The organism is Proteus sp. G4380, assembly GCF_963885725.1.
Taxonomy (GTDB): Bacteria; Pseudomonadota; Gammaproteobacteria; order Enterobacterales; family Enterobacteriaceae; genus Proteus; species Proteus mirabilis.
On the sequence record NZ_CAWPAV010000180.1, the window covers coordinates 1 to 92,599 of the forward strand.

A 92,599-nucleotide genomic window follows, 5' to 3' on the forward strand; every position below is an offset into this window, starting at 1 on the left:
ATTATTAATTAATAAACATTGATGTTTTGTAGCAATATAACCTGTTATTGGCATTATTTTTAGGGTATTCATCTAAAATAAACCTAGCTATTCGTTGGTTTTAAATTTCTTAAAATTGAAAATTATTGATATTAAATGTCAATCAATATGGTTATTGTAAGCGTGGTTACGCATTTTTATTTAAAATATAGATTTTAAATAGTTAAATGATAAATAGGGAAAAACAGCAAAAATCATCTCAAAGCGTCATTATCTGGTTATAATTACATCAGATGTCGGTGGATATAGCAGGGGGGGAATGATGAATTCAATTTCGATAAGTGCGGTGTTGTTAGCCGCGATTGTGCTATTTGCATCTGTGTTTGTTGTCGCTTTAGCTAGTAGTCTGCTACTAAAAAAAACGCTGTATGGGAGTCTGCAACAAGATAATTTATCAGTCAGTGTTGCGGTAAGAAGAACGTTTATGGTATCGCTTGTTGTCGCATTACTACTGGTCTATTACTTTCTTTCAACAACAGCCTAAAAAAGTCTATAAAAACAAAAACGCCACTGTGATGTACTCTACAGTGGCGTTTTTATCTGTTTTGTTAAACTAAGAAAATAGTGGCTAGGCCTAAGAAAATAAAGAAGCCACCAGTATCGGTGATCGCGGTGATCATCACACTTGAGCCAATAGCCGGATCTTTACCCAGTTTTATCATGGTCATCGGTATTAATACTCCCATCAAGGCAGCCATTAATAGGTTGAGTACCATGGCCATTGTCATTACGGCGCCCATCGCAACATCACCATAAAGGAAGTAAGTTACAACTCCCATTATTCCCCCCCAAACAATACCGTTGATAAGGGCAACACCTAACTCTCTTAAAATTAAGAACGAGAAACTACCAGTCTGAATTTGATGTAGTGCTAATGCACGCACAATCATAGTAATGGTTTGGTTACCGGTATTTCCCCCAATACCTGCAACAATGGGCATTAAAGTTGCTAAGGCGACTAATTGGGAAATGGTATGCTCAAACACACCGATAACACGAGAAGCGACAAAAGCAGTACATAAGTTGATAGCAAGCCATGTCCAACGTGTTTTAACCGCTTGCCCGACAGGGGCGAATACATCCTCTTCTGGGCTTAACCCCCCCATACGACGAATGTTGGTATCGCTCTCTTCATGCATATTATCGACGATATCTTCAACGGTTAAACGTCCCATTAACAGGCCATTACTATCAACAACTGCAGCCGAAATTAAGTCATAACGTTCGAACGCACCCGCTGCATCTTCGCCTTTCTCTTCGGGCATAAAGCTGACAGTATCGGTTTTCATGACATCAGAGACCCGTTTATCCGGCGACTGGGTTAATACTGTGGTTAAGGGTAATTCACCTAACAGATGATTGGCATTATCAATAACGAAAATTTTATCCGTGGCTTCAGGAATAGAGCCACGTTGGCGTAAATAGCGTTGAACCGTTTTTAATGTTACGTTGCCACGCACGGTGACAAACTCAAAATCCATCATCTGTCCAACACTATCCTTCGGATATTGCAGGACTTCTCTGATCCTATTACGCAGACTTGGTTCTAAATAGGTCAAAAGACGACGCATGGTATCACGGGGTAAATGCTCCGCAATATAGGCCTGTTCATCCACATGCAAAGAAGCGACTGAGCGTAATAATTCACGATCCGTCATATCTTTAATTAGGCTGTCCCAAACGGCGACAGAGGCTTCGACTAAAACCGCACCACGCTCATTATTATCAACCAAATGCCATAGGGCTAAACGTTCATCATAGGGAAGGGCTTCAAGAATATCTGCAATATCTGCCGCGTGTAGATCTTGTAGTAATTCTCTAACAGTGGTGATTTTTTCATGAAGTTCATGGTGGCTCAGCCTATCACTTTCACTTGCTTCACCTAACACTGTTTCAACAAAACGGTCATCTTCAAGAAAGATGTTCAGAATTTGCTGACGCAGGTGTGCCACTTTTTGTGAATATGGATTGATGGCAGCCGCAGTATCATTATTGATAGCTGATTGAGACATGTTATTCCTTTTTAATTCTTACGAGGGAGATAACCATTAGTATTCATTATTCCATTTTAGGATGATTATCGGTCTTCTCCATATAAAAAAATAGCGATCTTGAAAATATTACATTGGGTATTTTCATATTATCGTCACAAATCAAACCTTACGTTGTTATGTGATAGTTGTTGTATGATAAATGCAACAAAAGACGCATTATACCGCGTCTTTTTCTGTATAATATCATATTGTTAAGCAGATTCCTCTTTTATATCCAGTTTCCAGCCCGGAACGGCCTGCCAATGCTCCTGTTCTTTTTCTAAATCCAATTCCATCAATGTGTTATCGGCAAGATAATTTTTAGGAAAATAGAGTGTCCAGTGATTATCATCGGTCACTAAACGTAAAGAAACCGGTTTAGTGGTTGATTGACGCTGATTATTAAGTAGTGTTGCTAACCTAAGTATTTGTACTAATGGATAATACTGTTTCTTTTTATATAGATTAAATTTAGGTAACTCATCAAACTTAATTGCTTTGCGATGATAACGAACTAATGTAGTTAATAATTGTTGTTGTTCTTGATTAAAACCGGGTAGATCTGTATTCGAAAGAATATAAGCAGAATGACGATGCAAACCACTTAAATTGATACTTAATCCCACTTCATGCAACATCACCGCCCATACTAAAATCGCTTCTAGATCAGGACGAACCAGTTTAGGATTTTGTTCCGCCCACTGAGCATACAGTGATTGCATTGTGGTGAGGACGCGCTTAGCTTGTTCACGATCGATATTATAGTGTTCAGCAAGACTTTTGGCGGTACGCTGGCGAATATCTTGATGACGAAAACGGCCTTCCATTTCATACAATACACCTTCACGTAATGCACCATCAGATAAATGGAGTGCCTTTAAGCCTAAAGTGTCGAAAATACCGCATAAAATGGCTAAACCAGGTACAAAACTGTGTTTACGCTCATCGGATAACCCCGGTAGGGTGATATCCTTAAATTTTTTAAACCGTAGTACCTGTTTGGTCAACATTAATAGGCGTTCAGGGGTGATCACACCATCTTTTTCACCAAATTCAACCAAAATTTCATGTGCAGCTTTGATAGTACCCGATGCGCCTAATGCGACATCCCAGCCGGTCATTTTATATTGCCAAGCAATTTTTTCCATTTTACGTGCTGCTTTTTCGCGTGCTTTACGAAAAGCGGATTCGCTAATTTTTTGGTTCGGGAAAAATTGACGGCTAAAGCTGACACACCCCATACGCTGGCTTTCGATCAAGATGGGTTCAAAATTTTCTCCGATCACTAATTCGGTAGAGCCTCCACCAATATCAATCACTAGCTTACGCCCTTTTTCAGATTGCGTATGCTCAACGCCCATAAAGATCAGGCGTGCTTCTTCGTGACCAGAAATAATTTCAATAGGATAGGGCATCACCTCTTTTGCGCGTTGCAAAAAGACTTTGGCATTGCTAGCAACCCGTAACGTATGTGTACCGACCACAGTGACATTTTCTGCTGGAAATCCCTGTAACCTTTCAGCAAAAAGGGAAAGTGCAGAAAGCCCCCGCAACATTGCTTCTTCACTGAGTTTATCATTATCATCAAGGCCATCGGCAAGATATACCCGTTGTTTTAAACGACTTAATACCTGTAAGGCACCATTGACAACACGGGCTATGATCATATGAAAACTATTAGAACCAAGGTCTATAGCCGCAATTTCTAAAGGACGTGGTGAAGAAGAGTCATCTTGTAATAAAGGCATTGATTACGCTCGTGATCCTGGTTGTTCTAATGATTTAAGGTATTCATATACAGCAAGTTGGGCGCGGATCTTACGTTTATTTCCTCGAGGAACATAGCTATTTGTTAGATCTTTATCTAAATATCGTGCTTTTACAGTATCATTAAACTGGATCTCAAGAATATCCAAAATACGCTGTTTTAGCTGAGGGTCGAGTAGTGGTACGGCAACTTCAATACGATAATCAAGGTTACGAGTCATCCAGTCTGCGGATGATAGGAAAATTTTCTCATCCCCTTTATTGGTAAAGACATAAACACGATCATGCTCTAAAAAGCGGTCAACAATACTGGTGACCTGAATATTTTCACTAAAATCGGGCTGATTAGGGACTAAAGAGCACATACCGCGTACTAATAGGCGGATTTTAACACCTGCTTGTGAGGCATCATAAAGACGATTAACTAACTCTTCATCGACTAAATTGTTAACTTTTAAGGTAATACCCGCAGGGTGCCCCGCTTGAGCATTGTGAATTTCATTTGTGATCAACTGGTTTAACAAAATACGTGAGTTTTGCGGTGATACCATTAAATGTTCAAAAGTCACCGGACGATAAGGGTTTTCAATAAAATTGAACACTCGACGTACTTCATTATTAATTTCTGTATTCGCGGTTAACAGAGAATAATCGGTATAAAGGCGTGCGGTTTTTTCATTAAAATTCCCAGTACCAATATGTGCATAACGAATGATTTCGCCTTCTTCCAAACGAGAAATAATAAATAATTTCGCATGAATTTTTAAGCCGGGCGCTGAAAAGATAACGTGGACGCCAGCTTCGGTTAAGCGTTTAGCCCAATGTATATTCGCGGCTTCATCAAAGCGAGCTTGTAATTCAACGACCACAGTGACACGCTTACCATTGTGGGCGGCGTGGATCATCGAATCGATAATCCGAGAGTCTTTTGCTACGCGATAGATATTGATTTTTATCGAAATAACACTGGGATCAAAAGACGCTTGGCGTAATAATTCCAATACATGCTCAAAGGTATGATAAGGATAATAAAGTAACACATCACGTTCACGGATCGCATCAAAGCCATTACGGAAATTATCAAACCAAACATGGCGTAAACGAGGAATAGGTTTGTTTAATAGAAACTTACTACCCTCATTAGGAAAATTAATAAAGTCTTTAAAGTTGTGATAACGCCCACCAGCAATGACCGAGTCATTATTAGATAAACCTAATTTGCTACGCAGTAAAGCAACCATTTCATCGGGCATATCACGTTGATAGACAAAACGAACAGGCTCAGCGGTAAGACGTTGTTTTAAGGTCGATGACATCATTTCTAATAAGCTGGATTCCATTTCAGTGGCTAAATCATATTCAGCATCACGTGTCATTTTCATGGAATAAGCATTTAAAGAATCATAGTCAAAAAAGCCTTTAAAAATTTCATCAAGACAATAGCGTAAGATATTATCCAGCAAGATCATTGACTTTTTCTTACCTCGGCCTTGTTCTGTGGGCAAAATAACAAAACGAGGGACTTTATCGGAGGGGATCTCTAACAAAGCGTAGTGAATAGTTTGCCCCTGAGCAATTTCAACGGCTAAATATGTGTAGTCATCTTTTAAAAACTCAACCAAATTAGTTTCAGGGTTGATAAGGATCGGCGTGATATGTTTTCTTAAGTTTTGGCGAAAATATTGGCGTAACCAAATTTGTTGATTAGGTGAGATTTGCCGTTCATTGATTAAAAAAATCTGATTACGCGCCATCTCTAAAAGCAAGTCGTTATACAGTGCGTCGAATTCTTGGTCGGCTTTGGCAACTTTAGATTGGATTTTTTTAATTAAATGACGAGCGTGACTGGAGCCAGAGCGTGAGCCGCGCTCCTCATTAATTAAAATACGCCGTTTTACATCCGCAAAGCGAACTTTATAAAACTCATCAAGATTATTTGAATAGATCCCCAAAAACCTGACCCTTTCGATTAGCGGGTTACGTTTATCTGCCGCCTCTTGCAATACTCGCTCGTTAAACGCAAGCCAGCTGATCTCTTTATCAATATAGAGTCGTTCTTGGGACATCTGAACTCCAACATGGGTTAAAGTTAAATCTTATTATCTGAATCAATCAGACATATTGTTTTATCGTTGCACCCGGTTTAACAAAATTTTCCGGTCTTGCTGCTTTGGCTTTTTGTTCAAAATAAGGGGCTTGGAATGTACACATTCTAATCGCAGAACGGTAAGAGCCATTAACAAAAAACTCATCTATTAAATCACCTTCTTTCTTAAAGCCAAGCTTTTCATAAATATGAATCGCTTTAGCATTCTCTTTATCGACGATTAAATAGAGTTTGTATAAATTAAGTACAGAAAAAGCGTAGTCCATCGCTAACTTTGCCGCGCGGGCTGCATAACCATGGCCTTGATGAGCAGGGGCGATAATGATTTGAAACTCAGCACGACGATGAACATAATCAATTTCAACCAGCTCAACTAAACCGACTTTTGTGCCTTCACTTTCAGCAATAAAACGTCGTTCGCTTTGGTCGTGAATATGTTTTTCATATAGGTCGCTTAACTCAATAAAAGCTTCATAAGGCTCTTCAAACCAGTAGCGCATAACGCTAGCATTATTATCAAGTTTATGGACAAAAGGAAGGTCTTCTCTTTCGAGAGGACGTAATTTTATAGGTGGAACTTTCTTACCACCGGACATAAGCACCTCGGTGAAAATGCATTGAATAAAAAGAGAAAAGGGTGACACAATAAAAGTCACCGCGGGCTACAGTGTAGCACAAAGTGACTTTTTATCTTAAGTGAAACCGTTAATCAAGATTGTCAAACAGAACATTACCATCAAGTAGCGCCCGATTATCTATCATTTTTAATCTCTCTTCTGCTAACCAACTAATTGCGAGAGGATAAATGCGATACTCTTGTGTTTGTATTTTTGCTTGCAAACTTTGTTCGGTATCATCAGGAGAGACGGGAATACGCGCTTGAATGATCATCGGGCCACCGTCTAATTCTTCCGTGACAAAGTGTACGGTAGTACCATGAAAAGTATCTTTATTCTCAATAACTTGTTTATGTGTATGCAGACCGGGATATTTGGGAAGTAAAGAGGGATGAATATTTAATAGCTTATGCTGATAATGGTTGACAAATAACGGCGATAAAATACGCATAAAGCCAGCAAGAACCACAATATCAGGCTGATAGCCATCAATTTGAGTGATTAACGCTTTATCATAAGCTTCTCTATCAGGATAATCAGCCGGATCGATAAAGTAAGCAGGGATATCCGCTTGTCTCGCTCGTTCAAGGCCATAAGCTTGTGCTTTATTGCTGAAAACAGCCACAACTTGGCCTGCGATTTTATGCGCCCTACAGGCGTCAATAATCGCCTGTAGGTTGCTACCATTTCCTGAGATCAGGACCACAATATTTTTCATGGGGGTACTTTTACTAATTGATAATCACTTGTGCATCACCCGCTGCTTGTGGGGCAATATCACCAATTAACCATGCCTTTTCACCACAGGCATTAAGATGTGATAGCGTTTTTTCAACATCAGCTTGGCTCACGGCGATTAATAAGCCGACACCACAGTTAAAGGTACGATACATTTCATGAGTGCTGACATTACCCGCCTGTTGTAGCCAGTTAAAGACCTCAGGCCACTGCCAACTTTGGCTATTAATACGAGCTTGCGTATTTTCAGGTAGCACGCGCGGAATATTTTCCCAAAATCCACCGCCAGTAATATGTGCCACTGCGTGAATATCAACGTTTTCAATTAATGACAGGAGTGATTTTACATAAATACGGGTTGGCGCTAAGAGTTTATCAGCCAGTGATGTATCACCTAATGGGGTAGTTTCAGCACAGGCACCACTGACTTCAAGAATTTTTCTGATCAGTGAATAGCCATTAGAATGAGGGCCACTTGAAGCGAGAGCAATTAATGCATCACCCGCTTTAACTTTGCTACCATCGATAATCTGTGATTTTTCAACGACACCAACACAAAAACCGGCGATATCATAATCGTTACCATGATACATGCCGGGCATTTCCGCTGTTTCGCCACCCACTAAGGCACAGCCGGATTGCTTACAACCTTCAGCGATACCCGTTACAACCCGTGCGGCAGTATCGACATCTAACTTGCCTGTGGCATAGTAGTCAAGAAAGAAGAGAGGCTCAGCACCTTGAACGATTAAATCGTTAACACACATTGCGACTAAATCGATACCAATATCATCGTGGCGATTTAAGTCCATCGCAAGGCGAAGTTTAGTACCGACACCGTCAGTGCCTGACACTAAAATAGGTTCGCGGTATTTAGTGGGAATAGCGCATAATGCACCAAAACCACCTAAACCCCCCATAACTTCAGGACGGCGAGTTTCTTTTACTACACTTTTAATACGATCGACTAAAGCATTACCTGCATCAATATCGACACCGGCATCTTTATAGCTGAGAGAGGATTTGTTAGTCACGTCTAGCCCTCACGGCAAGTTGCTGTTAAGAAAAAATGTGTGCGGTGGCTATTCTAACAGGCAAAGCAAACGTTTGCGAGGATCTTCTTTTTAGATCACAATTATTCATGTTAGTGTGGTTAAAAGCTGTGCGATTGATCAATATCAATAGAAAAACGATGGAAAGTCACTAAAAAAGCGGTATAATCTCGCGATTTTTTTGTCTGGCTGCGTCGTACATTAGGAGAAATTATGAAGATCGTTGAGGTAAAACACCCACTCATTCAACATAAATTGGGGCTGATGCGAGATCATGATATAAGCACTAAACGCTTTCGTGAATTAGCTTCAGAAGTTTCCAGTCTACTGACGTATGAAGCTACCGCCGATTTAGAAACAGAGACGGTAACAATTGAAGGTTGGTGTGGCCCGGTTGAGATAGAACAGATTAAAGGAAAAAAAATTACTGTTGTACCTATCCTCCGTGCCGGTCTTGGGATGATGGATGGAGTATTAGAAAATATTCCTAGCGCCCGGATCAGTGTAGTTGGTGTTTACCGCGATGAAGAAACCTTAAAGCCCGTCCCTTACTTCCAGAAACTAGCCTCTCATATTGAAGAACGTATGGCACTTGTTGTTGACCCAATGTTAGCAACTGGTGGCTCTATGATTGCCACAATTGATTTATTAAAAAATTCAGGCTGTACTTCAATTAAAGTTTTAGTGTTAGTGGCTGCGCCTGAGGGGATCAAAGCATTAGAAGAAGCTCATCCTGATGTTGAGTTATATACTGCATCGATTGATAAGCATCTTAATGAGCATGGGTACATTGTCCCAGGCCTTGGTGATGCGGGTGATAAGATATTTGGTACAAAATAATGATTAAGCCGACTTTGATAGTCGGCTTTTTTTTGGATCACTTATTGGTTTGTTTTATCGCTGAAATTTAAATTCCATTTATATCTATTTTAAAGAGAGGTCGTAAGCATGACTCGTCGTGCAATCGGGGTAGAAGAGCGCCCACCATTATTACAAACAATCCCATTGAGTTTTCAACATCTGTTTGCCATGTTTGGTGCTACTGTACTTGTGCCGATTTTGTTTAAGGTTAATCCGGCCACCATATTATTGTTTAACGGTATCGGTACTCTGCTTTATCTCTTTATCTGTAAAGGTCGTATTCCTGCTTATTTAGGTTCAAGTTTCGCCTTTATCTCTCCGGTGTTATTGCTACTTCCTTTAGGCTATGAATTAGCATTGGGCGGGTTTATTGTCTGTGGGGTGCTATTTTGCCTTGTTGCTGGCATTGTGAAAATCGCCGGACGAGGATGGATTAATGTGATGTTTCCTCCTGCGGCAATGGGCGCAATCGTTGCCGTAATAGGTCTTGAGTTGGCCGGAACCGCCGCTAATATGGCTGGATTATTACCTAGCGCAGATAATCCCGTTGATAGCCAAACATTGATAATCTCTATGGTGACACTGGGTGTGACTATTTTAGGCTCAGTGATGTTTAGGGGATTTTTGGCCATTATTCCTATTCTTATTGGCGTGTTAGCCGGTTACGCACTCTCTTTCTTTATGGGCGTGGTTGATGTGACACCGATTAAAGAAGCCAATTGGTTTGCTCTGCCTACCTTTTATTCGCCGCGTTTTGAGTGGAGTGCTATTTTTATTATCTTGCCGGCGGCATTAGTGGTTATTGCCGAACACGTAGGGCACCTTGTGGTAACCGCGAATATTGTTCAACGTGATCTCATGAAAAACCCAGGCTTACATCGCTCTATGTTTGCAAATGGTTTTTCAACCATTATCTCCGGATTTTTTGGCTCTACACCTAACACGACTTACGGTGAAAATATCGGTGTTATGGCTATTACTAAAGTGTATAGCACTTGGGTCATTGGTGGTGCAGCAATTATCGCCATCTTACTTTCTTGTGTTGGTAAATTGGCAGCCGCGATTGCAGCGGTTCCCGTACCGGTAATGGGCGGTGTCTCTTTATTACTGTATGGTGTAATAGGGGCGTCCGGTATTCGCGTATTATTAGATTCGAAAGTTGATTATAACAAACCACAAAACTTGATATTAACAGCGATCATTTTAATTGTCGGTGTAAGTGGTGCATCAATTCAAATTGGCGCAGCTGAACTAAAAGGCATGGCTTTAGCAACGATAGTCGGTATTGTTTTAAGTTTAGTATTTAAGTTGGTGAGTATTATTCGCCCAGAAACTGAGTTAGTGGATGATACTCTGGAGTCAATTAACGAACATACAAACACCAAGTAATCATTGATGAGCTTTTTTCGCTAATATTTCGTCATTGAACTAAAAAGCAGTCATAGACTGCTTTTTTTATTGGTTATTTTTTATTCTTATAAGATAAACAAGAACTCTTTTGTTATAAAAAGCGTTTAAAACTTAGAAAAAGAAAATAAACTTAATAATAATATTTATTTAACGCAAATAAATGAGACAATGAGATTGTTAGTGGTTTAGTGATAGCGATACTTTTTAGCTATTATTGAGCTAAAAGTTGTTTTAAGGTTGTAACAAAGCTTTTAAAAGGGTGACGACGCTAGTTATGGAAAAACTTGTTGATATATACGACTTTATCGTATCTAAGCAGATTTTCACCACGCTGTTTTTAGTGATCACGTTGCTGGTGGTGTGGTTTCTGGCAAAGATGATCTTTCGTCGTATAGCCAAGCGTCTATTGTTTTTATTCACCGAACTCTCAGATGAAGAGACGATAGAAGATATTGCGAAAAAAAGTGCCTCTATTGTTGCAGTCACTCTGGTTCTCTATATAAACCAGTTATTGCCTTCGTTTTCAGCACAGATGAATATTATCTTTGAAACGGTTTGTCGTGCTTTTATCGTCATCAATATTGCTTCTCTTCTTAATAACGCGTTAGATATTTTCAATATCAGGCATGCTAAAAAATCGTGGCACCGTAACAATTCGATTAAAGGTTATATTGAAATTGCTAAGATAGTGGTGTGGATCATCGCCTTTATTCTTATTATCGCGCTATTTACTGAACAATCCCCACTGATTATTATTTCCAGCTTTGGTGCGATCGCTGCGGTATTGATGTTTGTTTTCCAACATACCCTTATCTCATTCGTCGCTAATATTCTGATCTCAAATGGTAAAGTGTTAAAACTATATGATTGGATTGAATTACCCAGCAGTAATATTAGTGGTGAAGTGATTGATATCGCACTGCACACAATTACAGTACGTAATTGGGATAACACGATTTCTCGTATACCCACAAAGGACTTTTTAACCGAAAAATACACTAACTGGCAACCGATGTTCTCTTCAGGAGGCCGTCGTATCAAGCGTAGTTTCTATATTGATCAATCCTCTATTTCATTTGCTACAGAACAGTTAGTGCAGGAGCTAAAAAATACTGCGCCACTTAAAAAAAGCATTGAAGCGATGTTAGAAGGTAAAGAAGAAGAGATAGGCGATATTAATACTTGGTTAGAAACCAACGGGGTGACCAATCTACAACTTTTTAGAAAGTATATGTTAAATTGGATCAAAATGCGTGGTGATGTGAGGCCGGATATGTATTTGGTGATAAGAACAATGCCCCCCACACCAATGGGATTACCCGTTGAATTATATTGTTTCACTCGTGCTACCACATGGGTGGAATATGAAGAGACACAATCAGAAATTTTTGAGTATATAAATGCTTGTGCTAAGTATTTTAAATTAGATATTTACCAGCAACCCTCAGGTCACGATCTCTCTAAGATAACGTTTAAATAGTGAAATAGAATGGCTAAACTGATCTTATATTGATGTCAAAATAAACAGTTTCGCTATTTATTGCTGTCATCTTAAGCAGCTCGTCTTGCTTTTTTAATATTGATTCTGTCATTGATAGAATTTGTGTTAGAATCACGACGTTTATTAAACTATTCAGGTGAGGTGCTTCTGAATACGCCATCACAGCTATCATTACCACTATCTCTGCCCGATGATGAGACATTCGATAGCTTTTACGCAGGGGAAAATGCATCACTCGTTGCAGCGATCCAAACTGCTATTCACCAATCACATGGCAGTTATATCTATTTCTGGTCTCGTGATGGGGGCGGAAAAAGCCACTTGTTGCATGCAGCTTGTGCAGAGCTTTCTTTAGCCGGAGATGCAGTTGGTTATGTTCCTCTTGATAAACGGGCTTATTTCGTACCAGATGTGCTTGAAGGTATGGAGCATCTTTCATTAGTTTGTATCGATAACGTTCAATGTATTGCGGGTGATGAAGAGTGGGAACTTGCTCTGTTTAATCTGTATAATCGCGTATTAGAACTTGGTCGCACCTGTCTATTAATCACAGGGGATAGACCTCCCCGTCAAATTGATTTACAACTTCCTGATCTCGCTTCTCGCCTAGATTGGGGGCAAATTTATCGCTTACAACCGCTAAGCGATGAAGAAAAAATTCAAGCACTACAATTAAGAGCGAAACTACGTGGATTTGAATTACCCGAAGATGTGGGTCGTTTTGTATTAAAGCGCTTAGATAGAAAAATGCGCACATTATTTGAAATGCTAGATGAACTCGATCATGCCTCTATTGTGGCTCAACGTAAGCTGACCATTCCTTTCGTAAAAGATATTCTTAAGCTTTAATCGCAAGCTATTTAAAACAACGTATTATGCAATAGATAACCAGTAATAAAAAACCGCTTATCTCGAAAGATAAGCGGTGAGTGCAACAAATAAAGAATGGGGGAAATAATTAATGTGCTTCTACAACTTTTGTTTTCTTCTGCGGAACCACTAAGTAAATCAGATAAAGTGCGGTGATAGCCACAGTGTAACCCGTAAAGATCAACCAGAATGACTGCCAATCAATAACACCATCTGTGGTATACAAATCAATAACCCAGCCACTTAACATCGCACCTAAATAAGTACCAAAACCATTCACTAAGGTCATAAACATACCTTGTGCGGTAGAGCGATATTGTAATGGGATCTCTTTTTCTAGGAATAGTGAGCCGGAGATATTAAAGAAATCGAAAGCACAACCATAGACAATCATGGATAACAACAGAACGATTTGGCCTAATGATGAATAGTCACCGTAAGCGAAGAAACCAAAACGTAAGATCCATGCAATCATACTAAATAATACGATAGTTTCTATTCTCACTCGTTTTAATAACAGGGGTAAAAATAGAATAAAGACCACTTCAGAAATTTGAGAAATGGATAAGAAAACAGAAGGATAATGAGCCAAGAAAGAGTCATCAGCATTAGGTGCTTTGGCCATATCTTGTAAGAATGGAACCCCAAATGTATTGGTAATTTGCAATACTGAACCTAACAATGTGGCAAAGAAAAGGAAAATAACCACATTTTTCTTTTTAAACACTTGTAAGGTATTCGATAAGCTAAAAGCGGCCACTTCTTCTTTTGCTTCTGTTTTATCTGTCGCTTTTGTCGCCGGTAAAAACATCGCAAATACCGCTAAGATAATAGAGGCTATTGCAGCAACAAACAGTTGATCGTAGCTATTACCGAAACCTAAGAAGCTAATAACCCACATTGCAGCAATAAAACCCACGGTGCCATAAACACGGATTTTGGGGAAATAGTCATTTGGCTCTAGGTGTTTTTGCTCTAGTAACTCAAAAATAATACTGTTTGCCATAGAAATGCTTGGCATAAAGAACAATAAATGCAGAAGTGTCGCAAAGAAGAGGGTAGTCACTGTGGTCATTTGGGACATCAGCACTAAAGCAAACGCGGATAAAATATGCAGGGTAATAAAGACCAGCTTACGGTTATTTATCTTGTCCGCAATAAATCCCATGATCACCGGTGCGATCAGTGATGCTAATCCTAAAGCACTAAAAATTAGCCCAACGTCAGTACCTTTAAAATGTAATTTATCAAATAGATATGAAGCAAACGTAACAAGCCAAGAGCCCCAAATAAAAAATTGGAGGAATGAAACAAGTTTGAGTCTATGTACGATGTTCATTAAATTTCCTATTAGCCTGGCAATCATCTGGTATTTTGATGATTGATTAGTTTTAGTCGCCCATATGTTGGCTATATTTTCAGTTAGTTTGCCGATATCTATACACTTTTAAAAAAAACATAACGCACTATCTCTAGTGAGATAGCGAGTAGGCATGTGTAAAAGAAGTGGCGAATTAACGTATTTTGCTATGTTGCAGTATTGTTTAAATTGTATCTCTAATATTAATTTCTGAATTGGATGATAACGAAAATAAAAATGGTTCGAAGTGTATCGCAAATCAAATCTGCCATCATATTTTCTGAAGACCATAATAAGTAGGAATTCACTCGTGTAAAGAGACTTTTGTCACAATACAAATGAAACGTTTCATAAATTTTTTCTGTTGGCTGTTATTTGTAACAGGATAATGTGATCGTGATAGATATTTTTGATCTTGGTAAAATATTCACTATAAAAAAAATGAAATTAAGATGAAATATTTTGAAAGCAAGCAATAAACTACCTTATTCTACTAATGGAAATAACTATCGTGTTTCCTTAGTACTTGTAACATAAAATTAACATTAGTAACCTTTAGAATATACAGATGGCGGTAACACCGTTGTGATGTGGTAATAAAGCAGTAGAGAATTGTGTTATTGATATGAAGAGGAGTGAAGTAAGTTAATAGGTATAACGTGTTGGTTTTCTGTCATTTTGAGCGCACTGCAGATAATGAGTTATTAGGGCGCATCACCGATCTTTGAAAACAGCCGTAAGGTTTCTCGTCTCAATGCTCTGAAATCACTCAGATTACGTTTTAGTGATGCGCCATACCGTCAATGTCGGCAATTGCCAATTTAGCCTACTTAAAAAGGGCGGTAACTTGCTCAGGTGGACGACCTAAACGCGCTTTATTGCCAACGACCACAATAGGACGTTCAATTAATTTAGGGTGATTATGCATGGCCTGAATTAATGCTTCTTGTGAGCTCTCATCAGCAAGCTTTAGGGTTTTATAAATTTCTTCTTTGGTGCGCATTAATTTTCTTGCATCGTCAAAATCTAGCGCTTTGAGTAATGCTTTTAACTCATCAACAGAAGGCGGCGTATCTAAATAATGAATAACGTCAGGGGTGATATGCATCTCTTCTAATAAATGTAAGGTTTCACGGCTTTTAGAACAGCGCGGATTATGATAAATCGTTACTTTGTTGGTCATATTATCCCTTATTTAAATTGACTGTCTTTATGTTGAAGTTTACGCAATTGATCAATACGTGCATCAAAACGAGCTTGCTCATTACTGCCTAATTTTACTTGACGACTCGCATCACCAAGATAACGAATGGCAGTTTCAAAATCTCCTCGTAATGCCAAATCTTCAGCGTAAGCTGCAAGCTCTTGGGCTCGATTACCTTGTTTTGCCGCATTTTCCGCCACCAACTGCCAACCAATAGGATCGTCAGGGTTGTCAAAGGTATAGCGATATAATAATCGATTAGCTTCGTTATATTGCTTATTTTGCATATAAGCATTAGCTAAATTAACCGTCAGTACTTTGTTATTAGGTGATTGCTTAAGCGCTTGTTGTAAACGTGTTATCGCTTCTGCAGCACGGTTTTGCTCTACGTCAATATCGGTAATGGCATCAATAAGCCAGATATTATTTGGCTCTTTTGCCAGCATAGGGGCGAGTATTTTTCTCGCGTCATTAAATTTACGATCACGAGAATAGAGTAAGGCTTGTGCATAATTGGCGGCTGATTTTTCTAATTCCGTTCCTTGCCTAAACTGATCCAGCGTGGTTTGCAAGGCGTTACTTGATGCGGGGTTTTTCTCAAGCATAGTTAATACCCGCATTTTAGCATAGAGAAAATTAGCCGATTGTGGCACTTTGCGCGGAGCATATTGCGCTGCTCGGCTACGTGCATCAGATAAACGGCTGTCAGGTAAGGGGTGCGTTAATAGCATTTCAGGCGGCTTAGAACTATAGCGCACTTGGTCTGCTAAGATCTGCATAAAATTAGGCATACCTTGTGGATCAAACCCTGCACGATAAAGAGTTTGTATTCCTATCCGATCAGCTTCTTGTTCGTTCATTTGCGTGAAGGTGATCATGTTTTGTTGCATCCCAGCCATACTTCCCGTAAAGGTGGCTAAACCGGCATTGGGGTTAGCCATAAATATTAAAATAGAGCCTAATATTCCAGCCATAGCCAGTGGCGTGGTTTTAGACTGATCTTCTAACATTCTTGCAAGATGACGCTGGGTAACGTGAGAAATTTCGTGGGCGATAACAGAAGCTAATTCACTTTCATTACGGCTGTATCTAAATAGTGCTGAGTGCAATACGATATTGCCACCAAAATAAGCAAAGGCATTAATATTGGGGTTATTCACTAAATAGAAGTGAAAGGGGGTTTTTACCGAACTGGCATTAGAGACTAATCTTTGACCTAAATTATTGATGTAATTAGAAAGTAGAGGGTCAAAAACTAATGGTGCACTATTTCTTAATTGGCGAGTATAGTAATCACCCATAGCGATTTCTTGATTGATACTCAATGTTGAGCCTGCTGTCGTTCCCATATCGGGCAGGGTATCTTCAATATCAATCGCAGCGTGAGCAGGCAACACTGATGTTGATAGCAAAGTAGAAACAAGAAGCGCGACCAGTGGTTTTTTAAGTCTGAGTTTCATACAACAACATCCTGATAGCTATCTTAACGAAAAATTTATAATTAATGATGTATCATAGCAAAAGCTAACGTAAAATCCGTCAAAAGATTATTGATTATGTAAATCAATACATATAGATATATTTGACTTGTTATTATAAAGGACCTCTATTTTCATGCTGGACTTGCTTGTTCAATGGTATAAACGTCGATTTGCTGATCCCCAAGTTATCGCGCTGGTGGTGATCTTAATTGCCGGTTTTTCAATTATCTACTTTTTCAGTGGCATACTTGCACCATTATTAGTCGCCATTGTATTAGCTTATTTGCTGGAATGGCCAACACACTTACTTGAGAAGTTAGGATGTGCACGAATTTGGGCCGTATCAATCGTTCTGACACTATTTATAGGTATTAGTGCCATTGTTATTTTGATTTTAGCGCCAACGGTATGGCAACAAGCCATGACGCTAATTTCAGATATCCCTAATATGATCAATAAATTCAATGCATTTGCTCGAGAATTACCTGAGCGATTCCCCGCATTAATGGATGTTGGCATCGTGGATATGATGGCGGAAAACTTGCGCAGTAAATTTTCAACGGTGGCAGAGTCAGTGTTAAAAGTCTCTTTAGCCTCTTTAATCGGCGTTATCACGCTCTCTATTTATCTGATCCTTGTGCCATTAATGACGTTCTTTTTATTAAAAGATAAGCAACAAATGCTCAATGCTGTCCGTCGAGTATTACCCAAAAATAGAATTCTTGCAGCACAAGTGTGGATTGAGGTTAATCAGCAAATCACCAACTATATTCGTGGTAAGGTTACCGAAATGGTGATTGTTGGTGTATTTACCTATTTTGTCTTTGCTTTTTTTGATTTGCGTTATTCAGTCTTATTAGCGGTTTTAGTTGGCGTTTCGGTTTTAGTGCCTTATGTGGGGGCGGTACTCGCAACTATTCCAGTCATTGTAATTGCACTTTCTCAATGGGGATTAGGCTCTGATTTTTGGGCGCTATTTATCGCTTACTTAGTGGTTCAAGGTTTAGATAGCAACTTATTAGTACCGATATTATTCTCTGAAGCTGTCAATATGCACCCCTTAGTCATTATCTTATCCGTGATTATATTTGGTGGTATGTGGGGCTTTTGGGGGGTGTTTTTCGCCATTCCTTTAGCGACGTTAATCAAAGCAGTATTACATGCGCTGCCTGATGAAATTGCCAATGAGCCACCTTTAGAAACATTAGAAAAGAAAAAGTAATAAAGTAATCATAGACGCGATTTATCATCAACTTATTGATAATAAAAAAACAGACAGCGATAGTTAATGGCTGTCTGTTTTATTTATCAGCATTAAGCTGTGATCATAAACTATGGGTGTGCAGCTAAATAATCGATAACCACTTGGTGGTGATTGCTGGTTTTAAAATTATCAAACACATGTTCAATCACACCGTTTTTGTCAATTAGGAACGTCGTACGATGAATGCCATCGTAAGTTTTCCCCATAAATTGTTTTTCACCCCAAATGCCAAATTGCTCTGCAACTTTATGATCTTCATCAGAAAGTAAGGTGAAGTTTAACATCTCTTTTTCGGCAAAACGGGAAAGTTTTTCTGACTTATCAGTACTAATTCCCAATACCTCGACGTTGGCTTTTTTTAGTGTATCCATCTCATCACGTAAGCCACAAGCTTGCGTTGTACAGCCTGGTGTCATCGCTTTTGGATAAAAATAAACGAGCACACGTTGGCCAGCAAAATCAGACAGATTAATAATTTCTCCATCTTGATCAGGCAGACTGAATTGAGGTGCCTTATCACCGGCTTTTAATGGGTTCATTACCTAATTCTCCATTCTTTTATTGTTTCATCATCAGACTATTTACGATACTTATTGTGCCTTGAGCGTTTAACTCTGTACATAATTGATTGAATTTCTCATGAATAACGAGACCATGATCATCTAACGGATTATGGGCCGTGATCTGAATTTCTAAACGAGCAGGAGTACCATCCTCAGAAGGATGAGTTTTAGAAACTAATTCTGCAAGATTAAAGTGATGTTGACTAAATAAATTGGTAAAACGTTCAACAATGCCGGGGGCATCTTCTATATCTACTTTTGCAGTAATGGTTGATGGGTAAGAGACTGGCGCACCCATTTTAGTTCTTTTCATCACAGTCAATAAATCAAGTTCTGCACTTTTTATCGGCAGTAATGCTTCAAGTTGGGCAATCGCATTCCAACCACCAGAAAGTAGCATGATAAACGTAAATTCTTGACCGAACATCGCAAGCCGGCTGTCTTCGATATTACACCCGCATTGGCTAACTAATTGCGTAATGGTATCAACGATACCAGGACGGTCAGTCCCTAATGCAGTGAGTACGAGAAAATGTTTATCAGGTATAGGCAAAATAGGCTTCCTTTTGACTTTCAGTTTATTCCTAACAGGTAAACACAAAATTTGATTTCTGCCAAGATCAGAAGCGCACTATCTTTCATTATTATCTCTCTTTAATTCAAATCAAAGAATATTAGCAAATTTCATTAGAAACCTAGAGTTAAGTAGTTTTCAATAGAGCAATGAATGAGTACCATTGTGTATAAGTCTATCTCGGAGCAATGAATTATGGTAAGTAACAATTTTGATTTTACAGGCAGTATGGTGGCATTAGTCACCCCTATGGATGCGAAAGGCAATGTTGACCGAGTTAGTTTACGCAAGTTGGTCGATTATCATGTTAAAGCGGGTACAGATGCTATTGTCTCTGTGGGAACAACGGGAGAATCGGCAACATTAAGCCATGATGAGCATGTTGATGTCGTATTAATGACTCTGGATATGGCTGATGGTCGTATTCCTGTGATTGCAGGCACGGGGGCTAATGCAACTTCTGAAGCTATTTGGTTTACACAACAGTTTGAAAATAAAGGTATTGCAGGGTGCTTAACGGTTACTCCATACTATAATAAACCTTCCCAAGAAGGGCTTTATCAACATTTTAAAGCGATTTCTGAAAGCACGGCTTTACCCCAAATCTTGTATAATGTGCCCGGCCGTACAGGATGTGATTTATTGCCAGTAACAGTTGCACGTTTAGCTCAGTTGGATAATATTGTGGCAATTAAAGAGGCGACAGGGAACTTAAGTCGTGTTAGTCAAATCCAACAGTTAGTTAATGATGATAGTTTTATCTTATTAAGTGGAGATGACGCATCCTCATTAGACTTTATGCAACTTGGCGGTCATGGTGTTATTTCGGTTACTGCTAACGTTGCTGCGTTAGAAATGGTAGAATTATGTCGATTGGCAAAAGCGGGTGAGTTTGCAAAAGCACGTGAACTTAATCGACGCCTGATGGACTTACATCATCAGTTATTTGTTGAACCTAACCCAATCCCAGCTAAATGGGCGTGTCAACGTATTGGATTGATTGAAGACGCCACATTGCGCTTACCGATGACTCCATTAACATCAGCGGGTCAGGATATCGTAGAGAAAGCGCTGTTAACAGCGGGAATACTGTAAAACTTAGGGAATTTTAATGGCAACACTATTGCATAAATCAAAGATTATGAAAGTCGCGGGTCTGTCGCTGGTGGTTTTATTGGCAGCCTGTTCCAGTGATCAGCGCTATAAACGTCAAGTCAGTGGTGACGAGTCGTATTTAGAGTCAGCAGCGCTAAAAAATTTAGTTGTCCCAGCGGGTATGGTGTTGCCTTTGCAAAATGGGGAATATGATATTCCTACGCCTAAAAAGAGTGAGCCTGTGGGTTTAGCATTAGATATTCGCCCACCAACACAGGCTTTAAACTTATTAAGTGGCTCACGTAGTGAGAATAATGCGGATAATAGCCGACTGTTATTACCCAACACGCCCGAAAATACCACTTTATACGAGCAAGTTTCTGCTGTTTTAGCGGATAAAGGTGTGGCACTGGCTAAAAGTGATGCAGGACAAAAACAGATTGTTACCGATTGGATCACTTGGACTCGTGCTGATGAAAATGTTCCTTTCCAAAGTCGCCATAATTTAGCGATAAGCCAGTCAGGTAATGTTGTGATATTAACGATTACGAATACTGGGTTACGCCAAGGTGAAAACGAGATTTCCGATCCAATGGAAGTGAAGCGTTATAACACCTTACTATTAAATGAAGTGGTTGACGGTTTAAACCGCATGCGTAACTTAAGTGAAAATAGCGCAACGAGTAATTTGCAAGGTATTATCGACGTACAAACGGGAAGTGATAATGCTGGGCTGCCTGTCATTATTGTTCGAGCACCATTTGATGTTGTGTGGGATAGATTACCTATCGCGCTAGAAAGCGTGGGTATGAAAATGGGCGATCGTACTCGTTCGAAAGGTTCAATTGAAGTGACTTATAAAGGCTTAAGTAGTGCAAGTTGGAGCACGTTAGGGGTTGATAAACCAACAATTAATGAAGGGGATTACAAACTACAAGTTGGTGACTTAAATAACCGCAGTAGTTTGCAATTTATCAGTGATAAAGGTAAACCTCTTACACAGTCTGAAAATGATCAGATGGTTGCTGCAATGAAAGCGGCCTTTAGTAAGCCAATAAAATAAAAGCTCTTTTTATCTATTAAATATCAGGCCGTACAGGAAATGTGCGGCCTTTTTATCACTCAATTCACTTATTTCTCTTATTGATTAGAGCCGCTAAAAAATAGTCGACAGTGATATTTTTTAGTGATCCCCACCACGTTTTAAAAGCTTTTTTATCCAATCTAGAGTAGAGTATGGAAAGCAAGTTTCTTGTTAAACCTATCACATCTTTGGAGTGTGTCAGATGCAAAAAAAAGCTGAGTTGTATCGTGGTAAAGCGAAAACAGTTTATACCACTGAGTCTTCTGATTATCTTATTCTTGAATTCAGAAACGATACATCAGCGTTAGATGGCCAACGTATTGAACAGTTTGATCGTAAAGGAATGGTGAACAATAAGTTCAATTATTTCATTATGAACAAATTGGAAGAAGCGGGTATCCCAACGCAGATGGAACGTTTGCTCTCTGATAATGAAGTGCTAGTAAAAAAACTCGATATGGTGCCTGTTGAATGTGTTATTCGTAACCGAGCGGCTGGATCACTGGTTAAACGTTTAGGTATTGAAGAAGGTACTGTCTTAAACCCACCTATTTTTGATCTTTTCTTAAAAGACGATGCCCGTCATGATCCGATGGTTAATGAATCTTACTGTGAAACTTTTGGTTGGGTATCAAAAGAAAACCTCGCAGAAATGAAACGTCTTAGTTATAAAGCAAACGATGTTCTCAGTGAACTGTTTGATAAAGCCGGTCTGATCCTCGTTGACTTTAAATTAGAGTTTGGCCTCTTTAACGGTAAAGTTGTGCTGGGGGATGAATTCTCACCAGATGGTAGCCGTTTATGGGATAAAAACACCTTAGATAAAATGGATAAAGATCGCTTCCGTCAAAGTTTAGGTGGATTAATTGAAGCCTATGAAGAAGTTGCACGTCGAATTGGTGTTTCTTTAGACTAACTGCGCAATCGATTACGTCAGCAATATTATCCATAAAAGAAAAAGGTCAGCTTAAAAACTGACCTTTTTAATATGCTATAAAGAAAAATTAACTAAGATGAATTGAAAGTGACTAATGGGTGCTATTATTTTGCTCTTAAAAAATAGGCAATAGCGATGAGATAATTTTTGTTATTATCTAAGATAAGTTGTCATTAAAATGACCTAGCAATTAAAATTAAGTAAATTACATAATGGGGAAGGGTTATGCGTTGGAATGATCGCCGAAGAAGCAATAATGTTGAAGATAGAAGAGGGCAGCCTTCTTCTGCATCCGGTGGTGGTAATCTCCCATTAGGATTAATTGCACTATTATTGCGTACAAAATATGGCTTTGTGATCATTATTATTTTGGTGATCGCAAGCTTTATGGGGTTTGATTTTAATTCGCTTACAGGGCAAACATCACAACCAACACAAAATAGCCAACAACAATCCGCCCTTTATAATGAAGCGGCAGATTTTAGCAGTGTTGTATTAGCCAGTACGGAAGATTTTTGGCAAGGGATGTTTGCCAAAGCCGGCGAACAATATCGTGATCCTAAATTAGTGCTATATACCAACAGTACCACAACGCAATGCGGTACCGGCACTAAAATGATGGGGCCTTTTTATTGTCCTGCAGACCAAAAAATTTATCTCGATCTCTCTTTTTATAATGAAATGAAAAACAGCCTTGGTGGGGGTGGAGAGTTTGCTCAAGGTTATGTGATTTCTCATGAAGTGGGACATCATGTTCAGCATCTACTTGGTATCACCACACAAATGCGTGAAAAACAGCAAATGGCACGTTCAAAAGTGGAAGCAAATCGCTTATCAGTAAGACTAGAACTGCAAGCTGATTGTTTTGCGGGTATGTGGGGACGCTTTATTGCCGGTGAAGGCCGTGTTGATGAAGCGGACTTACTGACGGCCATTAAAACCGCACAAGCTATCGGTGATGATAGGCTGCAACGCCAACAACAGGGTTACGCTGTACCGGATAGCTTTACTCACGGCACTGCAGAACAACGTAAGACATGGTTTATGCGCGGCTACAATAGTGGCGATATTAAATCTTGTGATACATTTGCTTCTTCGTCATTGAACTAATAACATCTCACGCTTAAATGATATTAGAATGATTCAGAGAAAGAGAAGGATTATAAAAATAGATGAGTAATGTTGATCCCTCATTGCTAATTTTGCTGGTACTCGCAGGCCTGGGCATTATTAGTCATAATATGACTGTCACTTTAGCAATGATCTTTTTATTGGTTATTAAAATCACACCGTTAAACCAATATTTTCCATTAGTCGAAAAATACGGTATGACCATTGGGATCTTGATCCTCACCGTAGGTGTTATGACACCGATTGCCACAGGCCGCATTTCCGCACAAGAAGTTTTCAATTCTTTTTTAAATTGGAAATCATTACTAGCGATTGCAATTGGTATCATCGTCTCTTGGTTAGGGGCACGAGGGGTGTCACTTATGAATAACCAACCGTCAACGGTAGCGGGTTTACTCGTAGGAACCGTTATTGGTGTCGCCCTATTTAGGGGGGTTCCAGTAGGTCCACTGATTGCTGCGGGGATCCTTTCGTTATTGATAGGTAAGTCATAGTAGTGCCATCTTTAGATTTATTGCGCTATCAACAAGCCTTCGCTCGACTAGGCCAGCGGCGATTACTCCTTTTAGCGGGGAGCTATACATGGCAAAGGGAACAACTTCGAGCTATCCAACAGCAGTGTAAAGGCGATTGGCTAATACTCTCTTCAGAGATGTCTGAGGCGATAAAACCAGAACATGCTCATCAACTATTAGGCCGTGAATATCTTCACGCTGTATTTGACGCTAACCATGCTTTTAATGCTGATGCACTAGCGATGCTAACGGGAACGTTGAAAGCAGGAAGTTGGCTTATCTTATGTTTACCCGATATTGTTCAGTGGCAACATTATATTGATAACGATAGTCAGCGCTGGAATGATGCGCAAGGGGTTATATCTACTCCCCATTTTATGGCTTGGTTAGCAAAAATTACACTAGCAGATAAACAGGCCATTATTTGGCAAGCATCGCAGCCCCTTGTTCTACCTGAAATAAAAAATACAGGCCAACAGTGGGCGTTGCCTCAAGGGATGCCAACCATACAACAGCGACAGTTATTAGCGCATCTTTTACAGGCAAAATCCGGCGTATGGAGTATCACGGCACCACGAGGCAGAGGAAAATCAGCGTTAGCAGGAATGTTGATAGAGCAATGGCCTGGCTCAGTGACGGTTTGTGCCCCTGCGAGAAACAGTATTGAAGTGCTATTATCTCATACACATAAAACCATCGAGTTCTACTCACCGGATAATTTGTTAGCCCTTTGTGATACAGAGCATTTGTGTCGAGATTGGTTAATTATTGATGAAGCGGCGACTATACCCATTGCTCAACTGATAACACTTTGTCAGCACTTTCCTCGAGTGTTAATGACCACCACGGTACAAGGCTATGAAGGAACAGGGCGCGGTTTTATTTTAAAACTGGGTGATAGCATTCCAACGTTACAAAATTATCAACTTACCGTACCTATTCGCTGGGCGCAGGACGATCCACTCGAAAATTGGCTTAATCAACTGTTGTTACTTGATGAGCCTTCTTTTCATCATGCTAACCAATCTGGCGAGGTGGTGATCACCTCATGCCAGCATTTCGATAGTGAACAACGAGCCAATTTTTATCAACTTTTAACCAGTGCTCATTATCGAACCACGCCTTTAGATCTTCGACGTTTATTCGATGGACAAAAGCAGCACTATTGGTCTGCATTTATTCATCGGCATCTTGTTGGGGCGGTGTGGTGTATTGAAGAAGGGGGACTAGCGAAAGCCTTAGCACAAGATGTTTGGCGAGGTATACGTCGACCAAGAGGTAATCTTGTTGCCCAATCGTTAGTCACTTACGGCTTATCCATTGAGGCAATGTGTTTAACTTCATTACGCATCAGCCGAATTGCGGTATTGCCAGCATATCGACGTCAAAAAGTCGCTGCAAAATTAGTTGCGGATATTGCTAAGCAGTGCCAGAAACAGAATATTGATTACCTTTCTGTCAGTTTTGGCTATACCGACGCATTAGCCAATTTTTGGCAACAATGTGGTTTTTATCTGGTGAGATTAGGCGTTCATAAAGAAGCCAGTAGTGGCTGTTATACTACTATGGCTATTTACCCAATCAGTGCTCAGGGGCAGCAATTATTACAAGTTGCACAACAAGCACTCGCATTACAAAGTGATTATATCACTCAGCAAACAGGTATCTCTCTTGCTACTGCATTGCCTAGCGCCAGTGAAGCAGATCACTGGCTGATGATGGCAGGTTTTGCTTTCGCCCATCGCTCTATATTAACGGTATATCAAAGTGTTGGTTATTTTCTGCAAGGTGATAGATCACGCTACCCGTTATTAGTGGCATTTTTTATTGATAAGCAATCTGTAGAGGCCTGTGTAAAACAATTTTCGTTATCGGGTAAGAAAGCCCTTGTCACGACACTACGTCGGCAATGCCAACAACTGATGGCAGAAAAAGATGAGCAATTAGCACAGGCTTACCAACATTGGTTAACGACTACTTCTTCTGGTCATTTTTGTTGGGCCAATCGTCCTCATCATCCCATTTATCATTAAAATCGCGATGGGGAGGCAGTTTCCGTTTATTTTTTAGAAACTGTTTTGGATCTATTTTATTCATATCTTTTATGGCATTAATAATTATTCCAACTAAAAGAATTAAAATAACCCACCAATAGTCAGTGATCCAGTGCATAAACCCGCCTTATGTTTTAAAATTGTTATTGAGAATGAGGAGCTTTTTTATTTACTCTTTACCTTAGAGCGACCAAGCATAATTTGGAAAGCATAACATGAAACGGATATTATTGATTATAGCAGGGTGGTTATCTGTTGGATTAGCCACATTAGGTGTTGTTTTACCCGTGTTACCCACTACACCATTTTTGTTATTAGCGGCATGGTGTTTTTCTCGCTCATCAACACGCTTTCATCACTGGTTGCTATATCGCTCTTGGTTTGGTGGATATTTGCGATATTGGCAAACTTATCGCGCCATGCCTAAGGGGGCTAAGCCGAAAGCTATTTTAGTCATTTTAGTGACTTTTGCTATCTCGCTATGGTTGGTCTCAATGTGGTGGGTGAGAATTTTATTGCTGATAATTTTAGCCTGTCTGTTGATATTTATGTGGAGACTTCCTGTAATAGATAAACAAGATGTCTCCTAAGATAAATAAAATCTAATTATTCTGGTAGCACAATATAGCGTTGATAAACCGTTTCTAAGTTATCTAATAGCCATTGTTTACCTAAAATCGGCTCTTCTTCTAAAACAGCGCGAAGGATATCGATAGTATAAGCCTGTGAAGCTTCATAAGAGAGAGGCAAATAACTGATATGCCAAGGCTCATAGGCAATATAACTCTCTTTATCGGTAAAAGGGCGATAAAAATCGTAAGCTGACATATTTTCAGTCAGCCAGTCATTAAGTTGTGCAAAATAGCCCCCTTGTTCATACTCCCAAGGTTCTAATTGCAATGATTGCCCATTAGGTAAACGGAAAGGATCGTAAAAATCAATTTCGGTTCCCCAATGATGGCGACTTGCTCCGGGTAATGCAGACCATTTTAAAATCGCCTCACAGCGTTGGCCTTCTGATAATGTCTGAATATCAATAGGTTGACTTTCAGCATCTAATACAGGGCGAGTGCCTTCAAATTTGCCATTCCATATCGCTAACTGACGTTCAAAACTTCTAAATGAACTGGCAGGCATTAATTTAAATCCCGCTTTGGCCGCTTGTTGTTGTAACGCTAAAAAGGCTTTTGTCGCATTAAACTGTAAATGATGTCGCTCTGATAAAGTCACTAAATGATCTGTAGAACGACCCGTTAACATTAAAGGGGTTATCATAAAATAATCTGCTCCATGATCCGCTGATAGATGCGACTAAGTTGTTGTAAATCAGCAGCACTGACACACTCATTTACTTTATGAATGGTGGCATTAATAGGCCCTAATTCAACAACTTGTGCACCCATTTGGGCGATAAATCGTCCATCGGAGGTGCCTCCGCTAGTTGAAAGCGTTGGCTCTATATTGGTGTAGTGTTTTACTGAATAACGTACCGCATCCAGTAATTTTCCTTCACCAGTGATAAAAGGTTGCCCAGATAAAGACCAAGAAATGTGATAACGCAACTGATATTTTTGTAGTAATGCTTCAGTACGTTGACGAATTTCTTCATCTGTAATAGCGGTGCTAAAACGAAAGTTAAACTGTATAAATAACTCACCTGGGATCACATTATTACTGCCAGTTCCACTATTAATATTGGCAATTTGCATGGTAGTGGCGGGAAAATACTCATTGCCATTATCCCATACTGTATTCACTAACTCGTGAATAAAAGGTGAAGCCATATGAATAGGGTTTTGTGCAAGGTGAGGGTAAGCAACGTGGCCCTGCGTACCATAAATAGTGACATTTGCTGTTATTGAACCCCGTCGGCCATTTTTTATCATATCGCCGAGTTGATGCTGACTTGATGGTTCACCCACTAAGCAATAATCAAGTCGCTCTCCTCGAGATATTAATGACTCGACCACTTTAACGGTACCATCATGAGCATCGGCTTCTTCATCGGAGGTAATTAAAAAAGCAAGACGTCCACGATGTTGCGGATAAGCATGCACAAATCGTTCAGCCGCGACAACCATGGCTGCAAGAGAGCCTTTCATATCGGCGGCACCTCGGCCATATAACATTCCATCACGAATAGACGGCTCAAAAGGTGGATTATCCCATAATGCATTAGCGCCAGGAGGCACAACATCGGTATGTCCTGCAAATGCGAGGGTTTCTCCCTCACCACCACGACATGCCCAAAGATTTTCGGTCTGACCAAAAGGCATTTTTTCAATGGTAAAGCCCAAAGGTGCTAATCTTTCGATAATCAGTTGCTGACAACCTTGGTCATCTGGGCTTACGGAAGGTCGAGAAATAAGTTGTTGTGCGAGTTCAATAACAGGGCAGGACATAAAAATTAGGCTCCTGTAAAAGTCAGGTAATCATTAGCATTAAAACCTACCATAAAACGATTATCAGAAGAGACTAAAATTGGACGTTTAATAATGGCAGGTTTATCAAGCATAAGTGCAATGGCTGCATTCACATCAGTGATAGCATTTTTTTCTTCATCAGATAATTGACGCCAAGTTGTTCCTCTTTTGTTCACCAATGTCTGCCAATCTAAATTTTCTGTAAAGGTGAGTAATAATGCTTCCTTCAAACCGTCTTTACGGTAATCATGAAAAACATAAGGAATATGATTATCATCTAGCCATTTACGTGCTTTTTTGATTGTATCGCAATTTTTTATGCCGTACATCGTGTATGTCAGGTTAGTAGTAGACATGATATTTTCCTTATATGACAATACGTAATATTGGTATCAATACGTATAAGTGTTATACAGATCCAAAGTAGCAGGTTTTGTTGTAGTGAAAAATCCTATTTACATTATAAAATATATTGGATATTAACCTGTCACCTAAGTGTAACGAATTGTGTAACGTAGAGTAATAGAAATAAAGATTTCCGTTGGTAAAAGAAAATATGAAAAGTATTTCACTGAGTCTTATATTGCTTTTACTCTCTACTTTTAGCTGGGCTAATGAAGATGAAGACAGCAAAAAGGTTGATGAGTATAAAACAGCCCTACAGGCATTTTTTAACAGTGATTATTTATTGTGTTTAGGCGAAGGGAAATGGCCCGTTTACAGTAATGAAAATGATGCTCCATGGGTTTTAGAGCGAATGAATGCATTAATGGATGCTGGTTTAATTGAACAAACTGTCGATGGTGACGAGTGGGTGTTCTCTCTAAGCGAGAAAGGACGAAAAGCTTGGCAACCATATCAAGATTTTTGTTATGGACACCTTTTTATTAGCCAAATAAAAGAGATACAACCTATCGATTCAGATAAAAGTACTATCTATTTTTATTATGGAGTCAAAGATATTCCTGCTTGGGCTAGAAATAGTGATGTACAGTCAGCATTTAGTGAACTGGATATAGTGATTAACGGTATCAATCGAGAGCTTTATCAGTTAAAAATTGAAAAGTTACCCGATAATCACTTCAAAGTATTAAGTTATCCTGTCCCTATTGAGTGATTTTCTAAAGTGAGAAAATGGCTTCCTTAAGAACTTAATTACCCCGACTTAATGTCGGGGTAAATTCGTTTAGTGCTGATGCTTAATTAAGATAAGGCTCGCCGCTAAACGTGATGTCACTTGTAGTTTCTTTAAGATATTACGAATATGTACTTTGACGGTTTCTTCTGAGATAAACAGATTTTCGGCAATCTGTTTATTTTTCATTCCCACCGCCACTTCTTGAAGGACATCAAGTTCTCTTTTTGTTAACGCAGATAGCGGATCAGAATAGTTTTGTCTTAATTGGATATATTGCCAAACTTTTTCACTGTAAACGGGGCGCCCAACCACCGCTTTACGTAAACTGAGTAGCAACATATCAAGTTCACACTCTTTCAATAAATAACCGTTAGCACCAGCATCTAATGCAGCATACACATCATTGCGAGAATCTGAAATTGATAAAACCAATACATAAGATGTTAAACCACAGCGACGCAGAGAACGAATAATATCAATACCAGAGCGTCCTTGAAGGTGTAAATCCATCATAATAAGATCAGGATTTAACTGTTTTGCTGTGGTGATTGCTTCTTGAGCATTGCCACTTTCGCTTACTACAATAAATTCCTTGTCTTGCTCTAACAATAGCCGTAATCCATATCTCATGATAGGGTGATCATCCACTATCATAATTGAGTAGCTAGGCATAACCCCTCTCCCTAAAAAATAATATGCGTAATCTTTTCAACAGCAGAAAATAAAAAATAAATTCCAAATAAGGAATAAAAATTAGAATCAGATATCTTATTAAAACAATAAGAAAATAAAATTGACGGTTGGCAATATTACACCAATTATTGTTACGGGTAAAAAAGAAAATAACCAAAACGACTAATAAAAGTTCTAACGATAGATAAATCCTTTTATTACAATGTATTAAGTTGATTTTTAACTATATTAAAATGCAACTACAAGTAAAAATAGTTATTGATTTATAAAACAATATAAAAAGTTTAATTATTTTAAGAGTTAATTTAGTTATAGATAAATAATAAACAAAGATTGTATTTTTTCTGTTCGTGTTTATTTCCATAATGAAATTAAACTGGGTTAATAATATACCCAGAAATAGGTATGAGCAGTTTATAATAAATGAGATGAACTAATTTGAAAAAAGTGTCGATACCATCATGATTTAACGAGCTATTACCATTATACTAACCAAGCCCTTACCCTATTGATACAAAGGATATGAAGATGGAAGACAAACTACAACAAAGTGCATTGGATTTTCATGAATTCCCTAATCCTGGCAAAATCACAGTGACACCAACTAAACCACTAATAACACAACGTGACTTAGCATTAGCTTATTCACCGGGTGTTGCGGCTCCTTGCCTTGAAATTGCGGCTAATCCTTTAGCTGCGTATCGCTTTACAGCGAAAGGTAACTTGGTTGCCGTTATCTCTAATGGTACGGCTGTTTTAGGACTCGGTAATATTGGCGCCTTGGCAGGTAAACCTGTGATGGAAGGTAAAGGCGTATTATTTAAAAAATTCTCCGGCATTGATGTATTTGATATTGAAGTGAATGAAACCGATCCTGATAAATTGGTGGATATTATCGCTTCATTGGAACCGACTTTTGGTGGGATCAATTTAGAAGATATTAAAGCACCGGAATGCTTCTATATTGAACAAAAACTGCGTGAGAGAATGAATATCCCTGTCTTTCATGATGATCAGCATGGTACGGCAATTATTTCTACGGCCGCTATTATCAACGGGTTACGTATTGTTCGTAAAAATATTGATAAAGTTCGCTTAGTGGTTTCAGGTGCCGGTGCGGCTTCTATCGCGTGTATGAACCTTCTTGTCGCTTTAGGGTTAAAGCGTGAAAATATTATTGTTTGTGACTCAAAAGGGGTTATTTATCAAGGCCGTGAAGCCAATATGGCAGAAACTAAAGCGGCTTATGCGATTAAAGATAACGGCAGTCGCACACTTGATGATGTGATCAACGATGCCGATATTTTCTTAGGGTGCTCAGGGCCAGGCGTACTGACCCAAGAGATGGTGAAAAAAATGGCACGCGACCCGCTGATCCTTGCGCTAGCAAATCCGGAGCCAGAAATTTTACCACCGTTAGTCAAAGCGGTACGATCAGATGCGATTATTTGTACCGGACGCTCTGATTTTCCTAATCAGGTTAATAATGTTCTCTGTTTCCCGTTCATTTTCCGTGGTGCGCTGGATGTGGGGGCAACCGCTATCAATGAAGAGATGAAACTTGCCTGTGTACATGCAATTGCTGAATTGGCACTGGCAGAACAAAATGAAGAGGTTGCTAGCGCATATGGCGATCAAGAACTGTCATTTGGCCCAGAATACATTATTCCAAAACCTTTTGATCCACGTTTAATTGTTAAAATTGCGCCTGCCGTTGCAAAAGCTGCAATGGATTCAGGTGTGGCAACCCGTCCAATTGAAGATTTCGCCGCTTATATCGAACACCTCAATGAATTCGTTTATAAAACGAATTTATTTATGAAACCTATCTTTGCTCAAGCGAAAAAAGAGAAAAAACGCATTGTATTGGCGGAAGGGGAAGATAACCGCGTTCTGCATGCGACTCAAGAATTAGTCACTTTAGGACTTGCTGAGCCGATCCTAATTGGTCGTCCTAGTGTGATTGAAATGCGTATTCAGAAATTAGGCTTACATATTCAAGCGGGTAGAGATTTTGAAGTTGTAAACAATGAAAACGATCCGCGTTTTAAAGAATATTGGCAAGAATATTATCAAATAATGAAACGTCGTGGTGTTTCGCAAGAACAAGCTCGTCGAGCCGTTATTGGTAATCCAACACTGATTGGCGCAATTATGGTACGTAGAGGGGAAGCAGACGGCTTGATCTGTGGAACCGTGGGAAGTTATTCGGAACATTTTGAAATATATAAAAATGTTTTTGGTTTACGTGAAGGATCTAATACTGCAGGGGCGATGAATGCATTATTACTGCCGAGTGGTAACACCTTTATTACTGATACCTATGTAAATGAAGATCCTACCGCTGAGCAACTTGCTGATATCACTATAATGGCGGCAGATACTATTCGTCGCTTTGGTATTGAGCCAAAAGCAGCATTAGTATCCCGCTCAAGTTTTGGCTCTTTTGACAGCCCATCATCCATAAAATTAAGAAAAGCGTTAGAGCTTATTAAACAACGCGCCCCAGAATTAGAAATTGATGGTGAAATGCATGCTGATGCTGCTTTAGTTGAGTCAATTCGTCGCGATATTATGCCAGACAGCCCACTAAAAGGTTCAGCTAATCTGTTAGTGATGCCAACAATGGAAGCGGCGCGCATTAGCTATAACTTATTACGTGTCACTAGCTCCGATGGGGTAACGGTAGGTCCAGTGTTAATGGGAGTTGCTAAGCCTGCCCATATTTTAACGCCAATTGCATCTGTTCGTCGCATTGTTAATATGGTGGCATTAGCTGTGGTTGAAGCACAAACACAATCTCAACGCTAATCGCTAAACTGATTAAAATAACCACTTTAAGCAAAGCGCCTTTTTTAATAAAAGGCGTTTTTATTTTACGGTATCAATCCGTCAACATTAAATACAAATAATTATAACAATGATATTGATAATTATTCTTATTAATATTAATCTAAGCCTATATTAAAAATAAGTAAATATAACTATAAGGTTAATATGTTTTTTTCAATATCTAAATGGTTCTTGTTATTAGTTTCACTTATTACTGTCTGCGCATGTAGTACAGTAGAAAAAAACACCGTACCTAGTACAACTCCCGCTATTATTACATCAGCCAATATTATTGATACGCGTACAGGAAAGACAATCACAGCTAATGCGCTATTAACTCAATTAGCCAGCCAATCGCGGGTGATTGTTGGCGAAAAACATGACAATCAATATCACCATGAGATTGAGTATTGGTTAATGACACAACTTCCCAATAAACGTCCTCAAGGTGCGGTTTTATTAGAGATGTTGACGCCAGATCAGCAAAACTTAGTTGATAATACGAAAAAACGTTACTCTAGCTCACAATATTTACGTGATGAACGTTTAATGTCTGTACTTAATTGGAATAAAGGCTGGTCTTGGAAAGGGTATGGCAATCTGATTAAAGAAGGGCTACAAGCAGATTATCCATTGTTAGCTGCTAATATCGATCGCAGTGATATTACAAATGCATATAAAAATCCACCTAATATTGAAGGTGAATATTCAACGCAACCTGCTGTTCGTCAGCTTATTAGTAAAACTATTGAGCTTTCTCATGGTGGTGCACTTGATAAAACACAAATTGAAAAAATGACCGTGATCCAACAACTGCGTGATCGTGCAATGGCAAAAAGTTTATTAAATGCCCCGATACCCGCACTGTTGATTGCCGGCTCATTTCATGCCACTAAATTAATGGGTGTACCTTTACATATTAAAGATTTAGCCCCTAATGAAACAGTCACGGTACTTATCATGGCAGAAGAAGATAGCGATATTACCTCTGAACATGCCGATTATTTGTGGATAACCCCTGCAGCCCATCCTTGATTATTGATGATACGCATATGTTGATCTCTTCTTCCGTTAACCAAATGGCGCAATTACAGCCTTGTCGATATTCAGGCTTTATTTTATCAATAGTATTTCATTTTACTTTAGTTATTAGTTATTTCTATATCACGCAACAACGCCCGGTGATAATCCATCAACCTGCACCGGCTGTTATGCTTAGCTTAAGTGAAAACGTCCAAGCGGTGAATAAAGAAAAACAGATTGTCGGTGTTGATCAGCAAATGGCTGTCGCCAGCCAAAAAAAACAGCAGCAAGAGATTGCGGAGAAACAACCCAATCTTATTATTAATGAAAATGCAGATATTTTGCTTGAAAAGCCGAAAAAAGTGCTACAAAACCAGACTTCAGTTAAGGTTGCCCCTTCAATTGCACCAACCAAACCTTCACCTATTGTCAGTGAAAATGTATCTAGCCTATCCGCGTCCTCAACAAGCCATTCTGTTGCGAAACAACAGGCTAACGATGTTTCTGCAAATTATGATAGTGATGCAAATAAAGAAGCAGATGCCTTGGCATTATGGCAAGCTAAGGCCAAAGGTCATTTAAATCGTTATAAAGCTTATCCTGAAGAAGCGAAAAGAAAAGGGCGTACGGGAGCACCTAAAGTGCGTTTTATTGTTGATGGACAAGGTTATGTCATAGCTTGCGAATTGATTAATAGCAGTGGTGTCCGCTCACTAGATAAAGAGGCACAAAGTGTTATTAAGCGTGCTCAGCCATTACCAAAGCCCCCAGAAGAACTGCTTTTTAATGGTCAAATAACAATTGAAATGGCAATTGAATTTTCCACATTGACTTTATAATCCTAACATAACAAGGAATTAAACATGTTATCCGCGACAAGAAAAACGGTGACGCAGGGATTAACAGGTGCCATGATGGCAATCTTAATCACTGCAACACCGACAATGGCTCAAACAGAGAAGGACGTTATTATGATGCCACCGAAAGCGAATAAAATCCCCCATGTGATGACAGATCATGGTGACTCTCGTACTGATAATTATTATTGGCTTAGGGATGATGCACGCAAAGATAAACAAGTTATTGACTATCTTAAGGCTGAAAATGCTTATACTGAGTCAGTAATGGCAGCGGGCAAAACACTAGAAAATACGCTCTATAATGAGATGGTTGAGCGTATGGCACAAAATGATGCCTCAGTGCCTTATGACTATAATGGCTATACTTACCAAACCATTTACCAAGAAGGTAAAGACTTTCCTATTTATCAACGTAAACCAATAGGAAGTGATGGAGAATGGGAAATTCTTGTTGATGGTAATGAACGAGCTAAAGGACATGAGTTTTATCAATTAGGTGATTTAGCCATTAGTCCAGATAACAAACGTATTGCTATTGCTGAAGATAAAGAAGGACGTCGCAACTATACAGTTGCTTATAAAGATCTGACAGATAAAACATGGCAAGAGAATGTTTTAACCAATATTTCAGCGAATTTAGTATGGGCAAATGATAGCCAAACACTGTTCTATGTAGATAAAGATCCGCAAACTTTATTGCCATACCAAATTTATCGCCATCAATACGGTAGTGATAGAAAACAAGACGTGAAAATCTTTGAAGAGAATGATGATCGTTTTTATACCTGGATGGAAAAAAGCAAATCAGAAGATTATATTCTAGTCACTATTGCAAGCTCTACAACTTCTGAATATCGTTTAATTGATGCCAATGCACCAGAAAAACCCATGGTGGTTTTTTCTCCTCGCCAAGAAGGGCGAGAATATTATATCGATCATTTTAAAGGTGAATTTTATATTCGCTCTAATCATGAAAGTGAGCTATATGGTCTTTATAAAACGGCCTCTATCGATGCACCTTGGCAAACCGTAATTGCTCCTCAGCCAGAAGTAGACTTGGAAAGCTTCGAACTGTTTAATCGTTGGTTAGTGCTTGAAGAGCGCAAACAAGGTTTAGTGTCATTACGCCAAATTGATTGGAAAACAGGACAATCAACAAATATTATTTTTGATGATCCTGTCTATATGGCATGGCTAAGTGTCAATCCACAAGCTGATAGCGAAGAGTTACGTTTTGGTTATACCTCAATGACCACGCCTTCTTCTACCTATCAATGGAATATGCAAACCAAAGAAAAACAATTGCTTAAACAGCAGGAAGTGAAAGGCTTTAAGCATGATTTGTATGAAAGTGAACGTATTTGGGTAAAAGCACAAGATGGTGTCGAGGTGCCTGTATCGCTGGTTTATCGTAAAGACTTATTTAAGAAAGGCGAAAATCCAATCTTAATTTACGGTTATGGCTCTTACGGCAGCAGTATCGACCCCTCGTTTAGCTCTGCCCGTTTAAGTTTATTAGATAGAGGTTTTGTATATGCCATTGTCCATGTTAGAGGTGGTGGTGAATTAGGCAAACGTTGGTATAACCAAGGGAAAATGGAGCATAAAGTCAACTCCTTTACTGACTTTATCGACGCCACAAAATACCTTATTAACCAAGGTTATGGTGCACCCAAACATGTCTACGCGATGGGCGGTAGTGCTGGTGGATTACTTATGGGAGCCGTTATCAATATGGCACCTGAACTCTACCGTGGTGTTGTGGCTCAGGTACCATTTGTCGATGTTTTGACAACCATGCTGGATGCTTCTATTCCGCTCACAACAGGTGAATATGAAGAGTGGGGTGATCCTGCGGATAAAGACGTTTATTTCCGCTTAAAATCTTATAGCCCTTACGATAATGTTGAGGCTAAAGCCTATCCTCATTTATTGGTCACTACAGGTTTACATGATTCTCAAGTTCAATATTGGGAGCCGGCAAAATGGGTGGCTAAATTACGTGAATTAAAAACAGATAATAATTTACTTCTGCTTGAAACAGATATGAGTGCAGGACATGGAGGTAAATCCGGTCGTTTTAATCGTCTACGTGATACTGCGAGAGAATATGCCTTTATTTTAATGTTAGAGCAGCCTGATATTTATTTTAAGACACAAAATATCAAGTAATTAAACCAAGCCTTTTAAATTTTTAATGATTAGCCTGTCTCTCTTTAATGAGAGACAGGGTTAATGCTATTGATTCTTATCTTATAAAACAATAATAACAATATCGTTATTTATTAAATTAAATAACTTTTAGCTTATAGAAAGCAAAGTGAGCCTATTTAAATAAAACAAAGAATAGGTTTATTATGAAAACTCAATTAACAAGGAAAATACTTGGCTCTTGTATTCTATTTTCTGGTATTCATTCTCTGGTGTTTGCGGCTGAAACGGAAAAAACAGTTCAATTTAGTAGTTTAAAAGTCTCATCGGCACAAAAACAAACACCAGAGCAAAAAGCGTTAGCTAAGCCGGGGGCTTATAGCGCTATTGGTGAAATCAATAATCTTAGCTCGGTAGAACAAGCATTACGATCTACACCGGGAACTTACACCCAAATGGATGCCAGTCAGCCGGGTGTTGGGGTTAATATCCGGGGATTAAGTGGTTTTGGTCGAGTCAATATGATGATTGATGGGGTGACACAAACGATGTATAGCACGTCACCTAGCCAATATGCGCATGGTGGACAACCATACAACCAGTTTAATAGCATGATCGATCCTAACTTTATTGTGCAAATTGATATTTCTCGTGGTCAACAAGATGGTGAAAATAGTATTAATGCATTAGCGGGGAGTGCTAATTTTAAAACAATAGGTATTGATGATGTTTTATTTTCTAATCATCGTTGGGGAATAAGAAGTAAAGCGGCTCGAGGGACTAATGGATTAGGTTATAACGGTATGGTTGCGATTGCAGGAAAACAGTCGATATTTAATCATGATGGTTATATTGGCGCTATGTTTGCCATAAGTGGACATAATATTGAATCTTCTTATAAAAATGGGGCAGGTTTTAATAGTCATGAGTTTGCAACCACTAAAGACTTTAACCAAAAGCCACATTCTGAATTAGCAAAAATATCGTTTAAACCCAATGATTCTCATGAAATAGAATTAAGCGGTCGGTTTTATAATAATAAATTTAATCGAAGAACCATAGAGAGCCAAGATTATTATGCTAAATATCGTTATACCCCGCTAAACGATCTTTTTGATAGTGAAATATTATTGAGTAGAAGCCAAGCTTCGCAAAAATTTGCCGGTGACTCTTTAATGTCATTACGCAATGGGCATGCGAAAAATATTTCCAATGCACTTGTCGCTAAAAATACCAGTCGATTTAATTATCATGAGCTGGATATGGCACTAACATTAGGTACTAAACTGATGTCGATTGATTATAATCGAGAAGTGACAGCTCCTTCGAGCGATCCATGGCAATCACAAAATATGATTGAATACAATGTATTTGCTCCGCAAGGAAAAAACGACATCAGCAGTCTTTTTTCACAAATAAAATTTGAATACGATATTTATACCCTCGCATTAAATTTAAACTATACGGATTATCATATTAAAGGATATAAACCCGCTTGTGATCCCAAAGCAGCGTGTTTCCCTGAAGGTGCGATGAATGTTAATCGCCACGAAAAAGCGTGGGAGCCGGGAGCACTCTTTTCTGCACAAATTATCCCTGAATTTGAACCATTTATCAGTTATGCCCATACGACAAGGGCACCAAACCCACAGGAAATTTTCTTTGCTAATGAAGGTGGGGCATCGATGAACCCCTTTTTAAGAAGTGAGAAAGCGGATACTTTCCAAATAGGTTTTAATAGCTATCGCCCTGATTTAATTGTTGCCGGAGACAGCTTTCGCTTAAAAGCACTTTGGTATCATACTAAAGTTAAAAACTATATTTCCAGTGATTCTTATAATGTTTGTAAAGGGGGTAAACGTTGTAAAATCGATGGCACTTTTACTGACGATGACTACAGTGGCATGGAATACGATGGAAATATCTATTTATACACAAATAGCCTTGATCCTGTCACGATGAGAGGCTATGAACTACAAGTAAACTATGATGCTGATGTATTTTATACCACACTTTCTTATAGCAATGAGCGCACCTCACAACCCACTTCTCTTGCGATGGGGGATTTTGGGCAAAGTCCTGCATCAGAACTTCCCAAATACTACGCAACGATTGATGCTGGTGTGAGGTTATTCGATGACCGATCTCTCGAATTAGGCACCATCATTCAAATTACCGGTAAAAGTCGTAAAGCTTCAGCTGAAGGGTTTGATTTTGATACAGGCACTATTCCCATGGTCGAACAAGAAAAAATCCCTACCGTGATCAACGCGTACGCTAACTATCAAATGAATAAAAATGTGTCATTAAAATTTGCGGTACATAATCTCATGAATAAAAATTATTCAAATGCACTTGATAGAAGTAATTCAGCGCCAATTATGGATGAACAGGGACAAAATAAACAAACGGCTAGAGGCAGAAGTTTCCTGTTTGGTGGAGAAATTCGTTTTTAATATAAACGATAATATACCCTGAAAGCAGGGCGAAAGCGTTTTCTGCTATCCATCGTTACCAAGTAACACAAACGGCATCATTAAGATGCCGTTGTTATGGTTGCCATGTATGGTTTAAATGGATGACTTACTCTTGGGGGATGGTTTACGTTTAACAGATATTTTTTGTGTATTTATCACTTCACTGGTGATCCAGCCATCTTCAACACGCGTTTTTAGCGTATCACCTTTTTTAACTTGTTTCGTATTTTTCAGTACGTCACCTGAAGCAACTTCACTAATACTGTAACCACGAGAAAGGGTTGCGAGAGGACTCACACTTTCTAAACGTGAACAGCTAATTGCAAATTGTTCACGTTGACGAGCAAGCTGTTGTGAAATACTTTCTCTCATACGATAAATTAGCTGTTGTTGTTGGCGCAGTAGTGCTTGTATTTGAGGGCTTGGCTCTTGGTAATTAAGGCGTTTTTGTAGCTGAGTATGTTGATTCTGTTTTGTTTGTAGGAGGCGCTGAAAACTGGTCACTAAACGCTGTTTAGTTGCAGCCAATACATTTTGTTGGCGAGCAAGCCGTAAGTGCGGATGCTGTTGTTGTAAGCGATGATGAAGTTGTGTTAGTGCGCGTAATTTTTTTGCTAGATAATAATCCATTGCCATTTCAAGACGTTGTTGCTGTGACTGCAATTGGCGTAATAGCTCGAGTTTGTTGCGACTAATTAACTCAGCAGCGGCAGAAGGGGTTGGTGCTCTAAGATCGGCAATAAAATCAGCAATAGTCACATCGGTTTCATGACCCACGGCACTGACAATAGGAATATCACTAGCAAAAATAGCACGGGCTACGCGTTCATCGTTAAATGCCCAGAGATCTTCCAATGAGCCGCCACCTCGGCCGACAATTAGCACATCACATTCTTTACGACGGTTAGCCAATTCAATGGCATGGACTATCTGCATTGGTGCTTCCGCACCTTGAACGGCTGTGGGATAAATAATAATAGGTAATGAGGGATCACGACGACGTAGAATATTTAAAATATCGTGTAAGGCTGCGCCAGTTGAAGAGGTGATCACCCCAATTTGTTTAGCAGGTGTTGGTAGTGGTTTTTTATGAAGAGCATCAAATAAACCTTCAGCACTTAGTTTTTGTTTTAAAAGCTCAAATTGTTGCTGTAATAATCCATCACCCGCTGGTTGCATGCTTTCGACAATCAGTTGGTAATCACCACGGGGTTCGTACAGTGTGATAGTCGCACTTACTAATACTTGCTGACCATGTTGAGGGCGAAAAGTGACTTTTGTGTTTTGACCGCGAAACATCGCCGCTCTAATTTGAGCATGGGTATCTTTTAACGTGAAATACCAATGACCAGAAGCAGGTTGAGTAAAATTGGAAATTTCAGCACTGATCCAAATGCGACCCATTTCCATTTCTAATAACTGGCGAACGGTCTTATTTAGACGGCTAACAGTAAAAATATTATTGTTTATCGGTAGAGTCATGTGAGCCAGATCAAATTTTAAAACAAAGACTTAATTGACTGATACTACCTAAGTTAGCCAGAGGATCAATAAAAATTTTCAAAAAAAGCTAGAAGCAACCGATTACGGTGTGTATAATGCCGCGGCAATATTTTCCATTTCTTAAAAGCCGCCTTGGTGAGATATTGCTATGTTACGAATTAAAAAAGAAGCACTTACATTTGATGATGTTTTGTTAGTTCCTGCACACTCGACTGTCCTTCCTAATACTGCTGATTTATCTACTCAACTGACTGAAACAATTCGCTTAAATGTGCCTATGCTTTCTGCTGCAATGGATACTGTGACTGAAGCATCTTTAGCTATTGCATTAGCTCAAGAAGGTGGAATTGGTTTTATCCACAAAAACATGCCTATCGAACGCCAAGCTGAAGAAGTTCGTCGTGTTAAAAAACATGAAAGCGGTGTTGTGACGGATCCTATCACGGTAACACCAGAAACTTCTTTACGCGAAGTCCAAGCAATGACAGAACGTAATGGTTTTGCTGGCTATCCGGTAGTGACTAAAGACAATGAATTAGTGGGTATTATTACTGGTCGCGATGTTCGCTTTGTCACTGATTTAGATCAACCTGTCACTGCGGTAATGACGCCAAAAGAGCGTTTAGTTACCGTTAAAGAAGGTGAAGCGCGTGATGTTGTTATGCAAAAAATGCATGAGAAGCGCGTAGAAAAAGCCTTAGTAGTCGATGATCATTTCCACTTAAAAGGCATGATCACCGTTAAAGATTTCAAAAAAGCAGAACGCAAGCCTAATGCATGTAAAGATGAGCATGGTCGTTTACGTGTAGGTGCTGCGGTTGGCGCTGGTGCAGGTAACGAAGAGCGTATCGCCGCATTAGTGGCAGCTGGTGTTGATGTTCTTCTTATCGACTCCTCACATGGTCATTCCGAAGGGGTATTACAGCGTATTCGTGAAACTCGCGCTTTATATCCAAACTTACCTATTATTGGGGGGAATGTGGCAACCGCAGAAGGGGCTTTAGCGCTGGCGGATGCAGGTGTGAGTGCTGTTAAAGTGGGTATTGGCCCTGGCTCTATTTGTACCACTCGTATCGTAACAGGTGTTGGGGTTCCACAAATCACTGCGATTGCTGATGCTGTTGAAGCACTGAAAGATCGCAATATTCCGGTGATTGCTGATGGTGGTATTCGTTTCTCTGGTGATATTGCTAAAGCATTAGCCGCTGGAGCAGCATGTGTAATGGTTGGCTCTATGTTTGCAGGCACAGAAGAATCTCCGGGTGAAATCGAGCTATTCCAAGGTCGCTCTTATAAATCTTACCGTGGTATGGGCTCTTTAGGCGCAATGTCTAAAGGTTCATCAGATCGTTATTTCCAAACTGATAATGCAGCAGACAAATTAGTACCAGAAGGTATTGAAGGTCGTGTGGCATATAAAGGCTTACTGAAAAATATCGTTCACCAACAAATGGGTGGCTTACGTTCATGTATGGGCTTAACAGGCTGTGCAACCATCAAAGAATTAAATACCAAAGCTGAATTTGTTCGCATCAGTGGTGCGGGTATTCAGGAAAGCCATGTTCATGATGTGACTATCACGAAAGAATCGCCTAACTATCGTTTAGGTATGTAATTATTCGAGAAAGGCTTGAAAACAGAAAATGTTAACAAGCCTTTCAATTTAATGACTTTTTATTTGTTTTGGAATTCACCACAAATGACAGCAAATATCCATAATCATCGCATTCTTATCCTTGATTTCGGTTCGCAATATACACAGCTTATTGCTCGCCGTATTCGCGAAATCGGCGTTTATTGTGAACTCTGGGCATGGGATGTTACCGAAGAACAAATTCGTCAATTTAACCCCAATGGTATTATTCTGTCTGGTGGCCCTGAAAGTACTACAGAAGACAATAGCCCACGCGCTCCGGAATACGTCTTTAATGCGGGTGTGCCGGTATTAGGCATCTGCTATGGCATGCAAACTATGTCTATGCAATTAGGCGGTGATGTTGAAGTCTCAGGTGAGCGTGAATTTGGTTATTCACAAGTTGAGATCCGCGAAACCTGCGAACTGTTCCGTGATATTCAAGACTCCGTAAGTGAAGATGGCAAACCTTTATTAGATGTATGGATGAGCCACGGTGATAAAGTTACGGCTATTCCTGCTGATTTTGTCACTATTGCTAGCACTGAAACTTGCCCATTTGCGATTATGGCAAATGAAGAGAAACGTTTCTATGGTGTACAGTTCCACCCAGAAGTTACTCATACCCATCAAGGTTTAGCCATTTTAAAACGCTTTGTGTTAGATATCTGTGGTTGTGACGCATTATGGACATCCGCGGCGATTATTGAAGATACTGTTGCTCGTTTAAAACAACAAATTGGCGACGATCACGTTATTCTCGCGCTATCGGGTGGTGTAGACTCTTCTGTTACCGCATTATTATTAAATCGTGCCATTGGTAAACGCTTAACCTGTGTATTTGTTGATAATGGCTTATTACGCCTTAACGAAGCCGAACAAGTTATGGCGATGTTTAAAGGCAAATTTGACCTCAATATTATCCATGTTGAAGCTGAAGATCGTTTCTTAACTGCGCTAAAAGGTGAAAACGATCCGGAGAAAAAACGCAAAATTATCGGTCATACCTTCATTGAAATCTTTGATGAAGAAGCGGTTAAATTACCGCAAGTCAAATGGCTAGCACAAGGCACAATCTATCCTGATGTGATTGAATCAGCCGCATCTGCAACAGGTAAAGCGCATGTGATCAAATCACACCATAACGTAGGTGGCTTACCTGAAGATATGAAGTTAGGTTTAGTGGAGCCATTAAAAGAACTATTTAAAGATGAAGTGCGTAAAATCGGACTTGAGTTAGGTTTACCTTACGACATGCTATACCGTCATCCATTCCCAGGACCAGGTTTAGGGGTGCGCGTATTGGGTGAAATCAAGAAAGAGTATTGTGATTTACTACGTCGTGCTGATGCTATCTTTATTGAAGAGCTACATAAAGCCGATTTATACAATAAAGTCAGCCAAGCATTTACAGTATTCCTACCTGTCCGTTCAGTGGGTGTTATGGGTGATGGCCGTAAATACGATTGGGTAGTTTCATTACGTGCTGTAGAAACCGTAGACTTTATGACTGCACATTGGGCACACCTACCTTACGATTTCTTAGGCCGTGTTTCTAACCGCATTATCAATGAAGTAAATGGTATTTCTCGCGTGGTTTATGATATCAGCGGAAAACCACCAGCAACGATTGAGTGGGAATAAAATAACGTTTATCAGCAATAGTTGATAAAGGTTAAAAAAACAAGAGCCATCAGTAAGTTACTGGTGGCTTTTTTGTTTTCTATGGTTAGTAATGGTTGACAAGAACCGAAAAAAATGACGGTATATGTGACGGTGTCATTTATAAATAAAAATAATTTCAGCCAAACACCGTCGCAATAAAATCTATTTTTTGACGGTGTTTTGCCGAAAGGTGAAAGCATGCTAACCGATACAAAATTAAAAAGCTTAAAGCCAAAAGAGAAGCTTTATAAAGTCGCAGATCGAGATGGTTTATACGTGGCAGTCAATACTGGCGGGACTTTATCGTTTCGATATGACTATCGATTTAATGGGAGAAGAGAGACGATATACTTTGGTAGTTATGGTCCTGACGGTGTTTCGTTAGCTAAAGCGAGAGAAATGCTAATTGAAGCCAAAAAACTCTTAAATGCAGGTATATCACCGGCTTCGAGAAAACGTGACGGTGTGGAGTCGAAAAAGAATAAGACGGTGTTTCGTGAGTATACCGTCAGATATCTTAATGATGCTCAATATGCTGACTCTACAAGGGCCATGAAAGAAGCAATTATTGAAAAAGAAATCTATCCCGTATTCGGCAAGCTTCAGCTAGAAGAGATCACCACACCAAGGCTTAGGGCATTGTGTGAAAAGATAAAAGATAGGGGAGCAAAAGCGACCGCATTACAAGTGCGTGAGATTGTTGGCTCTGTTTTTACTTACGCCATAGATAGAGGTTATGAAGTTAGTAACCCAGCAGATGCAATAAAAGCCTCTTCCATAGGGACTTTTCAAGCGCGCGAAAGGGCAATGTCGCCGAAAGAAATCGGTATCTTATTTCGTGAACTAGAAAACTATAGTTGTTATCCAACCTTAAAATTGGCCGTTAAATTTGTCTTGTTAACATTAGTTAGAAAGTCTGAGTTTATTCATGCTACATGGGATGAAATAGACTTTAAAAATAGACAATGGGTGATCCCTAAAGGGCGAATGAAGGGGAGAAAAGAGCATGTTATTTATCTCTCTGATCAAGCAATGGATATCCTAACTGGTATGAAAGTTTGTGCGATGGGAAGTGATTACTTAATGCCTGGTCGATATGATATTAAAAAGCCACTTTCTAATGCTGCATTGAATAACGTGATTGATGGCACCGTAAAACGTATCAATGAAAAAGGTATTGAGTTCGAACCAGTTACTGTTCACGATTTACGACGCACAGCAAGCACGCTATTGCACGAAGCAGGTTATAACTCAGATTGGATAGAGAAGTGTTTAGCACACGTTCAAAATGGCGTTAGAGCCGTTTACAACAAGGCTGAATATGCTGAACAGCGCAGGAAGATGTTACAAGAGTGGGCTGATATGGTGGATGAATGGATAAAAGAGAAAGATTAACGCTTTGTCATTCTTCGCCAAGTGTTTTATAAGCAAGTAGTGACGATAGGTAAAGCACACCAACAACAGGCCAGATTGTTGAGTAAAACAGTCTGGCCACAATATCTTTTATATTGTCGCTTTCGTGCTTAGATTCTGAAAACAGATACCCAGCAAGCCATAAGTACACGGCTAATAACGTGAGTACAATAATCATTATCCGTTTTTCCTTTTGTACTGAGCGTGATCATCACCACACTCTTTAGAACAGTAAGCGCTGTTCTCTGTTACTGGCTCTTCACGACACCAGATACAAAACCCAGTTAAGCTTTTTGCTGGTGGCTCTCTGTTTGCTAATGCGGTATTGATTTGTAGAGCCGTTAAGTCATTAGCATCATCTGCGATATCAGGCATATTTATTCCTTACAAATAAAATGAGAATTGATAAGTTCGATACTGTTGTTAGGACATTGATCGCCCCATGTATCCCAACCTTGTGACATGTCACGAGCGAATAGCTCAATGCGACTTACATCACCGTACAATTGTTCAAGACGGTTTTTTACTTCCCACGGCTTTTCGCTATGCTCACCTAAACAACTAAATACGATTTGCTTAACGCTAGCACTAATGCGCTGTAACCCATTGCCTCGAGTAGCGATTAAAACATCTTCACTATTGGCTCTGGTGTAGTTCCCCCCATTCATTTTTGTTTCAGCATCTAATAGTTCAAACAGGTCGTGATAATCAAATAACTCACTGTTTTGAATAGCCTTATCAATTCGTTGCCATGCTAAAGGGTTAAACTTAACCCATGTAAAAGCTTTCATTGTGCGCACTTTAAAGCCCCAAGCTTCTGCTAATTTAATAGCCTCGAGTACAAAATTACCTGTATACCACATGGCAAGAACTGCGTTATCAGATGCGATAGAATGAATAGGGATATGAGTTAAATTGAAGAGGGAGGTTGTTGGATAATGATTTTTAGCAGCACCGTTTGAAACTTTATTTTTGTAATCCCACGGAGGATCACAATAGATAAGGTCGTATTTTTTCATTTAACCTCCTTAAGAAAAGAGATCCAGTGCGTCTTATCATTTTTACCTACACGCTGTACTGCTGTTGGTTTTTGGTCTGTTAGTGCTAAAATTTGTTTAACAGGTATTTGGGTTTCATTCCATTTGAACAGCAATGTTCCTCCAGGCCTAAGCACTCTAAATGCTTCACTAAATCCTTTTGATAAATCTTCTCTCCATGAGTCTTTATTTAATGCGCCGTATTTTTTAAACATCCAACTATTTTTGCCAACTCTAATTAAATGAGGAGGGTCAAATAGCACCTGATAAAAAGTATTATCTGGTAAGGGAAGGTTTTTAAAATCAGAAATAACATCAGGTGTTATATTTAAAATTCTTCCATCACATAAAATATGTTCTTCTGCTCTAATATCATTAAATAAAACTCGGTCGTCTTGTTTATCAAAATAAAACATACGAGAGCCACAACACATATCAAGTATTGGCTTCATTGTATCCTCTGAATTTTAGGTATAAAAAACCCTGCAATGCAGGGTGGTTAGTCGCTCAATCTATTTAAATTTTCTTTTATTTTATCTTTGGTGTTATGTAAGAAGTTAATTAATTCATTTTTATCTATGCAGTGATAAAACTCATTAGGAACATCTGGGAGATACATATGTGCATATATAATATATTGTGAAGTTTTATTAAAAAATTCTTCATTTAACGAATCAATATCTAGGATGAAATTAAATAAACCCAAACTCGCATGTATATTATTCCTATCTAAAAATTCATTGCTATTTAATCTAAGGTTTATTTTATAAAACAAAGGGTTATCGTGCTGTAAGACCTTAACATAGCGCAAGTCGTTTTTCTGCATTTCTATTTGCTGAAATTCCCCTTCATTATTAATGAGATGTAAAACATTATTAATTTTTTTTAGGAATTCTTTAGCCTTTATATTAACAAAATAAAGTAACTTTCTATCTATCTCTCTTTGTTTACTTTTATTATCTTTTTTTTGCCAAAAATAAACACCGATAGTTGCCAAAATCCCCAATGATGATAAAACACTTGATCCAGCAACAACCAAATCAACCCAATCTCTTTCGTTCATAAGCCCTCCTTATTTAAAGCGGGGATCATACTCACATCCATGTGACTAATCCACTGTCAAAACGCCTCCTTAACTCACCTTTATTTGTTTTAATGCCTCACGAACAGCGTTTAATCGTGATTCCATTCTTAGATATTGAGGGTTAGGAATAGTGGGCCAGTTTTCATCCCATGGGTCATCACCAAATAATCCAAGCAACTTGCCACCTATAAAACTATTACAGCAATCATCTTTAACATTATCTGATGCTTCGATTAAATCCCAATACTCCCTTGCTTCGTGTTTATCTATTTCATCATCTTTGCGCAGTTCGATAACTTGCTTTTTAGCGTATTCAGCATTTGCATCGTTATCAGCGTCTATCTCAGAGATTAAATTAGAATCTAACTTGCCTATCCAGTAGTGATTGTTAATCCTATGAATAAACTCAATTAGTGAGCTACCCATCGAGCCCCAAAAGCAAGACCATGAATTGCCCCATTCGCTAATTGTGACACGACCGTTTTGATTATCTCCATAATCCTCAAGGTAAACATGGATAGGGTCGTGTCGCTCAACATCTGTTATTACTAACTTAGTAACTTGAGATTGTTCAATTTTCATCACTCCACCTTTTTAAACTCAATAACCCATACCCATTCGTTGCTTACCCAGCTGTCTTTTCCGTATATATCTATCCATATTTGATCGAACCATGAACGCGAAAAATCAGGGAAACCATACTCACGCGATACAGCGTCAATGGAGGCGTGATTTGGTGGCGCACCTTCTTTCATTGCGTCTTGCTGTGATATTTCCTGAACCTGTTGCAACCAAATATCAGTAATTTCAATTTTTCCTTTGATATTACCGTCCTTGTTTGCAATGTTGATAATGTCGCCAATCTCACCATACGGGCAATCAACATCAACAAATCCATGCCGCCATGCTGCGCATACTTGCTCTGATAGTGTGTAACCATCTTGCCATGCACTAAGATAGCGTAACCCATCTTCGGTTACTTTTGGTTGTGGTTTAATCGGCCTGCGTGTCTGCGTTTTTCTGCCATCTATGACCGCCTTTAGCATTACATCGTTAAACTTGATTCTGTCTTTCATATTCATTCTTCCGCATTGCATCCTTATACTGAGTTCTTTGGTTAACGGGTAGGGGTTAGACGTTACTCACAAACTGCCCAGCTTCATTACGCTTACGTTCGGTGTAACACTTGGGTGTCTCTCTTGATTTAGCTTTCTTATCTATCCATTCATATACTTCATGAGCCTCCCATGCCACGCAACGCACCGACAAATACATACGCTTTGGAAAATCACCTTTTTTCTCTAAAGTGCGAATAGTTGATCGAGAAAGTCCTGTTAGCTTTAAAACTGCAGGCATACGAATAGGGTTGGTAGGTAATTTAATATTCATATTTAAACTCCTTGCGGAGCTGTATCGCTCCGCTTTAAATAGGATCACTGGTATTCAGGGCGAATATCATCAAGCGTGATAGAGAAAGATTCGTATAACTCATCACCGAGTTTTCTTTTGCTTGATCTAAGTAGTTTGTCTACTTTTTCAAATGCTTCTGTGGCTTCTGGTGAGCCAGATTCAGGAAGTGAGTTGATAGAAGCTTCTAGGGCATTACGTGCATCAATGCGGTGGTATGCCTGTACTGCTTTATTTTTTAATTCAGTAAATAGGTTGATCCCCATTTCATTTTTTAAGTTCTCAATTTCTGCACGAATATTTTTAGCTTCTTCGACAGTTTGAACATCATCAATAGCTAATCTAAAGGCTTGTGCATCGAACTTAGGTATAAACTCGCCTTGAGTCTCTTTTATCGGTTCTTCATTGGTTGTCTGTTGTTGAGTGGTGATTTCATCAATGCTTACACGTTCTTTCAGTGGGGTGATGTCTTTAATCGGTCGATCTTCAAGTTCTTCTGGCGTATACACACCAAGAATAACTTCAGGGCAATAAAGACGGGCCCAATATTTTACAGCGAGATACGCGATTTGTTGCTTAGGCATTGTTTTCCAAAGAGGTGAGTTTCTAGTCTGTACATCAGCAAGGTAAACAGGCTCACCCCATGTAACTTCTTCTTCACCTCTTAAAATTGCACCGACTTCAATAAATAAACCCGATTCATCACGTTTATCTTTCATGCCTACAATCTTTTCCCAGTCGCCACCGTATTTGTAATGAAATCGACCTACAACAGCATTTGAACTGGTAATAACTGCATTTACTAATTGGGCTTCATAACCAAGCACACCATTGATGACATGTGTTTTTTGACCGACAACGAAAGGATCCATTCCCCAGCGTGCAGACTGCATTGTGATAGCAAGACAATCAGATGGTTTACCTTGCAGATGTCTTGGCACCGTTGCTGTACCTGATGCCATTAGCTCAGCAAATTTGACAATACGGTCTAATGATTCAGGATTAAAAAGTAATGATGTGTTATTCATTACTGATTGGTTTCTTTCGAGAGTTGCTACTTCTGACATAATATTTACTCCAAGCGTGCGCCTGATTGTTCAAGCGCAGTTTTATTAAGCGACTTCGTTTTGCAGTTCTTCTAACTTTCTCTGCTCAAAGTCAGTGATACCGATAGTGAGAGTTGTGGTGATAGGCGCTGGCCAATATCCTGTATCCATAGCTTCACGGATATCACGCAGTGTCTTTTTGTACTCAGCGCGACCCAGTTCAAGTAATTCAGGAGAGGCTTCAACGATAGCGACCCAGTGGTAATGCTCGTCTTTGTTAACGAATATCCAGAAGAACTGATCCAGCATTGCCACATCACAATACATAGCTGCACTGATGTGATAATCGCGATTAATGATTTCTCTGCGGATCATGGTTTCAATAGCATCTTGTTTAAATCGACCAAGTGCTACTGATTTGAGGTCAAAACCTAATCTGTTATTTTCTGTTTGAATTTCGATATCAGGACGAACTCGAATTTCAAGGCCGGTATCTTCATCAATGCCGTAGTAACTCACTTCTGATACACGGTTAGGGTGATTTAATAAACTGGATGCTTCTTTGTGGTTCATAACAGCGTTACGCATGTTATTTGCCATTTCATAGTCAACGGTTTGAACGTGAATTTTTGAATCGTCACTAAGCCACTGGCTAATGATTTCATCTTCAAATACAGCATCAGGGTTCACTTCTTTAATAACCTGCATGAGGTCATCTTTTTTGACGGGTTTTCTAAGTGGCTCAGGCTTATGTGTTTCTGCCAAATATAATTCAGGGTTGATGTGGAAGTATATCTGATCAAGTAATGCGTCTGTATTACCTGAGGTTTTCAATGGTGTTGGCAAAGTATCGTTATAGGCTTTGATACAGGCTTTCATTGCGGCACCTGTGAATTTTCCATCCTCTGGAATGGCTTTAAATTCATCAGGCAACTGCATGTATATCTGACCTAGCTCTTCGGCTTTTCCGCTGGTGGAAAGTTGCGGTGTCAGAGTGGCGTTATGTTCTTCAATAATTGCTTTTAACTCATCTTGTGAGAGCTTCTTAGGCAACTTATTGTTGTATTCGTCAATCCATGACTTCATTGTTTCCGTTGTTGTAAAGGCACCTTCTGGAATAATTGGCTTAACACTGAATTCAGCATCAAACTTTTCAGGTTCCATTGTTAACGTGTGAAACGCACTACCTAAATCGAAACAACGCTTATTTTCACGCTCAATGACTTTTGTTATATGGCGTAACTCGTAATACATCAAACTAATACGAGCATCTTTTAGCATCGAACTACTGATGCCGTTTGAACTGTGATACACCTCGTTAGGAATATCGGGATACCGACCAGGTTCAAAATAAGCAGGTTGGTCATTTTCTTCCTTTGGAATATCTTCCGCCTCCTTATGTTGACCGTTTTGGTTATCTTTACTGGCGTTAAAAATCACCTCTTCCTGAGGTACTTCCTTTTTTTCTACCTCATTTGAGGTGGTTTTTGGATTTATTAATGAGTTAAAGTGATTAACTCTATGACGAACGCTACGCATATCAGGATTATCAATAAATGACATAATAGCGTTAACGATTTGCTCTTCACTGAGTTCACTGCTGATATTAGGAACCAATGAAAGTGCAAGTAGCGTGATATTAATAAAGTGGTCATATTGCTTAAACTCTTCTTTTTCAATATCACCATTGATATGAGCTGTTAGCGCATCTACTTGTTCGCTATCAGTAATATCTTGGTTAAGTAAAAGAGCTTTTGCAATCAACACATTTAAGCGCTTAGTGTCTGACATTTTGTTTACCTACTAATTGTTCTGTTTGTAATGCGAGCTTTCTTACATAAGCCCACTCAATACCGGCTTTAAAATTGTCAAATGACTGTGACTCATTTAAGCCAGATAAGGTAAATACATGCTTACCGTCTTTGATATAAAAGATCATGACTAATCACCAAATTGGTTATGTCTGAGCGCATTAAAAAATCAGTCTCTTTTATCCATATTGTTAAAGAGCAAATTAACCGTATTGGTTAATTTATACTTTTAATCATAACCATAAATTAACCATTGTCAACCGTAAAAAACAAATAAATCACCAATATGGTTATGTTTATTTTTATCACTATGAAATTTAATGATTTATTAAGAGTAAAAAGAAGCCAGTATATGACTTCTTTTTAATGGAAAGGGTTAGTCGTGGGAGATAGGCTGGTTTTTATTAATGATAAATTCAATGAAGTTTTCAATAGCAGCTTGTTCGCTGGCGGGAAGTTTTGAATAGGCTCTTCTATCATAGTTAATAGTGCCTTTATCATTTTTAGGGATCAGTAGTTCATAGGCTTGGCGACCCATTGCTTTTGCAATAGCATCAATGCTTTCAGCGGTGGCGCTGGCTTCACAATTGATAATGCGGTTAACTGTTGATTGTGCAAGCCCTGAATCGACAGAAAGCTTAACTCTTGATTTTATTCCATCGTTTAACATAAATGTTGTGATGTTATCTGAGAGTATTTTTCCGATCTCGGTCGGAATATATTCTTCTTTTTCTGACTCTGCATGACCTTCTTTTAAATGGTCTACATCCATCCAATATTTACTAATTCTAGTCACATATTCAATTTTACGTGACATTGGATCGGTGAGTTCACGATGACTTTTTAAATCTTTTGGTGATAGGTAACGAGAGATCATACTTGGTGCTACGCCTAACGCATCAGCCAGTAATTTTTGTTTGCCGTTATAGTAGCGTTCAATAATATAAATCAGGTTATCTTTTCTAATTTCAGCAATGCTTTTCATTTCTCCAAGTCCTTTGGTGTCTATTCTTTATACAAATTTGATTAAGTTATGGTGTATTAAACAAACAAATAACCCTTTTGGTAAAGTACCTAAACGGTTACTATTATTTATTGGTTAATCAAATTGGTGAAATTATGGAAGTTTTCGACTTTAAAAAATTTTGGAATAGCTTAACGATTAAGCAAAGAGAAGCATTTTCTCAAAGAACTGGGTATAGCCAACTGTATCTATCACATCAGCTACGCTATGCAAAACGTAAGCCTTCCCTAAGTAAACTCAATAAGTTATATGATATTTGTGTTGAGTTCGGTGCAGATGCAACCAGAGAGCAATTAATCAATTTCTTTATTCGATAATAATTCAAAGGCTATTTATTGATAAGGATCACTTCGGTGGTCCTTAATTTTTTATTGATAACCAATAAATCTTTTTAGGTTGATCTATTTTAAAATAATGGATAATCTTATTGCTAACTAATCATAGAAAAAGAGGTGATGATGAAAATTGTGACTAGAAAGCAAGCCATTGAAAATGGTCTAAGTCGTTTCTATACGGGAAAATTATGTAGACATGGTCATGATTCTGAGCGTTTTACCAGTAATGGTGTTTGTGTTGAATGTTCCGCAATTAATTCATCCAACTACAGAAAAGAAGTCAGCCGATTATTAAAGATGGCTCGTAATAGAAATATTGCTTATGAAGACAATATCAGGGGGTGATATGGCCCGTATCAGGACTATTAAGCCAACATTTTGGACTGATGAGGATATGGCTGAAATATCTGAGTCAGCGTGTTTATTGGCGATAGGGCTATTAAATTACGCTGACGATGAAGGCTATTTCAATGCTAATCCGAAGCTAATAAAAGCGGCTGTTTTTCCAATACGTGAAACCTCCCGTAGTATTCCGGTACTACTACAGGAGCTTTCCAACTGTGGCTATATCAGCTTATTTTCTGCCCAAAATGGGAAGCACTTTGGATTAATAAATAATTTCACAAAACATCAAGTCGTAAACAAGAAAACACCAAGTAAAATCAAAGAGATGAACCTACTACCGTATGACTACGGTAGTGATACGGTAGGACTACCTTTAGGAAAGGAAGGGAAAGGAAGTATTAAAACAACTCTCTGTAACGCGCGCGAAGGAAATTTGCCTGATGTGGATAATGCCATTTTAAATGACAGAGTTCCTGCTGGTGGTTTTAGCGTTGACGGTAAATTCGTGATGTTTGATGAATGGGAACCTGATAGCGATTTTTTACGTAAATCTGCTTTTTGGGGACATGCACTAACAGAGCCAGTTAAACCAACTGAACTTGCCGAATTTATTACGTACTGGAAAGCCGAGGGGAAAGCTAAACATCACGAACAATGGGAAATGGCATTGGCAAAAAGTATTAAATTCCAACGTGCTAAAGCGAATAATAGCAATACTGGAGTAAATAATAATGGCAAATCAGAATTTAAATTCGATCCAAACAGTGGCAAATCAAGAGCCGTACAACTCGTGGAACATAAGATCAGAGAAAAACATGGGCAAGAGTATCTCGACTCTTTGGCTACAAATGACGGAGTTCTATGGGGAGAAATGGACAAACAAGAACGGGACGGAACCCTCATTGATGTGGAAACGAGCACTCTGCGGATTGAATAGCGATCAATTCGATTTGATATTTAAATTCTGTATTGAGCGTTGTAGCAATGGTAATCCGTGGCCACCAGAGTTATCTGATGTTATTTCAATGCTTTCTGACAAGTTGGTAGATGCGAATGCTTTTGGAATTCCATTTGATGAAATGCTGAGAGATTTCAATAAATACCTAGCCAGACGATGCAATTATCATAGTGCTGAGATGTACCCATTTAGGCATCCGGTGCAGTATTGGATCTTCACTGACCTTAGGCAAAAGGTATATGACCTTAGGCTGACAGAAGCGGAGGTTGAGAAGCGATTAAATAAAATGATCCGTATGTGGTCTGAGCGAGTGCAACGAGGAGAGGTAATACCTAAACCCACGTTAAGACTTGAAGATAAAACCAGACCGAGACCTGCATGGATGGATTTATTAGAAAATGCTGATAAACGTAAACATAAATCGGCATAAGGTTTATTGGATATCTAAATCCTTAGCGTAATAAACACTGGTGAGTTTTATTTGTTGTAGGTATGGATTGTATCTGAGTAGTGAAAACAGCGTATAGACGATTTGAGAGCGTTTTAAGTAGGTATGAGTTTAATTAAAAACTCTGTTTTTTTATACTTGAAAATATAACCAAATTGGATATATTAACCATAATGATTAATCTATTAAGGGTTATCGTATATGAAATTTATGCAGGATTTAGTTGTTGATATTTTACGTGACAATAAAAAATCATTGTCAGTTAACGAGATAACGGCAATTGCTTCTGATCTCAAGGGAAAGAAGAACCGCTCAACAACCAATTATGCACTGATTAAATTGATTGAAAGCTCCGTTGTAGAACGCAAAGCGGTAGTTGGCATTGGGTATGTCTACAAACTAACGCCTGATTACATGGAGCGCCTACGTGAATTAGATATCAAAAAAGAAGCCTCTCTAATGACCAAGAAGCCAGCAAAACCTACGGATAAGCATGTTATCTGTCAGAAAGGCTCACTAACCTACGTGAGAAAGAGCTTACCACCGTTACAGCATGGAAAGATTGCTGATATTCATAACCGTATGAACGCAATGCTGGTGGCGGTACGTGCATGAAACAGCAAATTTATTATATCAATCCTGTACCAAAGCCACGTATGACACAGCGTGACGCATGGAAGAAAAGACCCGTTGTCGTTAAGTACCACGCTTTTTGTGACGAGATGAGAGCTAACCGTTTTATGTTACCTGAAAGCGGTGCTCACCTAACGTTTGTTATCCCTATGCCTAAATCATGGAGCAAGAAAAAACGCATTGAGATGAATGGTAAACCCCACCAGCAACGTCCTGATGTCGATAATCTGATTAAAGCCGTTATGGACGCCATCTTTGATGAAGATTGCAGAGTGTGGAATATCAGTGCGTCAAAGCTTTGGGGTGAACAAGGGAAGATAGGGGTAACGTTACCTGAAAATACAGAAAATCATGAACTTATTACCATTCGTTAAGTTCGTGACTGAGTTAATTAATCGTTGAATGAGTTTGGGAAGAAATTATGAGCCAAGAAATTGATGCTATTAGGCTTATTCAATAACTCAAATAACTGTGACATGTCACGCAAGAGGATTTTTAGATGAACAAGCAAAAGGAAATCCCATTTGGAACTATTGTTGTAATTCATCACGCTGTTGATGACGAAAACGAGGTCTATTTAAAGGGTTGTCATGGTGATTTTGACGCAACTGACATTCGAGATTTTCAAGATGAAATATCAACCGTTTTAACGGGCGAAGATTACTTTCAAGGTGAGGGCGTTTATACACTAAAACCAACTACTGATTATTACGATTACCATCGTGAAATTACATTTGAGTTGGTTTCATTTGAGCCACTGAAGGGCGAGGAGACATCTAATGCAGGGAACTAATTGGGTTAAGTGCTCAGATAAATTACCGGAAGTAGGGAAGAGGGTTCTTATTGCTACTGATTACCCATCTGTTTATGAGGCGGTTAGATATTTCGGCAATAAGTTTAATAGATTTGGTCAAGAAGTCACAGCAACCCACTGGCAACCTTTGCCACTCCCACCAATGCCAGAGGGGGAATGATGAAAATTAAAACCTCAAAACTAAAAGGATTAGCACTTGATTGGGCGGTAGGTAAAGCCGTTGGTGTTGATGTTCGTATTGGCAAAGAGTTTATTGTTGATGCTAATAACTGTGTATATAGCCCATCTAGTGACTGGTTAAAGTGTGGTGAGTTTATTGATACGTACGCTATCGAACTAATTAACGAGATGGTTAGTGATGACTATGATCATTATCAAATTGCATGGTCTGCTATCTGTAATTACTTACAAGATGATTATTACGATGGTGATACACCTCAAGAGGCAATTTGTCGAGCTACTGTAGCTGTGGTATTAGGCGGTGAAGTCGATGTGCCTGAGGAGCTATTAAAATGACACATAGTGATCTGTGTGAAATGGCGGTGCGATTCCTGCAAAATAACGGATTTAATGTAGCCTTTGGTGACAGATTCCAGTCAAGAAACGGAACAGGGGAGCAACCTGACGCGATAGGGTTCAGAAGTGGTATAAGTTGTCTGATTGAAGCGAAAGTCAGTCGGTCTGATTTTCTTGCGGACAAAAAGAAGTGGTTCAGACAGCAACCGGAAAAAGGAATGGGCGACTGGCGTTTCTTCTTATCGCCACCGGATATTATTTCATCGGAAGATTTACCTGCTGGCTGGGGGTTGCTCCACGTCAAAGGAAAGAGAGTCTTCAAGGTTCACGGATGGCCTCCCAATACATATTGGTATGACAAAAAACCATTTAAAGCCAATAAGCAGGCAGAATGTGACCATATGTATAGCGCGTTGCGCCGATTGCAAATACGTGGACATCTTCATGAAATCTACGAAGACATTCCGAAAGGAGTTATTTCATGACAGCAAAATCACCTGCTGAACGTAAGGCACTACAACGTAAGCGCCAAAAGGAACTTGGTGTAACAAAGATTGAATTGCTGGTGGATAATCAAGAGCTGGAGATGTTACAGCGTAATTGTGTTCTACGTATGCCTGGTCGTGAACCGTATGATAATGTTGAATACTTGCAGATGCTTATTCGTAAAGATGATGCGGAGTATAAGCGACAAGCTGAGGAACTATCTAAGCGTAAGTGTGAGCGTTGTGGCGAGCAATTACCCGTCCAGCAATGTTGTTTATCTGGTGATGCTAAGTGTTGGGTAACAAAAGGCTGGCGTGAAATGATGTTGAAGGTAGAATGATTAAAAAAGGAGATATATATGGATAAATTTATACCTATCACAACAGCTGTAGCTATATGGTTATTTTTAGTTAAAGAATGCTTTGAATGGGGAAGGAGAAGAAAAAATAAAAGTAATGAACTTAGAGCTTTGAAAACGCTAATTTATGAAGAGGTTAAAGCAAATAGTAGACCTTTTAGGGATTTTATATTGTTTTATGAAAAACTAATAAATAACGAAATTATTAGACTAAATATTCAAACATCGTTAAAGGGTATTTTTATTGACTATGAGGATAGTGATAATATCGATAAGAAATATTTTTTCATATCAAAACACTCATCAAAAATAATTGAAAAATATTTACTTGATGTATCAAGAGTAGACCAAGAACTTACAAGTAAAATAATTGATTTAAGAATATGCATTGATCATTTTAATGAATTTATCTTAGGAGGTGTTGAGGATTGCTTAGGTCGTAATTTTAAAAATAATCTTACAAATGAGCTCGTAAAAGATCTTCTTGTGAAGAATAAACTAGTAATTGAAGAATATAGAAAATTATGTAATTCAGTAATGAGCTATTGTAATATCAAACAATCAAATCCGTATATGATTTGAAGTTTAACTTTCTGATGGTCATAATAACCAAAGAGGTGATGATTATGACTATCAAAAGACCAAGAAAGAAACCTGCACGACAGCCAACGCCTATCAACGACAAGATGGAACGTTTCTGTCAGGAATATATCAAATCCCCCGATAATCAAACTGATGCTGCAATCTCTGCTGGATATGCTTCTGGCAGTGCTTGCAAGCGCGCATCACAGCTAATGGCTGATCCCCGTATTCAAGAGCGTATCGCACAACTTATGCAACAGCGCAATAAGCGCACCAAGATGAGTGCTGACAATGTACTCAGGCGTTTGGTCGATATGCTGGATGCGGATATTGCCGATATTCTTAATGAGAAAGGCGATATTAAACCAATATCTGAATGGTCACCTATCTGGCGTAAAAGTGTTGCTGCTTTCGATATCATCGATATTGACGGTAATACACGTATTAAAAAAGTAAAGTTACTGGATAAAATCAAGGTGCTTGAACTGATTGGTAAGCACGTTGATATCAATGCCTTTAGAGACAGGGTACAGGTTGATGTAAATGTATCATTGGCTGATAAGTTGGCATCTGCTCGTAAACGTGCTCAGCAAGGGAGCGTTGAGTAATGTCAGAAGCTTTGCAGAAGTCACCAGAAGAACAACTCATTGAAGATATCGCATCATTTACGCATGATCCATTAGGTTATGCGTATTACGCATTTCCGTGGGGGGAAGCTGGTGGAGAGCTTGAAGAATACAATGGCCCTCGTCAGTGGCAAGCCGAAGCATTAAATGAAATCGGTGAACATCTACGCAATCCAAAGACACGCCACCAGCCATTATTACTTGCTCGTGCTTCTGGTCACGGCATCGGTAAATCTGCATTTATTTCAATGATCATCAAGTGGGGTATGGATACCTGCGAAGATTGTAAGGTAGTTGTCACTGCCAACACTGAAAATCAGTTACGGACTAAAACGTGGCCAGAAATAGCGAAGTGGCAACGGCTATCACTGACTAATAATTGGTTTACTTGCACTAAGACAGCTATCTACTCAAACGATCCTAATCATGCTAATGCTTGGCGTGCTGATGCGGTACCTTGGTCAGAGAACAATACAGAGGCATTCGCAGGGCTTCACAACAAAGGCAAGCGTATTATCTTGGTGTTTGATGAGGCGTCTAACATTGCCGATCTGGTATGGGAAGTTGCAGAAGGGGCGTTAACGGATGAAGGCACCGAAATCATTTGGATAGCATTTGGTAACCCAACCCGTAACACAGGGCGCTTTCGTGAGTGCTTTCGTAAGTTTAAACATCGTTGGAATACTAAGCAGATTGATAGCCGTACCGTTGAAGGTAGCAACAAAGAGCAGATTAAAAACTGGGAAGAGGACTACGGCGAAGATAGTGACTTCTTTAAAGTCCGTGTTCGTGGTGTGTTCCCGTCAGCATCAGAGTTGCAGTTTATTCCAACAGGCTTAACGGATGAAGCCATGAAACGCATTGTCACACAAGCTGAAGTTGCTCATGCTCCTGTAATCATTGGTGTTGACCCTGCCTATTCTGGTGTTGATGATGCGGTGATTTATCTACGCCAAGGTTTATTTAGTAAGTGCTTGTGGACGGGCTTTAAAACAACTGACGATGTTGTTATGGCAAAGCGTATTGCTGACTTTGAAGATCAATACAAGGCTGATGCTGTTCATATCGACTTTGGATATGGTACCGGCATTCACTCTATTGGAACAAGTTGGGGGCGCGTGTGGCGTTTAGTTAAGTTTGGTGGTGCATCAACAGATCCACAAATGCTGAACAAACGCGGTGAAATGTATAACAGCGTTAAGACATGGCTAAAAATTGGTGGGGCTATTGATGATCAGGAAACCGCAGATGATTTGTCATGTGGTGAATACAAAGTTCGTGTTATCGATAGCAAGATTGTACTAGAAGATAAAACAGAAATTAAAAAGCGTCTTGGTCGTTCACCGGGTAAAGGTGATGCACTAGCACTGACGTTCGCGTATCCAGTCACCAAAATAGATAGAAATTACTCCTCACCTCATTCTGGCGTTAATGTCAGCAATTCAGATTACGATCCATTCGCATAAAAAAAGCCCTCTGGAGTAGAGGGCAAACAGTCCTAAGGTAAAGCACGCTGTCGTGTAACAATACCGAGAAAAAATGCAGTGGCATTGCATAACCAAAATGGTAGTTATAATTTTCAATATTGTCAAATAACATGTATTATTAATTTAATATGCAATATTGGTTAATTATAAAGGTGTGTCGATATGTGTAATCCATTTGGCAATACTCCAAAAATTACAACTCCTCCTGCTGTTCAGGCAGCACCTCAAGAACAAGATGCGGCAGTAACGGGTAGTCGTGATGATGAAATGCGTCGTCGCCGTGCAGCCGCAGGTCGTAAGTCTACGTTACTAACAGGTGCGCAGGGTGCGACAAGTTCAGCATCCACCAGCGGTAAAACCTTACTTGGTCAATAAGGGGTGACTATGTCAACGCCATTGAAACAACAGCTACTGCAACAACTTAATCAGTTGGATACAGAGCGTAGCTCATTTGAACCGCATTGGCGTGAATTGTCAGATTTCACTCGTCCTCGTAGTACGCGCTTTACTGCATCTGAGGTTAATCGAGGTGATCGCCGTAATAGTAAGATTATTGACCCTACGGCATCTTTAGCTTCATCGGTGCTTTCCAGTGGCATGATGTCAGGCATTACAAGTCCTGCTCGTCCTTGGTTTCGTTTAGCAACACCTGATCCTGATTTAATGGATTATGGTCCTGTAAAACTTTGGCTAGAAACCACCGAACAACGCATGAACGAAGTGTTCAATCGTTCTAACCTCTATCAGTCATTACCGTTGATGTATGGCGATTTAGGTACCTTTGGCACTGCTGCAATGGCCGTTGTTGAAGATAGCCAGCGTATTATCCGTACCGTTCATTTCCCCCTTGGTAGTTATTACATTGCGAATAGCCCAAGCCTGAGTGTTGATGTTTGCTATCGCAAGTTTACGATGACCGTTCGCCAGTTGGTGATGGAGTTCGGGCTTGATAGCGTCAGCGATACTGTTAAATCAATGTGGAATTCAAGCCAGTACAGCCAATGGGTTGAAGTGGTTCATGCCGTATATCCAAACCTTGAACGACAAACAGGAAAGTTAGAGGCGAAGCACAAGCCTTTTAAATCCGTTTATTTTGAAGTGGCGGGTGATAACGAGAAAGTGTTACGTGAATCTGGTTATGATGAATTTCCTATTATGGCGCCACGCTGGGAAGTGAATGGTGAAGATGTTTATGGTTCATCTTGCCCGGGTATGTTGGCGTTAGGTGGCACTAAAGCGCTTCAATTAATGCAAAAACGTAAAGCGCAAATGATTGATAAGCTGACCAATCCGCCTTTACAAGTGCCAGCCTCATTAAAAAACCAACGGGTAAATACCATACCCGGTGGCATTAACTATCTTGATGAGGCAAATCCTACTAATAAAATTCAAACGATTTTTGATGTTCAACCCGTAGCATTGAAAGCACTACTTGAAGATGTTCAAGATACCCGTCAACTGATTGATACCGCTTACTTTGTCGATTTATTCCGCATGATGCAAATGGTGAATACGCGCTCTATGCCGATTGAAGCCGTTGTTGAAATGCGTGAAGAGAAGCTATTGCAATTAGGGCCTGTTCTGCAACGTCTTGATTCTGAGTTACTCGACAAGCTGATTAATCGCACTTTCTCAATCTTGGTAAACAAAAACTTACTTCCCGTTGCACCTGATGAAATGCAGGGAATGGATCTAAAGGTTGAGTACATTTCTGTAATGGCTCAGGCACAGAAAGCGATTGGCGTTGGTAGTATCGAACGCTTTGCTGGCTTTGTTGGCAATCTGGCAAAAGTTAAGCCTGAAGCCCTTGATAAGCTTAATGCTGATGATGCCATTGATAATTATGCGTCTGCTATTGGTGTCTCTCCAACTATCGTTGCAACCAATGAGCAAGTACAAGCCATACGTCAACAACGACAAGCACAGCAACAACAAATGGCTCAGATGCAAATGGCGCAGTCCGCTATTGATGGTGCTAAAACCCTCAGTGATACCAATCTTGATAATGATAGTGCCTTGTCCGCTATGGCTGGTGGAGGTGCTCAATGACACATCCATTCGATGCGTATGAAGACGAGAGAATTGCTCGCACTGAATACGATATTCAACAAAAAAATAGGCAAGAGAAAGAAGAACAACAGCTAAAAGAGGTTATGTCCACAGAAGCTGGGCGTGCTGTTATTTGGCGTTTGATTTCTGACTCTGGCGTATTTCGTAACTCTTTTTCTAACGATCCCTATGCAACAGCCTTTAGAGAGGGCGAACGTAACTATGGGTTAAAAGTTTTCAATCAATTACACCAAGTTTGCCCTGAGCTTTATGTGCAAATGGCAAATGAAGCAACTACACCAAGCGTTTAACAACGGGAGAAACAGTTATGAACTTATGGCGGAAATTAATTATGCGTCGTTTGTATAACGAGCAACACAGCGAGGGAGGTGAAGGCGGTGGCGGTACAGCAACGGAACCTACTCAAGAAACATCAGCAACAGATAAAAATGAGCCACCAGCAAATAGTGATGATCCTACTAAAAGCACTGAAAAAGAGAATGGTGGAGAGCAGGGCAAGCCGGCTGATAAGAAAAATGATGCCAATAAATCAGATGTAGGTGCGCCTGAAAAGTATGAATTTAAAGCACCAGAAGAAGGGCAAGAGCTTGATAAAGGTGCATTAGAAGTCTTTGAGCCGATTGCTCGTGAGCTGAATTTAAACAACGAACAAGCGCAAAAATTGGTTGATGTTTATGGCTCTAAAATCATGCCAGCGATTAATAAGCAACTTGCTGAAGGTTGGCAAAAACAGACAGAGCAATGGGCTGAAACTGTTAAAGCAGATAAAGAGCTTGGTTCCGCTGAATCTATCGGTGCGGCACAAAAAGCAATGGATAAGTTCGGTTCACCTGAACTGAAACAGTATTTAGAAGAATCAGGACTAGGTAACCATCCTGAGCTTATTCGTATCTTTGCTGGTGTTGGCAAAGCAATGTCAGAGGACGGTCTTGTCACTGGCAACAGTAACGGCAGTAAAAGTGCTGCTGATGTTTTATTTGGATAACAAAGAGGAAATAACATGCCTGCTTTAACTCTCGTTGATTGGGCTAAACGACAAGGCCCTGACAGCAAGCAAGCGAAGATCGTCGAATTGCTGAATCAGTCTAATGAAATTCTTGATGATATGGTTTTCGTTGAAGGTAACTTACCAACGGGTCACCGTACAACCGTTCGTACTGGTTTACCATCTGCAACATGGCGCTTGCTTAACTATGGTGTACCACCAAGCAAATCAACCACAGCACAGGTTACTGATGCGATTGGTATGCTGGAAACCTATTCTGAGGTTGATAAAGATCTTGCTAACTTAAACGGGCAAAAGAATGAATTTCTATTGTCTGAATCAATTGCATTCTTAGAGTCAATGAACCAGCAAATGGCTGAAACTGTTATTTATGGTGATGCGACGGTTCATCCTCAGCGCTTTACGGGTTTAGCTGCACGCTTTAACGATATGAAAGCAAAGAATGCAGTCAATATCATTGATGCTGGTGGTACTGGCAGTAACTTAACTTCTGTGTGGTTAGTCGTATGGGGGGAAAACACGGTTCACGGTATTTTCCCTAAAGGTTCTAAAGCAGGTTTAGAGCAAAACCATTTAGGCGAAGTTACTTTAGAAGATGAGAACAAAGGTAAATACCAAGGCTTTCGTACTCACTTTCAATGGAAAAATGGTATCTCAGTTCGTGACTGGCGTTATGTTGTCCGTATCGCCAATATTGATTTATCCAAAATTGGTAAAGATCCAGAAAAAGCGGACACACTCGATTTACCAGACTTGTTTATTCAAGCGATTGAGAAGATCCCTAACCTCTCTATGGGGCGTCCTGTTTTTTATTGTAACCAGCAAATTCGTAGCTGGATGCGTCGTCAAATTAAAAACAGCAAAAACGTCAATATTTCTATGGCAGAAGTTGCCGGTAAGAAAGTTGTTTCATTCGATGAAATTCCTGTTCGCCGTGTTGATGCCATTCTAACGACTGAAGATCAGGTGAAATAAGTTATTGCGGTGTCGTTTAACGGCTCCGCTAACTTTCATTTATTTGGAGATAGTCAAAATGATTTTAGATAAAGAAACGCTTTTTTCACTGGATCAGGCGGTTACTGCATCTGCTGTAAGTAAGCAAGCTATCGACTTAACGCCAGTGCATGGCGCATTTCGTGATATCGGTATTGGTGAGCCATTAGAGCTGTTTGCACAAGTGACTGAACAGGCTAAAGCAGCAGGTGAAGCGACTGTTCAAATTAAGTTAGAAACCGCGACAGACGATAAATTCTCTGATGCTAAATCTATCTTTGAATCTGTGGCAATACCAATTGCTGATTTAAATGCAGGTAAACGTATTGTGGCGAAAGTACCTCAAGGCGTTCTGAAGTACCTGCGCCTGCAATATGTTGTTGCAGAAGGTCCATTAACGGCGGGTAAGTTCACTGCGGGCATTAACCTAACTGTTGATGCTCATCCTATTTACGATGCTGTAACTCAATAAGGTGTGACATGTCACGATATAAGGTTTTAAAAAAATCATTTATCGCTGGGCGTCTACTTGAAATCGGTGAAGAGGTTGAGTACGACGGTATAGCTGGCGATAACTTAGCGTTAATTGGTGGCGCTGATGCTCGACTTAATACTCATAGTGTGGCTGATGGAGCTGGTGATAATACTGGTGAAGGTATAAGTAATATTGCTGTTAGCGGTTCAGGTGTGGCGATTGATTCAAGCCTTGATGCGCTTCGTGAGCAATATACCCAGCTATTTGGTAAAGCACCTCATCACAATATGGGCGCAGATAAAATGCGCACCGCAATAGATGAAAAGCGGAAAGAAATTGGGGTTTAACCCCCGATGATAAAGGGGGCGAAAGCCCCTTTTTTATTTTCTACTTGAGCCGAGAGATATCCAATGAAACTAATCAATCTAAAAACCAGCACAGAAACTTATGAAAATGCCAAAGGTGAAAAAGAAACTCGTGAAGAATATCCATACGGGCTACGTATTTCACTTGAAAACGACACGATAGAAAAACTAGGCGTTTCTATTCCTGATGTTGGTGAAAGTATTGAGCTGTCTGCTGTTGCCAAAATACTGTCTAAATCCATTAATGAACGTGAAGGTAAGAAGTCAGTATATGTAGAGTTACAAATAACCGATCTGGCTCTAGGTGCAGGAGACACAAAATCAACGGCAGATGTTCTTTTTGATGGGGGTGAGTAATGGCCTCAGAAATTGAAATTTGCAATATTGCATTAAGTCGCATTGGTAATAGTCGTTCAATTAATAGCATGACTGAAGCCAGCAAAGAAGCCGTTCAATGTAACCTTCATTATGCGCAATGCCGTGATAGTGTGCTGGCCGATTTCCCTTGGAACTTTGCAACTAAAAAGGTGGCATTAGCCAATACAAATAATCCCCCGCCTAATTGGACGTATGCCTATCGCTATCCTAATGATTGCCTAAAAGCCATTGGCATTGTCGAACCTCATCAAAAGTACCGTAGACCAGATACAGCAATCCATTTTCATGTTGGTTCAGATGAAAATGGTACTGGTCGATTAATTTTTACTGATCATCCAAGTGCATGGCTTGAGTATGTTGCACGTATTACTGACGTCAATATGTTTGATGCGTTATTTAAAGATGCGCTTGCGTGGCGTTTAGCGGCTGAATTGGCTCGTCCATTGGCATCAAATGCGGGTATTGGTGGTGAGGCATTACAAATTTATCAAGGTGTTATTAAAAGCGCGGCCGCACATTCATTAAGTGAGTCAGCAGAGCCAACTGATTATATGGATGAATTCACACAAGCGAGGTTGTCATAATGCCATTTAGTCTTATTCAACCTAGTTTTTCAGGCGGTGAAATTGCACCAAGCCTATATGGGCGTGTTGATCTTGCGAAGTATTCAACTGCACTGCGCAAGTGCCATAACTTTATTGTTCGTCAATATGGTGGCGTTGAGAATAGACCAGGCACACGATTTATTGCTGAAACAAAGTATCAAAATAAGAAGTCTCGCCTTATTCCTTTCCAATTCAGCACCGTACAAACCTATGCGTTAGAGTTTGGTGATCGTTATATTCGCGTATTTAAAGATGGTGGGCAGGTTCTCTATGCTGATGGTGAACATAAAGGCGAAGTGTTTGAATTAGCGACACCTTATAAAGAAGCTGATTTGTTTGATTTGAAGTATACGCAATCAGCCGATGTTATGACGATTGTTCATACTGATTATCCACCAATGGAGTTACAGCGTTACGATCATGATGATTGGAAGTTAGTGTCCGTTGAAACCAAGAACGGCCCCTTTGAAGATATCAATACCGATAAGGCAATGAAAGTTTATGCCAGTGCAAGCACGGGGCAAATTACGTTAACGTCTACGCATGATATTTTTGGTGCCGAGCAAATAGGTAAGCAGTTCTATTTAGAGCAACGTGATATTGATGCGGTTCCTGTATGGGAAACAGATAAAACAACCAACCTTAATGATCAACGCCGAGCTGATAGTAACTACTATCGTGCCAATAGTGGCGGTAAAACTGGTACGCTGCGCCCATCTCACACTGAAGGAATGAGCTGGGATGGTTGGGGTGGTGATACAGGTATTCAATGGGAATATCTTCATAGTGGTTTTGGTATCGTAAAAATTGAAACCGTAAGTGAAGATGGTAAAACAGCCACAGGAAAGGTGATCTCTTATATTCCATCCAATGCCGTTGGTGAAGATAACGCAAGCCATAAATGGGCGCGTGCAGTGTGGAATGATGTCGATGGTTATCCAAGCACCGTTGTTTATTATCAACAACGTTTATTCTTTGCTAGCTCTCGTGCCTACCCGCAAACGATATGGGCCAGTCGTAGCGGTGACTATAAAGACTTTGGACGCAACAACCCTATCCAAGATGATGATCGCATTATCTACACGTATGCAGGTCGTCAAGTTAATGAAATTCGCCATTTGATTGATGTCGGTTCGCTGGTGGCATTGACCTCTGGCGGTGAATATCAAATCACAGGCGATCAGAACAAAGTACTTACACCTTCCAGTTTTTCAATGTCATCACAAGGGGCTAACGGTTCAAGTGATTTACCTCCAATCTCTGTTGCGAACATTGCGCTTTATATACAAGAGAAAGGCAGTGCTGTGCGTGATTTATCGTATTCCTTTGATGTCGATGGGTATCAAGGCACTGACTTAACTATGTTGGCAAATCACCTATTTCAACGTCATCGTATTGTTGATTGGTCATTTACTACGGTTCCATATTCTATTGCATGGTGCATACGTGACGATGGGTTAATGCTGGCTTTAACCTATTTAAGAGAACAACAAGTTTTTGCATGGGCGCCACAATCGACAGAAGGGAAATTTGAGTCAACGTGTTCGATCAGTGAAGGCAATGAAGATTCAGCTTATTTTATTGTTCAGCGCACAGTAAACGGTAAACAGGTTCGGTATGTAGAACGGTTAGCCAGCCGTTTATTTACTCGTACAGAAGATGCTTTCTTTGTGGATTCTGGCTTAAGTTATGACGGTAGAAATACTGATATATCAAAAACAGCAACCATCACTGGTGGAGCGGGTGAGTGGAACTATCAAGAAAACTATCAATTAGTGGTTTCAGGCGATCCAGTCTTTAGCGCTTCTGATATCGGTAGTGCCGTCAATATTCCTTATTTTGCAGATAATGAACATAAAGAGCTTCGCTGTAAGATTGTTCAATATATATCTGCAAATCAAGTGGTTATTTCTGCTAATCGCAATATCCCACCAGCATTACAAAATACACCCACTACTGAATGGAGCATTGCCCGCTATCGCTTTGCTGGCTTAAATCATCTTGAAGGTAAGACAGTTAATATTCTCTCTGATGCTAATGTTTCACCGCAGGCCATTGTCATCAATGGCGCAGTGGAAATTGATACACCTTCAGCCGTTGTACATATTGGATTACCTATTATCAGCGAATTAGAAACGCTCGATATCCATATTAATGGGCAAGAAACATTACTTGATAAGAAGAAGCTTATTAAGGTTGCCAGCTTAATTGTAAATAGTAGTCGGGGTATTTGGGCTGGTACTGAAAAAGAACGGCTATATGAGTATCCTCAACGTCAATTCGAGTTTTACGACAATCCTGTTGATGATGCCACAGGCATTGTTGAAATTAATTTAGATGCAGATTGGAGCAAAAACGGACGTGTCTTTATTAGACAGGTTGATCCGTTACCGTTAGCGGTGCTCTCTGTTATTCCGCGTATTGATGCTGGTGGTTTCTGATATGAAAAAACATCATGTACAAATTATTCGTGCTACTCATGAACATATTGTTCGTTTATTACCACATGTAAGACAAGCTGATGTTGATGAGTTCTACGCTATGTCAATGCAAACACCTGAGCAGGTATTACGACATGGCTTATCTGTTTCTACTAAAGCCTATGCCGGCATTATTAATGATGAGGTGGTGACTATTTTTGGTGTTGCTTCTGGCTCATTACTGACTGGTTTAGGTGTTCCTTGGTTGGTGGGAACTGACTTATTAGAGCAACACCAGAAAACCTTTCTACGGCGCTGTAAACCCATCTTAAAACAGATGTTAGGGCAATACCCAACACTGATGAATTATGTCGATGAACGTAATCATATTGCTAAGGCATGGCTCCATTGGTTGGGGTTTCAGATTGAAGAAGCAAAGCCAGCAGGTTTACTTCAGTTACCTTTCCATCGTTTTACATTGAGGGCTAAATAATGTGTGAACCAACAACATTAGCGGCAGCAGTAATTGGTACTTCTGCATTGCAAGCATACGGACAATATACCGATGGTAAATTTCAAGCATCAGTGGCCAACCAAAACGCCAAAATTAATGAAGATGCTGCACTTGATGCAATTAATAAAGGAAACGCTCAGGCACAAGAACAGCGTAGACGCACTCGCCAATTAGCGGGTACACAGGCGGCAACAATGTCAGCCAGTGGCATTGATTTAAGCACTGCTGGGGCTTTAGATATTTTAGGTGATACTGCTGCAATGGGTGAGCTTGATGCGTTAACTATGGTTAATAACGCTTCTCGTGAAGCGTATGGCTATCGTATGCAAGCTGAGAATGATCGCCTTAATGCAAAAATGGCAAGACGCTCAGGCAATATGGGTGCAATGACAACGTTATTAACAGCCCCTATTCAAGCTTATGGCGCGTATCAGTTGGCTGGTGGTACATGGAGCCCGTTCGGTGGTGGTGGCTCAGGTGCTGCGAAAGCCGGCAAAACATTCGCTAAAGCACCAAAAGGATTTTAATTATGCCAAAGGTTCCTACATACGATAATAGAACGGTTATGCCTGAGCAGTTACCGAATAATGGGTTTTCTGTTCAATCATCACCTGATGCTTTTGGCGCTGGCATTGGTCGTGTTGGTGAGCAATATGTTGGTTTGTTTGCAGAAGCAAAACAAAGGGCCAATGTTGCACTGGCGCAAGATGCCGCATTACAGCTACGACAAAAAGCCAATGAACTGATGACCGATCCGAAAAATGGATTACTTTCACAGCAAGGTAAGAATGCGATTGGTAAAGCGTCTGAGTATGAGCAGTCATTTCGTGATTATGCTGGTGAAATATCATCAACATTACCTGACGATATTGTTCGACAAAGCTTTATGCAACAAGCGCAAGAAATGGGTGTTCAGTTTGCATCACAAGCGAATCGTCATGAGATGGGGCAAATCAAAGCTTATGAACAAGACCAGTTTCAATCAACGTTAACATTAAATGCAGAGTCTGCCGCATCAATGTACGGCGATAATCAGGCTTATATTTCTGCACATAAACAAGTGTTTCAGCAAATAGAAGAGTTTGGATTATCGCATGGTTGGGGGGAAGAGCAGATCCTTGCCAAGAAACAAGAATTCAAAGTAGCGACTGCACGTAAAGCGATTGAAAACCAACTCGGTGCTGATTATATGGGGTTCTTAGAACGAAATGGAGAACCTTCAAGCCTTGGTGGTGCTACCAGAAATAATGCGTTCTATGGTGGTACTGTTGGTAAAGTTAAAGGAATGACCCAACAGGGTAATATTAATTTACTCAATAGGCCAACAGTTAAAAACGAAGACGGCTCAATTAGTACAGTAAGAACGATTTCTATTGGTACCGATGATGGTGAAGTGCTGATACCTACCGTAAGTGACGATGGCAAGCTGTTATCTGATGATGAAGCTATTGCGTTATACGAGCAAACAGGTAAGCACTTAGGGATTTTTGATAACCCTGAAGATGCTACTGCTTACGCTGATAATCTGCATAAACAGCAAGAGAATATGTATACACCTAGTAACGGTGATACAAGAGGTGTTAGAAACAACAACCCTGGTAATATTCGACTATCTAGCAATAAATGGGTAGGGCAAACCGGTGATGATGGTGCATTTGCTAAGTTTGCCACACCTGAGCACGGCATTAGAGCATTAGGTAAAAATCTACTTTCTTATGCTCGACAAGGTTTTGTTACACCAGAGCAGATCATTAATCGCTGGGCACCACCAGAAGATAATAATGATACTCAGGCATACATTGAGTATGTATCTGATTACCTTGGTGTTGCACCTAATCAACCATTAGATTTAACGAATTTAGATACCTTAACGCATTTATCGACAGCGATAATGTATAAAGAGAATGGGCGTAACCGTGTTAATTACACTGATGAGCAGATAGCAACAGGCATACAGTCAGCACTTGGTTTTGTTGAGTTACAAGCGACATCAGAAGCACCAAAACTATTAACCGGATCTGCCGCTTTCGATGCCTTAGATGAAGCTGACCAAGCAAAATATTTACGACAAGCAGAACAGCTACGTAAGCAAAAACAAGGTGAGTTACAGCAACAACTCGGTACTCGTGTAGCGGACTCTTACGCAGCATGGGAAAGAGGGCTTGAAGCACCTAATGCGCCTACTCATGATGAATTAATCTCTGCGTTTGGCTATGACAAAGGTTCAGCTATGTCTGCTGATATGCAAGAAGCTAAACGTTATGCTGGTTTTATGTCAGCAGCTAAAGAGATGTCGCCACAAGCACAGCAAGTTTTGTTAGCTAAAAATAAACCTCAACCCGGTGAAGCAAACTACGAAAGCAAAATTCAACGTTGGGAGAAATTTGGTAAGTTCGTTGAAGGTAATATCAAGGAACAAGATAAGCAGTTTGCTGCCAACCGATTACAGCTTTCCATTCAAAATAACTTTCCGCTTGATCCCAATGATAGGAATAATCAGCAGGCAGCAGATGATTACTTTGAACAACATATTCAGCAGAGCTTTAATTTACGTGATGATAATAGCTTAAATGCCGTTGCTGAACTTACAGCAAGGACGGGAATTATCCCATCACAAATAAAATCAATATTAGACATGGGGGCTACATCTAAAGATCCTGAGGTTGTTCTTCCTATCGCGAAAATGTACGGGCAGATATTTGATAATAACTCAGCATCTGTTAGCAATATTCCATCAAGCACAATGGCGTATTACTCAAAAGTATATAGTTTAAGTCGTGCGGGTATGCCTGATGAAAAAGCGGTAGAAACTGCATTTAAGACGACATTTGAACAAGATGAACGCACTAAACAAATGATCGCTTCTCAAATCAGGGATAAAGGATATATCAAGGATAGAGATAAAGCAGCGCAATCTAATATCAATGATTTTTACCCTTGGTATAAACCATTTTCTTCACCAAGCGTTAGTAAGCCTGGTACTCAAAATGGCGCTTACTTACGTGACTATCAAACACTGTATGACGCTAACTTTGCTGAAACAGGCGGTGATGCAGAACTAGCCAAGAAAATGACTAACGCTCAAATTAAAAGAACGTGGGCGGTATCTAATATCAATGGCAGTGAAGAAGTTATGCGTTATGCACCAGAAGCCGTATACGGTATTAATGAATCAGGTGCTGGAAACTGGATCGCGGGTCAATGGGAAGAAGAGAAAAAGCAATTAATGTCTAAATCATTTGGTGGCGCTTCTTCTGATACTGATATTGTTATTGTCTCTGATGCAGTGACCCCCAGAGACTACAGTTACGGCATAATGATAAAACAAACCGGTAGTGATGATATCCCTATTTATCGTCCATACACGGGAGATAACGGCTTGCCTATTCGCTTTAAACCAGAACAGTCATCATCACCAATGTATAAAGAGGTAATGGAAAAACGCCAACAAAGCGTTAAGGAAGCTCAGGATAAAAGGGAACGAGAAGAAGCATTGGATAAATCACGCTCAGAATTTGATGAACGTCGTCAAAATATCCGTGAGCAATATAAAGAAGCTCACAATGAGCGAGTAAATAAATTCAATAATTATTTTTCTTGGGATAAGAACTGATGCCTATTTACGAACAACAACCTGATGAGATTTTATCTGCGGATATTAATGCTGTTCAGCAACCAGAACCTGCTTACGGTGATAATGTTTCACCGTCTTGGTATGACCCTATTAATCCGCTTGATGATAGACGGCAAACTAAAGAATTACGTGATGCGGCGTTTCGTATCGATAACTCAGTGGGTAGTTTGATTGCTACTGCACCTTTTAATCAATTTGAAGATGTAGACGGCTATAACCCATTTGAAGATGAATTAACGCTTTCAGGCTATGAAGACTATGCCGATGCCTTTATTCATTCAAACTCTCCTCAAGAAACCGCTGCAATAAAACAACGTATTGATCGTGAGCGTAACGATAAGCAAATGTTAGCAGATGCTGGCGGTGCTGGTGTTGTGAGTAGTATTGCTATGGGGGTTATTGATCCAATTAATGTTGCTGCAATGATGATACCAGGGGGAGCCATTGTAAAAGGTGGCAGTGTGGCCACAATCGCAGGTAAGTTTGCATTGGCAAATACTGCTGGGGGCGTAGCTTCTGAAATGGCATTACATAGTACCCAAGAAACACGAACATTAACTGAAAGTGTAATTAACATTACACTTGATGCCATGATCGGTGGAACCTTAGGTTCAGCTGCGCAGTTAGTAAAAAACCGTGGTGAATTGGTAACAAAAGTAAGAAATGATTTAATTGGAGAACAACAATCAGGGCAACAAAATATTCCAAATAATATCCCTGATAATTCTAGTGTTGGTGCAATGGAAGTACCTAACACCACATTAGAACAAGAAACCTTAAAAGGGCCATCATTTATTAATCGTACGATGAACGTTAGCCCTGTTGGCCGTGTTGCTCAATCCCCCTCTAAAACAGCGCGCCAAATTAACCAACAACTCACAGAAAATAACTTTACCTTTGCTAAAAATGAAGAAGGTATTGCGACATTTACCGCTGTTGAAACAAAAGTGAGAAGTTATGAAACACTTGTTTATAAGCAAGTAGAATCAACGAAAGATCACTTTAAACAGTATCGTCAATCTGGTGGACGTGATATGAGCTATTACCAATTTAGTGAAGCGGTTGGTGATGCTATGCGCAATGGTGATACTCATGCAATACCACAAGTGGCAGAGGCAGCACGTTCTATTAGACCTATTGTCGAAGCAACCAAAGATAGAATGGTTGAATTAGGGATCTTACGTGAAGGTGTAAAGGTGACAACAGCACAAAGTTATTTCCCTCGTATTTATAAATTCGACAAAATTTTAAATGATCGTACTGAGTTTAAGAAAATCATTGCTGACTGGTTAGAAGAGATTAATCAAACATCAATAAATAAAGCCAAAGGTAGCCTTGATCGTGCTGAAATTGGTATTGATAAAGCACGTAACGCTTCACCACAAGCCGAACGTTTAGGGCTTGAAATTAAAGAAGCTGAGAATTGGTCAGGTAAAAAATCTTTGTTGATGGATGATATTAATAAATATCAAAAAATCATTAATGAAAAGAATGCGGTAGAAGTTGAGTTAAATTCACTATCTAACCTTGCTAAGCTAAATAAAACGCAAACAAGAAGACAAGCAACATTACAAAGAAAATTACAGCGTATTAATGATGCTGAGAATAAATTACCTGCATTACAACGTAGCGTTGATATTCTTGATAACCCTCGCAAGTTTAGAAATGAACATCGTCGTTTAACACGAACAGCAAATTCATTAACTCGCCATGACAGAATTAGACAGTCCGCATTAAATCGCATGACACCTTTAGAGCGTGAAGAGTTAGATGCGGCTGCAGATGATATCGTTAATAAAATTATTGGTGCTCCGTCTGGCATTGTACCCAGTGAACTGATCCCTGATGGGTTAGTTAAACGTGCTGGTTTTACAAAAGATAGAACCCTAAACATTCCTGATGAACGAATTAAAGACTATCTCGAATCAGATGTTAACTATGTGATGGAAAACTATATTCGCCAAGTTGCGCCTGAAATTGAACTTACGGCTAAATTTGGCCGTGTTGATATGGATAATCAAATCAAAGCGATTACAGAGGAATACAACCAACTTATTGCTGATGCAACCACGCCTAAAGAACGCAGTCGATTAGAAGCACGAAGAGAGGAGGATTTACGTGATATTCGCGCGATGCGTGACCGTTTATTAGGTACTTATGGAGCACCTAAAGATCCAGGAAGTCTATTTGTGCGAGCTGGCCGTGTTGCTCGTCACGTTAACTTTTTACGTTTATTGGGGGGTATGACAATATCATCGTTACCTGATATGGCTCGTCCGATTATGCAACACGGTTTACGTAGTGCGTTAAAACCATTGGGTAAGATGCTAACTGATATCAGTGCTATGCGCATTGCTAAGGCCGATTTGCGTGAAATGGGTATTGGCCTTGAATATGCATTATCCAGTCGTTCTAAAGTGATTGCTGACCTTAGCGATCCCTATAGCAGACGTAGCTATTTAGAGCGTGGTTTACAGTGGTCGTCACAGAAATTTGGTAACTTTACATTAATGAACCAATATACAGACACGATGAAAATGTGGTCTGGGCTTATTACTCAATCTAAAGTACTGAAAGCAGCAAACACTTTAGAGGCTGGTGGTTCGTTAAGTAAACGAGAAATAAAGAAACTGGCTCATATTGGTATTGATGAATCAATGCTAAAGCGTATAGCAGATCAGTTTAAACGACACGGGGAAGACTTAGACGGCATGTTAACAGGGCATAGCCATTTGTGGGATGATCGTGTTGTGCGTGAAACTTTCCAAGCGGCAGTATTAAAAGACGTAAGAACCACGGTTATCACACCGGGCATTGGTGATACACCATTAATGATGAGCAGTGAACTAGGTAAGATTGTGATGCAGTTTAAAACCTTCTTCTTTGCTACTCACAATAGAGCGTTGGTATCAGGCATACAATCAGGTGATGCATCATTCTATTATGGCGCATTGCTTCAAGTAGCACTTGGATCCCTAGTCTATGTCCTCAAGGCTAAAATGGCAGGACGAGATATTAATACCGAACCGGCTAACTTAGTAAAAGAGGGTTTAGATTGGTCAGGAATGATGGGCTGGTTAGGTGAGCCTAACAATGTACTGGAAAACCTTAGCGGTGGTACTTATGGTATGAGTGCCATGTTTGGTGGGCCACCAGCATCACGTTATCAAAGCCGTAATGGAATTGGTGCATTATTGGGCCCTACATTTGATCTCGGTGGTGATATTAAAAACATCACATCAGGTGTATTAAACGGTGAGTTTGATGATAGAGAAGTGCGATCTGTGCGCAAACTATTACCTTTCCAAAACTTGTTTTATTTGTCACCATTATTGAATCAGGTTGAGGAGCAGATGAAGTAGGGGGAGCTATGTCTATTTTACGAGTGTTAGCAATCATCGGTAATACAATCATGTTAGTAGGATATACTTACTTGTTTATTGCTAAGGATCTTTCAGGTGCTTTATTAGCTGTATATATTCCATTAGCTCTTGTTCCGTTGATTTCGCTTATGTATTTGTATAAAACGCGATTTTATAAGTTTTCAGAGTTAGACCAAATAAAAGCAAAAGAAAAACAAGGAAGCTTTTTAAGCTTATGGATACAAAGAAAAAAACTTGAAGAGCAAGTAAAAATAAATAATCTTAAAAAAGATTAAAATAGCACCGCTTAAGCGGTGCATTGTTCTCATTTCTTTAATTCAGCTAAAATACATTCCACCAACGGTATTATATTTTTATTGCCTCTCATCTTTTGAACTATAAAGTTTCTCATTGCTATCAGTTCTACAAGTGGAGCTGATACATCATGACCATCGCTTTCCATCTTTGTTAAAAGTGCTTCAAGGTTTGATTTTGTAATTAACTTTTCAATCCCTTTATCGGTATTCACTACATCTGGATAGTTAGCTGGTGCAGGGTATTCATACTTCTTTTCCATGGCTAAAGTCCTCACTAATGAAAATAATTACGTAAACTATAATAATGTAAATGCATTAAAATGTTCATCTAAATGGTTAATTTAATTTTTTATTTGATAACCATTATTGCAAATATGGATATATTTTGTAGTTAAACGTATCATATCCTCATTAACACCAGAGGAGATGAGCAATGACGGTATCTACTGAGCTAAGCCATGAAGAGTATGTAGGTAATGGCGTAACAACGGATTTTGATTTTCGTTTCCGTATCTTTGAAGGCAAGCATTTGATTGTTGTGGTTGCTGACAGTGACGGCAATGAAAAAACATTAAAGAATGGTACTGATTACACTATTGTTGGTGCAGGTTCCTATCATGGCGGTAAGGTGGTTTTAAATAAACCTTTAGCCCAAGGCTGGAAGATATTATTAGAACGCGATTTACCTGTTGTACAAGAAACTGACTTACGTAATCAGGGTAAATTTTTTGCAGAAGTACATGAAGATGCCTTTGATTATCTAACGATGTTAATTCAAAAAGCATTGGGTACTTTCTCTTTAAGCTTACGTAAGCCTACCTATCTATCGAATTACTATGATGCCAAGGACAATCGTATTGCTAATTTAGCGCCTCCTAAGCTCGGCAGTGATAGTGCTAATAAAGACTACGTTGATAACAGTATTAAGGATATTGATAGTAAGACATTAAGGGTAAAGGATAAGCCTATACCTGCATTACCATCCGCTGAACAACGCAGAAATAAACAGCTCGGTTTTGATAATGAAGGTTATCCTCAATTACTTGATCCTGCTGAAACTGGTTCGCTTGGTTATGTACTTGTTGATTCTTTTGAGAAAGGCGCGGAGATAACCACACGGTATCAGGCGTTACATTGGGAAAGTAATGGAGAATATTATCGTTGGGATGGTGAATTACCCAAAATAGTTTCTATGAAGTCAACTCCTGAAAATTCAGGCGGAGTAGGTAATCGTGCTTGGGTTAGTATTGGTGATTCTTCTTTAAGAAATGATATAGGGATAATCGTTAAAAGGTATTCTAATGTAAAGGATATGATAGATAACTTTAATGGAAAAAAAGGAGATGTAATTGAAACATTAGGATATTATGATATTAATGATGGTGGTGGTTCTAAATATATTATTGAAGAAGATAATAATACAAATAGTATAGCAGATCATTTTTTAAAAAATAACTTAAAAGCAGTTTTAGTTAATTATTCATTACATTCTTTAGGTGTGTTTAGAGGAGATGATGCCACTGAGGCTATTAATTTAATGCTTGAAAAAGGTCACCCTGTATATATTGATGATGAATATATTGTTAATGTTGATAATGATTCATCAGCAATTAAACTAAAACCTAATTCATATATAGAATGGCTAAATGGAGGTTGTTTAAAATTAAAGCCAACAAATAAAGAAAAATATGAAGTAATTAATTTTGTTGGAGCGAATAACTCCATGGTCATTAGGCCTAAATTAATAGGTGATAGAATTGAACATATAGGTAATGATGGTGAGTGGGGGCATGGGTTATATATTACATCATGTAAAAATATAACTATTGTTGATCCTGATATTAGCCAAATGTTTGGGGATGGAATATGTATTACTTCACCGATTGAGTCAGATCTAGTAGAGTCTGAATATGCTACAAAGAATATTAAAATTATTAATGGAGTATTTAATAATTGTCGTAGACAAGGATTTAGTGTAACGGGGGGGCGAGATATTCATTTTATTGGTGAGCAGATATGTAAAAATATAAAAGGAGCTCCTCCAGAAGGTGCGTTTGATATTGAGGTAAATAACTTTGTTCCATTGAAAGGGCTTACTATTAATAGAGTGACTGGTATTAATTGTAATGGATATACATTTAATATATTTAGTAATGATGGAACAAGAATAATGGATAATATTAGTATTGGAAGCTTAATTTCAATCAATGGTAGAAGAGGGGCTTTAAGTGTAAAGGCGACTGAAAACTCTAATATTGGATTGTTAAAAAATATTTACATAAGTGAAATATATCAAAGTGTATTAGATGACTATTCTGGTGATTTAAAAGCTTATGATGGATTTTATTTTGATAGAGTTAAAAATATTAATATCGGTACTTTAAATTGTAACTTAAAAAAAGCAGTTTCTAATACCTTGCGATGTATTAATGGAAGTTCTGTTTTTGTTAATATATTTAACTCTGGTGGTGGTCGTTTAATTCAGTGTAGTGCTGGTAGCACCTTTAAAACGAAAACGTGGAATCATTCTTCTGGCATTGAATCTGAACAAGTATATGTTTCTGGTTCTAGTACATTTAGTGTTGGTTTAGTTAATGTGGATGGTGGAAATTTAAATATACTTTGTACTGATAAAGGAAGTTTAGTAGAGATTATTACAGGTATTATGAAAACAAAAAGTATCACTAAAGATTTATATGTTAGATTAACTAATTCAGGGGCTATGACGCTTGGAAATGTGAAATTTTCTGTAATAAATTCAGGAAGCATTATTGAAAACTCAGGTGAATTACATTGTTCTGGCACTGATTTTGGTTTTGGTAGAGTAGGTGCAACTGGGGTTAATGCTATGAGTGGGTCTAAAACGTTTTTAAATAATTGTATCATGTTAAATGAAACAAGTAATGTTAATAACGCTATTTGTATTTTTAATTCTGGAGCTACAGGGTATGCAGTTGGTTGTATTAGCTCTGATTCAAATGCTATTAGAATTCTTGATGGTAGTTCTGCTATTAGTAAAGGAAATATTAACTTATTTTAGCTATAAAGTAGTGATAATAAGGAACCAATAAAATATTGGTTCCTTATTTATTATAATTTTTTAAAAAAATAATCAATGACAATATCAGAGCCAAATAAAGACATGTGACTATTATCAGAATAGATAGGTTCGTTATCATCATTTAATAGCAAGCATTTTCCATTCTTACAAAGAATCTCATTCGGATCAATAAATATAACATTGTTCTTATTATTTGCAAATTCATTTAATTTTATGTTAATGTTTAAGACTTTCTGATCCATGTATTTATCACAGGATTTTGCTAATTTCCAAATTGGTAAATTGTGTCTTGCTAAACATTCAAATGTTGATATATTACTTCTTTGTGGTCTGCCTATAATAAAATAATTTCTATCAACTCCACCAATTTTAATAATTTCATTAATATCATTAATAATTCTTTCTTCTACATTTGATTTTATTTCTTTTTGTGTACTTCTACTATATATCTTATATGAATCCCAAGCTTGAGATATTATAACATCTGTTTTAGGGTGAGTTTTCATTGCTAAAATGAAATTATTATATCGCATAATACAACGCTGATCATTGAACTCATCCTTAAGTGAGATTAAATTAGGTGTAATAAAACATCCATCTTTAAAAATACCTATTGATTTTAATTTTTGATGCCTTATAGAATTCATGTACTGTCTCATGAAACTATCACCACTAATTATAAAATCAGGTTTATCAGTATCTTTCATATCAAAATATTGTATGATGCTTCCTTGTGTTATCTTTGTTCCACCATAATATTTTTTATGGAACTCTTCTTTAGTTAATCTGTATTTTTCATCAACTCTGTTTCCAATTCCATCAATAGATATATAGTAGGATAAAGAAACTGATAGCAACCAACATAATAATAATCCATATTTATAATTTCTTCTTTTCTCTATAACACTATAAGTTATAAATGCAAGTAATATGGTAGATATAAAATAAGTAAAAATAGAGATCTCTATATTTATTTTTTTAAAGAATACAATAAAAGGCCAATGGATAAGATAAATAGAATAAGACCAAAGGCCTATTTTTTGAAATGCATAATTAGATAAAAGAGTTTTTTCGTTATTAGAAATAATACAAAGATATGCACCAAAAACAGGTAGCAATGCATTATAACTAGGCCAGTTGTCAGAGTTTGAAAAAATAAAGAATGATGTAATAATTAAAATTAACCCCACTATCTCAATTATTCTTTTTTTATTATCTGTTGTCGATAATGGGAATAGAAATGCAATACCACCCAAAAGCATTTCCCACCCTCTAGTGTATATCATGAAGTAGGAAAGAGTTTTATTTACTGAGGATAAATAAATACAAAAAATAAAGCTTATAATAGCAGAAATCACAACAATTTTTTTCAGAGTACTTATTGATAATAGCTTTGATAAGATAAGCAATATTATTGGATATACTATATAGAATTGCCATTCTACTGATAATGACCATGTATGTAAAAATAGCTTGCTAAAAGAGTCTGCATCAAAATATCCAGCTTCATTAGCATAAGTTATATTAGATATGAAAAGTAAACTAGAAAACCCATGCTTACCGACTAACTGGTATGTTAATGGTTCAAAAAATAGATAACCAAGTGCTAATACAATCAATATGATAGTTATTAGTGCTGGAACAATACGTCTAGCTCTTGCTTTTAAAAAACTCCAGAGAGAAAAATTATTGCTTTCTAATCCTCTAAATATTATTGATGTCATTAAAAAACCAGATATAACAAAAAATACATCAACACCTGCAAAACCACCAGGTACTAACTCTTGATTAAAATGGAAAAACATGACAGATAAAACTGCAATAGCTCTTAATCCATTAATGTCAGCTCTAAACTTTTTACTTTGCATATTAAATTATTATTTATTTTACCAATAGAATGTCTGAATTTTATCATTAAAGTAAAGATTGTTCAGTATTTCTATTGTTTTGTTTTTATTTTACCTTATTTGCATTTTTGTTTATCTTATTGGGTGTGTAGTATTATGACTATTCATTAATCACTGGTACTACACTCATGCAAGAAGATGTCTACACAAAAGCTGGGATTGGCACAACTGCTTTTCTTGGTTACTTCGCAGGGCTTCCAGCAGAAGTTGTTATGGGTTCACTGTTGGGAGCCATCTTCTTTACCACTGCTGCTACTGAATATAGCTTTAAACGTAGATCGGTATTAGCTTTTCTAAGCTTCGTTTGTGGTCTTATATTCTTTAGTCCCGCAGCAACTATCTTTATTTCTGTTACTGGTCTTTTCGGTGTGAAACCTGAGCAATACGAAATCGAACATATCGACGCCGTAGGTGCTTTTGTTTCCGCTTTGCTTGTGGTTAAGTTAAGCGTAAAAGCATACGGAAGGGCTGATATACCGAAACAAGGAGGGCAACAATGAAATGCGAAACATTGCTCACTATTGTTAATGCCATCATCTGTACCGTCATATTTCTACGTGTGTTCTATTTTAAACGTGACGGCAGACAACACTGTAAAAAAGGTGGATGGTTAGCTTTCCTCATTCTTGCTTATTCTTCAAGCGTACCTATTCGCGCTTACTTCGATCCTAATTATCACGCTGATATCTACAACATCTTTGCCAATATCCTGATCTGCACAACGTTGTTGGTCAGTAAGGGCAATGTCATCAAGTTTATAAAGGGGTGAATATGTCAGTTTTTAAAGACGATTACGTTAACACTGGCGTAAGAGGTATCAGAAATAATAATCCGGGCAATATTCGACATGGTTCTTCTAAATGGCAAGGCCTAGCAACAGTACAAAGTGATGATAAGTTTTGTACCTTTATCAATGTTTATTATGGTGTTCGGGCATTAATGAAATTGCTTCAAACTTATAGTAAGCAAAAAGGTAAGCCTAATGTTGGTTGTGACAAAATAGATACTGTTGAAGAAATCATAGAACGATGGGCGCCATCATCTGATAACAACCATACTGAAAATTATATTAAACGAGTTTGCAAGGATACTGGCTTTGAACGTCACGAATGCTTAAACCTGTTTGATAAATCAACATCAATCAAAATGGCAAAAGCAATCATTTCTGTTGAAAATGCTCAACAACCTTATGTTGATGATGTTTTTGATAGAGCCTTTTCATTAATTTAATAATGGTGATGATTAATGAATAAAACCGTCATAGCGTTAATTGCTTTGGCTGTTTCCTTTACCGCTGGCTTTGTTGCTGGCGGTATTTATTTTGATAACCGAGCAATGAGTAAACAGATTGTAGGTAATCAATTAGATGAAAAGGATGTGGCCACAAATATTGAACTGCGTAAACAAGCAGACAATGAACAGCAGAATAAGTTGGAGATATATCATGACGCACAACAGCATGATACGATACGCACAGATGCTTTGCTTGATCGTGTTCTTAATCACTTTGACAGGGTGCAGCTCTCAACCGGTACCACGCAAACAGAAGTTACAAGTACCGATAACACCAATACCTGCCGAATTGAGAAAGCCAAAGCCAGTGAACTTTCTCGACAACTACGAGAAACACTTGAACGATATGGGCGTGAAGCTCAGCGTGCAGATGAAAATACCAGAACACTCAACCTTTGTATTTCAGAGCTGGGAGCAAAGGAAAAACTCCTTAATTCTTACCGATGAAAAAGTAGACAGATTTCATAATGACGGTATCGGTGACGGTGTTAGTGATATCTAAATTAACTATAATTTATATTTATCAGTGAGTTAAATTACTAGAATATAATTGAGTGGGAATAAAACATCGTTTATCAGCAATAGTTGATAAAGGTTAAAAAACCAAGAGCCATCAGTAAGTTACTGGTGGCTTTTTTGTTTTCTATGGTTGCTAATGGTTGACAAGAACCGAAAAAAATGACGGTATAGGAGACGGTATCAAAAAATAAATTATAAAATTAAGACACTAAAGTAGTTATGTTGCTATTGTTAGCTCTAGTCATCATCATAATTGGCAACATTATTAAATTTAAGAGTTGTAAGGAAATACCGAGTAACATCATCATGCATAATCAGATATTAAAAAAACTGCCACAAATAGAGCAAATGCATCAAATAAAACTACTTTATGTTGCTGAAAGTGGAAGCCGTGCTTGGGGCTTCGCATCAACGGATAGTGACTATGATGTACGTGGTATTTTTATACGACCTCGCAATGCATATCTTTCAATTGATAAACCTAAAGAAACATTTGAGTGGATAGAAAATAATTGGTTTGATGTAGGAGCTTGGGATATTACGAAAGCATTGCATCTATTACGTAAGTCAAATGCTATCTTATTTGAGTGGTTACAATCACCTATTGTTTATCAACAATATGCTGGTATCCAAAAAGAATTATTTGAGTTGGCACAATTATATTATCAACCCCAAATCATTGTTCATCATTATAGAGGGATCGCAAAAGCCGTTAGTAGACATCATTTTGAAGAGAGTCATGCAAGTAAAGCGATAGATGAACCCATAAAATTAAAAAAATATTTCTATCTATTACGTTCACTTTTAGCTGCTTATTGGACAGTAAAAACGGGGAATATCCCACCGATGGAGCTTAATCAGTTAATAAATATATTAACCACAGATGAGCAAATAATTATTCGAGAGTTAGTGAGCTTTAAAGCAGATAAAGATGAACACTTTACTTGGCTACCAACCGATAATATGCAAAAACTGATCACTTTTTTATGGCAAGAAACAGCAACTCAATTAGCGAAACGCACCGTACCAGATAATGAAATATTAAATAATTGGTTTAGGAAAATACTAGATGAAACTGACCATTGACAATATAAAGCCTTACCTTTTATTTGAAACAATTTCAGGTAGTCGTTCACAAAATTTGGCAACAGACAGTTCAGATACTGATATTAAAGGTGTTTTTTATCTACCTAAAGAGATGTTTTATTGCTCTGATTATGTGCCACAAGTAAGTAATAAAACTAATGATATCGTTTATTATGAATTAGGGCGATTTGTTGAATTACTGTGTGCGTCTAATCCTAATATTTTAGAATTATTAAATGCACCAGAGCATGTTGTTATTTATCGTCATCCATTATTTATGCAATTTAACCCAGAATGGTTTTTATCAAAGGAATGCGTACAGACTTTTGTGCATTATGCTCAAGGGCAAATAAAAAAAGCGCAAGGGTTAAATAAGAAAATCATGGATCCTATAGATAAAGAGTTAAAAACGATCCTTGATTTCTGTTATATCATTGAAAATGGAAAAAGCCTATTACTGAATAATTGGCTTAAAAAACGTTGTTGGGAGCAGCAAAATATTGGGTTGGTTAAAATCAATCATGCACAAAATCTTTATGCAGTTTTTTATGATCCAAATAGTGATTATCAAGGCGTAATAAAAAAAGATAATGCCACCGATGTTTTACTAAGCAGTGTCTCTGAAACAGCCATATTACAAGCCTATCTTAGTTTTAATAAAGACGGCTACAGTACCTATTGCAAGCAGTATCATGCTTATTGGCAATGGGTTGAGGAGCGTAATGAAGCCCGCTATCAGCAAAATATTGAACATGGACGAAGTTACGATAGTAAAAATATGATGCACACTTTTAGGTTGCTTTATATTGCATTAGGAATTGCCACTGAAAAAAAAGTCAAAGTTTGGTGTGATAACAGGGATGAATTGTTAGAAATTAAATCTGGGGCTTTAAGTTATGAAACATTATTTGAGCGAAGTAAAATATTAATAGAAAAAATTGAGCAAGCTTTTCAACAAAGTCAATTACCAGAAAAAATCAATCCTCAATTAATTAAACAAGTATTAGTGAATATTCGTAAAGAATTATATCAATAATAGAATACTATTATCCCTTACAAAGTTGTAAGGGATAAACTATTAGTTATAAATAATAAAATAAAAGTTATTTACAATCTAACATTAGGCATAAGTAATTAACTTACTAGAAGATAATCTGGATAAGCATCGGTTAATTTCATATAAATACGCTTATTTTGCGCATTTTTTCTGAAATCTTGTTTTAAACAGATCCGAGTTGCATTTTTTAACTCTGCGGGAAGATTATCACTTTCTGTAGGCGTAATAATGGAAAAACGCACTTTCTTTTTAGACCGACTTAAATTATAAGGTAAACCTAAAATACGTCTTGCGACTCTGTTTGTTTTCACAACTCACTCCTTTTTTACATGTAATATAGAGAAAGCTTGTTAATTATAACAGAAAATAACTAGGGTAAGATATCGGTTAAATTTATTCTTTAGGATAATAACCTATAAAAACCAGTTTGTTGTTTTTTTATTTTTTCCTTTGCTCATTAGCGTATTATTGTTCATTTCCTTGACTTATAAAAATTTAATAATAATTTATTGTTTATATTTTTTCTGTGAATATAAAGATAATCTCAAAAAGAAAAGTTTTTAAAAATGATTTAGCAGTTAAATAGTAATTAATCTTAATATTTTACTTTGTTTATTTGTCTCATTATTGAGATTGTAAGTATTGTTTTATTTACAATATACTATCATTTTTATCACAAATAAGATGAAATAGCATGATAATGCAATGAAATAATCATTAATTTAGGCTTTGATGTATCCATTCTAGATAACCATGAAACCCATTTTCTATAGGGACAATAATGACTTCTGGTGTATCGTAAGGGTGCATTTTTACTAGTGTATCAATCAAAATCTGTTGTTTTGAACTCTCGCTTTTGATCATCATAAGTACCTCATTATCTTCAACAATTTCATTATTCCAATGATAGATAGATTTGATATTAGGAAGGACGTTAATACAAGCTGCAAGCTTCGCCTGTATAAGATGGTGAGCTATTTCATGGGCGACAGTTTCATTAGGGGTTGTTGAATAAGCGATAATCATATTTTTCCTCTGTATTAATGGGTCTATGGTTAATTTGTTATAGGGTAATTAACTTTAATATCATCAAAATAAAACTTTTTAAAACTTAACGCTAAGATTTCTCTTTTTAACCGAATAAAAACATATTTTCAAAAAAAACTTTCTCGATATGAGATAATTACGGCATTATTAAGTAGATTTTACATATTTTGAGTTTCTTTTTGTAAAGAAAAACACCCATTTGCCGATATTAGTAGTTGTTAAATGAAATGTATCTAATTGTGTTATAAGAACATATTCAATAAAAATTGTTATTACCTTCTGCAATATCGTAAATATAAAATAAATTAATTATTAATAAGATTTATAAAAAATAGTGGGGTTTAAAATGGATAATAATTCGCTAAAAAATGCGAGTTTATTTGATAATGATCCCGTTCTTTATGCTGCATGGCTTTACTATCAGGACGGACTCAGTCAAAGTGAAGTTGCAAATATTATGAGCGTTTCTCGAGTGACTGTTGTGAAGTATTTACATCTCGCGAGAGAAAAAGGTTTCGTTAATATAAGCTTGGATTCATCAGTATTTTCTACGATTGATTATTCAATCAGAATAAAAGCAAAATTTAATCTTAATAATGTGCTTATTTTACCTGATGAAGAAAAGAATAAATCGCAACAAACATCAAATATGAATCGAGAAAGATTAGCTAAAGCAGGGGCTATGTATCTTTCTCAGATAATCAGCAATGATGATATTTTAGGCGTAGCTTGGGGAAGAACAATCCATAAACTAGGGCACTATCTCCCCACTAAAACACTAGAAAATGTCACTGTGTTACAAATGATTGGGGCTGTAGCCCCACAACCTGATTTTACTACTGCGGAATCTGCCGCTTTGATCGCCAATAAGTTTTCAGGTTGCAGTATTAATTTGCATGTGCCGGCTGTAGTGTCAAATGCGCGTTTGGCAATGGAACTACAAGCAGAACCCATAATACGGCGTAATTTCTCTGCTTTAAATCAATGTAATAAAGCTTTGTTTGTAGTGGGTAATACTCAAGATGACAATCCTTTGATTACAACAGGCGTACTCACCACAAATGAGATGGCACAATATCGCGATTTAGGTGCTGTTGGTGTCATTTGTGGTCGATTCTATGATGCACAAGGTAATCCTCTGCTTTCTGATATCGACCTTAGAATTATGGGAATTAGTCTTGCACAGTTAAGACAGATCCCACAGCGTATTTTTATTGCTGGAGGCGTTGAAAATGTTGCTGCAACCATAGGCGCAATAAAAGGGGGATATGCTACAGATATTGTCATCGATGAAGTGACGGCATTAGCATTATTGGAGTTGAGTATTTAATAGTGAGATCCTCGTTTAAACGAGGATTTGTTATTAATATCGCTGTTATTTTTCATCTAGATCGCTTATCAAATATGAGTGATTATGTATTTTTATTCTAGGTACAGAGTGATAAAAATATCTTAATAAATAAATTAGAGATGAAAAGTAAAATGATAGCTTGCTAGCACTTTGCTGTTTTTTTCTTACTAAGATCTTGCCTTAATTTCTCATATCTATCATTATATAAAAAATTATATAACGATATTGTGTTTGAGGATGTTATGAAACGCCAAGTTTTGGTAGGTTTAGGTTTTGCGCTAGGATTATTTTGCCATAACAGCTTTGCTGTAGAGCTTCATCTTTATGCTGGCGCAGGATTAAAACAGCCTGTAGAGCAAGTTGTTGGTCTATTTGAAAAAGAAACCGGTAATACAGTGACTATCGAATATGGCGGTTCTGGCCAAATTCTTACACGCTTTAATCTCACTCAACAAGGTGATCTGTTTTTTCCTGGCTCTCAAGAGTATGTAGAGAAGTTAGCGAAACAAAATCAGGTGGTTAGCCAATATCCTATTGTGCGTCATATTCCTGTTATTGCTGTCAGAAAAGATAAAATCGGTGAGATCAAAACTATTACAGATCTTGCAAATAGTTCATTGAAATTAGGTATGGGAGATGCAAAAGCAATTGCATTAGGTAAAAGCGGTGAACAATTAATCGAAGCGTCAGGCCAAGGTGAGCAGTTACGAAATAAAGTGGTTGTTCGTACAGCAACCATTAAACAGTTACTTATGTATTTATTAAATGGTGAGGTTGATGCTGCCATTATTGGTTACGCTGATGCAATGAAAAATCAAGATAAATTAGTTTTATTACCCATACCTGAAGGAAGCCCCGAAGAAATTGCGACATTAGCGGTATTAAAAACTTCAACAAATCCCACACAAGCACAACAATTGGCTGATTATTTTTCTCGTCCCGAAGGAATAAAGGCTTTTACTGATTATGGTTTTCTACCTGTTATTTCAAAACCATAGATTTTTCTCACATTATTTGTATTTTTGCCACCGGCTCACAGGTGGCTTTTTTCATTTTTACAATAAATGTCATTAGTAGATTAAGAGAAGGCTTCACTGTGTATCGTTGGGCACTAATACCACTTTTATTATTATTATTTTTGATATTGGGATCACTTATTGCATTAATTTGCCAACTCTCTTATCACGAACTCACCATGGTTATTACTGATGCTGAATTTCATTTTGCCGTATTGATGTCACTGAGCACCGCGTTAACATCATTGTGTTTAGCCGTGCTCTTAGCTGTACCTGCAGCTTGGGTGATGGCAAGATCGTCATTTAAAGGACAGCGTTTTATTGATGCGTTACTCGATTTACCCTTAGTCACGCCTCCTTTGGTAATAGGTATTGGATTATTATTATTGTTAGGTCATCAAGGACCTTTAACAGGGGTTTTCCCTCAATTATCTCGTGCCCTTTTTTCTCCCTTGGGGATTATTATTGCTCAAACATATGTTGCAAGTGCAATCATTATGCGTAATAGCCTTGCGGCGTTTAAAGCTATTGATCCTGCTTATATTCAAACCGCACAGAATTTAGGATTAACACCAACAAAAACGCTTATTTTGGTTGAGATCCCACTTTGTTGGTCTGTATTAATCAGTGGTTGTATTGTGGCTTTTTCTCGAGCATTAGGGGAGTTTGGGGCAACATTAATGTTGGCAGGGGCCACACGATTAAAAACAGAAACCTTACCAATGGCAATCTATTTAAATATAGCGAGTGGTGATTTCTCGCTTGCGATAGGTTGCGCTTTAGTACTGATAGCAATTGCAATTACTCTATTGTTTGCTTTACACCGTTTACAGCGTGATAGTAAATTAGCATGTTAACCATTCACTCGTTGACTACCGGTATTTTAACCGAGGTTTCATTACACCTAGAGCAAGGGTGTTGTTTAGGGATCAGTGGCTCATCAGGTAGCGGCAAAACAACGTTACTCAATGCTATTGCGGGTTATACCGGCTATACAGGGGATATTGTTTTAGCTAACCAAAATATGAATAAATTACCTGTTTGGCAGCGCCCCTGTCGTTATTTAAATCAGCGTCTTTATTTATTCCCTTTTCTCACTGTAAAGCAAAATTTATGGTTGGCACAATATGCGGCTAAGCAAAAGCGCAGTAAAGAAAAAGAGATAGCGTTACTTGAACAGATGGGAATTGCTCATTTAGCAACACGTTATCCATCTCAAATATCAGGGGGAGAGCAGCAACGAGTTGCATTAGCAAGAGCACTCATTAGCCAACCCAAACTGTTATTAATGGATGAACCCTTTTCAAGTTTGGATTGGGAAACACGTTATCAGCTGTGGGAGCTTATTATCTCATTAAAAAAACAGCAGATAACGATGATAATAGTCACTCATGAGCCTCGTGAATTGCAAGCATTAGCAGATAAAACGCTGTTATTATCTAATGGGAAAATTGTGCAAGAAAGTAAAAACTAAAATAAAAATATGCAGATGATCACCAAGCCATCACAGACCAATGAATAACGCGTCCCATAATTTTAACGGAGTCAATTTCTGCAAATTCATCAGGAAATTCATCTTTATTGTAGCTACGAATAATTAATTTTCCGCCTGGCTGACGGTAGAGCAATTTTATTCTAAATAATGAATCTTGTTCGATAGCATAAATACCGCCATCCACAATCCGCGTATTACCTGTATCAACGGTCACTGTTGAACCATTTGGAATAACCGGAGACATACTATCACCATAGACGGAAAAACAGATCACATTTTGTGGTGAAGCGCCATAGCGGCGTAGTGTGCTTTTGGAGAATCTCAATTTATAACCATTATGATCTTCGTTAGTACAGCAGCCATCACCAGCGGCAAGTTCAATACTTTTAAAATAACGGATCTCGACTTCATCAGCATTGAGAGGGGTATCGTTATCCCATTCACTGACTGAATGCCATTCATCTTGGGGAGGAATTTCAGAAGCGTGTGTTTGTTTATTATCCCCTTCGAGCAACCACGATAATTCACAATTTAACGCTTTTGCTAATTCAGGTAAAAAACGAGGGCGTTTGGTTTTGCCACTCTCAAGCTGTTCAATTGATTGTTGCGTTGTACCAGCCAAGGTAGCAAGCTCAGACTGTGTTAAACCTAACGCAATACGTTTGTCTTTGGTGCGTTTTGCAATAGACATGAGTGACTCCTAATACGTGTCCTTACATATTTTAAGTATAAAGAGTATACCGTAACTAGAAAACAAATTAAATTGTATTTTGTGGGGTGTTCAACGAAAAAGGGTGATTATTTTAATTGAAAGACATCATCGGCGCTATTTGGCGGTGTTAGGTATGGATTTTCATCGGTCACTTCGGGATCACGTAATACTTCACCACAAAAAATATAGAGATCGGGTCTTTTCTTTTTGAGATAGTTTAAGCGAATAGTACATTCATCCTTGGTATAAATGGTTTCTGTTACTGGAACCGCATCACAAGAATCATGCCCGCATGGACTGACTAATAAAACATAACCGACCAGCATGAGCTGTGAAGTAAACATAGCATACCCTTATAACTATTCATGTTTGGTCATTGAAATCAGATGGCTAGATTACCTATTCATGATCCAAAATGCAGTTTCTATTTATCTTAAATTGACTTAATGGTGTAAAAAGGCGTATTGTGTCACAAAATTTCTAGTCTTTATTTGTATTTTACACCGAAATGTTATAGGTCTACTTAGAAAATCGTGTTGTCATATCATGATTAAATATTAAAAAACAAATAGATTTGTTTTATTGAGATAAACGTTATTGTAATTTTGTATCACTATCGTAACTGATTTTGCAACATACTGTCTTTGTGTGTTTTAAAATAAGCTTTGTCAATGATATGGCATTTTACCTATTTCGCTAACAGATAACTATTTTTATTGAATCTGTTAATGGCGACAGCGTGATGCGTTGCCGATCCTCTTTTTTCGAGATTAAAATACAAAAATAGAACATAAATAAGTTTTATATGGCAATAATGTTTCTGCTCACTTTTAGATTCATTATATATTCAA

General features: G+C 38.5%; 97 protein-coding genes. 62 read left to right on the forward strand and 35 right to left on the reverse strand.

The window, feature by feature from the left end; genetic code table 11:
• Window positions 1-301 precede the first annotated feature (301 nt).
• Window positions 302-523, forward strand: coding sequence for a hypothetical protein (locus AACU98_RS15815; protein ID WP_004248291.1), 222 nt, complete (start codon window positions 302-304; stop codon window positions 521-523).
• A 64-nt stretch (window positions 524-587) separates the two neighbouring features.
• Here AACU98_RS15815 and mgtE read toward each other — a convergent pair whose 3' ends face one another.
• From mgtE to purM, 6 genes are all read right to left on the reverse strand, one after another.
• Window positions 588-2,051 (reverse strand): magnesium transporter, encoded by a 1,464-nt coding sequence (gene mgtE, locus AACU98_RS15820; RefSeq protein WP_012368037.1) that lies wholly within the window; start codon window positions 2,049-2,051, stop codon window positions 588-590.
• A 233-nt stretch (window positions 2,052-2,284) separates the two neighbouring features.
• Window positions 2,285-3,820, reverse strand: coding sequence for an exopolyphosphatase (gene ppx, locus AACU98_RS15825; RefSeq protein WP_004243438.1), 1,536 nt, complete (start codon window positions 3,818-3,820; stop codon window positions 2,285-2,287).
• Window positions 3,821-3,823: 3 nt separating this feature from the next.
• On the reverse strand, window positions 3,824-5,905 hold the full coding sequence (gene ppk1 / locus AACU98_RS15830; protein ID WP_004243437.1) for a polyphosphate kinase 1: 2,082 nt from the start codon (window positions 5,903-5,905) through the stop codon (window positions 3,824-3,826).
• A 46-nt stretch (window positions 5,906-5,951) separates the two neighbouring features.
• On the reverse strand, window positions 5,952-6,542 hold the full coding sequence (gene speG / locus AACU98_RS15835) for a spermidine N1-acetyltransferase (RefSeq protein WP_004243436.1): 591 nt from the start codon (window positions 6,540-6,542) through the stop codon (window positions 5,952-5,954).
• A gap of 109 nt (window positions 6,543-6,651) precedes the next feature.
• Entirely contained in the window at window positions 6,652-7,281 is a 630-nt protein-coding gene (gene purN, locus AACU98_RS15840) for a phosphoribosylglycinamide formyltransferase (RefSeq protein WP_004243435.1), read from the reverse strand.
• Window positions 7,282-7,294: 13 nt separating this feature from the next.
• Complete coding sequence (gene purM / locus AACU98_RS15845; RefSeq protein ID WP_004248288.1) at window positions 7,295-8,335, reverse strand: phosphoribosylformylglycinamidine cyclo-ligase; 1,041 nt, start codon at window positions 8,333-8,335, stop codon at window positions 7,295-7,297.
• A gap of 231 nt (window positions 8,336-8,566) precedes the next feature.
• Between purM and upp the strand changes: the two genes are divergently transcribed.
• From upp to hda, 4 genes are all read left to right on the forward strand, one after another.
• Entirely contained in the window at window positions 8,567-9,193 is a 627-nt protein-coding gene (gene upp, locus AACU98_RS15850) for a uracil phosphoribosyltransferase (protein ID WP_004248287.1), read from the forward strand.
• Between the two features lie 108 nt (window positions 9,194-9,301).
• Window positions 9,302-10,603, forward strand: coding sequence for a uracil permease (uraA, locus tag AACU98_RS15855; protein ID WP_004243429.1), 1,302 nt, complete (start codon window positions 9,302-9,304; stop codon window positions 10,601-10,603).
• A 295-nt stretch (window positions 10,604-10,898) separates the two neighbouring features.
• The gene (locus AACU98_RS15860) at window positions 10,899-12,104 is read left to right on the forward strand and encodes a mechanosensitive ion channel family protein (RefSeq protein ID WP_004243426.1); all 1,206 of its coding nucleotides are present in this window, start codon (window positions 10,899-10,901) and stop codon (window positions 12,102-12,104) included.
• Between the two features lie 162 nt (window positions 12,105-12,266).
• Window positions 12,267-12,974, forward strand: coding sequence for a DnaA inactivator Hda (hda, locus tag AACU98_RS15865; protein WP_036896130.1), 708 nt, complete (start codon window positions 12,267-12,269; stop codon window positions 12,972-12,974).
• A gap of 109 nt (window positions 12,975-13,083) precedes the next feature.
• Here hda and AACU98_RS15870 read toward each other — a convergent pair whose 3' ends face one another.
• The 3 genes from AACU98_RS15870 to AACU98_RS15880 all read right to left on the reverse strand — a co-directional run bounded on the left by AACU98_RS15870 (window position 13,084) and on the right by AACU98_RS15880 (window position 17,019).
• On the reverse strand, window positions 13,084-14,334 hold the full coding sequence (locus AACU98_RS15870) for an MFS transporter (RefSeq protein ID WP_012368036.1): 1,251 nt from the start codon (window positions 14,332-14,334) through the stop codon (window positions 13,084-13,086).
• 847 nt (window positions 14,335-15,181) lie between these two features.
• Window positions 15,182-15,538 carry an arsenate reductase (glutaredoxin) gene (arsC, locus tag AACU98_RS15875; protein ID WP_004243423.1) on the reverse strand — a complete coding sequence of 119 codons (357 nt, stop codon included), beginning with the start codon at window positions 15,536-15,538 and terminating at the stop codon, window positions 15,182-15,184.
• Window positions 15,539-15,546: 8 nt separating this feature from the next.
• Window positions 15,547-17,019 (reverse strand): beta-barrel assembly-enhancing protease, encoded by a 1,473-nt coding sequence (locus AACU98_RS15880; protein WP_004248284.1) that lies wholly within the window; start codon window positions 17,017-17,019, stop codon window positions 15,547-15,549.
• Between the two features lie 154 nt (window positions 17,020-17,173).
• Between AACU98_RS15880 and AACU98_RS15885 the strand changes: the two genes are divergently transcribed.
• Window positions 17,174-18,262, forward strand: coding sequence for an AI-2E family transporter (locus AACU98_RS15885; protein WP_004243419.1), 1,089 nt, complete (start codon window positions 17,174-17,176; stop codon window positions 18,260-18,262).
• 110 nt (window positions 18,263-18,372) lie between these two features.
• Here the strand turns inward: AACU98_RS15885 and bcp are convergent, their stop codons facing one another.
• Complete coding sequence (bcp, locus tag AACU98_RS15890; protein WP_004243417.1) at window positions 18,373-18,843, reverse strand: thioredoxin-dependent thiol peroxidase; 471 nt, start codon at window positions 18,841-18,843, stop codon at window positions 18,373-18,375.
• Between the two features lie 19 nt (window positions 18,844-18,862).
• Entirely contained in the window at window positions 18,863-19,420 is a 558-nt protein-coding gene (locus AACU98_RS15895; RefSeq protein ID WP_004248283.1) for a glycine cleavage system transcriptional repressor, read from the reverse strand.
• A 216-nt stretch (window positions 19,421-19,636) separates the two neighbouring features.
• Between AACU98_RS15895 and dapA the strand changes: the two genes are divergently transcribed.
• The 6 genes from dapA (at window position 19,637) to AACU98_RS15925 (ending at window position 26,236) form a co-directional block, all read left to right on the forward strand.
• Complete coding sequence (gene dapA / locus AACU98_RS15900; protein ID WP_004243415.1) at window positions 19,637-20,536, forward strand: 4-hydroxy-tetrahydrodipicolinate synthase; 900 nt, start codon at window positions 19,637-19,639, stop codon at window positions 20,534-20,536.
• Between the two features lie 16 nt (window positions 20,537-20,552).
• Complete coding sequence (gene bamC, locus AACU98_RS15905; RefSeq protein ID WP_004243414.1) at window positions 20,553-21,599, forward strand: outer membrane protein assembly factor BamC; 1,047 nt, start codon at window positions 20,553-20,555, stop codon at window positions 21,597-21,599.
• 223 nt (window positions 21,600-21,822) lie between these two features.
• The gene (purC, locus tag AACU98_RS15910) at window positions 21,823-22,536 is read left to right on the forward strand and encodes a phosphoribosylaminoimidazolesuccinocarboxamide synthase (RefSeq protein ID WP_004243413.1); all 714 of its coding nucleotides are present in this window, start codon (window positions 21,823-21,825) and stop codon (window positions 22,534-22,536) included.
• Between the two features lie 246 nt (window positions 22,537-22,782).
• The gene (gene ypfJ / locus AACU98_RS15915) at window positions 22,783-23,667 is read left to right on the forward strand and encodes a KPN_02809 family neutral zinc metallopeptidase (RefSeq protein WP_004243412.1); all 885 of its coding nucleotides are present in this window, start codon (window positions 22,783-22,785) and stop codon (window positions 23,665-23,667) included.
• Window positions 23,668-23,729: 62 nt separating this feature from the next.
• A complete protein-coding gene (locus AACU98_RS15920) occupies window positions 23,730-24,182 on the forward strand; it encodes a DUF441 domain-containing protein (RefSeq protein WP_004243411.1) in 453 nt (150 codons plus the stop codon).
• Between the two features lie 2 nt (window positions 24,183-24,184).
• Window positions 24,185-26,236, forward strand: coding sequence for a GNAT family N-acetyltransferase (locus AACU98_RS15925; RefSeq protein ID WP_161735091.1), 2,052 nt, complete (start codon window positions 24,185-24,187; stop codon window positions 26,234-26,236).
• On the opposite strand, the gene AACU98_RS15930 is transcribed toward AACU98_RS15925, so the two are convergent.
• Window positions 26,178-26,375 (reverse strand): YpfN family protein, encoded by a 198-nt coding sequence (locus AACU98_RS15930; RefSeq protein ID WP_004243408.1) that lies wholly within the window; start codon window positions 26,373-26,375, stop codon window positions 26,178-26,180. The genes AACU98_RS15925 and AACU98_RS15930 overlap by 59 nt on opposite strands.
• Window positions 26,376-26,472: 97 nt before the next feature.
• On the opposite strand from AACU98_RS15930, the gene AACU98_RS15935 reads away from it, so the two are divergent.
• Window positions 26,473-26,847 carry a DUF454 family protein gene (locus AACU98_RS15935; RefSeq protein ID WP_004250834.1) on the forward strand — a complete coding sequence of 125 codons (375 nt, stop codon included), beginning with the start codon at window positions 26,473-26,475 and terminating at the stop codon, window positions 26,845-26,847.
• 16 nt (window positions 26,848-26,863) lie between these two features.
• On the opposite strand, the gene AACU98_RS15940 is transcribed toward AACU98_RS15935, so the two are convergent.
• From AACU98_RS15940 to AACU98_RS15950, 3 genes are read right to left on the reverse strand one after another with little or no spacing between them, the layout of a single operon-like run.
• Complete coding sequence (locus tag AACU98_RS15940) at window positions 26,864-27,532, reverse strand: M15 family metallopeptidase (protein WP_004250835.1); 669 nt, start codon at window positions 27,530-27,532, stop codon at window positions 26,864-26,866.
• Window positions 27,529-28,659, reverse strand: a complete 1,131-nt coding sequence (gene dapE, locus AACU98_RS15945; protein ID WP_004243404.1) for a succinyl-diaminopimelate desuccinylase — start codon at window positions 28,657-28,659, stop codon at window positions 27,529-27,531. The genes AACU98_RS15940 and dapE overlap by 4 nt, the downstream gene beginning before the upstream one ends.
• A gap of 5 nt (window positions 28,660-28,664) precedes the next feature.
• Window positions 28,665-29,036 carry an ArsC family reductase gene (locus AACU98_RS15950; protein WP_004248275.1) on the reverse strand — a complete coding sequence of 124 codons (372 nt, stop codon included), beginning with the start codon at window positions 29,034-29,036 and terminating at the stop codon, window positions 28,665-28,667.
• A 200-nt stretch (window positions 29,037-29,236) separates the two neighbouring features.
• On the opposite strand from AACU98_RS15950, the gene AACU98_RS15955 reads away from it, so the two are divergent.
• Window positions 29,237-29,797 carry a hypothetical protein gene (locus tag AACU98_RS15955; RefSeq protein ID WP_004248274.1) on the forward strand — a complete coding sequence of 187 codons (561 nt, stop codon included), beginning with the start codon at window positions 29,237-29,239 and terminating at the stop codon, window positions 29,795-29,797.
• A 69-nt stretch (window positions 29,798-29,866) separates the two neighbouring features.
• Here the strand turns inward: AACU98_RS15955 and AACU98_RS15960 are convergent, their stop codons facing one another.
• Window positions 29,867-30,490, reverse strand: a complete 624-nt coding sequence (locus AACU98_RS15960) for a response regulator (RefSeq protein ID WP_004248273.1) — start codon at window positions 30,488-30,490, stop codon at window positions 29,867-29,869.
• A gap of 549 nt (window positions 30,491-31,039) precedes the next feature.
• On the opposite strand from AACU98_RS15960, the gene maeB reads away from it, so the two are divergent.
• The 5 genes from maeB (at window position 31,040) to AACU98_RS15985 (ending at window position 39,833) form a co-directional block, all read left to right on the forward strand.
• A complete protein-coding gene (gene maeB, locus AACU98_RS15965) occupies window positions 31,040-33,322 on the forward strand; it encodes an NADP-dependent oxaloacetate-decarboxylating malate dehydrogenase (RefSeq protein ID WP_036907866.1) in 2,283 nt (760 codons plus the stop codon).
• 186 nt (window positions 33,323-33,508) lie between these two features.
• Entirely contained in the window at window positions 33,509-34,378 is an 870-nt protein-coding gene (locus AACU98_RS15970; protein ID WP_161735095.1) for a ChaN family lipoprotein, read from the forward strand.
• Window positions 34,379-34,395: 17 nt separating this feature from the next.
• Window positions 34,396-35,205, forward strand: a complete 810-nt coding sequence (locus tag AACU98_RS15975; RefSeq protein ID WP_161735187.1) for an energy transducer TonB family protein — start codon at window positions 34,396-34,398, stop codon at window positions 35,203-35,205.
• A gap of 24 nt (window positions 35,206-35,229) precedes the next feature.
• Window positions 35,230-37,398, forward strand: coding sequence for a S9 family peptidase (locus AACU98_RS15980; protein WP_017628041.1), 2,169 nt, complete (start codon window positions 35,230-35,232; stop codon window positions 37,396-37,398).
• A 185-nt stretch (window positions 37,399-37,583) separates the two neighbouring features.
• Entirely contained in the window at window positions 37,584-39,833 is a 2,250-nt protein-coding gene (locus AACU98_RS15985; protein WP_155289910.1) for a TonB-dependent receptor domain-containing protein, read from the forward strand.
• 114 nt (window positions 39,834-39,947) lie between these two features.
• Here AACU98_RS15985 and xseA read toward each other — a convergent pair whose 3' ends face one another.
• The gene (gene xseA, locus AACU98_RS15990; protein ID WP_161735098.1) at window positions 39,948-41,336 is read right to left on the reverse strand and encodes an exodeoxyribonuclease VII large subunit; all 1,389 of its coding nucleotides are present in this window, start codon (window positions 41,334-41,336) and stop codon (window positions 39,948-39,950) included.
• A gap of 169 nt (window positions 41,337-41,505) precedes the next feature.
• Between xseA and guaB the strand changes: the two genes are divergently transcribed.
• The 3 genes from guaB (at window position 41,506) to AACU98_RS16005 (ending at window position 46,050) form a co-directional block, all read left to right on the forward strand.
• Entirely contained in the window at window positions 41,506-42,972 is a 1,467-nt protein-coding gene (gene guaB, locus AACU98_RS15995; protein ID WP_004243391.1) for an IMP dehydrogenase, read from the forward strand.
• An 84-nt stretch (window positions 42,973-43,056) separates the two neighbouring features.
• Window positions 43,057-44,634: a glutamine-hydrolyzing GMP synthase gene (guaA, locus tag AACU98_RS16000; RefSeq protein WP_004248265.1), complete on the forward strand. Its 1,578-nt coding sequence runs from the start codon at window positions 43,057-43,059 to the stop codon at window positions 44,632-44,634.
• Window positions 44,635-44,853: 219 nt separating this feature from the next.
• A complete protein-coding gene (locus tag AACU98_RS16005) occupies window positions 44,854-46,050 on the forward strand; it encodes a tyrosine-type recombinase/integrase (RefSeq protein ID WP_135000048.1) in 1,197 nt (398 codons plus the stop codon).
• A 7-nt stretch (window positions 46,051-46,057) separates the two neighbouring features.
• Here AACU98_RS16005 and AACU98_RS16010 read toward each other — a convergent pair whose 3' ends face one another.
• From AACU98_RS16010 to AACU98_RS16065, 12 genes are all read right to left on the reverse strand, one after another.
• Entirely contained in the window at window positions 46,058-46,246 is a 189-nt protein-coding gene (locus tag AACU98_RS16010; RefSeq protein WP_004250848.1) for a hypothetical protein, read from the reverse strand.
• The gene (locus AACU98_RS16015) at window positions 46,246-46,443 is read right to left on the reverse strand and encodes a hypothetical protein (RefSeq protein WP_036936127.1); all 198 of its coding nucleotides are present in this window, start codon (window positions 46,441-46,443) and stop codon (window positions 46,246-46,248) included. Before AACU98_RS16015 ends, AACU98_RS16010 begins: the two co-directional genes overlap by 1 nt.
• Window positions 46,444-46,445: 2 nt before the next feature.
• Window positions 46,446-47,087 carry an MT-A70 family methyltransferase gene (locus tag AACU98_RS16020; RefSeq protein ID WP_161735101.1) on the reverse strand — a complete coding sequence of 214 codons (642 nt, stop codon included), beginning with the start codon at window positions 47,085-47,087 and terminating at the stop codon, window positions 46,446-46,448.
• Entirely contained in the window at window positions 47,084-47,557 is a 474-nt protein-coding gene (locus tag AACU98_RS16025) for a class I SAM-dependent methyltransferase (protein ID WP_161735104.1), read from the reverse strand. The genes AACU98_RS16020 and AACU98_RS16025 overlap by 4 nt, the downstream gene beginning before the upstream one ends.
• Before the next feature lie 47 nt (window positions 47,558-47,604).
• Window positions 47,605-48,168: a hypothetical protein gene (locus tag AACU98_RS16030; RefSeq protein ID WP_161735107.1), complete on the reverse strand. Its 564-nt coding sequence runs from the start codon at window positions 48,166-48,168 to the stop codon at window positions 47,605-47,607.
• Window positions 48,169-48,237: 69 nt separating this feature from the next.
• Window positions 48,238-48,771, reverse strand: a complete 534-nt coding sequence (locus AACU98_RS16035) for a hypothetical protein (protein WP_161735110.1) — start codon at window positions 48,769-48,771, stop codon at window positions 48,238-48,240.
• Window positions 48,771-49,265, reverse strand: coding sequence for an ASCH domain-containing protein (locus AACU98_RS16040; protein ID WP_161735113.1), 495 nt, complete (start codon window positions 49,263-49,265; stop codon window positions 48,771-48,773). The genes AACU98_RS16035 and AACU98_RS16040 overlap by 1 nt, the downstream gene beginning before the upstream one ends.
• A 55-nt stretch (window positions 49,266-49,320) precedes the next feature.
• Window positions 49,321-49,578 carry a helix-turn-helix transcriptional regulator gene (locus tag AACU98_RS16045; protein WP_049203698.1) on the reverse strand — a complete coding sequence of 86 codons (258 nt, stop codon included), beginning with the start codon at window positions 49,576-49,578 and terminating at the stop codon, window positions 49,321-49,323.
• Window positions 49,579-49,622: 44 nt separating this feature from the next.
• Window positions 49,623-50,663: a RecT family recombinase gene (locus tag AACU98_RS16050; protein ID WP_161735116.1), complete on the reverse strand. Its 1,041-nt coding sequence runs from the start codon at window positions 50,661-50,663 to the stop codon at window positions 49,623-49,625.
• Window positions 50,664-50,708: 45 nt separating this feature from the next.
• A complete protein-coding gene (locus tag AACU98_RS16055; protein WP_161735119.1) occupies window positions 50,709-52,433 on the reverse strand; it encodes a PD-(D/E)XK nuclease-like domain-containing protein in 1,725 nt (574 codons plus the stop codon).
• Window positions 52,420-52,581, reverse strand: coding sequence for a hypothetical protein (locus AACU98_RS16060; protein ID WP_004243375.1), 162 nt, complete (start codon window positions 52,579-52,581; stop codon window positions 52,420-52,422). Before AACU98_RS16060 ends, AACU98_RS16055 begins: the two co-directional genes overlap by 14 nt.
• A gap of 248 nt (window positions 52,582-52,829) precedes the next feature.
• Entirely contained in the window at window positions 52,830-53,438 is a 609-nt protein-coding gene (locus AACU98_RS16065) for a hypothetical protein (protein ID WP_004243373.1), read from the reverse strand.
• A 134-nt stretch (window positions 53,439-53,572) separates the two neighbouring features.
• Between AACU98_RS16065 and AACU98_RS16070 the strand changes: the two genes are divergently transcribed.
• From AACU98_RS16070 to AACU98_RS16210, 29 genes are all read left to right on the forward strand, one after another.
• Window positions 53,573-53,794: a hypothetical protein gene (locus AACU98_RS16070; RefSeq protein WP_223304309.1), complete on the forward strand. Its 222-nt coding sequence runs from the start codon at window positions 53,573-53,575 to the stop codon at window positions 53,792-53,794.
• Between the two features lie 141 nt (window positions 53,795-53,935).
• Entirely contained in the window at window positions 53,936-54,157 is a 222-nt protein-coding gene (locus AACU98_RS16075; RefSeq protein ID WP_004250866.1) for a hypothetical protein, read from the forward strand.
• 1 nt (window position 54,158) lies between these two features.
• Window positions 54,159-55,094, forward strand: a complete 936-nt coding sequence (locus AACU98_RS16080; protein WP_161735122.1) for a DnaT-like ssDNA-binding domain-containing protein — start codon at window positions 54,159-54,161, stop codon at window positions 55,092-55,094.
• A complete protein-coding gene (locus AACU98_RS16085; protein WP_161735125.1) occupies window positions 55,063-55,545 on the forward strand; it encodes a replication protein P in 483 nt (160 codons plus the stop codon). The genes AACU98_RS16080 and AACU98_RS16085 overlap by 32 nt, the downstream gene beginning before the upstream one ends.
• Window positions 55,546-55,764: 219 nt before the next feature.
• Window positions 55,765-56,178: a hypothetical protein gene (locus tag AACU98_RS16090; protein ID WP_046334325.1), complete on the forward strand. Its 414-nt coding sequence runs from the start codon at window positions 55,765-55,767 to the stop codon at window positions 56,176-56,178.
• The gene (locus tag AACU98_RS16095; protein WP_115065435.1) at window positions 56,175-56,570 is read left to right on the forward strand and encodes a RusA family crossover junction endodeoxyribonuclease; all 396 of its coding nucleotides are present in this window, start codon (window positions 56,175-56,177) and stop codon (window positions 56,568-56,570) included. Before AACU98_RS16090 ends, AACU98_RS16095 begins: the two co-directional genes overlap by 4 nt.
• A 125-nt stretch (window positions 56,571-56,695) precedes the next feature.
• A complete protein-coding gene (locus AACU98_RS16100) occupies window positions 56,696-56,989 on the forward strand; it encodes a hypothetical protein (RefSeq protein ID WP_004243365.1) in 294 nt (97 codons plus the stop codon).
• Window positions 56,976-57,170, forward strand: a complete 195-nt coding sequence (locus AACU98_RS16105) for a DUF551 domain-containing protein (protein WP_161735128.1) — start codon at window positions 56,976-56,978, stop codon at window positions 57,168-57,170. Before AACU98_RS16100 ends, AACU98_RS16105 begins: the two co-directional genes overlap by 14 nt.
• On the forward strand, window positions 57,170-57,526 hold the full coding sequence (locus AACU98_RS16110) for a phage protein NinX family protein (RefSeq protein ID WP_339382164.1): 357 nt from the start codon (window positions 57,170-57,172) through the stop codon (window positions 57,524-57,526). The genes AACU98_RS16105 and AACU98_RS16110 overlap by 1 nt, the downstream gene beginning before the upstream one ends.
• A complete protein-coding gene (locus AACU98_RS16115) occupies window positions 57,523-58,011 on the forward strand; it encodes a hypothetical protein (RefSeq protein ID WP_202611334.1) in 489 nt (162 codons plus the stop codon). Before AACU98_RS16110 ends, AACU98_RS16115 begins: the two co-directional genes overlap by 4 nt.
• Entirely contained in the window at window positions 58,008-58,352 is a 345-nt protein-coding gene (locus AACU98_RS16120) for a hypothetical protein (protein ID WP_161735134.1), read from the forward strand. The genes AACU98_RS16115 and AACU98_RS16120 overlap by 4 nt, the downstream gene beginning before the upstream one ends.
• Before the next feature lie 18 nt (window positions 58,353-58,370).
• Window positions 58,371-58,952 (forward strand): hypothetical protein, encoded by a 582-nt coding sequence (locus AACU98_RS16125; protein ID WP_161735138.1) that lies wholly within the window; start codon window positions 58,371-58,373, stop codon window positions 58,950-58,952.
• A gap of 38 nt (window positions 58,953-58,990) precedes the next feature.
• On the forward strand, window positions 58,991-59,560 hold the full coding sequence (locus tag AACU98_RS16130; protein WP_161735190.1) for a terminase small subunit: 570 nt from the start codon (window positions 58,991-58,993) through the stop codon (window positions 59,558-59,560).
• Window positions 59,560-61,044: a terminase gene (locus AACU98_RS16135; RefSeq protein WP_161735141.1), complete on the forward strand. Its 1,485-nt coding sequence runs from the start codon at window positions 59,560-59,562 to the stop codon at window positions 61,042-61,044. Before AACU98_RS16130 ends, AACU98_RS16135 begins: the two co-directional genes overlap by 1 nt.
• Before the next feature lie 183 nt (window positions 61,045-61,227).
• A complete protein-coding gene (locus AACU98_RS16140; protein ID WP_004243356.1) occupies window positions 61,228-61,440 on the forward strand; it encodes a hypothetical protein in 213 nt (70 codons plus the stop codon).
• A 9-nt stretch (window positions 61,441-61,449) separates the two neighbouring features.
• On the forward strand, window positions 61,450-63,114 hold the full coding sequence (locus tag AACU98_RS16145; RefSeq protein WP_161735144.1) for a portal protein: 1,665 nt from the start codon (window positions 61,450-61,452) through the stop codon (window positions 63,112-63,114).
• Complete coding sequence (locus tag AACU98_RS16150) at window positions 63,111-63,425, forward strand: Bbp19 family protein (protein WP_161735148.1); 315 nt, start codon at window positions 63,111-63,113, stop codon at window positions 63,423-63,425. The genes AACU98_RS16145 and AACU98_RS16150 overlap by 4 nt, the downstream gene beginning before the upstream one ends.
• Before the next feature lie 17 nt (window positions 63,426-63,442).
• The gene (locus AACU98_RS16155; protein WP_161735152.1) at window positions 63,443-64,120 is read left to right on the forward strand and encodes a peptidase; all 678 of its coding nucleotides are present in this window, start codon (window positions 63,443-63,445) and stop codon (window positions 64,118-64,120) included.
• Between the two features lie 15 nt (window positions 64,121-64,135).
• Window positions 64,136-65,116 carry a major capsid protein gene (locus tag AACU98_RS16160; RefSeq protein WP_004243350.1) on the forward strand — a complete coding sequence of 327 codons (981 nt, stop codon included), beginning with the start codon at window positions 64,136-64,138 and terminating at the stop codon, window positions 65,114-65,116.
• A gap of 58 nt (window positions 65,117-65,174) precedes the next feature.
• Window positions 65,175-65,606, forward strand: coding sequence for a Bbp16 family capsid cement protein (locus tag AACU98_RS16165; protein ID WP_161735154.1), 432 nt, complete (start codon window positions 65,175-65,177; stop codon window positions 65,604-65,606).
• Between the two features lie 8 nt (window positions 65,607-65,614).
• The gene (locus AACU98_RS16170; RefSeq protein ID WP_123822187.1) at window positions 65,615-65,956 is read left to right on the forward strand and encodes a hypothetical protein; all 342 of its coding nucleotides are present in this window, start codon (window positions 65,615-65,617) and stop codon (window positions 65,954-65,956) included.
• Between the two features lie 63 nt (window positions 65,957-66,019).
• Entirely contained in the window at window positions 66,020-66,331 is a 312-nt protein-coding gene (gene gp10, locus AACU98_RS16175; protein WP_004243343.1) for a capsid staple protein, read from the forward strand.
• The gene (locus AACU98_RS16180) at window positions 66,331-66,936 is read left to right on the forward strand and encodes a hypothetical protein (RefSeq protein WP_060555914.1); all 606 of its coding nucleotides are present in this window, start codon (window positions 66,331-66,333) and stop codon (window positions 66,934-66,936) included. Before gp10 ends, AACU98_RS16180 begins: the two co-directional genes overlap by 1 nt.
• Window positions 66,936-69,398 carry a hypothetical protein gene (locus AACU98_RS16185; RefSeq protein ID WP_161735157.1) on the forward strand — a complete coding sequence of 821 codons (2,463 nt, stop codon included), beginning with the start codon at window positions 66,936-66,938 and terminating at the stop codon, window positions 69,396-69,398. Before AACU98_RS16180 ends, AACU98_RS16185 begins: the two co-directional genes overlap by 1 nt.
• 1 nt (window position 69,399) lies before the next feature.
• Window positions 69,400-69,870 (forward strand): hypothetical protein, encoded by a 471-nt coding sequence (locus tag AACU98_RS16190; protein WP_237612231.1) that lies wholly within the window; start codon window positions 69,400-69,402, stop codon window positions 69,868-69,870.
• On the forward strand, window positions 69,870-70,418 hold the full coding sequence (locus tag AACU98_RS16195; protein WP_004243338.1) for a hypothetical protein: 549 nt from the start codon (window positions 69,870-69,872) through the stop codon (window positions 70,416-70,418). The genes AACU98_RS16190 and AACU98_RS16195 overlap by 1 nt, the downstream gene beginning before the upstream one ends.
• Window positions 70,419-70,420: 2 nt before the next feature.
• Window positions 70,421-73,504, forward strand: a complete 3,084-nt coding sequence (locus AACU98_RS16200) for a hypothetical protein (protein ID WP_161735164.1) — start codon at window positions 70,421-70,423, stop codon at window positions 73,502-73,504.
• Complete coding sequence (locus AACU98_RS16205; protein ID WP_161735168.1) at window positions 73,504-76,887, forward strand: hypothetical protein; 3,384 nt, start codon at window positions 73,504-73,506, stop codon at window positions 76,885-76,887. Before AACU98_RS16200 ends, AACU98_RS16205 begins: the two co-directional genes overlap by 1 nt.
• Window positions 76,888-76,895: 8 nt before the next feature.
• Window positions 76,896-77,183 carry a hypothetical protein gene (locus tag AACU98_RS16210; RefSeq protein ID WP_070486756.1) on the forward strand — a complete coding sequence of 96 codons (288 nt, stop codon included), beginning with the start codon at window positions 76,896-76,898 and terminating at the stop codon, window positions 77,181-77,183.
• Between the two features lie 29 nt (window positions 77,184-77,212).
• Here the strand turns inward: AACU98_RS16210 and AACU98_RS16215 are convergent, their stop codons facing one another.
• Window positions 77,213-77,464 carry a hypothetical protein gene (locus AACU98_RS16215; RefSeq protein ID WP_070486757.1) on the reverse strand — a complete coding sequence of 84 codons (252 nt, stop codon included), beginning with the start codon at window positions 77,462-77,464 and terminating at the stop codon, window positions 77,213-77,215.
• A gap of 173 nt (window positions 77,465-77,637) precedes the next feature.
• Here AACU98_RS16215 and AACU98_RS16220 point away from each other — a divergent pair, with 173 nt between their 5' ends.
• Window positions 77,638-80,244, forward strand: a complete 2,607-nt coding sequence (locus tag AACU98_RS16220; protein WP_237612232.1) for a tail fiber/spike domain-containing protein — start codon at window positions 77,638-77,640, stop codon at window positions 80,242-80,244.
• A 50-nt stretch (window positions 80,245-80,294) separates the two neighbouring features.
• Here the strand turns inward: AACU98_RS16220 and AACU98_RS16225 are convergent, their stop codons facing one another.
• A complete protein-coding gene (locus AACU98_RS16225; RefSeq protein WP_161735171.1) occupies window positions 80,295-82,133 on the reverse strand; it encodes an acyltransferase family protein in 1,839 nt (612 codons plus the stop codon).
• 167 nt (window positions 82,134-82,300) lie between these two features.
• On the opposite strand from AACU98_RS16225, the gene AACU98_RS16230 reads away from it, so the two are divergent.
• From AACU98_RS16230 to AACU98_RS16255, 6 genes are all read left to right on the forward strand, one after another.
• Window positions 82,301-82,672: a putative holin gene (locus tag AACU98_RS16230; RefSeq protein ID WP_020945795.1), complete on the forward strand. Its 372-nt coding sequence runs from the start codon at window positions 82,301-82,303 to the stop codon at window positions 82,670-82,672.
• Window positions 82,669-82,941 (forward strand): phage holin family protein, encoded by a 273-nt coding sequence (locus tag AACU98_RS16235; RefSeq protein ID WP_004243326.1) that lies wholly within the window; start codon window positions 82,669-82,671, stop codon window positions 82,939-82,941. The genes AACU98_RS16230 and AACU98_RS16235 overlap by 4 nt, the downstream gene beginning before the upstream one ends.
• A 2-nt stretch (window positions 82,942-82,943) precedes the next feature.
• Window positions 82,944-83,402, forward strand: a complete 459-nt coding sequence (locus AACU98_RS16240) for a structural protein (RefSeq protein ID WP_161735175.1) — start codon at window positions 82,944-82,946, stop codon at window positions 83,400-83,402.
• A 15-nt stretch (window positions 83,403-83,417) separates the two neighbouring features.
• Window positions 83,418-83,912: a hypothetical protein gene (locus AACU98_RS16245; RefSeq protein WP_161735177.1), complete on the forward strand. Its 495-nt coding sequence runs from the start codon at window positions 83,418-83,420 to the stop codon at window positions 83,910-83,912.
• Window positions 83,913-84,290: 378 nt separating this feature from the next.
• Window positions 84,291-85,070 carry a nucleotidyltransferase domain-containing protein gene (locus AACU98_RS16250; RefSeq protein ID WP_161735181.1) on the forward strand — a complete coding sequence of 260 codons (780 nt, stop codon included), beginning with the start codon at window positions 84,291-84,293 and terminating at the stop codon, window positions 85,068-85,070.
• On the forward strand, window positions 85,054-86,106 hold the full coding sequence (locus tag AACU98_RS16255) for a DNA polymerase beta superfamily protein (RefSeq protein WP_012368027.1): 1,053 nt from the start codon (window positions 85,054-85,056) through the stop codon (window positions 86,104-86,106). Before AACU98_RS16250 ends, AACU98_RS16255 begins: the two co-directional genes overlap by 17 nt.
• 98 nt (window positions 86,107-86,204) lie before the next feature.
• Here AACU98_RS16255 and sra read toward each other — a convergent pair whose 3' ends face one another.
• Both sra and cutA read right to left on the reverse strand, forming a co-directional pair.
• Complete coding sequence (gene sra / locus AACU98_RS16260) at window positions 86,205-86,438, reverse strand: stationary-phase-induced ribosome-associated protein (RefSeq protein ID WP_004243316.1); 234 nt, start codon at window positions 86,436-86,438, stop codon at window positions 86,205-86,207.
• A 406-nt stretch (window positions 86,439-86,844) separates the two neighbouring features.
• Window positions 86,845-87,153, reverse strand: coding sequence for a divalent-cation tolerance protein CutA (gene cutA / locus AACU98_RS16265; RefSeq protein ID WP_126402825.1), 309 nt, complete (start codon window positions 87,151-87,153; stop codon window positions 86,845-86,847).
• A gap of 367 nt (window positions 87,154-87,520) precedes the next feature.
• On the opposite strand from cutA, the gene AACU98_RS16270 reads away from it, so the two are divergent.
• From AACU98_RS16270 to AACU98_RS16285, 4 genes are all read left to right on the forward strand, one after another.
• Entirely contained in the window at window positions 87,521-88,504 is a 984-nt protein-coding gene (locus AACU98_RS16270; protein ID WP_004243314.1) for a sugar-binding transcriptional regulator, read from the forward strand.
• 263 nt (window positions 88,505-88,767) lie between these two features.
• A complete protein-coding gene (gene modA / locus AACU98_RS16275; RefSeq protein WP_004250908.1) occupies window positions 88,768-89,523 on the forward strand; it encodes a molybdate ABC transporter substrate-binding protein in 756 nt (251 codons plus the stop codon).
• A gap of 98 nt (window positions 89,524-89,621) precedes the next feature.
• Window positions 89,622-90,398 carry an ABC transporter permease gene (locus tag AACU98_RS16280; RefSeq protein WP_161735184.1) on the forward strand — a complete coding sequence of 259 codons (777 nt, stop codon included), beginning with the start codon at window positions 89,622-89,624 and terminating at the stop codon, window positions 90,396-90,398.
• Complete coding sequence (locus tag AACU98_RS16285) at window positions 90,392-91,015, forward strand: ABC transporter ATP-binding protein (protein ID WP_012368025.1); 624 nt, start codon at window positions 90,392-90,394, stop codon at window positions 91,013-91,015. Before AACU98_RS16280 ends, AACU98_RS16285 begins: the two co-directional genes overlap by 7 nt.
• Before the next feature lie 19 nt (window positions 91,016-91,034).
• Here the strand turns inward: AACU98_RS16285 and AACU98_RS16290 are convergent, their stop codons facing one another.
• Window positions 91,035-91,727, reverse strand: a complete 693-nt coding sequence (locus AACU98_RS16290; RefSeq protein ID WP_004243309.1) for an XRE family transcriptional regulator — start codon at window positions 91,725-91,727, stop codon at window positions 91,035-91,037.
• A gap of 107 nt (window positions 91,728-91,834) precedes the next feature.
• Complete coding sequence (locus tag AACU98_RS16295; RefSeq protein ID WP_004243308.1) at window positions 91,835-92,092, reverse strand: hypothetical protein; 258 nt, start codon at window positions 92,090-92,092, stop codon at window positions 91,835-91,837.
• Between the last annotated feature and the right edge of the window lie 507 nt (window positions 92,093-92,599).

What these genes read in the sequence shown, in the direction of transcription:
- AACU98_RS15815 (WP_004248291.1), top strand. Translation starts at nt 302, where the DNA reads ATGAATTCAATTTCGATAAGTGCGGTGTTGTTAGCCGCGATTGTGCTA.
- mgtE (WP_012368037.1), bottom strand. Translation starts at nt 2,051, where the DNA reads ATGTCTCAATCAGCTATCAATAATGATACTGCGGCTGCCATCAATCCA.
- ppx (WP_004243438.1), bottom strand. Translation starts at nt 3,820, where the DNA reads ATGCCTTTATTACAAGATGACTCTTCTTCACCACGTCCTTTAGAAATT.
- ppk1 (WP_004243437.1), bottom strand. Translation starts at nt 5,905, where the DNA reads ATGTCCCAAGAACGACTCTATATTGATAAAGAGATCAGCTGGCTTGCG.
- speG (WP_004243436.1), bottom strand. Translation starts at nt 6,542, where the DNA reads ATGTCCGGTGGTAAGAAAGTTCCACCTATAAAATTACGTCCTCTCGAA.
- purN (WP_004243435.1), bottom strand. Translation starts at nt 7,281, where the DNA reads ATGAAAAATATTGTGGTCCTGATCTCAGGAAATGGTAGCAACCTACAG.
- upp (WP_004248287.1), top strand. Translation starts at nt 8,567, where the DNA reads ATGAAGATCGTTGAGGTAAAACACCCACTCATTCAACATAAATTGGGG.
- uraA (WP_004243429.1), top strand. Translation starts at nt 9,302, where the DNA reads ATGACTCGTCGTGCAATCGGGGTAGAAGAGCGCCCACCATTATTACAA.
- AACU98_RS15860 (WP_004243426.1), top strand. Translation starts at nt 10,899, where the DNA reads ATGGAAAAACTTGTTGATATATACGACTTTATCGTATCTAAGCAGATT.
- AACU98_RS15870 (WP_012368036.1), bottom strand. Translation starts at nt 14,334, where the DNA reads ATGAACATCGTACATAGACTCAAACTTGTTTCATTCCTCCAATTTTTT.
- arsC (WP_004243423.1), bottom strand. Translation starts at nt 15,538, where the DNA reads ATGACCAACAAAGTAACGATTTATCATAATCCGCGCTGTTCTAAAAGC.
- AACU98_RS15880 (WP_004248284.1), bottom strand. Translation starts at nt 17,019, where the DNA reads ATGAAACTCAGACTTAAAAAACCACTGGTCGCGCTTCTTGTTTCTACT.
- AACU98_RS15885 (WP_004243419.1), top strand. Translation starts at nt 17,174, where the DNA reads ATGCTGGACTTGCTTGTTCAATGGTATAAACGTCGATTTGCTGATCCC.
- bcp (WP_004243417.1), bottom strand. Translation starts at nt 18,843, where the DNA reads ATGAACCCATTAAAAGCCGGTGATAAGGCACCTCAATTCAGTCTGCCT.
- dapA (WP_004243415.1), top strand. Translation starts at nt 19,637, where the DNA reads ATGGTAAGTAACAATTTTGATTTTACAGGCAGTATGGTGGCATTAGTC.
- bamC (WP_004243414.1), top strand. Translation starts at nt 20,553, where the DNA reads ATGGCAACACTATTGCATAAATCAAAGATTATGAAAGTCGCGGGTCTG.
- purC (WP_004243413.1), top strand. Translation starts at nt 21,823, where the DNA reads ATGCAAAAAAAAGCTGAGTTGTATCGTGGTAAAGCGAAAACAGTTTAT.
- ypfJ (WP_004243412.1), top strand. Translation starts at nt 22,783, where the DNA reads ATGCGTTGGAATGATCGCCGAAGAAGCAATAATGTTGAAGATAGAAGA.
- AACU98_RS15920 (WP_004243411.1), top strand. Translation starts at nt 23,730, where the DNA reads ATGAGTAATGTTGATCCCTCATTGCTAATTTTGCTGGTACTCGCAGGC.
- AACU98_RS15930 (WP_004243408.1), bottom strand. Translation starts at nt 26,375, where the DNA reads ATGCACTGGATCACTGACTATTGGTGGGTTATTTTAATTCTTTTAGTT.
- AACU98_RS15935 (WP_004250834.1), top strand. Translation starts at nt 26,473, where the DNA reads ATGAAACGGATATTATTGATTATAGCAGGGTGGTTATCTGTTGGATTA.
- AACU98_RS15940 (WP_004250835.1), bottom strand. Translation starts at nt 27,532, where the DNA reads ATGATAACCCCTTTAATGTTAACGGGTCGTTCTACAGATCATTTAGTG.
- dapE (WP_004243404.1), bottom strand. Translation starts at nt 28,659, where the DNA reads ATGTCCTGCCCTGTTATTGAACTCGCACAACAACTTATTTCTCGACCT.
- AACU98_RS15950 (WP_004248275.1), bottom strand. Translation starts at nt 29,036, where the DNA reads ATGTCTACTACTAACCTGACATACACGATGTACGGCATAAAAAATTGC.
- AACU98_RS15955 (WP_004248274.1), top strand. Translation starts at nt 29,237, where the DNA reads ATGAAAAGTATTTCACTGAGTCTTATATTGCTTTTACTCTCTACTTTT.
- AACU98_RS15960 (WP_004248273.1), bottom strand. Translation starts at nt 30,490, where the DNA reads ATGCCTAGCTACTCAATTATGATAGTGGATGATCACCCTATCATGAGA.
- maeB (WP_036907866.1), top strand. Translation starts at nt 31,040, where the DNA reads ATGGAAGACAAACTACAACAAAGTGCATTGGATTTTCATGAATTCCCT.
- AACU98_RS15970 (WP_161735095.1), top strand. Translation starts at nt 33,509, where the DNA reads ATGTTTTTTTCAATATCTAAATGGTTCTTGTTATTAGTTTCACTTATT.
- AACU98_RS15975 (WP_161735187.1), top strand. Translation starts at nt 34,396, where the DNA reads ATGTTGATCTCTTCTTCCGTTAACCAAATGGCGCAATTACAGCCTTGT.
- AACU98_RS15980 (WP_017628041.1), top strand. Translation starts at nt 35,230, where the DNA reads ATGTTATCCGCGACAAGAAAAACGGTGACGCAGGGATTAACAGGTGCC.
- AACU98_RS15985 (WP_155289910.1), top strand. Translation starts at nt 37,584, where the DNA reads ATGAAAACTCAATTAACAAGGAAAATACTTGGCTCTTGTATTCTATTT.
- xseA (WP_161735098.1), bottom strand. Translation starts at nt 41,336, where the DNA reads ATGACTCTACCGATAAACAATAATATTTTTACTGTTAGCCGTCTAAAT.
- guaB (WP_004243391.1), top strand. Translation starts at nt 41,506, where the DNA reads ATGTTACGAATTAAAAAAGAAGCACTTACATTTGATGATGTTTTGTTA.
- guaA (WP_004248265.1), top strand. Translation starts at nt 43,057, where the DNA reads ATGACAGCAAATATCCATAATCATCGCATTCTTATCCTTGATTTCGGT.
- AACU98_RS16005 (WP_135000048.1), top strand. Translation starts at nt 44,854, where the DNA reads ATGCTAACCGATACAAAATTAAAAAGCTTAAAGCCAAAAGAGAAGCTT.
- AACU98_RS16010 (WP_004250848.1), bottom strand. Translation starts at nt 46,246, where the DNA reads ATGATTATTGTACTCACGTTATTAGCCGTGTACTTATGGCTTGCTGGG.
- AACU98_RS16015 (WP_036936127.1), bottom strand. Translation starts at nt 46,443, where the DNA reads ATGCCTGATATCGCAGATGATGCTAATGACTTAACGGCTCTACAAATC.
- AACU98_RS16020 (WP_161735101.1), bottom strand. Translation starts at nt 47,087, where the DNA reads ATGAAAAAATACGACCTTATCTATTGTGATCCTCCGTGGGATTACAAA.
- AACU98_RS16025 (WP_161735104.1), bottom strand. Translation starts at nt 47,557, where the DNA reads ATGAAGCCAATACTTGATATGTGTTGTGGCTCTCGTATGTTTTATTTT.
- AACU98_RS16030 (WP_161735107.1), bottom strand. Translation starts at nt 48,168, where the DNA reads ATGAACGAAAGAGATTGGGTTGATTTGGTTGTTGCTGGATCAAGTGTT.
- AACU98_RS16035 (WP_161735110.1), bottom strand. Translation starts at nt 48,771, where the DNA reads ATGAAAATTGAACAATCTCAAGTTACTAAGTTAGTAATAACAGATGTT.
- AACU98_RS16040 (WP_161735113.1), bottom strand. Translation starts at nt 49,265, where the DNA reads ATGAAAGACAGAATCAAGTTTAACGATGTAATGCTAAAGGCGGTCATA.
- AACU98_RS16045 (WP_049203698.1), bottom strand. Translation starts at nt 49,578, where the DNA reads ATGAATATTAAATTACCTACCAACCCTATTCGTATGCCTGCAGTTTTA.
- AACU98_RS16050 (WP_161735116.1), bottom strand. Translation starts at nt 50,663, where the DNA reads ATGTCAGAAGTAGCAACTCTCGAAAGAAACCAATCAGTAATGAATAAC.
- AACU98_RS16055 (WP_161735119.1), bottom strand. Translation starts at nt 52,433, where the DNA reads ATGTCAGACACTAAGCGCTTAAATGTGTTGATTGCAAAAGCTCTTTTA.
- AACU98_RS16060 (WP_004243375.1), bottom strand. Translation starts at nt 52,581, where the DNA reads ATGATCTTTTATATCAAAGACGGTAAGCATGTATTTACCTTATCTGGC.
- AACU98_RS16065 (WP_004243373.1), bottom strand. Translation starts at nt 53,438, where the DNA reads ATGAAAAGCATTGCTGAAATTAGAAAAGATAACCTGATTTATATTATT.
- AACU98_RS16070 (WP_223304309.1), top strand. Translation starts at nt 53,573, where the DNA reads ATGGAAGTTTTCGACTTTAAAAAATTTTGGAATAGCTTAACGATTAAG.
- AACU98_RS16075 (WP_004250866.1), top strand. Translation starts at nt 53,936, where the DNA reads ATGAAAATTGTGACTAGAAAGCAAGCCATTGAAAATGGTCTAAGTCGT.
- AACU98_RS16080 (WP_161735122.1), top strand. Translation starts at nt 54,159, where the DNA reads ATGGCCCGTATCAGGACTATTAAGCCAACATTTTGGACTGATGAGGAT.
- AACU98_RS16085 (WP_161735125.1), top strand. Translation starts at nt 55,063, where the DNA reads ATGTGGAAACGAGCACTCTGCGGATTGAATAGCGATCAATTCGATTTG.
- AACU98_RS16090 (WP_046334325.1), top strand. Translation starts at nt 55,765, where the DNA reads ATGAAATTTATGCAGGATTTAGTTGTTGATATTTTACGTGACAATAAA.
- AACU98_RS16095 (WP_115065435.1), top strand. Translation starts at nt 56,175, where the DNA reads ATGAAACAGCAAATTTATTATATCAATCCTGTACCAAAGCCACGTATG.
- AACU98_RS16100 (WP_004243365.1), top strand. Translation starts at nt 56,696, where the DNA reads ATGAACAAGCAAAAGGAAATCCCATTTGGAACTATTGTTGTAATTCAT.
- AACU98_RS16105 (WP_161735128.1), top strand. Translation starts at nt 56,976, where the DNA reads ATGCAGGGAACTAATTGGGTTAAGTGCTCAGATAAATTACCGGAAGTA.
- AACU98_RS16110 (WP_339382164.1), top strand. Translation starts at nt 57,170, where the DNA reads ATGAAAATTAAAACCTCAAAACTAAAAGGATTAGCACTTGATTGGGCG.
- AACU98_RS16115 (WP_202611334.1), top strand. Translation starts at nt 57,523, where the DNA reads ATGACACATAGTGATCTGTGTGAAATGGCGGTGCGATTCCTGCAAAAT.
- AACU98_RS16120 (WP_161735134.1), top strand. Translation starts at nt 58,008, where the DNA reads ATGACAGCAAAATCACCTGCTGAACGTAAGGCACTACAACGTAAGCGC.
- AACU98_RS16125 (WP_161735138.1), top strand. Translation starts at nt 58,371, where the DNA reads ATGGATAAATTTATACCTATCACAACAGCTGTAGCTATATGGTTATTT.
- AACU98_RS16130 (WP_161735190.1), top strand. Translation starts at nt 58,991, where the DNA reads ATGATTATGACTATCAAAAGACCAAGAAAGAAACCTGCACGACAGCCA.
- AACU98_RS16135 (WP_161735141.1), top strand. Translation starts at nt 59,560, where the DNA reads ATGTCAGAAGCTTTGCAGAAGTCACCAGAAGAACAACTCATTGAAGAT.
- AACU98_RS16140 (WP_004243356.1), top strand. Translation starts at nt 61,228, where the DNA reads ATGTGTAATCCATTTGGCAATACTCCAAAAATTACAACTCCTCCTGCT.
- AACU98_RS16145 (WP_161735144.1), top strand. Translation starts at nt 61,450, where the DNA reads ATGTCAACGCCATTGAAACAACAGCTACTGCAACAACTTAATCAGTTG.
- AACU98_RS16150 (WP_161735148.1), top strand. Translation starts at nt 63,111, where the DNA reads ATGACACATCCATTCGATGCGTATGAAGACGAGAGAATTGCTCGCACT.
- AACU98_RS16155 (WP_161735152.1), top strand. Translation starts at nt 63,443, where the DNA reads ATGAACTTATGGCGGAAATTAATTATGCGTCGTTTGTATAACGAGCAA.
- AACU98_RS16160 (WP_004243350.1), top strand. Translation starts at nt 64,136, where the DNA reads ATGCCTGCTTTAACTCTCGTTGATTGGGCTAAACGACAAGGCCCTGAC.
- AACU98_RS16165 (WP_161735154.1), top strand. Translation starts at nt 65,175, where the DNA reads ATGATTTTAGATAAAGAAACGCTTTTTTCACTGGATCAGGCGGTTACT.
- AACU98_RS16170 (WP_123822187.1), top strand. Translation starts at nt 65,615, where the DNA reads ATGTCACGATATAAGGTTTTAAAAAAATCATTTATCGCTGGGCGTCTA.
- gp10 (WP_004243343.1), top strand. Translation starts at nt 66,020, where the DNA reads ATGAAACTAATCAATCTAAAAACCAGCACAGAAACTTATGAAAATGCC.
- AACU98_RS16180 (WP_060555914.1), top strand. Translation starts at nt 66,331, where the DNA reads ATGGCCTCAGAAATTGAAATTTGCAATATTGCATTAAGTCGCATTGGT.
- AACU98_RS16185 (WP_161735157.1), top strand. Translation starts at nt 66,936, where the DNA reads ATGCCATTTAGTCTTATTCAACCTAGTTTTTCAGGCGGTGAAATTGCA.
- AACU98_RS16190 (WP_237612231.1), top strand. Translation starts at nt 69,400, where the DNA reads ATGAAAAAACATCATGTACAAATTATTCGTGCTACTCATGAACATATT.
- AACU98_RS16195 (WP_004243338.1), top strand. Translation starts at nt 69,870, where the DNA reads ATGTGTGAACCAACAACATTAGCGGCAGCAGTAATTGGTACTTCTGCA.
- AACU98_RS16200 (WP_161735164.1), top strand. Translation starts at nt 70,421, where the DNA reads ATGCCAAAGGTTCCTACATACGATAATAGAACGGTTATGCCTGAGCAG.
- AACU98_RS16205 (WP_161735168.1), top strand. Translation starts at nt 73,504, where the DNA reads ATGCCTATTTACGAACAACAACCTGATGAGATTTTATCTGCGGATATT.
- AACU98_RS16210 (WP_070486756.1), top strand. Translation starts at nt 76,896, where the DNA reads ATGTCTATTTTACGAGTGTTAGCAATCATCGGTAATACAATCATGTTA.
- AACU98_RS16215 (WP_070486757.1), bottom strand. Translation starts at nt 77,464, where the DNA reads ATGGAAAAGAAGTATGAATACCCTGCACCAGCTAACTATCCAGATGTA.
- AACU98_RS16220 (WP_237612232.1), top strand. Translation starts at nt 77,638, where the DNA reads ATGACGGTATCTACTGAGCTAAGCCATGAAGAGTATGTAGGTAATGGC.
- AACU98_RS16225 (WP_161735171.1), bottom strand. Translation starts at nt 82,133, where the DNA reads ATGCAAAGTAAAAAGTTTAGAGCTGACATTAATGGATTAAGAGCTATT.
- AACU98_RS16230 (WP_020945795.1), top strand. Translation starts at nt 82,301, where the DNA reads ATGCAAGAAGATGTCTACACAAAAGCTGGGATTGGCACAACTGCTTTT.
- AACU98_RS16235 (WP_004243326.1), top strand. Translation starts at nt 82,669, where the DNA reads ATGAAATGCGAAACATTGCTCACTATTGTTAATGCCATCATCTGTACC.
- AACU98_RS16240 (WP_161735175.1), top strand. Translation starts at nt 82,944, where the DNA reads ATGTCAGTTTTTAAAGACGATTACGTTAACACTGGCGTAAGAGGTATC.
- AACU98_RS16245 (WP_161735177.1), top strand. Translation starts at nt 83,418, where the DNA reads ATGAATAAAACCGTCATAGCGTTAATTGCTTTGGCTGTTTCCTTTACC.
- AACU98_RS16250 (WP_161735181.1), top strand. Translation starts at nt 84,291, where the DNA reads ATGCATAATCAGATATTAAAAAAACTGCCACAAATAGAGCAAATGCAT.
- AACU98_RS16255 (WP_012368027.1), top strand. Translation starts at nt 85,054, where the DNA reads ATGAAACTGACCATTGACAATATAAAGCCTTACCTTTTATTTGAAACA.
- cutA (WP_126402825.1), bottom strand. Translation starts at nt 87,153, where the DNA reads ATGATTATCGCTTATTCAACAACCCCTAATGAAACTGTCGCCCATGAA.
- AACU98_RS16270 (WP_004243314.1), top strand. Translation starts at nt 87,521, where the DNA reads ATGGATAATAATTCGCTAAAAAATGCGAGTTTATTTGATAATGATCCC.
- modA (WP_004250908.1), top strand. Translation starts at nt 88,768, where the DNA reads ATGAAACGCCAAGTTTTGGTAGGTTTAGGTTTTGCGCTAGGATTATTT.
- AACU98_RS16285 (WP_012368025.1), top strand. Translation starts at nt 90,392, where the DNA reads ATGTTAACCATTCACTCGTTGACTACCGGTATTTTAACCGAGGTTTCA.
- AACU98_RS16290 (WP_004243309.1), bottom strand. Translation starts at nt 91,727, where the DNA reads ATGTCTATTGCAAAACGCACCAAAGACAAACGTATTGCGTTAGGTTTA.
- AACU98_RS16295 (WP_004243308.1), bottom strand. Translation starts at nt 92,092, where the DNA reads ATGTTTACTTCACAGCTCATGCTGGTCGGTTATGTTTTATTAGTCAGT.